Source organism: Janthinobacterium sp. GW821-FHT03A03 (genome assembly GCF_059421435.1).
Genome location: NZ_JBWKUZ010000001.1, coordinates 510,284 through 625,626 on the forward strand (window position 1 = coordinate 510,284; position 115,343 = coordinate 625,626).

Here is a 115,343-nt window from a genome sequence, read left to right on the forward strand (position 1 = left end):
CCCCGCAATCGCTTGCGGGGTTTTTAGTGTTACAGCGCTACAACATCAGCGCTTGCGCGGCGGCGGCAGGTCCGTGCACACGCCTTCGTACACTTCGGCGCGCTCTTGCCAAGCTGCCGATCGACTCGGCATGGGTCGCATGCGGGCGGCGGCAGAAGCCAATAAAAAACCCCGCAATCGCTTGCGGGGTTTTTAGTGTTACAGCGCTACAACATCAGCGCTTGCGCGGCGGCGGCAGGTCCGTGCATACGCCTTCGTACACTTCGGCGGCCATGCCGATCGACTCGCCCAGGGTCGGGTGCGGATGGATGGTCTTGCCGATGTCGGTGCCGTCGCAGCCCATTTCGATGGCCAAGGCGATTTCGCCGATCATGTCGCCCGCATGCGTGCCGACGATGGTGCCGCCGATGATGCGGTGCGTTTCAGCGTCAAACAGCAGCTTGGTGAAGCCTTCGGCGCGGCCGTTGGCCACGGCGCGGCCCGAGGCGGCCCACGGGAAGTGGCCTTTCTCGACCTTGATGCCCTTGGCTTTCGCTTCGTCTTCCGTGATGCCGGCCCATGCCACTTCCGGGTCCGTGTAGGCGACCGACGGAATCACCTTGACGTCGAAGTGCGACTTCTGGCCGGCAGCCGCTTCGGCGGCCACGTGGGCTTCATGCACGGCCTTGTGCGCCAGCATCGGCTGGCCCACCAGGTCGCCGATGGCGAAGATGTTCGGCACATTGGTGCGCATCTGGCTGTCGACGTTGATGAAACCGCGGTCCGTCACCTGCACGCCGGCCTTGTCGGCAGCGAGCTTCTTGCCGTTCGGGCTGCGGCCCACGGCAACGAGCACCAGGTCATAGACTTGCGGCGCCGGTGCCGTGGCGCCCGCTTCGGCCGCTTCGAACGTGACCTTGATACCTTCCGGCAACGCCTCGACGGCGACCGTCTTGGTCTTGGTCATGATGTTGTCGAAACGCTTCTCGTTGAACTTCTGCCACACCTTGACGGCGTCGCGGTCAGCGCCCTGCATCAGGCCATCCATCATTTCGACCACGTCGATACGCGCGCCGAACGTGGAGTAGACAGTCGCCATTTCCAGGCCGATGATGCCGCCGCCGATGACCAGCATGCGTTTCGGAATCTGGCGCAACTCCAGCGCGCCCGTCGAATCGACGATGCGCGGGTCTTCCGGCACGAAGGGCAGTTTCACCACGGACGAACCGGCAGCGATGATCGCCTGCTTGAACTGCACGACCTTTTTCGAGCCGTCGCCTGCCGTCACTTCGATGTGGTTGGCGGAGAGGAACTGGCCCACGCCGGTGACGACTTGCGTCTTGCGCGCCTTGGCCATGCCGGCCAGGCCGCCCGTCATGTTCGAGATGACGCCTTCCTTGTACTTGCGTACTTGATCGATATCAATGGTCGGTTTGGCAAATGTCACGCCCGTGTTCGACATGTGCGCCGTTTCATCGATGACGGAAGCGACGTGCAGCAGCGCCTTCGACGGGATGCAGCCCACGTTCAGGCACACGCCGCCCAGGGTGGCGTAACGTTCGACGATAACCGTCGACATGCCCAGGTCGGCAGCGCGGAACGCCGCCGAATAGCCGCCAGGACCGCCACCGAGCACCATCATGTCGACGTCGATGTCGACCTGGCCGCTATAATTGCCGGCCGGGATGGCGGCAACGGCCGCAGGTGCTGGCGCTGCCGCAGCTGCCGGAGCGGCTGCAGCAGGTGCAGCAGCAGCCGCGCCATCAGCCGCTTCCACCACCAGCAGCGCACTGCCTTCGGCGATCTTGTCGCCGACCTTGACCTTGACTTCCTTGACGACGCCCGCGTGGGTCGACGGAATCTCCATGCTGGCCTTGTCCGATTCGACCGTGATCAGGGACTGGTCCACCTTGATGGTGTCGCCCACCTTGACCATCAGTTCGATGACTTCGACTTCCTTGAAATCGCCGATATTCGGTACTTTTACCTCTACTGTGCTCATCAATCGCTCCTTACAGCAGAATTTTGCGCATGTCGGCCAGGACTTCGCCGAGGTACACGGAGAATCGCGCGCCCATCGCGCCATCGACCACGCGGTGGTCGTAGGACAGCGAGGTGCCCATCATCAAACGTGGCTGGAAGGCCTTGCCATCCCATACCGGCTTGATCGAGGCTTTCGACAGGCCCAGAATGGCCACTTCCGGCGCATTGACGATAGGCGTGAAGTGCGTGCCGCCGATGCCGCCCAGGGACGAAATCGTGAAGCTGGCGCCCTGCATGTCGGCCGGTTTCAGCTTGCCTTCGCGCGCCTGCAGCGACAGTTCCGTCATTTCGCGGGCGATCTGCGAGACCGACTTCTGGTCCGCGCCCTTGATCACGGGTACTACCAGGCCATTCGGCGTGTCGGCCGCGAAGCCGATGTTGTAGTACTGCTTGAGGATCAGGTTTTCGCCCTTGGCGTCAAGCGAGGCGTTAAACGCGGGGAATTTCTTCAGCGCGGCGACGGAGGCCTTGATGACGAATGCCAGCATGGTCAGCTTGGCCGCATCCTTGTTCTTCGCATTGGCCGCGTTGGTATCGACGCGGAACGCTTCCAGGTCCGTCACGTCCGCTTCGTCGAACTGCGTGACGTGCGGGATCATGACCCAGTTGCGGTGCAAATTCGGACCCGAGATTTTCTTGATGCGCGACAGCGGCAGCAATTCGGTCGTGCCGAACTTGCTGAAGTCCAGCGACGGCCATGGCAGCAAGTCCAGGCCCACGCCGGAACCGGCCTTGGCGACCGGCGCATTTGGCGCGGCGACGGCGCCCGACATCACGCCCTTGACGAAGTTCTGCACGTCTTCCTGGGTGATGCGGCCCTTCGGACCGGAACCGCCGACCAGCGCCAGTTCCACGCCCAGTTCGCGCGCGAACTTGCGGATCGATGGCGATGCATGCGCCAGCTTGCCGTTCGCTGCAGGGGCGGCGGCAGTTGCCGGGGCAGCAGCAGCGACCGGCGCCGAAGCGACGGCGGCGGCTGGCGCGGCGGCAGCTTGCGCGGCCGGTGCAGGCGCGGCGGCGGGGGCAGCGCCACCGGTCGTTTCCACGACCAGTACCAAGCTACCCTTGGCGACCTTGTCGCCGACCTTGACCTTCAATTCTTTCACGACACCGGCGTGGCTCGACGGGATTTCCATGCTGGCCTTGTCCGATTCGACCGTCAGCAGCGACTGGTCGACCTTGATCGTGTCGCCCACCTTGACCATCAGCTCGATGACTTCGACTTCCTTGAAGTCGCCGATATCGGGCACGGTCACGTCGACCAGGGCCGGCGCGCCGGCAGGGGCGGCGGGTGCCGGCGCGGCCGCAGGAGCGGCGGCGGGGGCGGCTTCAGCGGCAGGTGTCGGGGCGGCAGCGGCGGCTGGCGCAGGGGCCGAGGCGTCGTCCGCCACTTCCAGCAGCAGGACCAGCGAGCCTTCGGCGATCTTGTCGCCCACGTTGACTTTCAATTCCTTGACGACACCGGCGTGGCTCGATGGAATTTCCATGCTGGCCTTGTCCGATTCGACCGTGATGAGGGACTGGTCGACCTTGACCGTGTCGCCTGGCTTGACCATCAGTTCAATGATCTCGACTTCCTTGAAATCGCCGATATCCGGGACTTTGACTTCCACAATGCTCATAGCTTGCTCCGTTATTTTATTTGTCAGATGGACCCGCACACACGCCAGGGCGGCACTTTCGCACCGCCCTGGCATCATCGGGTCCGCACAACGATTACTGGGTCACCGGATTCGGTTTGTTCGCGTCGATGCCGTACTTGGCGATCGCCTGCTCCACCACCGACACGTCGATCTTGCCTTCGTCAGCCAGCGATTTGAGCGCGGCCACGGTGACATAATAACGGTTCACTTCGAAGAACTCGCGCAGCTTGGCGCGGCTGTCCGAGCGGCCAAAGCCATCGGTACCGAGCACTTTGTAGGTGCGGCCCTTCGGCATGAAGGCGCGGATCTGTTCTGCAAATGCGCGCATGTAGTCGGTCGTGGCGACGATCGGGCCGTCCGTGTCCTGCATCAGCGACGTCACGTACGGCACGCGCTGCTGTTTCGACGGGTTGACCATGTTCCAGCGTTCCGCGTCCTGGCCATCGCGGGCCACCAGGGTCAGCGACGGTGCCGACCACACGTCCGCGGCCACGCCCCAGTCGTTTTCCAGCAATTCGGCGGCGAAGATCGATTCGCGCAGGATGGTGCCGCAACCGATCAGCTGTACGCGCAGCTTGGCGTCCGCCTTGCCTTCTTGCAACTTATACATGCCTTTCAGGATGCCTTCTTCCTGGCCCGGCTTGATGCCTGGCTGGGCATAGTTTTCGTTCATGATCGTGATGTAGTAGAACACATCTTCCTGGTTGGCGATCATGCGGCGCAGGCCGTCCTGGATGATGACGGCGACTTCATGGCTGAAGGTCGGGTCGTACGGCATGCAGGTCGGGATGGTGGCGGCGAAGATATGGCTGTGGCCATCTTCGTGCTGCAAGCCTTCGCCGTTCAGCGTCGTGCGGCCGGCCGTGCCGCCCATCAGGAAGCCGCGGGCGCGCATGTCGGCCGAAGCCCATACCTGGTCGCCGATGCGCTGGAAGCCGAACATCGAGTAGAAGGTGTAGAACGGGATCATGATGCGGTCGTTGGTCGAGTACGACGTCGCCGCGGCGATCCACGAGCTCATGCCGCCCGCTTCGTTGATGCCTTCCTGCAGGATCTGGCCGGCCTTGTCTTCGCGGTAGTACATCACCTGGTCCTTGTCGACCGGCTCGTACAACTGGCCTTTCGGGTTGTAGATGCCGATCTGGCGGAACAGGCCTTCCATGCCGAAGGTACGCGATTCATCGACCAGGATAGGCACGACGCGCTGGCCCAGGTTCGGGTCTTTCAGCAGGGTCGAAATGACGCGCACGAACGCTTGCGTGGTCGAGATTTCGCGGCCTTCCGGCGTCGCTTCCAGCACGTTCTTGAACGCGTCCAGGCCAGGCACGGGCAGGGTCTCTTCCGACTTCTGGCGGCGCTGCGGCAGGTAGCCACCCAGGGCCTTGCGGCGCTCGTGCAGGTAGAGCATTTCCGGCGCGTCGTCGGCAGGCTTGAAGAACGGGATGTCGGCCAGCTTGTCGTCGGGGATAGGCAGCGAGAAGCGGTCGCGCATTTCGCGGATGGCTTCGTCGTCCAGTTTTTTCGTCTGGTGCGCCGTGTTGCGCGCTTCGCCGGACTTGCCCATGCCGTAGCCCTTGATGGTCTTCACCAGCAGGACGGTAGGCTGGCCCTTGTGTTCCTGGGCGATCTTGAAGGCCGCGTAGATCTTGTGCGGATCGTGGCCGCCGCGGGTCAGGCGCCAGATGTCGTCGTCGCTCATGTTGGCAACCATTTCCAGCAGCTTCGGATGCTTGCCGAAGAAGTGCTTGCGCACGTAGGCGCCATCCTTGGCCTTGTAGTTCTGATATTCGCCGTCGACGGTTTCCATCATCACGCGCTGCAGGATGCCTTCCTTGTCTTGCGCCAGCAGGGCGTCCCAGCCCGGACCCCAGATGACCTTGACGACGTTCCAGCCGGCGCCGCGGAATTCGCCTTCCAGCTCCTGGATGATCTTGGTGTTGCCGCGCACGGGGCCGTCCAGACGCTGCAGGTTGCAGTTGACCACGATGACCAGATTGTCGAGCATGTCGCGCGCGGCCAGGCCGATCGCGCCCAGGGATTCCGGCTCGTCCATCTCGCCATCGCCGCAGAACGCCCAGATCTTGCGGTTGTCGGTCTTGGCGATGCCGCGTGCGTGCAGGTATTTCAGGAAGCGCGCCTGGTAGATCGCCATGTGCGGGCCCAGGCCCATCGACACGGTCGGGAACTGCCAGAAGTCAGGCATCAATTTCGGATGCGGGTAGGAGGACAGGCCCTTGCCGTCAACTTCCTTGCGGAAGTTCAGCATTTGCTCTTCCGTCAAGCGGCCTTCGAGGAAGGCGCGCGCGTAGACGCCGGGCGAGGAGTGGCCCTGGATGTACAGCAGGTCGCCGCCGTGGTCGGCCGTCGGCGCGTGCCAGAAATGGTTGAAGCCGATGCCCAGCATGTTCGCCAGCGAGGCGAACGAGGACAAGTGGCCGCCCAGGTCGCCGTCGGCGCGGTTGGCCTTGACCACCATGGCCATGGCGTTCCAGCGCATCCACGAGCGCAGGCGCTCTTCGTATTCCAGGTTGCCGGGGCAGTGTGCTTCTTGTTTGGTGGGGATGGTATTGACGTAGGCGGTGGTGCTGGAGAACGGGATCTGGGCGCCACGGCGGCGGGCCAGGTCAACCATGCGCTCCATCAGGTAATGCGCGCGTTCCGGACCTTCATTTTCCAGCACGGCTTCGAGCGCGTCCAGCCACTCCTTGGTTTCCTGCATGTCCGGGTCGGTGCCGATCTGTGTCGTTACCTGGTTCAGTTGAGCTGACATCTGTTGAGTCTCCTTTGTGAGCGCCCCACCCCGATTTTCCGGATCGCTGTCGGACGGTATTTCGCTGATTATTTACTATTAAGATGGATTAGTGTGAGGATTCTAACAGCGTATTTAGTATTTTTCAAATTACGATATAGCATTTCATATAGTGAAATTACCCTATGAAATTTATGCTGCACTGCCGCAAATTCTGTGCGGAAATTAGGGTGAGCAGAGTGGCAAAAGGAATCAACACCCCAGTCGCCCGCACAGGCTCCCCGGGCCAAGCGGGCCTGAAAAATGTCGAGGGCCAGGCGCAGCGACGCAGACAGTACGCCAGTACGGCAAGGAGCTGCAACGCCGCCATCGGCATTTTCTCAGGCCCGCGTCTCCGGCCCGCTTTTAGCACATCAACAAACCAAATTAAAACCCCGGTCGCCCGCACAGGCTCCCCGGGCCAAGCGGGCCTGAAAAATGTCGGGGGCAAGGCGCAGCGACGCAGACAGTACGCCAGTACGGCAAGGAGCTGCAACGCCGCCATCGGCATTTTCTCAGGCCCGCGTCTCCGGCCCGCTGTTGTTAAGCCTTGCGCTTATAAATGCATAGCACTGCTTAACTTAGCGGCACTGGCGCCAAAACCGCCCCTTTGCGCCGCCCGGCTTTATAATCTGTCTTTTCCTTCCCACACAGCCTCCCTACCATGCCAGCACAACTGATCGACGGAATCGCCCTCTCCCAAAAACTGCGCAGCGAGATCGCCACGCGCGCCGCCGCCCTCACGGCCAAGGGCACCCAGCCCGGCCTGGCCGTGATCCTCGTCGGCGAAGACCCTGCCAGCCAGGTGTACGTGCGCAACAAGGTCAAGGCGTGCGGCGACGTGGGTTTCCACTCGGTGCTGGAAAAATATGAAGCGGACCTGTCAGAAGCCGACTTGCTGGCGCGCATCGCCAGCCTGAACGCCGATCCCGCCATCCACGGCATCCTCGTGCAGATGCCCTTGCCCAAGCACATCAACCCGCACAAGGTCATCGAAGCGATCGCCACGACGAAAGACGTGGACGGCTATTCGGTCCTGAGCGCCGGCGAACTGATGACGGGCTTGCCCGGCTTCCGCCCTTGCACGCCGTATGGCTGCATGAAACTGATCGAAAGCACGGGCGTCGACCTGCGCGGCAAGCACGCCGTCGTCATCGGCCGCAGCAACACCGTCGGCAAGCCGATGGCCCTGCTGCTCTTGCAAGCGAACGCTACCGTCACCATCTGCCATAGTGCGACGCCGGACCTGGGCCTGTACACGCGCCAGGCGGACGTGGTCGTGGCCGCCGTCGGCCGCCGCAACACCCTGACGGCCGACATGGTCAAACCGGGCGCCATCGTCATCGACGTGGGCATGAACCGCGACGATGAAGGCAAGCTGTGCGGCGACGTGAATTTTGCCGGCGTGAAAGAAATCGCCTCCCACATCACCCCGGTACCGGGTGGCGTGGGTCCGATGACGATCACCATGTTATTGATGAACACAGTAGAGGCTGCCGAGCGCATCTAAAGAATCACCCCGGGGCGGCATTGCCGCCTTATTAATATGGAACCGACGATGAACACCAATCCCCTGCTTGATTTTTCCGGACTGCCACGCTTCGATGCGATCACGCACGAGCATGTCACGCCTGCCATCGACACCCTCTTGGTCCAGGCGCGCGCCACGGTGGCGCGGCTGGAAGCGCCCGTGGAAGAAGTGAGCTGGGACAACTTCGTCGCGCCCCAGGACCAGATCGCCGAAACCCTGGGCCGCGCCTGGAGCATCGTCAACCACCTGAACAGCGTGGTCGACACGCCCGAGCTGCGCGCCGCCTACAATGCCAACCTGCCTAAAGTGACGGAATTCTGGACCGAGCTGGGCCAAAATGAAGTGCTGTTCGGCAAATACAAGCAGCTGCAGGCCAGCGCCGCTTTCGCCAGCCTGTCGCCGGCGCGCCGGCGCATCGTCGACAACGCCGTGCGCGACTTCCGCCTGGGCGGCGCCGAATTGCCCGAGGACAAGAAAGAGCGCTTCGGCGCCATCCAGGAAGAACACGCGGCCGTCGCTACGCGGTTTTCCGAAAACGTGCTCGACGCCACCAATGACTACAAGTTGCTGGTCGACAATGAAGCTGAGCTGGCCGGCCTGCCCGACGACGTGAAGGCCGCCGCGCGCGCCGCCGCCGACAAGGCCGGCAAGCCAGGCTATGAATTCTCGCTGCACTTCCCATCCTATTACCCGATCCTGCAATTTGCCGACAAGCGCGCGCTGCGCGAAACCATCTACCGCGCCAACGCCACCAAGGCGTCGGACCAGGGCGAGGTCTTCAGCAAGAAAGAGGACTGGGACAACACGCAAAACATCGTCACCTTGTTGCGGCTGCGCAACGAAGAGGCACAGCTGCTCGGCTACGCCAATTTCGCCGAAGTGTCGCTCGTCTCCAAGATGGCCACCTCGCCGGCGCAAGTCATCGCCTTCCTGGAAGACCTGGCCAAGCGCGCGCGTCCGTTCGCCGAGAAGGACCTGGCCGAACTGCAACAATTCGCCCGGGAAGAGCTGGGCATCGCCGAGCTGCAGGCGTGGGACGTGCCGTACGCCTCCGAAAAGCTGCAGGAACGCCGCTACGCGTTCTCGGCCCAGGAAGTCAAACAGTATTTCCCTGAACACAAGGTGATCGACGGCCTGTTCCGCCAGATCCAGAACCTGTTCGCGGTCGAGATCAAGCCCGATACGGCGCCCGTCTGGCACCCGGACGTGCGTTTTTACCGCATCGAGCGCGACGGCCAGCTGGTCGGCCAGTTCTACCTGGACCTGTATGCGCGCGCGGGCAAGAGCGACGGTGCCTGGATGGACGACGCGCGCGGCCGCCGCGCCGACGCACAGCACGTGCAAACGCCGATCGCCTACCTGACCTGCAATTTCACGGAACCGGCCGTGGTCGACGGCAAGGCACAGCCTGCCCTGTTCACGCACGATGAAGTCATCACCCTGTTCCACGAGTTCGGCCACGGCCTGCACCATATGCTGACCGTCGTCGACGAGCTGGGCGTGTCGGGCATTGCTGGCGTCGAATGGGATGCCGTGGAACTGCCGTCGCAATTCATGGAGAACTTCTGCTGGGAATGGGAAGTGCTTGAACACATGACAGCGCACGCCGTCACGGGCGAGCCGCTGCCGCGCGCGCTGTACGACAAGATGCTGGCAGCCAAGAATTTCCAGTCCGGCCTGCAAACCCTGCGCCAGGTGGAATTTTCCTTGCTCGACATGCATCTGCACTATGACTACGATGCCGGCACTGGCCAGACTGTGCAGCAGCTGATCGACGGTGTGCGCGCCAAATTCGCGCTGATCATCCCGCCCGCCTTCAACCGCTTCCAGAATTCCTTCGGGCATATCTTCTCCGGCGGCTACGCGGCCGGCTACTACAGCTACAAATGGGCCGAGGTGCTGTCCGCCGACGCCTATGCAGCCTTCGAGGAAGCCCGCGCGCTGGGACCGGCAGCCACCACGGCGGCGGGCAAGCGTTACCTGCAGGAAATCCTGTCCGTCGGCGGCTCGCGCCCCGCGCTGGAATCGTTCACGGCCTTCCGCGGCCGCGAACCGTCGATCGACGCCCTGCTGCGCCACAGCGGCATGGCCGCCTGAGGGACGACATGACGCGCGTCGATTTTCATACGAATGTGCCGGACAAGCTGGCCTACGCCTGCCGCCTGGCGCGCAAGGCCTATATGGCCGGCAACAAGGTCGTCGTGCTGGCGCAAGACGGCGCCCAGCTCGACGCCCTGAACACGGCCATGTGGACTATTTCCGCCACGGATTTCCTGCCCCATGTGCTGGCCGGCGACCCGCTGGCTGCGCAAACGCCCATCATCCTGACCGATGACGCGGCGGCCGGGCTGCCGCACCACGACATCCTCGTCAACCTGTCGCAGTTGCCACCCGCCAATTACGCCGATTTCCAGCGCGTCTTCGAAATCGTTTCCATGGATGAGCACGATGCGCAGGCGGGCCGCCAGCGTTTCATGCACTACCGCCAGCAAGACGTGCAACCGACGCATTTCGTGGCGGCTAAAGCATGAACCAGCCCCCCTTCGACCAGGGCATCCCCGTGCTGACGGAAGTGCTGCTGGGGCCGGATGAGCCGCCGGCGGCGGCCGTCGCCCTGCCAGCGCCTGTTGCCGAGGCAGCGCCGGTCGCGCCGCCCGGCAACGTGCCGCCCGACTGGGACGCCATCGAACAGCGGCTAACGCAGCGCATCCTGCATCAAGTGCAAGGCAAGATCGATCATCTGCTGGAAGAACGCATCGCCCACGTCCTGCAGACGGCCTTGCAGAACGCCCTGATCGGCATGCGCGGCGCCCTGCGCGCAGACTTGCAGCAGTCGCTGGAACAGATCGTGGCCCATGCGGTCAGCCATGAGCTCGGTCACCTGCATCCGCCTGCGCAGTAATCAAGCCACTTCCCCCCCTGACAGCGAATTGCCGGGGTCGGCCCCTGAGGGTCCGTCCCCGGTCCTTGCCGCTGGGTTAATGCCGGCATTCCTACACCCTTCCCCTTCGCAACGCCATTCTTTGGTGCACTCGCGCCCATAAAATCGGTGCATCGCGCCTCACTTTGGTGATTGTTGCGACAAAATGCAAAAAGCCCGAAATGCGGCTTTGCGCCGCCTGTTTTTTGTTGTACCTTTCCTCACACGTACCGCCATTCGAAGCGGTTTCACGAGACGCCGCCGTATCTTTATCCATTGGAGAATGTTTATGCTGCTCAAGACCAAAGTCCTTCCAGTCGCCCTTGCCCTCGCTTTTGCCGGTCACGCGGGCGCGCAGGAAATCATCAAGATAGGCCACGTCGCGCCGGTCTCTGGCGCCAGCTCCCACCTGGGCAAGGATAATGAAAACGCGGCCAAGATGGCCATCGAGGACTTGAACGCCAAAGGCTTCAAGATCGACGGCAAAGTCGTGAAATTCGTGCTGTTGCCCGAAGATGACGCGGCCGATCCGAAACAGGGCACGGCCGTGGCGCAAAAGCTGGTCGACGCCAAGGTCAACGGCGTGGTCGGCCACCTGAATTCGGGCACGACGATACCGGCTTCGCGCATTTACTTCAATGCCGGCATCCCGCAGATTTCGCCGGCCGCCACCAACCCGACCTATACCCAGCAGAAATTCAACACGGCCTTCCGCGTCGTCGCCAATGACAACAAGCTGGGGGGAACTTTGGGCGCGTATGCCGTCGGCAAGCTGCAGGCGAAGAAAATCGCCGTCATCGACGACCGCACGGCTTACGGCCAGGGCGTGGCGGAACAGTTCGTCAAGGGCGCCAAGAAAGCGGCGCCAGGCGTGCAAATTGTCGGCAAGGAATTTACCAATGCCAACGCGACGGACTTCAACGCCATTTTGACCAGCATCAAGTCGAAGAATCCCGACCTGATCTTCTTCGGCGGCATGGATTCCGTGGGCGGCCCCATGCTGCGCCAGATGAAGGCGCTGGGCATCAAGGCCAAGTTCATGGGCGGCGACGGCCTGTGCACGGAACCGCTGGGCAAGCTGGCAGGCGACGCCGTGGGCGAAAACATGGTCACCTGCGCGGAAGCGGGCGGCGTCACGGGCGCGCAGCAAAAAGGCATGGACGATTTCCGCGCCCGCTACAAGCAGAAATACAATATGGACGTGCAACTGTACGCGCCCTATGTGTACGACGCCGTGATGACCATGGCCACCGCCATGGCCGACGCGAAATCGTCGAAACCATCCGTCTACCTGCCCTTCCTGGCCAAGGTGCACTACCAGGGCGTGACGGGGCCGATCTCGTTCGATGCCAACGGCGACATCAAGGATGGCGCGCTGACCCTGTTCACCTACAGGGATGGCAAGAAGACCAAGATGGAAGTGGTCAAGTAAGCGATTGGCTGGCAACGTAATCGCGTAAACCTTCGGCCAGCGCGTCGAAGGTGGCGCGGCAGCGCAGGCTGCCGCGCAAGTCTGCATGCATGGTGACCCAGGTTTCCATGGGCAGCGAAAACGCTTGCGGCAGCACGCGCCGCAGGGCCGGATCGCGCGCCGCCAAGCCCGCCTGGCACACGCCGATGCCCGCGCCCGCGCGTATCAGGGCCAGCTGCGCCAGGTCGCTGTCGCTGCGCCAGGCAAAATGTTCCCGCGTCAATCCCTGGAAGGCCGGTCCCGCGTTGCGCACGAAGGGACTCGCCTCGTCATAGCCGATGATGGCGTGTTGCGCCAGATCAAGCAACTCAGCCGGCGTGCCATGGCGCGCCAGGTAATCCGCATGCGCATGCAGGCCCAGTTCGATATTGCCCACCTTGCGCGCCACCAGCTGTTCCTGGCGGGGACGCAGCATGCGCACGGCGATGTCCGCCTCGCGGCGCAGCAAATCGTGCACCTTGTTGCTCAACACTAATTCAATGGTCAGGCCAGGGTGGCGCTCGCGCAGGCCTGCCAGTATGCCCGGCAATACCTCCACGCCCACCACTTCGCTGGCCGAGATGCGCACGACGCCAGACACGCCCTGCCCCTGGCTGCTGGCCGCCCGCTCCATCAGGGCCGCCGTGTGCGCCATCGCTTCCGCATGGGGCCGCAGCGCCAGGGCCACTTCCGTGGGCAGCAAGCCCAGCTGGGAGCGCGTGAACAGCGTCACGCCCAGCTCCTGTTCCAGGGCGGCGATATGCCGCCCGGCGGTGGGCTGCGTGATGCCCAGCGCGCGGGCGGCGCCGGACAGGGAGCCGTGCCTGAGCACGGCCAGCAGCGAACGGTAATATTCCCAGGCGATTGGAGTAGTCATACATAAATGTATAGCCTCTGCTCGATGTTCGTCAATTCCCAACCAGCCTTGCGGGGCAGATACTGATGCCATCAACCATAGGGAGGCCATGATGGAAAACACGAAAACGGTATTGGTGCTGGGCGCAACAGGCGGCATCGGCGGCGAAATGCTGCGCCAGCTGCTGGCGGCGGGCTGGCGGGTGCGCGCCCTGCAGCGGGGAGAAACACCGTCGCCACGCGGCGACGGCATTGAATGGCTGCGCGGCGACGCGCTGTCGCGCACGGACGTGCTGGCGGCCGCCAGGGGCTGCGCCGTCATCGTGCACGCCGTCAACCCGCCCGGCTACCGCAACTGGGGCCGGCTGGTGCTGCCCATGCTGGACAACACGATCGCCGCGGCGATGGCCGAAGGCGCCACCATCGTGCTGCCCGGCACCGTCTACAACTTCGGCCCCGACGCCTTCCCCGCGCCGCACGATTTGCTGGCGGAAGACGCGCCGCAGCGCCCGCTCACGCGCAAGGGCGCCATCCGCGTGGAAATGGAAGCACGGCTGGAACGGGCCAGCACGCGGGGCGCCAGGGCGCTGATCGTGCGCGCGGGCGACTTTTTCGGCCCCCGCGCCGGCAATAACTGGTTTTCGCAGGGCCTCGTCAAGGCGGGCCGGCCCGTGCGCCGCATCCTGTATCCGGGCGCGCCCGGCGTCGGCCACCAGTGGTCCTACCTGCCGGACGTGGCGCGCACCATGGTGCAGTTGCTGGACGTACGCGGCACGTTGCCGGCATTTGCGCGCTTTCACATGGCCGGCCACTGGGACCACGACGGCCGCCAGATGACCGGCGCGATTGCCCGCGTGACGGAGCTGGCCACGGGCGTGCCGCCCGCTGTCCGGCGCTTCCCGTGGTGGCTGGCGACCCTGGCGTCGCCGTTCGTGGCGACCCTGCGCGAAATGCGCGAGATGCGCTACCTGTGGCGAACGCCCTTGCCCATGGACAATACGCAACTGCTGGCCGTGCTGGGCAGGGAAGCCCATACGCCCCTCGATGAGGCCGTAAAAGCCACCCTGGAAGGGATGGGCAACCTGAACGTGACAGGCAAAAAAAACGCGCCGGGATTGCCGGCGCGCTGATTGCGGTGTTACAGGTGCCGCGGCACAGATTATTTCTGTGCCAGCACCCATTTCACGAGCGTGCGGGCTTCCGCCTCGCTCACTTGCGGGTTCGCTGGCATCGGGATCGCGCCCCAGGTGCCGGAACCGCCCTTCATGACTTTCGCCACGAGCTTGGCTTCCGCGTCTTTTTGACCGGCATACTTGGCCGCCACGTCTTTATACGCAGGACCCACCAGTTTCGTGCTGACCGCGTGGCAAGCCATGCAATTCTTGGCTTTCGCCAAATCAGGATTGGCCAACGCTGCTTGCGATGCCAGAGCCGAAACGGCCAATACACTCACCAACATAAAACGTTTCATTGTCTTTTCTCCAAAGTTACTTCCTGCGGCATTTTACTGTGTTTCCGCAGATGCACCACGAGCCCAGATCAAGCGTTTCAATGTAGTAACGCAATATAGTCAGGAGGCATAGCTATTCTGCCCCATCTGCACGCCCATGACCATGTTGTTTGTAAGGCGATGTAACGACAGCCGGCCCCGCGCAGTGGATCAGGGCCGGCTGTCTTACCTGCGCAACAGATCAGCGCTTCTTCAGCTGCGACAGGTCGCGCACGGCGCCGCGGTCGGCCGACGTCGTCAGCGCCGCATAGGCCTGCAGTGCCTGCGATACGTAACGGTCGCGGTTGACGGGCAGCCAGGCGGCGTCGCCCTTCGCTTCCATGGCGGCGCGGCGCGCGGCCAGGTCAAGGTCCGTCACGCGCAGGTTGATGCGGCGCGCGGGGATGTCGATGTCGATGAAGTCGCCCTCTTCCACCAGGCCGATGGCGCCCCCTTCGGCCGCTTCCGGCGAGGCGTGGCCGATCACCAGGCCCGATGAACCGCCCGAGAAGCGCCCGTCCGTGAACAGCGCGCACGCCTTGCCCAGGCCCTTCGACTTGATGTAGGACGTCGGGTACAGCATTTCCTGCATGCCGGGACCGCCTTTCGGGCCTTCGTAGCGGATGATGACGACGTCGCCCTCGTGCACGGTGTCTTCCAGGATGGCAGCAACGGCCGCATCCTGGCTTTCGAACACGCGCGCCTTGCCCGAGAATGTCAAAATGCTTTCGTCGACGCCCGCCGTCTTGACGATGCAGCCTTTTTCCGCCAGGTTGCCGTACAAGACGGCCAGGCCGCCGTCCTGCGAGTACGCATGGGCCCTGTCGCGGATGCAGCCCGTGCTGCGGTCCTTGTCGACGGCGGCGAAGCGCTCCGACTGCGAAAACGCCGTCTGCGTCGGCACGCCGCCCGGCGCGGCGCGGAACAGTTCATGCACGGCAGGGTTGTCGGTGCACATGATGTCGTTTTGCGCGATGGCGTCGGCCATCGTGGCCGCGTGGATCGTCGGCAGGGTGGTGTCGAGCAGGCCGGCGCGCGCCAGTTCGCCCAGGATGCCCACGATGCCGCCGGCGCGGTGCACGTCCTCGATATGGTATTTGTCCGTCATCGGCGCGACCTTGCACAGGCAGGGCACCTTGCGCGAAATGCGGTCGATGTCGGCCATCGTGAATGCCACTTCCGCCTCGTGCGCGGCGGCAAGCAGGTGCAGCACGGTGTTGGTCGAACCGCCCATGGAGACGTCGAGCGCCATGGCGTTTTCAAACGCCGCCTTGGTGGCGATCGAGCGTGGCAGCACGGTGTAATCGTCCTGCTCGTAGTGGCGCTTGGCCAGTTCCACGATCAGACGGCCCGCGCGCAGGAACAGCTGCTGGCGGTCCGAGTGCGTGGCCAGAATCGTGCCGTTGCCGGGCAGCGCCAGGCCCAGCGCCTCGGTCAGGCAGTTCATCGAGTTGGCCGTAAACATGCCGGAGCAGGAACCGCAGGTGGGGCAGGCCGAGCGCTCGATCTCGGCCACGTCGGCGTCGGACACGCTGCTGTCGCCGGCCTTGATCATGGCGTCGACCAGGTCCAGCTTGATGATCTTTTGCGCGCCGTTGACCACCTTGACGACCTTGCCCGCTTCCATCGGCCCGCCGGAAATAAACACGACGGGGATGTTGATGCGCATGGCGGCCATCAGCATGCCCGGCGTGATCTTGTCGCAGTTCGAGATGCAGACCATGGCGTCGGCGCAGTGGGCGTTGACCATGTATTCGACGGAATCGGCGATCAGGTCGCGCGAGGGCAGCGAATACAGCATGCCGCCGTGGCCCATGGCGATGCCGTCATCGACGGCGATGGTGTTGAATTCCTTGGCCACGCCGCCGGCCGCCTCGATCTCGCGCGCCACCATCTGTCCCAGGTCTTTCAGGTGCACGTGGCCGGGCACGAACTGGGTGAACGAGTTGACGACGGCGATGATCGGCTTGTCGAAGTCGCCGTCCTTCATGCCGGTGGCGCGCCACAGGGCGCGGGCGCCAGCCATGTTGCGGCCGTGGGTGGTGGTGCGGGAGCGGTATTGCGGCATGATGGGGTCCTTCCAACGATGATTGATGCCTGACTGCGCGGATTTTCAACAAAACCCTGCATACAGTGGGGGTACGCCAGATTGCCTTGCGCGCGCGCCACTGTCAAATATATGATGCACGCGTCTGTGAGTCGTTTTGCATATCACAGTATTCAATCTGCATGGAAACGCATATGAACCTTGAACTGCGCCAGCTGCGCTATTTCGTCACCGTCGCCGAGGAATTGCACTTCGGCCGCGCCGCCGCGCGCCTGCACATGACGCAGCCGCCCTTGTCGCAGACCATCATGGCGCTGGAAGAACAGCTGGGCGCGCCCCTGTTCGTGCGCACGCGCCGCGAGGTGCAGCTGACGCCGGCCGGCACGGCCCTGCTGCCCGAGGCGCGCCGGCTGCTGGCGCAGGCGCAGGAGCTGCCCGCGCTGGTGCGGCGCGCCGCGCAGGGCGAAGCGGGACGATTGAGCCTGGCGTTCGTCTCGACGGCCGACTACAGCGTGCTGCCGCCCCTGCTGCGCGCCTACCGCGGCGCCTGCCCGCAGGTGCAGATCCAGTTGCAGGAAGCTACCTCCGATTTACAGCTCGACGAATTGCTGGCCGGGCGCATCGATGCTGGCCTGCTGATCCCGCCCCTGCCCGACAAGGCGAAGGGCGAACTCGACTACCTGCCCGTGCTGGCCGAGCCGCTGGTGCTGGCCGCGCCGTCCGGCCTCGCCATATTGAATGCGCCCGGCCCCGTGCGCCTGCGCGACGTGCCGCCGCTGCCCCTGATCATTTTCCCGCGTGCAATATCCCCCGCCCTGCACGACGCCATCCTCGGCGTGTTCCGCGCGGCCGGCGTGACGCCGCAGATCGGCCAGGAAGCGATCCAGATGCAGACCATCGTCAGCCTCGTCTCGGCTGGCATGGGCATCGCGCTTGTGCCACAATCGGTATCGAATCTGATGCGCCCGGGCGTAGAATACAGGCCGCTGCAGGACGCCACGCCGCTGGTGGAAACGGGCCTGGCCTGGCGCCGCGACAATCCATCCGCCGTGCTGCAGGGTTTTCTGGCCCTGCTGCGCACGCAAATATGCAATACCGGTCAATTATTAAGTGGCCGCTAAGGCAAAAAACTTGCCGCAAGGTCATACTACGCAACCCAAGTTTCAAATAATGAAAGAAAACCGATGCTGATACACCCGATGCCCGACCCGATCGCCATACAAATCGGCCCGCTCGCCGTGCACTGGTACGGCCTGATGTATGTGCTGGCCTTTGCCCTGTTCATTCTCCTGGGCCGCGTGCGCATCAGGCAGCCGCATATCGCCGTGCTGGGCTGGCAGAAGGAAGACCTCGATGACATGCTGTTCTACGGCATGCTGGGCGTGGTGATCGGCGGTCGCCTGGGCGAAGTGCTGTTCTACCGCCCCGAATACTTCCTGCACAATCCGCTGGAGATCTTCATGGTCTGGCATGGCGGCATGTCCTTCCATGGCGGCTTCCTCGGCGTCATCCTGGCCATGTACCTGTGGAGCCGCAAGGCGGGCCGCAACCTGTTCGACGTGCTCGACTTCATCGCCCCGCTGGTGCCGCTCGGCTATGCCGCGGGCCGCCTGGGCAACTTCATCAATGCCGAACTGCCGGGCCGCATCGCGCCGGACACCCTGCCGTGGGCCATGCAATGGCCGGGCATTCCGTATCCCGTGCACCCGTCGCCGATCTACCAGATGCTGGTCGACGGCATTTTGGTCTTCATCATCCTGTGGCTGTTTGCGCGCAAGCAACGTCCGCGCATGGCCGTGGGCGCCATGTTCACCCTGCTGTACGGCTGCGCGCGCTTCTTCACGGAATACTTCCGCACACCGGACTGGGAAGTCGTGTGGCTGGGCGTGCCGATCACGTCGGGCCAGATGCTGTCCCTGCCGATGATCGTCGGCGCCATCGCCCTGCTCGTGTGGGCGTATAAAAGCCAGGTGATGGGCACGCCGCCCACCAAGGCGCGCGCAGCCTGAGCAACAGTTAAGCCTGTAACTTGCTTGTAATCACTTTCCATTGCGCCGGCGTCACGGGCGTGATGGACAGGCGGCTGCCCTTCTTGAGCAGCAGCATGTCTTCCAGCTCCGGCATCTGGCGCATCTCGGACAGGGGCAGCAGCGCCGTCTTCTTCAGGCCGCGCACGTCGACGCTGATCCAGCGCGGCTGTTCAGGCGTGGCTTTTGGGTCGAAATACTTGCCACCCTCTTCAAACTGGCTGTGATCGGGATACGCGCCGCTGGCCACTTCGGCCACGCCCGCCACGCCCGGCTGCGGGCAACTCGAGTGATAGAACAGCACGCCGTCGCCGACCTGCATGCCGTCGCGCATGAAGTTGCGCGCCTGGTAGTTGCGCACGCCGAACCAGGGCATGGTGTGCTGCGGCGCGGCCATCAGGTCATCGATGCTCACTTCGTCGGGTTCGGACTTCATCAGCCAGTATTGTTTCATCTAGACTCCGTATCAAAGCAACAGGCGTAAAAAAACGGTTGCGCATCAATGCTGCAACCGTTTTCAGTTGTACTACAAGCTACTGCAAATTGGGCCCCGCCTGTGCCGCTATGCCGGCATCCCGAACCAAACGGTTCAAGGTGGTCACGTTAGTTCAATTTCGGGTTCGTCGAACGAGCGACGCTCACTCCCATCAAACAAAATTCGCAACCGATGCGCATAAATGGTTCAAGGAATATATGGCAATCGCGAACACCGCAGGGTAGACCCAAGTTTACTCCTTTGAGCGCGCATCGCAAAGACAAATCGTAGCGTGCCCGCTTAAAACCCAATTAATAACACCGAACAAAGCCGTAGCGAGCGGCGATGAATTGTGCCTAAGAAGCGCAGCTGTGCTTGCACGGGGCCGCCGAGGCAGCGAGCATCGCAGGCCGCAAGTCGCGACGCGCAGCAGGTTCGGTTCGGTGTTTAAAACAGGTTTTCCTGGGGCGTCAGTGCGCTGTCCAGAACCGTGTGCATGGCCGAGATTTTCTGCTTCACTTCCAGGATCGTCAGTTCCGACAGCGGACCTTGCGGCGACTTCACGGAGAGGAACTCCGCGGCCACGCCCAGGGCGGCCAGCACGGCGATGCGGTCGTTGCCCTTGACCTTGCCCGCGTCGCGGATGGCCTTCATCTTGCTATCGAGATAAATCGCCGCTTCGCGCAGCGCGCGCTCCTCGCCGTCGCGGCACACCATGCTGTAGGACTGGCCCATGATATTGACATCGACACGCGGCATTACGCTTCCTTCTCGTTCTCGGCAATATAGGCGCCCGCTTCCGAAGCGGCTTGCTCCAGGCCAGCTTGCACCAGTTCGGGAATTTTTTCCAGCAACGCCTCCACCCGCTCCTGCGCCTCGCGCATGCGTTGCACATACAGGGCGTTCTCGGCGGCCAGCGCGGCATTGTCCTTGCGCAATTGCGCGTTTTCACGGCGCAGCGCATGGGTCATTTCGGCCAGCAGGCCTATTTTGTCGGATAATTCATTGAATTCGGAAATCATCCCGCCACTATAGGGCGGACGCTCCATGGGCGTCAATCGAATCACGCCGCTGTCACACATATTTACATCAATGCAGGTCAGTTGCCGTGAAATACACGCTTTTCCCGGCGCTTTTCGCCATCTGCACGCATCCGCCAGCGCCGCGATGGCAGCGTTTTACTCGTCGACGTAATCGGGTTCGATATCGAGTCCGCCATAGCGGTTTTCGCAAGAGCGGCGCGTCAGCGTCTGTTGGCCGCCCTTGCCGTCAAGCACCATCGTCAAGTCGCGGCAAGTACGGTGGTAACTGCCAGGTTTGGCGTCCGTCCGCGAAGGCGTCAGGCGCACTGCCAGCGGCGCCGCATTACCCAAGCCTTTGTTGCTCCACTGGCGCGTCTTGCCATCCTCTTCATCTTTCAAGGTGCGCACGGCGGCCGTCAGCAAGGATTTCTGTTCCTTTGCATTCAGCTTGGCGACCGTCACGTCGGACAGGAAGGGCGGATACACGACGGGCGCCGGGTCCTTGCCCTGCACATCCCAACGGCCGCTGTTCTGCGAACAGGTGCGGCGACTCAGGTCCTGCGACTTGTCGCCCGCCGTGACGACGAATTTCAGGTCGCGGCAGATGTGCGCCTTCAGGCTGTGTTCCGTCATGCCGGAGTTGCTGAAGTTATATGTGACCTTCACCCGCACGCCGCTGTCGCCGCCGTTGTCCCACACGTGCGCTTCCTGGTCGTCGTCATCCTTGTTGAGGTCATTGAACAGCTCATTGAGCAGCATGTCCTTTTCCAGCGGCGTCAGGGTCGCCACGGTGATTTCGTCGAGAATGGTGGGCGTTTGCGCGGCGGCATGGCCCAGGCAGGCGAGGCCGATGGCGGCGGCGCCCAGCAGGCGCAGGGCGGAACGGGAAAGTGTCAATGGCATGGTGTGCTTTCTGGCGCAGATGGCGATATTGATATGCAATTGCAATCATCTTATCAAAGTTCATAGCAAAACCCTGTTTCCTGTGCGTACAGGAACGCCCCTCCCCTGGCGGGCATGCTAGAGTCGCGCCTGTTGCTGACGCCCGGGAAGTTGGCTTGCGCCAGCGCAAACCCTGCGTAAATGCAGGCTGCGCAGAACGTGTATGCATATCTTCCCGGTGAATAAGCCCTTGAATAAGCCCCCTACCGTCCCTATAATTAGCACTCGTTAGTAGAGAGTGCTAACAAACTCTTTCGTAGCAATCCTCAGGACATGATGGTGTATGCCGGGCAACAGCAGGGAACGCTACGCGGCGGGCGACGCCGCGATGCACCACTGCCCAGCGCCGGCATGCACACGATGACATGGGGTTTGCTTGACCGTTGCGGGCTGCTTTCAACGGCGGTCACTGACTGCACGCCTGGCGCTGTGCCAGGCATGTATTCATTTAGCAACACCTATCCATTGAACTTTAAGGAGTTTTGTATGAATCTGCGCCCATTGAACGATCGCGTCATCGTCAAACGCCTCGACCAGGAAACCAAGACTGCGTCCGGCCTCATCATTCCTGATGCAGCTGCTGAAAAACCGGATCAAGGCGAAGTCCTTGCCGTAGGCAATGGCAAGATTCTCGACGACGGCAAAGTCCGTCCTCTGGATGTCAAAGTGGGCGACCGCGTCCTGTTCGGCAAGTACGCCGGCCAAACCGTCAAAGTTGACGGCGATGAGCTGCTGGTCATGCGCGAAGAAGACATCATGGCGATCGTCGTCAAGTAATTGTTTCCACGTTGTAGACAGATACATCCCGAAACTCAGGAGAATTGAACATGGCAGCTAAAGAAGTAGTATTCGGCGACGCAGCGCGCGCCAAGATGGTCGAAGGCGTTAACATCCTCGCCAACGCAGTCAAAGTCACCTTGGGCCCGAAAGGCCGCAACGTCGTGCTGGAGCGCTCGTTCGGCGCCCCTACCGTCACCAAGGATGGTGTGTCGGTAGCGAAAGAAGTTGAACTCAAAGACAAGCTCATGAACATGGGCGCGCAAATGGTCAAGGAAGTTGCTTCCCGCACCAGCGACAACGCCGGCGACGGCACTACCACCGCCACCGTGCTGGCACAAGCCATCGTGCGCGAAGGCATGAAGTTCGTTGCCGCCGGCATGAACCCGATGGACCTGAAGCGCGGTATCGACAAGGCAGTTGCTGCCACCGTCGAAGAACTGGCGAAAATCGCCCGTCCTTGCACCACGACCAAGGAAATCGCCCAGGTTGGCGCGATCTCGGCCAACTCCGACTACTCGATCGGCGAGCGCATCGCTGAAGCGATGGAAAAAGTCGGCAAGGAAGGCGTCATCACCGTCGAAGACGGCAAGTCGCTGAACGACGAGCTGGACATCGTTGAAGGCATGCAGTTCGACCGCGGCTACCTGTCGCCGTACTTCATCAACAACCCAGAGAAACAAGTTGCCGTCCTGGACAGCCCATTCGTCCTGCTGTGCGACAAGAAAATCTCGAACATCCGTGACCTGCTGCCGGTACTGGAACAAGTCGCGAAAGCTGGCCGTCCACTGCTGATCATCGCGGAAGACATCGAAGGCGAAGCGCTGGCGACCCTGGTTGTGAACAACATCCGCGGCATCCTGAAAACCTGCGCAGTGAAAGCACCAGGCTTCGGCGACCGCCGCAAAGCCATGCTGGAAGACATCGCTGTCCTGACCGGCGGCCAGGTGATCGCTGAAGAAGTCGGCCTGACCCTGGAAAAAGTGACCCTGGCCGAACTGGGCCAGGCAAAACGCATCGAAGTGGGCAAGGAAAACACCATCGTCATCGATGGCGCCGGCGAAGCTGCCTCGATCGAAGCGCGCGTGAAACAAGTGCGCGTACAGATCGAAGAAGCGAGCTCGGACTACGACCGTGAAAAACTGCAAGAGCGCGTCGCCAAACTGGCTGGCGGCGTTGCCGTGATCAAGGTTGGCGCAGCCACCGAAGTCGAAATGAAAGAGAAAAAAGCCCGCGTTGAAGATGCACTGCACGCTACCCGCGCTGCCGTGGAAGAAGGCATCGTGCCAGGCGGCGGCGTAGCCCTGCTGCGCGCACGCGCCAACATCACGGTCAAGGGCGACAATGCTGACCAGGACGCCGGTATCAAGATCGTCCTGCGCGCAATGGAAGAGCCGCTGCGCATGATCGTGCAAAACGCTGGCGAAGAAGCTTCGGTCGTCGTGGCAGCCGTCCTGGCTGGCGCGGGCAACTACGGCTACAACGCTGCCAACGGCACGTATGGCGACATGGTGGAAATGGGCGTTCTGGACCCAGCCAAAGTGACCCGTTCGGCGCTGCAAAACGCCGCTTCGATCGCTTCGCTGATGCTGACGACCGACTGCATGGTCTGCGAAATCGCTGACGACAAGGCAGCCGGCGGCATGGGCGGCGGCATGGGTGGTATGGGCGGCATGGGCGGCATGGACGGCATGATGTAATGTCCGCGGCCGCGCGCGCAGGCAACGGCGCGCGCGGCCGCACAGCCGGGACAGGACAGGCAGACCAAAAGCTGCCAGCGCCTGCCCGGCAGCCCCGAGAGCCATCTTCTACGGAAGGTGGCTTTTTTTCGCCTATTGATTTGACAATCCCGCTTGACAACCCCGTTTGCCAAAGCCGTTGGCAAGCCCGGCGATTGCCCGCCCGCGCGTTTTGCTTTAGCATGGCCGCCATCGTCCTTCTTTCTTACGCCACCACCATGCCGCCACGCGCCTCTTCCTCCAAAACCGCCGTCATCGCCGGCACCCTGGCCGGCTTGCTGGCCGCCGCCCTGGCCGCTTTTTACCTGCTGCAGCCGCCCGCACAGCAAGGCAGCAACGCTACGGCCTCGAGCAGCCGGACGGTCGCCGAAGAGCAGAGCGCGCGCGCCGTCGATGCGCTGATGGCATTGCCGGAAATCAAGGCATGGTCGGCGCATATCGAAAAGGCTTCCGGCGGCCGCGCCCACGGCGCCGTGATGGAAACGTCGCCCGATGTGCGTCTCATCGATGGCAAGCCCTACCATGACCTGAGCTTTGTGGAAAACACGCCGGATGCGGCGCACCGCTGGGAGAGTTTCGTCGTATCCCAGGATGGCAAGCGCATCCTCGTCGACGACGTCGTCAGCGGTGAGCTGATCAGCCTGGAACAATGGCGCAAGGACAATGCGCCCATGCAGCGCATCGCCACCCAGTAACTCCCTACGCCGGCGCCCCCTGCGGCGCCGCGCCGCGCACGCGCGCCACCCACCATACCGTCCACAGCGACAAGCCCGCCGCCAGCCAGCCATTGATGCCATAGCCGCTGATGTGGCCGGCCGCGTCCGTCTGCAGGGTCAGGCCGCCCAGCCAGGCGCCCAGGCCGCTGCCCAGGCTTTGCAGGGCCGAATTGGCGCTGAGAAACGCGCCCCGCTTGTGCGGCTCGGGAATGGTCGTCAGCAGCGCCTGCAGTGGCACCATGCGGCCAGAGACGAGGGCCATGAAGAAGGGAAACGCCAGCATCAGCGCCAGCAGCGGCAGCTGGGGCAAGTGCGTCATGAACAGCAGCGGCGCGATCGACAGCAAGGACACGCAGCGGTACACCTGCTGCTTGCCGGCCCGGTCCGCCCAGCGCCCGATCAGGCGCGCCGTGAAGATCGTGGCGCAGCCGCCCGCCAGATAGACCCAGGTGACGTCGGCCGGCGCCAGCCCCATATTGCCCACCAGCACGGGCGAAATGAAGGGAATGACCAGCATGCCCGCCGTCATGTTGACAATGGACAAGGAAAACGCTTGCAGGTGGCGCCGCTCGCGGAACAGCGCCAGCAGGTTCGGCAGCACCTGGCGCAGCGGCGTGGGGGCGGCGCCCATGTGCGCCGTCAGCGACGGCAGCACGCGCGCCGCGCCGAGCCAGACCAGCAGCGACAGCGCGACCAGCAGGAAAAACGGCGAAGCCCAGCCAAAGTGCGCGGCCAGCACCACGCCGATGGGCACGCCGCCCACGGCTGCCATGGCAAACGAGGTCATGACGACGCCCGTGGCCGCGCCGCGCCGCTCGGCGGGAATCACGTCGCCGACGATGGCCATGACGATGGCGCCCAGCACGCCGCCCGTCAGCCCCGCAAACGCGCGCGACCACAGCAGCACCTGGAAGTTCGGCGCCAGCGCGCAAGCGAGGTTCGACACGGTGAACAGGCAAAACATCGTCAACAGCAGCGTCTTGCGGTCGAAGCGGTCGATATACGTGGCCGCCAGCAGGCCGGACAGGCCCGCGCACCAGGCATAGGCCGAGACGGCGCCCGAAACGGCGGCCGGGCCGATATGGAAGGCCTGCATCAGCTGCGGCGCCAGCGGCATCATCACCATGAAATCCATGATGACGGTAAATTGCGTCAACGCAAGCAGCCACAGCATCGCGCGCTCGCGCGCCGGCGTCAGCAGGGGCGCGGGCGCGGCCTTCACGCCAACGCCTCGACAGCGCTGCGGGCCTGGCGCAGGATGGCGCGGATGGCATCGAGGCGGCCAGCGTCCGGCTCGCCCGCGCGTCCGCGCGCCAGCACGGCCGCCTTCAGTTCGTGCATCAGCTGGCGCAAATCGTCTTCCGCGCCGGCCGGGGCGTCGATCCTGGCGGCAACGGCGTCGACATAGGCGCGGTTCGCCGCCAGGAAAGCCTGTCCTTCGGGCGTGATGCTGTGCAGCTTCTTGTTGCCGTCGAGGCAGACGGCCACGTAACCGTGGCCCACGAGGCCGTGCATGAGCGGATAGATGGCGCCGGGGCTGGGCGCATAGGCGCCCCCGGCGCGCCGGGCGATGGCCTTGATGATGTCGTAGCCGTGGCGCGGCTTGTCGGCGATCAATTGCAGCACCAGGTAGCGCAAGGTGCCCGCGTCAAACATTTTCGGCCCGCGCGCGGCGGAAACAGGATGGGCAGCGCCGGCAGCGGCGCCGGGCGCATCGCCATGGCCGCGGATTGCCGCGCGCAGCGGATGCGCGCCGTAAAGAACAAGGGACATGGCACTCCTTAAGATATATCGCAGCGAGATATATCTTATGTTTCACACCGCTGCGGTGCAAGGTTTACTTTCCGGCATCAAAGCCCGATACTCGGCCACATGCCCGCCCCGACCGTCCGCCCGCTCACGCCCGACGACGCGCCCGCCTACCGCGCGCTGCGCCTGGCCGGCATCGCCGAACTGCCGGGCGCCTTCTGCACCACGCAGGCGGCGGAAAGCGCCGTGCCGCTGGCGCAGATGGCCGCGCGCCTGCGCGCCACGCCGTACCAAATAATGTTTGGCACTTTCGAAGATGGACAATTGATCGCCATTGCCGGCCTGCGCCGCGAACCGATTGCCGTCGTGCAGGACAAGGCCAGCCTGTGGGGCGTCTACGTGGCGCCGCCGGCGCGCGGCCGGGGCGTGGCGCGGCAACTCGTGCAAGCGGCCATCGCCCATGCCTGCGGCGTGCCCGAGCTGGCGCGCGTGCGCCTGGCCGTGGCGCTGGACAACCATGCGGCCTTGAGCCTCTACCTGGGCTGCGGTTTTGCCCTGGCCGACGAGACGGCATCGGGCGACATGCTGCAAATGCAATGCATGCTGCCGCGGCCCGCCATCGCAACGACGAAAAATGATGTCTTTATGAAAATCAATACCTTACAAATCCCTGCGAAATAGCGGACAGGCCGTTTTTTCTGTTGCAAGCAAACGCGGCAGGCCTTAGCATCGCGGCTTACAAAAAAAACTTGGGGGAGAGCCAATGTCATCGGCCGAGACACAAACCGCCAACGGCAAAATGCCGCGGCAAATACCGTACATCATTGCCAACGAAGGCTGCGAACGCTTCAGCTTTTATGGCATGCGCAATATCCTGACGCCATTCCTCATCAGCACCCTGCTGCTGATGATCCCGATCGACCAGCGCACGGGCGAAGCCAAGCACGTGTTCCACACCTTCGTCATCGGCGTGTATTTCTTCCCGCTGCTGGGCGGCTGGCTGGCCGACCGCTTCTTCGGCAAGTACAACACCATCTTCTGGCTCAGCCTCGTGTATTGCGCCGGCCATGCCTGCCTGGCCCTGTTTGAAAACAGCGTCAACGGCTTCTATTTCGGCTTGTTCCTGATCGCCTTCGGTTCCGGCGGCATCAAGCCGCTCGTCGCCTCGTTTGTCGGCGACCAGTTCGACCAGACCAACAAGCACAAGGCCAAGCTGGTGTTCGACCTGTTCTACTGGATCATCAACTTCGGCTCCTTCTTCGCTTCGCTGCTGATGCCGATGTTCCTGCGCGACTTCGGTCCGTCGATCGCCTTCGGCATTCCCGGCCTGATGATGCTGGCCGCCACCATCGTCTTCTGGATGGGCGCCAAGAAGTACGTGCACGTGCCGCCGGCGCCGCCGAATCCCGATTCCTTCACCCGCGTCGCCCGCACGGCCCTGCTGGCCCGCGTCGACGGCGGTTCGCGCCCGGGCCTGTACGTGGCCTACGTCGGCGTGATCGGCGCCCTGTATGCGTTCTACAGCATTCCCGAGTGGGGCTTCGTGATTTCCGCGTGTACGGCGCTGGTCCTGCTGCTGGCCTTCGGCAGCATCGGCACGGCCATGCAGCTCGAGCGCGCGCGCGGCATCCACCCGGACGAAGCTGTCGAAGGCGTGCGCGCCGTGCTGCGCATCCTCGTCATCTTCGCCCTCGTCACGCCGTTCTTCTCGCTGTTCGACCAGAAGGCTTCGACGTGGATCGTGCAGGCGAACACCATGGAAAAACCGAGCTGGTTCCTGCCGGCGCAGATGCAGGCGCTGAACCCGATGCTGGTGATGCTCCTGATCCCGTTCAACAACCTGGTGCTGTACCCGATGCTCAACCGCTTCGGCCTGGAAGCGACGGCGCTGCGCCGCATGACGGCCGGCATCGGCTTTTCCTCGCTGGCGTGGATCGTCATCGGCTTGCTGCAGCTGGCCCTCGACAGCGGCAACGCCGTCTCCATCATGTGGCAGATCCTGCCCTACGCCCTGCTGACGTTCGGCGAAGTGCTGGTCTCGGCCACTGGCCTGGAGTTTGCGTACAGCCAGGCGCCCGTGTCGATGAAGGGCGCCATCATGAGCTTCTGGAATCTGTCGACCACGGTGGGCAACCTGTGGGTCCTGATCGTCAACCGCAGCGTCATGAACGAAGGCGTAATCGGCAAGATCGCCGAAAGCGGCATCAGCGTGACGGCTTTCCAGATGTTCTTCTTCGCCGCCTTTGCCGCCGTCGCCATGCTGGCCTTCGGCCTGTATGCGAAGCGCTACAAGATGGTCGACAACTACCGCCAGGTGGCCGTCCCGGCAAAAGCATGATGACGGTTTGATGTAACGCAATGCAGAAGGGCGCCCTCGGGCGCCCTTTTTCGTTATGTCGTCACCGTCGGCGCGTCGCGCCCCGTGCGCGCGCGGATCTGCGCCACCTGCTCCGCCACGCCTGTCAATCCCGCCAGCGCTTGCCGGGTCGGGATGGCGTGCTGCGCGGGATCGGCTTCATAGCGCTCCAGGTACAGGCGCAGGGTGGCGCCCTCGGTGCCCGTGCCCGACAGGCGCAGCACGATGCGCGCGCCGTCCGTCATGATGATGCGGATGCCCTGCTGCGTCGCCACCGAGCCGTCAACGGGGTCCGTGTAGCTGAAATCGTCGGCCAGCGCCACCGTGTAGCCATCGAATACCTGGCCAGGCAGGGTGGCCAGCCGGCCGCGCACGGCGTCCATCAGCTGCGCCGCGCAAGCGCTGTCGATGTCTTCGTAATCGTGGCGCGAGTAGTAGTTGCGGCCATGGGCGGCCCAGTGCGCGCGCACGATGGCTTCCACCGATTGCTTTTTTTCCGCCAGCAGGTTGAGCCAGAACAAGACGGCCCACACGCCATCCTTTTCGCGCACATGGTTCGAGCCCGTGCCGTAGCTCTCTTCGCCGCACAGGGTGGCCAGGCCGGCGTCGAGCAGGGTGCCGAAGAACTTCCAGCCCGTCGGCGCCTCGTAGCACGGGATGCCCAGCGCGCTGGCGACCCGGTCGGCCGCCCCGGACGTCGGCATCGAGCGGGCGATGCCGGCCAGGCCGGCGCGGTAGCCGGGCGCCACGGCGGCGTTGGCGGCCAGGATGGCCAGGCTGTCCGAGGGCGTGACGTCGAAGCGCCGGCCGACGATCATGTTGCGGTCGCCGTCGCCGTCCGAGGCGGCGCCAAAATCGGGGGCATCATCAGCCGCCATGATGGCGATCAGTTCCCGCGCGTTGACGGGATTCGGGTCCGGGTGGCCGCCGCCGAAGTCTTCCAGGGGCACGCCGTTGATCACGCTGCCCTTGGTCGCGCCCAGCATGCCTTCCAGGATGGCCGCCGCATACGGGCCGGAGACGGCGTGCATGCCGTCAAAGCAGATGCGCAGGCCGCCCGCGAGCAGGGCGCGGATGGCGTCGAAGTCGAACAGCTGCTGCATCAGTTCAGCGTAGTCAAGAACCGGGTCGATCACTTCGACCGTCATCTGCTCGATGCGTACCGCGCCCAAGGTATCGAGGTCGATGTCGGCAGCGTCGCTGATGCGGTATTCGCGGATGGCTTGCGTACGGGCGTAGATGGCCTCGGTGACCTTTTCGGGCGCCGGGCCGCCATTGGCGATGTTGTACTTGATGCCGAAATCGCCATCGGGCCCGCCGGGATTGTGGCTGGCCGACAGGATGATGCCGCCGCCGGCGCCATGCTTGCGGATCACGCAGCTGACGGCGGGCGTCGACAGGATGCCGCCCTGTCCCAGCAGCACGCGCGCGTAGCCGTGCGCGGCCGCCATGCGCAGCACCGTCTGGATCGCCGCGCGGTTGTAGTAACGCCCGTCGCCGCCCAGCACCAGGGTCTGGCCGCGGCAGTCGCCCACGCTATCGAACACGCTCTGCACGAAGTTTTCCAGGTATTGCGGGGCGCTGAAGACCGCCACCTTCTTGCGCAGGCCCGAGGTGCCGGGCCGCTGGCCGGCAATCGGCGCCGTGTTGATGATTTGAATAGACATGTTGCCTCCCTGTTAACTTCCCATGTTAATGCATGCGGGCCGCCAGGCAAAGCGTTGTACGCCTGCCACGGTGCGGCAAGCCGCTTAGCGCAGCATCCCGGCATTCTGTATAATGAGAATCATTCTCATATGCGGCATTCCTGGCTGCGGACTCAGACATCGGACGCCGTGGTTGCACGCTATTACCAAGAACTGTTGAACTTTTGCTGGCGCAGCTTGCGCAACCGCGAGGCTGCCTTTGATCTGGTGCAGGAAAGCTATGTGCGCGTGCTGGGCGCGCAGGACGGTGCGCGTGAACCGGCCGTGCGCGAACCGCGCGCGCTGCTGTACCGCACGGCGCGCAATCTGCTGATCGACCAGCACCGCCGCGCCGCCCTGCGCCGGCACGACGCGCTCGACGTCCTGCCGGAAGCGGCGCATCCGGCCGCGCCCCTGCATTTGCAGCCGGAACAGGCGCTGGAAGGCAGCCAGGACTGGCAAGCGTGCGTGGCCGCCATCGACGCCCTGCCGCCCCGCTGCCGCGACGCCTTCGTGCTGCACGTGTTCGAGGAATTGCCGCACGCGCAGATCGCCGCGCGCATGGGCATATCCGTGAGCATGGTGGAAAAACACATCGCGCGGGGCATGCTCAGTTGCCAGGCGCAGTTGCATTCTTTGCGCAAAGCCACATAATGGCGCCCATGACCGCCCTCCCGCCCCGCCATGATTTCGGCCCCTCCGCCCAGGACGAGGCGGACTTGCGCGGGCATGCCGCTTTTGCCGCCACACAAGACCCGCTGGCGCTGGCGGCGGCCACCTGGTTCAGCCGGCGCAATGACCTCGATGCGCAAGGCCAGGCCGGGTTTGCCGCCTGGCTGGCCGCCGACCCGCTGCACGCGCAAGCGTATGCGCAGTTGCAGGGCACCCACCGCGCAGTACGCCGGATTCCCGCGCATGTCGCCGCGCGCTGGACGGTGCCAACGGCCGCCCCTGCGCCAGTGTCCGCTCCCCGCCGGCACTGGCTGCGCGCGCTGCCGTATGCGGCCGCCGCCATGCTGCTGCTCGGCGTGGGCGCGGGCGGCTACCGGTGGTGGCAGCAGCAAGCCGTGTTCAGCCAGTCGTACGCCACGGCGCGCGGCCAGCGCCTGGCCGTCGCCCTGCCCGACGGCAGCAAGCTGCAGCTGGACACGGCCACGCAGCTGCACGTGACCCTGTACCGCCAGCGCCGCGAAGTGCGCCTGGCGCATGGCGAAGCGCTGTTCCTGGTGCAAGCAAAGCAAGGGCAGCCGTTCAACGTGTTCAGCGGCCCTGTGACGGTGACGGTGGTGGGCACGCAGTTTTCCGTGCGCAACACCCTTGCCCAGGACGGCCAGTTGCGCGTGGCCGTGCAGCATGGCCACGTGCGCGTGGCGGGGGCGCGGCAAGAGCAGGCCGAGCTGACGGCCGGCCAGGGCGTGACGGCCGATGCCGCCGGGAATTTGTCGGCCGTCGCCAGCCTGGCCCCCGGCAGCGTGGCGCCGTGGCGCGACGGCAGGATCACTTTCGACAACGTGCCGCTGGGCGCGGCGCTGGCCGAATTCGAGCGCTATGGCGACACGGGCCTGCTCGTGCGCGATCCCGCCGTGGCGCGGCTGCGCATCGGCGGCAGCTTCAGCCTGACCCAGCTCGACCGCTTCGCCGCCGCCCTGCCCCAGCTGCTGCCCGTGCAAATCGTCCGCGACGGCGCCGCCAGCGAGATCCGCATGGCGCCGAAATTGCAGCAGCAGGCGCCGTCAATACAACTGCCCAAAAAAATAAATACAAATAATTCTTATTCGCAGGTGAGGATTTAGACCGCTGCCGCGTCTACCAGGTGAACCGACAACAAATTAACCTGGAGAAATGCAACATGTGGTCCCCCCGCCTCAATCTGACACCCGCCCCCCTCGCCCTGGCCGCCATGCTGGCCCTGGGCAGCATCCCCCTGGCGCAGGCGCAAACGGCGCCCACCGTCAAACTGGCCATCGCCGCCCAGCCGCTGGGGCAAGCCCTGAATGAGCTGGCGCGGCAAGCCAATCTGCAACTGCTGTTTGCACCGGACCTCGTGGCCGGCAAGACGGCGCCCGCCGTCAGCGCCACCCTCAGCGTGCGCGACGGCCTGGAGCGCCTGCTGGCCGGCAGCGGGCTGCAAGCATCGATGGACGGCAATGCCGTCATCATCAAGGCCGCGCCCAAGGCCACGGGCGAAGCGGCGACCCTGTCGGAAATCACGGTGACGGCCAATGGCGAGCGCACGGCCGCCAGCGAAGGCACGGGCGCCTACACGACGCGCGCCGTGACCCTGGCGGGCGCGGAGCGCTCGCTGCGCGACACGCCGCAATCGGTGTCCGTGGTCACGCGCCAGCAGATGGACGACAAGAACCTGTTCACCTTGGACCAGGTGCTGGAACAAAGCACGGGCCTGACGCGCATGAACCGCAGCTTCGGCTCGCATGAATTCCTGTCGCGCGGCAATGCCTTGTCTTACCTGATCGACGGCATGCCCGGCATTTCCGACAATGCCACGGGCTGGCTGATCCCCGACATGGCCGTGTATGACCGCGTGGAAATCCTGCGCGGTTCGGCCGGCCTGATCGTCGGCGCCGGCACGCCGGGCGGTGTGGCCAACCTGGTGCGCAAGCGGCCCCGCGCCGAAGCGCATGCGGACGCGACGGCCACCGTGGGCAGCTGGCAGCAGCGCCGCGTGGAACTCGACGCGGGCGCGCCGCTGAACGGGGCCGGCACGGTGCGCGGGCGCGCGCTGGTCGCCTATGAAGACCGCGATTACTTTTATGATGCGGCGCACAGCCGCATGCCATTGTTCTACGGCATCGTCGAGGCGGACCTCGACGCCGCCACCACCGTGCGCGCCGGCGCGCGCCGCCAGCACACGGTGACGCACGGCTACTGGCTGTTCGGCCTGCCCCGCTACAGCGACGGCGCCACCTTGCCGGTACGCCGCTCGACGTCGCTGGCGCAGGACTGGAACCGCCACGACGCCACCATCGGCGAACTGTTCGCCGACCTCGAACACCGTTTTGGCGGCGACTGGAAGGCCAAGCTTGCCATCAACCGCACGTATGGGGCCTTCGACCAGCAGGCGGCCATCGTGCGCGGCAGCATCAATCCCGCCACGCAACAGGGAGCGCGCCTGTACACGGTCAATTACCGCAAGCAGGATATCGTCACCACGGGCCTGGACGCCAACGCGGCCGGCAGCTTCCAGGCCTGGGGCGGCAGGCATGAGGTGTTGCTGGGCATGAATGCCTCGCGCGCCCTCACCGACGATCACGCGGCCTCGACCTCGCCGGGCCTGCCCTTCGACGTCTTCCACCCGAACAATACGCTGCTCGCGCAGCCCGCGCATCCGGCCTGGGACTCGCTGCCGCACCTGAACGAGCAGCATTACGGCGCCTACGCCAGCACGCGCTGGGAACTGCGCCCGGACCTGCATCTGCTGCTGGGCGGGCGCCTGAGCTGGTTCGACAAGCAAACCACGGGCAAGCTGGCCACCGATCCCGTCAGCCGCTACAAGGAAAGCCGCGAATTCACGCCGTACGCGGGCCTGGTGCACGACCTGGGCAAGCAATGGTCCGTGTACGGCAGCTACGCCAGCATCTTCCAGCCGCAGAGCCTGTACTACACGCTGGGCGGACAACCGTTGAAACCCGTCGTGGGCGACACCTATGAAGCGGGCGTGAAGGGCGAGCTGTACGACGGCCGCCTGAACGTGGCGCTGGCCGCCTTTCGCATCAACAAGCGCGACACGGCCGTGTACGACGAGGCCAGCAATGACGATTGCCTGAAGTGGGACGTGACGGGCAGCTGCTACCGCAATGGCCGCCCCATCCGCAGCACGGGCATCGACGCGGACGCCAGCGGCGAAGTGCTGCCGGGCTGGCAGTTATCGTCCGGCTACACCTACAACATCGCGCGCGGCGAAGGCGACGAAACGCCGCCCACCGTCACGCCCAAGCACATGCTGCGCCTGTCGACCAGCTACCGCCTGCCCGGCGCGTGGAACCACTGGACGGTGGGCGGCGGCATCTCGGCGCAAAGCGGCTATGTCTATCGGGCCGATGACAACCCCGACGTGCGTTTCCGCAACGGCGGACGCACGGTGTGGGATGCGCGCGCTTCGTACGTGTTCAACCGCAACTGGAGCGCCAATCTCAGCATCGCCAATGTGACGGACAAGGCCTATTGGGCCGCCACGGGCGAATTGCGTCGCGGCAATTACTTCGGCGAACCGCGCAACCTCATCCTGACCGTGCGCTATATGCCGACTTTGTAATCCAGGCAGGTTTCCGGCGCTACACTTTTCCACTCTCGATAAAGATATCCGATGCAACATTTCCGTTTTCAAGTTACCCCCCTCGCCCTGGCCGCCATGCTGGCCCTGGGCAACATCCCCCTGGCACAGGCGCAAACGGCGCCCACCGTCAAACTGGCCATCGCCGCCCAGCCGCTGGGGCAAGCCCTGAATGAACTGGCGCGGCAAGCCAATCTGCAATTGCTGTTTTCACCCGACCTCGTGGCCGGCAAGGCGGCGCCCGCCGTCAGCGGCACCCTCAGCGTGGCCGACAGCCTCGAGCGCCTGCTGGCCGGCAGCGGCCTGGCCGCCAGCATCGACGGCAACAGCGTCATCATCCGTCCGGCGCCCGCCGCCACGGGCAAGGTGGCGACCCTGGCGGAAATCACCGTCAGCGCGCGCCAGGAGGCCACGCCAGACAGCGAGCTGACGAAGTCGTATGCGGCGCAGGCGGTGAGCATCGGCAAGGGCCGGCAAAGCCTGCGCGAGATTCCCCAGTCCGTCTCCGTGCTGACGCGCCAGCAACTGAACGATCAGAATTTGCTGAGCCTGGAAGACGCCATGCGCGGGGTGACGGGCATCACCGTCGAAGCGAGCAGCACGGGCGGCAACCACGGCAACTTTTACTCGCGCGGCTATGCGCTCGATGCGGTGCAGGTCGATGGCGTGATGACGCCCGCCAGCACGGGCAACGACCTGTCGGCCGGCTTCGGCCTGGCCATCTATGACCGCGTGGAAGTGCTGCGCGGCCCGGCCGGCCTGTTCCAGGGCGCGGGAGATCCGGGCGGCACCATCAACCTGGTGCGCAAGCGGGCGCGCGACACCTTCGCCGCCAGCGGCGTGCTCAGCGCAGGTTCCTGGGACCGCTACTATGCGGAAGCGGACGTGACCGGCCCCCTGAGCGCGGACGGCAAGGTGCGCGGCCGCCTGGTGGCGGCCTACGAACACCGGCGCTCCTTCGTCGACCATGTGTATGCGGAAAAACCGCTGCTGTATGGCACCGTTGCCGTCGACGTGGCGCCGGGCACCGTGCTGACGGGTGGCGTCACCTGGCAGGAATACAAGGGCCGTCCCGCCTTTGGCCTGCCCGCCTATGAAGACGGGCGCCTGCTCGATGTGCCCCGCTCGACCTACCTCGACCCCGCCTGGAACCACATCACGGAAAAGGTCACGGAATACTTTGCCGAACTCGAGCATAAGCTGGACAACGGCGGCCAGGTCAAGGTGACGGCCCTGTACCGCGAGCAGGACGAGCCATCGCGCAACTTCGGCTGGTCCGACTGCTCGGCCGATCCCGTCACGGGCGACAGCTGCCTGATCAGCTGGAACTACCGCAGCCACTGGAAGACGCAGGGACTCGACGCCTGGCTGGCCACGCCGTTCCAGGCGTTTGGCCGCAGCCACGACCTGATCGTGGGCGCCGACTACCGCCAGGTACACAAGAATTTCCAGTATGGCGGCGGCAACAATGCGCCGATCAACATCTTCCATCCAGATAACAATATCGCCCAGCCCAGCTACACCTTTTCCAACGGCAACGATAACCGCACCAAACAGTTCGGCCTGTACGCGCGCACCCGCCTGCAAGCGACGGACCGGCTGGCCATCAACCTGGGCGGGCGCCTGACGCACTGGAACAACCACACCGTCAACCGCAACGCCTATTTCAACCAGTTCACCGATGTCAGCAACACCATCAAGGCGAAATTCACGCCGTATGCGGGCCTGGTCTACGAACTCGACAAGCAGGTGTCGGCCTACGGCAGCTACACGCGCATCTTCTCGCCCCAGAGCACCACGGACTCTGCCGGCCAGACCCTGAAACCGCGCACGGGCCAGCAATTCGAGCTGGGCCTGAAGGCGGAGCTGTTCGACAAGAATGTCAACGCGCATGCGGCCCTGTTCCGCATGGAAGACGAGCACCGCGTCATGCCCGATCCAGCCAACCCGCTGTTTTCCATCGGCGCGGGCAAGATGCGCAGCCAGGGCGTAGAAACTGAACTGAGCGGCAGCCCCCTGCCGGGCTGGAACATCACGAGCGGCTATTCCTACACCAGCACGCGCACCCTCGAAGGCAGCGATGACCAGAAGGCGCAACTGTATTCCTTCATCGCGCCACGCCACAACTTCAATCTGTGGACCAATTACCGGCTGGCCGGCGCGCTCGACAAGATCAGCGTGGGCGGCGGCTTGCGCAGCGTCAGCAGCATGTACCGCCTGAACGGCCCCGTGAAATTCGGGCAGGGGCCCGTCACCACGGTGGGCTTGCAGGCGGGCTACCGCCTCAGTCCCAAGCTGGAGCTGTCGCTGACGGTGAACAACCTGTTCGACAAGAAGTACTACACGCGCGTGTGGGCCGCCTATGGTTCCAACTTCTACGGCGAACCACGCAACGCCATGCTGACCCTGCGCGGCCAGCTGTAACGCTTGCACAACAGGACGGCCGCCGCCAGCAATGGGGCGGCCGTCCCCGTTTACAACATCGCACTCTTGCATGTCTCGCAACTCCGCACTATAATAAGAATAGTTCTCATTCACATTTGGATTCCATTCGGAGTCCGCATCCCGCATGTCCCGCCTGCCATCGACCGGCCAGGACGGCATGGCTGATGCGCAGCTGGATGACACGCTGCGCCAGCCAGGCATCCCCGCCAAGCAAGCCTCCCCCTATCAATAACGAAAAAAGGTCGTTTCATGGCGCGAGCACGTTCGCTGGCCGGCGCTGCCGCCGCCACTTTCCAGTACTTTGCAACGCTGCGACAACCACGGTTCTCACCACAAACTAAGGCATACACCATGCACATCACTTCCATCGCGCGCCCCGGCGCCCTCGCCACCGCCCTGCTGGGCGCAGCCCTCGCTTCTGGCTCGGCCAGCGCGCACCAGATCTGGCTGCAGCAGGACGGCAACGCGGCCAGCGTGTACTTCGGCGAGTTCGGCGACAACCTGCGCGAAGCGTCGCCCGGCCTGCTGGACAAGTTCAGCATCACGAACGTGACGTGGGTGTCGGCCAAGGGCGCGCAGCCGCTGCAGGCAAGCAAGACGGCCGGCGCCTTCATCCTGAACGGCAAGGTGGGCGCCGGCGAAAGCATCATCGTCGAGGAAGACAACTACCCGTCGTGGGAAGAGAAAAAGGATGGCAAGAGCACGCGCACCGTGTGGATTCCCGCCGCGCGCCTGGTCGCCGACGGCAAGGCGCAAGCGCCCGTGCTGACCCTGGACCTGGTGCCGACCGGCAAACCCGGCCAGTTCCAGGTCAGCTACCAGGGCAAGCCGCTGGCGCAAGCGAAGGTCAATGCCGTGGTGCAATCGGGCTGGGGCAAGGAAGCGTGGAGCGATGCGCAAGGCCTGGTCAGCTTCGCGCTGCCGTGGAAAGGCACCTATGTGCTGGAAGTGCAGCATACGGACAGGACGGCCGGCCAGCGCGGCACGCAAGCCTATGACAAGGCCATGTTCGTGACCACCCTGAGCCTGCTGCAGCCGCAAGGCGTGACGCCGCTGCCGGCCGGCCCGGTCCTGCCACCGAGCAAGGATCACGACTGACCATGCAAGCGCCTGCCCTACCTGAAAAAATCGCGCGCCTGCGACTCTCCGCCGGGGCCGTGTACCGCCTCGGCGTGGCGTCGCGCAGCGTCGCGGCCATCGCTGGCGGCTACGTGCTGGCAGCGATGGTCACCATGCTGCTGTCGGTGAGCCTGCCCATGGCCCGTTCCGAAGCCGTCATGACGGCCACCCTGCTGTCGTTTGCCATCTACACCTGCGCCGTGATGTGGGTCTTCGCCACGCGCAGCGCCCTGCGCGCCTGGCTGGGCCTGTTGATTCCCGCCGCCGTCATCGCCGCCATCCTGCAATTGATGGACGCACTATCCTGGAGTCTCGCATGAAAGAAGGTTTCCGCCAGTCGATGGCATGGCTGCACACCTGGTCCGGCCTGCTCGTCTGCTGGATCCTGCTGCTGGTGTTTTGCGCCGGCACGGCCAGCTACTACCGCAATGAAATCACGCTATGGATGCAGCCCGAACTGCACGGCGCCGCCGCCAGCCAGGTGAGCACCGAGGAAGCGGCCAGGGTCGCGCAACACGCGATGCAAGAGCGCGCCACGGGCGCCACGCGCTGGTTCATCAGCCTGCCCGGCGAGCGCAATCCCGCCACCCAGCTGGGCTGGAGCAAGCCGTCGCAACCGGGCGAAAAGAAGCGCGGACGGCGCGGCAATTTTCATAGCGAAAAAGCCGACCCGGCCACGGGCGAAGTGCTGTCCAAGCCGCGCGAGACGCGCGGCGGCGAATTCCTCTACCGCCTGCATTTCGACCTGCACTACATGTCGGCCATCTGGGGCCGCTGGATCGTGGGTTTCTGCGCCATGTTCATGTTCGTCTCCATCATCAGCGGCATCGTCACGCACAAGCGCATCTTCAAGGACCTGTTTACCTTCCGTCCGAAAAAGGGCCAGCGCTCGTGGCTCGACGCGCACAACGTGACGGCCGTGCTGGCCCTGCCCTACCACATCATGATTACCTACACGGGCCTGGTCACATTGATGTTCCTGTACATGCCGTCCGGCGTCACGGCCGCCTACAAGGGCGACCAGGATGCCTTCTTTGCCGAAGCGTTTCCCGGCCGCTCGGGCGACAGCAAGCCGGCCGGCGTGGCCGCGCCGCTGACGCCGATCGCGCCCCTGGTGCGCCAGGCGGAGCAGCAATGGGGCGGCAAGGTCGAACGCATCTCCGTGAATCACCCGGGCGACGCCAACGCCACCATCACGCTGACGCGCGCCGGCGGACGCGACATGTCGTCGAAGCAGCCATCGATGGAGTTCGATGGCGTGTCCGGCAAGCTGCTGGCTACCGACGGCGACGCGCTGCCCGGCGCCGCCGCCACGCAGGGCGTGATGGTCGGACTGCACGTCGCGCATTTCGGCGGACCGCTGCTGCGCGCCCTGTTCTTCCTGTCCGGCCTGGCCGGCTGCGCCATGGTCGCCACGGGCGCCCTGCTGTGGGCCGTCAAGACGCGCCAGAAGCAGGCCAAGGCGCTGGCCGCCGGCAAGCGCGCCAGCTTCGGCCTGCGCCTGGTCGAAGCGCTCAACATCGGCGCCATCGCCGGCATCCCGATCGCCTTCGGCGCCTACTTCTGGGCCAACCGCCTGCTGCCGGTGGCGATGGAGGAACGCCCGAAAGAGGAAATCGCCTGCTTCTTCGGCGCCTGGGCCCTGGCCGCCATCATCGCCCAGCTGCGCCCCTCGCGCGCCATGTGGCGCATGCAGCTGGCCGCCGGCGCCTTCCTGCTGTGCGCCCTGCCCGTGCTGAACGTCTTGACCGGCGGTGCCCACCTGGGCGCGATCCTGTTCCTGGGCCGCGGCCCCGTGGCGGTGGCCGCCTTCGACCTGGTGGTGCTGGTGCTGGGCCTGGGCCTCGCGTATGCGGCGTTCAAGCTCAAGTCCCTGCCCGTAAAAGCGGCCAAGGCTGCCCCCGTCAAGCCGGCAACAACCATGGAGGCCGCGTGATGGAGCAGCTGTCGACCTTCCTCGCGAATTTTCTGGTCTTCGCCCTGTGCTATGCGGGCCTGTCCTCGCTGTGCCTGGCCATGGACCGGCACTACGCCGACCTGCACGGCCGCGGCGCCGAGCCGCCCGCGCCGCTGCGCCGCCGCCTGCGCTGGACGGGCTGGCTGGCGCTGGCCCTGGGCCTGGCCTGGGCCATGCACAGCGCCGGCTATGGCTACGGCCTGGTGGCGTGGGTCGGCAGCCTGACGGGCTGCGGCCTGCTGCTCATCTGGCTGCTGCCATATATGCCCCGCCAGGCCATGCGCCTGGCGCGCGGCGCCGGCGGGGCGGCCGTGCTGGCGGCCGTGGCCCTCGCCGTCCTGTGAACTAGGCCGGGGCGCCGCACCTGAGCAGCGCTTCGATGCCTTCCGGTCCCATGGCGCGGCCAAGAAAGTAGCCGAACGCCTCGTCGCAGCCCATCTCGGCCAGCAGTTCCAGCTGCTCGCCGTTTTCCACGCCGCCGGCGATGGTGCGCAGCCCCAGCGTGTGCGCCATGGCCACGATGGCGCGCACCATGGCGCTGTCGCCGCCCGGCTTGCCCAGGTCGTCGATAAAGCATTTTTCGATCTTCACGGCGTCGGCGGGAAAGCGCTTCAGGTAATTGAGCGACGCGTCGCCCGTGCCGAAATCGCTGATGGCAATCGCCATGCCCAGCTGGCGGAACTGGCGCAGTATCAGCTCGCAATTCTGGTTGCGGTCGATCAGGATGGCCGCCGCGATTTCCAGTTCGATGCAGTGCCCCGGCACCCCGGCCGCCTCCAGCGCGGCGGCAAAATTGTGCGCGATGTCGCGCTGGTAGAACTGGCGCGCCGACAGGCTGACGGACACCGTCAGCGGCTGGCCCTGCGCAATCCAGCTGCGCGCCTGCTCGACGGCCGTGGCCAGCACCCACGCCCCCACCGGCAGGATCAGGGCGCTCTCCTCCAGCACGTGCAGGAAGTCGAGCGGCATCATCAGGCCCAGTTCCGGATGCTTCCAGCGCAGCAGCGCCTTCACGCCCGTGATGCTGCGCGTCTTCAGGTCCATCCTGGGCTGGTAATACAGCACGAACTCGTTGCGTTCGAGCGCATGCCGCAGGGCCGTCTCGAGGATGGTGCGCGAATACGACTGCGCCTGCATGCGCGAGGCATAGCGCAAGCAGGTGCCGGGCGCGTGGCGCTTGGCCGCATACATGGCCAGGTCGGCCTTCTCGATCAGCGCATTGACGTCGTCGTCGTCATCGGGGTACAGGGCCACGCCCACGCTGGCCGCCACCGCCAGGCTGTACTCGCCGATGACGAAGGGCGCGGCGATGGCGCAGACGATTTTCTCGGCCACCCGCTCGGCATCCTGCGCCACGCGCAGCTCCGTCAGCAGGATGATGAATTCATCGCCGCCCTGGCGCGCCACCGTATCGACCTTGCGCACGCATTGCTGCACGCGGCGCGCGAATTCCGTCAGCACCTGGTCGCCCACGTCGTGTCCCAGGCTGTCGTTGATGGACTTGAAGCGGTCGATGTCGACGAACAGCACGGCCAGCAAGCCCTGGTGGCGGCGCGCATACGCGATGCCATGCTCGAAGCGGATCTGAAAATGCAGGCGGTTCGGCAGCCCCGTCAGGCCGTCGTGGTGGGCGATGAATTCCAGCTGCTGCTCCGCGCGCCGGCGCGCCGACACATCATGCAGCAGCAAGACGGCGCCGCCCTGCGCCAGCGGCGCGCAGCTGTACTGCACGTCGATGCGCTTGCCGTCGAGAGGGCGCAGCAGCACGGCGCCGCGCGCCACTTCCAGCACTTCCTGGCGCGCCACGCAGTCGCGCACCTGGCGCGCCGCGTCGACGGGCGCGCCGTCGTGGAACAGGGGCAGCAGCCCGGTCACGGGCTGGCCCGGCCCGTCGCCCGGCAGCAGCCCTCCCAGCACGCCGGCGCGCGGATTCAGATACCGCACCACGCCATCCTGGTCGGTGCCGATGACGGCGGCCGGCAGCGCGTGCAGCAGCGCCAGCGCATCGGCCATGCGCTGCGCCTGCGCCGCCTGCAGCACCGCGCCGGCCGCATGGCGCATGCGCCATGCACGGGCCGTCTGCCACTGGCAAGCCAGCAGCACGCTCAGCATCACGGCCAGGGTCAGGCACAGCGCCAGCAGCAGCGCCGTCATACGTCACCCGGCAGGCAGGAGATGGAAGACATGCTTTTCCTTTGCAACGCGCGCCATGCGGCCGGGCGCAGATCCATGCGGAAAGGAAATAGTATAAGAATTTCGGCAAGAATTTTGCCTGATGAAGCGCCGCTTGACTGGCATCAAGCGGCGCTGGGCACGCCCGCCTCAGGCCAGCGACAGCCTGCGGGCCTGCGCGGCGCCAGCCGGCGCGGCCACGCCGGGCGTCCCGTGCAGCTGGAAGATGCTGACGGCGTCGGCCAGGCTGGCCGCCTGCTGCTGCAGCGCATCCGCGGCGGCGGCGGCCTGCTCCACCAGCGCCGCGTTCTGCTGCGTCACGCCATCCATCTGGCTGATGGCGATGCTGATCTGCTCGATGCCGTCGCGCTGCTCCACGCTGGCCACGGCGATCTCGCCGATGATGGCGTTCACGCGCTGCACGCTGCCCACCACCTCATCCATCGTGCGCCCCGCCTGGCCGGCCAGCACGCTGCCCTCTTCCACCGTGCGCACGGATTCGCCGATCAGCTGCTTGATTTCCATGGCCGCCGCTGCCGAGCGGTGCGCGAGGCTGCGCACTTCGGTGGCGACGACGGCGAAACCGCGCCCCTGCTCGCCGGCGCGCGCCGCTTCCACGGCCGCATTCAGGGCCAGGATATTCGTCTGGAAGGCGATGCCGTCGATGACGGCGATGATGTCGACGATGCGCCTGGACGAAGCGTTGATATGGCTCATGGTCTGCACTACCTGCGCCACGGCCTCGCCGCCGCGCTGCGCCACGTCGGAAGCGCCGCCGGCCAGCTGGCGCGCCTGGTCGGCGTTGTCGTTGTTCTGCCGCACGGTGGACGTCAGCTCGATCATCGAGGCGGCCGTCTGTTCCAGCGAACTGGCCTGCTCCTCCGTGCGCGAAGACAGGTCCATATTGCCGCTGGCGATCTCTCCCGACGCCGTGGCGATGGCGTCCGTGCCGGCGCGCACCCGGCCCACGATGGCCGCCAGGTTGCCGCTCATCGCTTTCAGGGCCCGCAGCAGGTCGCCGATTTCATCGCGGCTGCCGTCGGCCACCACGGCGCGCAGGTCGCCGGCCGCCACCTGCTGGGCGATGCCGACGGCCGCGCCCAGCGGCACGGTGATGCTGCGGATCAGCCACCAGACCGTGACGCTGCCGACGACGAGCGTCACCAGCACAGTGGCCAGCATGACGATGCTGGCGCTGCGGTGCGCGGCGTCATCCTGCTCCTTCATCTGCGCCATCAGGCTGTGCGACTGCTTGCCGATGGCAGCGACGATGGCGTCGATCTGGCGCGTCGGTTCGCGGTCCATGCCCTTGACCAGCGCGTCGACCGTGTGGGCGCTGTCGGCGCGCGCGCCGTCATACTGTTGCAGCGCCGCCAGGTAGCTCACGCCCAGCGCATCGTGCGCCTGCAACGCACGCTCGACGGGCGCCGTGTCGAGTTTCAAGGCTTCCATCATGGCCTGCAAGCCTTTCAATTCCTTGCGCGTCTGCGCGCCGCTGGCGACAAACGCTTCGCGGTAGCGCTGGAAGGCGGCCGCGTCGCCGCCGCGCAGCAGGATGTTTTTCCATTCCTGCACCTGGATCTTGAATTCCACCTGCGCGCTGCGCGCCGCATCGACGGCTTCCGTCAAGGCCACGGCGCGCTGCATGGCGTCGGCGCTGCGCGCGCTGGCCGCGTCGAGCGCGCTCCAGCCGCGCGCGCCGACGAACACCAGCGCAAGAAAGAAGAAGGCGCCCAACAGACCCAGGCGGACGGAGATTTTCAGATTCGCGAGTTGCATGTGTTTCTCCCGGCGGCAAGAACAGGATGGCAACAAAGGCGCCGCCGAATCTATCCAATTCTCACCAAATGAAGAAATCATGCAGCGCGCCCCATGAAAAACCAAGCGGCGCTTTCGTTAGAGAAACACTTTCAGCATAGAAACAACAAATTACACGGGAAGGTTGACTGTCTGGCCATATTGGCGCCCTCGCAGCATGGTCGGGCCGGCAATCTTGCCGTCAGCGCGCCGTCGCGGCCGCTCCCGCGAATTCCTCGCGCAGCAGCGGGTATAAACGCCGGTAGCGGGCCAGGCGCTCGTCCAGTGCGCCGGACGGCTGCGGCGCGACCGTTGCCTGCACGGGCGGGCGCGCGCACACCTGGGCGGGCGACAAGCCCGTCACCGCCATCTGCGCCAGGCGCGCCGCGCCCAGGGTGCCGCCGGCCACGCCGTGGTCGTGGCGCAGCACGTGCAAGCCCGAGGCGTTCGCGCACAGCTGCGCCCAGAAGCGGCTGCGCGAGCCGCCGCCCACGAACGAGGCCTCCGTCAACCGCGTGCCGGCGCTGCGCAGGGCCGCATTGCCGTCGGCCATGGCAAAGGCCACGCCTTCCATCACGCTGTAGGCCAGCTCCGCGCGCCCGTGTTCCGTCGACAGGCCGAAAAACACGCCGCGCGCTGCCGCATCGTTGTGCGGCGTGCGCTCGCCGCTCAAATACGGCAGGAAGATGGGCGCCTTGCGCGCCTCGACGCTTTCCGCCAGTGTCACCAATTCTCCGATGTCGTTCGACTGCGTCAGCCGCGCCACCCAGGCGAGGCTGGACGCGGCGCTGAGGATCACGCTCATCTGGTGCCAGCGTCCGGGAAGGCAATGGCAGAACGCGTGCACGCCCTGGCCCGGATTCGGCGCGAAGCCGTCGCTGCCGGCAAACAGCACGCCGGACGTCCCCAGTGACAGCAGGCCCGCGCCCGCTTCGACCACGCCCAGGCCCACGGCGGCGGCCGCGTTGTCGCCCGCGCCGCCGGCCAGCAGCACCGCATGCGCGATGCCCCACTCCCGGCACAGGGCCGGGCGCACCTGCGCGGCGACGGCGCTGCCCTCGACCAGGCGCGGCATGTGCTCGCGCGACAAACCGGTCGCGGCCAGCATGCGCTCGGACCAGTCGCGCCTGGCCACGTCCAGCCACAGGGTGCCGGAAGCGTCGGACATGTCGGAGACATCTTCCCCCGACAGGCGCAGGGCCACGTAATCCTTGGGCAGCAGGACTTTACTGATGGCGCGGAACAGCGCCGGTTCGTGCTTTTGCAGCCACAGCAGCTTGGGCGCCGTGAAGCCCGGCATGGCCTGGTTGCCCGTGATGGCGCGCGACTCGGGCACCAGTGCCTCGAGTTCCGCGCATTCGGCAAAGGCGCGCGTGTCGTTCCACAGCATCGCCGGGCGCAGCACGCGCTGCCGCTCGTCGAGCAGGGTGGCGCCATGCATCTGCCCCGACAGGGCGATGCCGCGCAAGCCGGAAAACGCCAGCGGCTGGGCGCTGCGGATGGCGGCGATCACGTCCAGCGTGGCCTGCCACCACTGCTCGGGATGCTGTTCCGACCAGCCGGGATGGGGAGTCGATACGGGCAGGGCCACGCCGCTGCTGGCGAGGATGGTTTGCGCGTCATCGGTAAGGATGGCCTTGACTTCGGAAGTGCCGATATCGATGCCGAGATAGCTCACGATGGTTCCATGAAAAGTGTATGGGCCGCCGCGTGCGGCGGCGATGTCACGCTATGGTAATGGCCCGGCGCCGCCGGCAGCGGGCTTTTCCGCATACTTTTCCCCGCTTTGCCGGTACGCGCCGGCCAAGCTAGCCATGCTGGCGGAAGTCGCGGCGGTAGACATTCGTGTCCTTGCCATCCGGCGGCAGCCGCGCAAAACGCTCGAAGCGCAAGCCCAGCTTGTTGAGCAGATTGATCGACGCCTGGTTCTGCTGCGAAGTGATGCCGTACACGGTGGGCAGGCGCAACACGTGCTGCGCATGGCGCATGACGGCAGCGGCCGCCTCCCAGGCATAGCCCTGGCCCCAATACGCGGGCAGCAACGCGTAGCCGATGTCGGGACCGGGCAGGCTGGCGCGCAGTATCAGGCCGCAGATGCCCATGGCGACGCCGTCGCTGCGCCGTTCGACGATGCAGAAGGCATAGCCATGCTGGCGAAACTGCGCCATCGCTCCCGACTCCAGCGCCGCGCGGGCCGCCTCCACAGTGTGCAGGTTGCGCTGGCCGATATGCGCGATCCATGACGGTTCGTTGACCAGCGCCAGATAGAACGCCGCATCGTCGGGCGTGACGGTGCGCAGGCGCAGGCGCGGCGTATCGATGACGGTGATCGGCTCGATTGTCAGTCCGGTCATGGCGCCGCTCATGCCGGCCACTGCATCGGATCGGTGAGCAGCTGGTACATCACGTAGGCGTCGACATAGCCCAGCTGCGCGTGGCGGTAGGCCAGCGGCAGGGTAGCGACCACAGTGAAGCCCAGCTTTTTCCACAGGGTGACGGCGGCCAGGTTGGTGCTGACGACGAAGTTGAACTGCATCGCCAGATAGCCCGCGCGGCGCGCCTCTTCCATGCAGTGCACGCCCATCAGGCGGCCCACGCCCACGCCCTGCGCGGCCGGATCGACCATGAACGAGGCATTGGCCACATGCGATCCATGGCCAGGCTGGTTCGCCACCAGCTTGTACATGCCCAGCAGGCGCTCGCTGCCCATCACGGCGACAAAGCTTTGCACGCCGGGGCCGAACCAGTAGGCGTGGCACGCTTCGCGCGTGGTATCGGCGGGGAAGGTGTAGGTGTCGCCGCCGGCCACCAGGGTCTGGAAAATCGGCCACATAGCGTCAAAATCGGCTTCGTTGGCCGGGCGGATATCAATTTCTTTCAAGGCGGTGCTCCCGATAACAAGTGATGGCCAATTGTATCAGCGCCCCAGGCGGAAGTTCACACTCCCGGGCCGCCCCGGCAGGTGCAGGCGCGATTGCGCGCGCGGCGCCTCGCTGACGACTTTCCCGCGCCGCAGCACCAGGCGCCGCGCCGCGCGCAGGCGCAGCGCTTCCACGGTACTGCCGCAATCGAGAATCAGCAAGTCGGCGTGGCAGCCGGGCGCGATGCCGTAGCCGTCCAGTCCCAGGATGGTCGCCGGCGTCTCTGTCACCGCCAGGAAGCAGTCGTGCATGGCCTGCTGGCCCGTCATCTGCGCCACGTGCAGTCCCATGTGCGCCACTTCCAGCATGTCGCCCGACCCCAGGCTGTACCACGGGTCCATCACGCAGTCGTGGCCGAAGGCGACGGGAATGCCGGCGGCCAGCATTTCGGGCACGCGCGTCATGCCGCGGCGCTTCGGATACGTGTCGTGGCGCGCCTGCAGGGTGATGTTGATGAGGGGGTTGGCGATGGCCGCCACGCCTGCCTCGCGGATCAGGGGCAGCAGTTTGCTCACATAATAATTGTCCATCGAGTGCATGGAGGTCAGGTGCGAGCCCGTCACCCTGCCCTGCATGCCAAGACGCTGGCTATGGAAGGCCAGGGTTTCGATATGGCGCGACAGCGGGTCGTCCGACTCGTCGCAATGCATGTCGACCATCAGGCCACGCTCGCAGGCAAATTCGCACAGCAGGCGCACGGATTCGGCGCCGTCGGCCATCGTGCGCTCGAAATGGGGAATGCCGCCTACCACGTCGACGCCCATGGCGATCGCCCGCTTTAAATTATCAAAGGCGCCGGGACTGCGCAGGATGCCGTCCTGCGGAAAGGCCACCAGCTGCAAATCGAGATACGGCGCCACCTGGCGTTTCACGTCGAGCAGCGCTTCGACGGCCAGCAGGCGCGGATCGCAGATATCCACGTGCGAGCGGATGGCCAGCAAGCCGCGCGCCACGGCCCAGTCGCAATATTGCAGGGCGCGTTCCACCAGCGCGTCCTGCGTCAGCTGCGGCTTCAGCTCGCCCCACAGGGCGATACCTTCGAGCAAGGTGCCGGAAGCGTTGACGCGCGGCAAGCCGTAACTGAGCGTGGCGTCCATGTGGAAGTGGGCGTCGACGAAGGGCGGCGTGACCAGGTCGCCCTGCGCGTCGATCTCCTGCGCGCCCTGTACCGGCAGGGCGGGGCCGACGGCGGCGATGCGGCCATCCTCGATGGCGATATCGGTGGCGCGGCGCCCGTCGGGCAGGCTGGCGTTGCGGATGACAAGGTCCATGCGGACACTCCTTCAGTTGACTACGGTGCCTGGCGCTTCAAGTTGATTGCCATTTTATACATTTTTTCGGGGATGCTGCAGTGCACGAACTCAGCCACTCGCAAAAGCATAGCCATAGATTCCTTGGCAACGCTTTGCGCGCGCGCAAACTTCCCGCAAATGCTGCCAGGCGCATGAATAGCGCAAGCACATGCCACGCGAGCAGAATAAAATAACTTTCAACCAACTCGAATCACCGCTAGAATATTCATATTGCGTTGCATCATAAAAAGTCTATGATCAGCTGTTCAGCACGCTACCCACTTTACAAAACGCGGCCAACTCTGGTTTTCGGGATTTTGCAGAGCGTTTTGCCAGCATTTTAATCCGTACAAAGGAGTAAATATGTTTCCGCTTCCAGAACACATTTCCAGCGCCGCCAAGTCGCAACTGGAAAACCAGCTGCAAATCTTCAGCAATCTCACCAGCAAAGTCTTTGAAAGCGCCGAGAAAATCATCGCGCTGAACCTGAACGCCGGCAAGGCCGCCATCTCGCAGACAGCCGAGACGGCCCAGCATCTGCTGGAAACGCAGGACCCGCGCGACTTCTTCAGCTACAGCACCAGCCAGGCGCAGCCGAATATCGAAAGCGTGCTGGCCTACAGCCGCCAGCTGTTCGGCATCGCCTCGAGCACCCAGGCCGAATTGCTGGCCTCGGCCAAGGCCCGCCTCGATGAGGCCGCCCCTGCCGTCGCAACGGCTCCGGCTCCTGCCGCAGCCAAGCCCGCGCCGGCCGTCGTCGCGCCCGCCGCCGCACCTGCCCCTGCAGCAGCGCCTGCGCCCGTTGCCGCCAAGCCGGCCGAAGTGACCAGGCCCGCTGAAGTAGCCAAGGCCGCGCCCGCCGCTGTTGCCGCGCCGGCCGCCAAGCCAGCGGCAGCGCCGGCCAAGGTTGCCGAGAAGGCCGCCGACAAGCCCGCCGTGAAGGCGGCGGAAGTCAAGCCAGCGGCCAAGCCAGCAGCGGCACCCGCCGCCGCGCCAGCACCGGCCAAGCCGGCCGCGAAAGTACTTCCTTCGAGCAAACCGGCCGCCAAGCCGGCCAGCGCCGCCGGCAATACCGTAGCCAGGGCCGCCGTGAAGCACGCCGCTGCGCCAGCCGCCAAGCCGGCAGCCAAGACAGCGCCCAAGGGTGCGCCGTCGAAACAGCTCGACATGCTGGGCGGCGGCAAAGGCAGCAGCCGCAAGTAAGCCGCGCAAAGCACTGGCGCAGCAAAACAACGGGCTACGGCCCGTTTTTTGCGTGCCCATGCACAGCGCGCTTTTCCGCCTTGTTGTATCCTACGCGTACTTTCCGTCCGCGTGCCCGCCCTTCCGCCCCGCGACACCCCATTACTGCAAAACAAAAGGTAACCATGAGTTTATCGAGGCTCATCGCCGGCTTCGTGCGTCAGCATTGGCCGGCGTATGCCGCCGCCGCCGTCATGCTGACAGGCGTGGCAACACTGACCGTCTGGATACCGCGCCGCGTGGGCGCCATCATCGACGCGCTGGCCGCGCACCGCATGACGGCCGCCGAACTGTGGCTGGAGCTGCTGACCCTGCTCGCCGTCGGCGTCGTCATCTATTTCCTGCGCGTGGGCTGGCGCATCACCCTGTTCAAGGCCGCCTACCAGCTGGGCGTGATGCTGCGCACGCGCTTCTACACGCGCATGTCGCAGCAGGGCGCGTCGTTTTACCAGAACCAGCGCACGGGCGACCTGATGGCGCTGGCGACGAACGACATCGACGCCATCGAAATGGCCGCCGGCGAAGCCATGCTGGCCGGTTTCGACGGCACATTGACCCTGCTGATGGTGCTCGGCATCATGCTGCTGGGCGTGGACTGGCGCCTGGCCTGCATCTCCCTCCTGCCCTTCCCGCTGATGGGACTGGCCTTCTGGCGCATCTCCAGCCATATCCACACGGCGTCGACGGATTCGCTGAAACGCTTTTCCGCGCTGAACGACCACGTGCAAGAGTCCTTGTCGGGCGTGCGCACCCTGCGCGCGCTGGGCCTGGAAGAGCGCAGCAGCAAGCAGTTCTCCATCCTGGCCGGCCACGCGGCCAACGCCAGCCTGACGGCGCAGCGCTGGGAGGCGGCGTACGAGCCGGCCGTCGGCCTGACCCTGACGGCGGCCACGGCGCTGACCCTGGGCCTGGGCGGCTACCTCGTGTGGCAAGACCAGCTGACCATCGGCGCGCTGACGAGCTTTTCCATGTACCTGGGCCAGCTGATCTGGCCCATGTTCGCCGCCGGCTGGGTGTTGTCCCTGATCGAACGGGGCCGCGCCGCCTGGCAGCGGCTGCAACCCATGTTAGATGCGCCGCTGGCCATCGACGACCATGGCAGCATCGCCACGCTGACGCCCGGCCCCCTGCACTTGCAGGACATCGGCTACGCCTATGCGGGCCAGACGGCGCCGGCGCTGTCCGGCATTTCGCTGCGCTTGCTGCCTGGCCAGACCCTCGGTTTGGTGGGGCCCACGGGCAGCGGCAAATCGACCCTGCTGCGCGTGCTGCTGCGCCAGGTCACGCCGCAATCGGGCGCGGCCACCTGGAGCGGCCAGCCGCTGGACGCCTACACCCTGCATGCGCTGCGCGCGGCCATCAGCTGGGTGCCGCAGGAGTCCTTTTTATTCTCCGCCACCATCGCCGACAATATCGCTCTGGCCCGCCCCGGCGCCACGCGCGGGGAGGTGGAGCGGGCGGCGCAGCTGGCCGACATCCATGCCGACATCCTGCAGTTCCCGGACGGTTATCAGACGCATGTGGGCGAAAAAGGCATCACCCTGTCCGGCGGCCAGCGCCAGCGCGTGGCGATTGCCCGGGCCCTGCTGGCCGACAACGGCCTGCTGCTCTTGGATGATGCGCTGTCGGCCGTCGATACGGGCACGGAAACGCGCATCCTGCAGCACCTGGAAGCATTGCGCCGCAAGCGCCCCGAGCGCAGCGCCATCATCGCCAGCCACCGCCTGAGCGCCGTCGTCAACGCGGACCTGATCCTGGTGCTGCGCGACGGCCTCGTCACGGAAACGGGCAACCACGACGCGCTGATGCAGCGCGACGGCTGGTACGCCAGCCAGTGGCGCTATCAACAACTGGAGGCCAGCCTCGATGCCATCTAATAAGACCGACCAAGCCGCCAGCGCCACGCCATCCGTGCGCCGCCAGGCCGCGCAAGCCGTCGGCCTGCTGCGCCACGCCGCCGCGCCCGACCTGCGCCATTTATATTGGGCCACGTTCTGGCTGATCCTCGCCGCCGCCCTCGAAGTGACGGGGCCGATCCTGGGCAAGGCCCTGATCGACCAGCACCTGCTGCCGCGCCACCTGGACTGGACGCGCATGTCCCTGCTGCTGGGCGGCTGCCTGCTGACGGGCTGGGTCGCTTCCGGCCTGCGCTATTTGCAGCTGGTGCGCCTGTCCGGCCTGGCCATGCGCTCGGTGCAGCGCCTGCGCGAAACCGTGTATCAGCACGTGCTGCGCCTGCCGATGGCGTTTTTTGACCGCGCCATCACGGGGCAGCTGGTCAGCCGCGTCACCAACGACACGGAAGCCGTGAAGTCGCTATACGTGCAGGTGCTGTTCGTCATCCTCGACAGCTCCATCGTCCTCGTCGGCACCATGGCCGCCATGGCCTTCCTCGACTGGCGATTGATGCTCATCGTGCTGGCCCTGCTGCCGGCCGTGCTGGCCATCGTCTTTTTGTACCAGCGCTGGAGCGCGCCGGCCGTCACGCGCGCGCGCGCCCTGCGCAGCGAGATCAATGGCCAGATCGCCGAATCGATAGGCGGCATGAGCGTGCTGCAGGCGAATAACGCGGAAAAGCGCTTCGGCGCGCGCTTCACGGGCATCAACCAGGACCACTACACGGCGCGCATGCAGGAATTGCGCGCCAACGCCTGGCTGCTGCGCCCCGCGCTCGACATGCTCAACATCGTGCTGCTGGCCGTCGTTATCTTCAGCTTCGGCCGGCGCGAGATGGGCGCCGTGGAAGTGGGCGTGCTGTATGCGTTCATCAGCTACATCGCGCGCGTGATCGAACCCTTGATCCAGATCACCATGCAGTTCAGCCAATTGCAGCAATCGGTGGTGGCGACGGCGCGCGTCTCGGCCCTGCTGGACGAAGCGCAGGCGCTGGAACACGCGCAGGGACGGGAAACACCGGCCCTGCGGCAGGCAAAAACGGGCAGCGACGCGCCCGCCGTCGACATCGCCCGCCTGACCTTCGCCTACGTGGAAAACCAGCCCGTGCTGCACGAGCTGTCGCTGACGATTCCCCAGGGCGCGTTTTTCGGCATCGTCGGCCACACGGGCAGCGGCAAGTCGACCCTGCTGTCCCTGCTGCTGCGCTTCTACCCCGTCACGCAGGGCAGCATCGCCATCAACGGCGTGCCCCTCGACAGCATCGACAACGAGCACTTCCGCGCCGACGTGGGCCTGGTGCCGCAAGACCCCTTCCTGCTGGCCGCCTCGGCGCGCGAAAACATCGACATGGGCCGCGGCTACACGCAGCAGCAGATCGAAACGGCCGCGCGCGCCGCGCATGCGCACGACTTCATCGCCGCGCTGGAACACGGCTACGACACGCCGCTGGGCGAAGGCGGCTCGCGCCTGTCGTCGGGGCAGAAGCAGCTGATCGCCATTGCCCGCGCGCTGGCCGGCCAGCCGCGCATCCTGCTGCTCGACGAAGCGACGTCGCGCATCGATAGCCAGACGGAGCAGATCGTGCAGACGGCCCTCAACGAATTGCGCGGCAAGGTGACGGTCATCGCCATCGCCCACCGCCTGTCGACCATCCGCGACGCGGACCGGATCATCGTGCTCAACCATGGCCGCATCACGGAGGCGGGCCCGCACGACGCCCTGATGCAGATAGAAGGCGGCCTGTACCAGCGCCTGTATCTGCTGCAGCAACTGGCAGTTTGATAGGCACGGGGCGCCGTTGCATCGCGCCACTTTTTTTCTGTGCGGCATTAAAAATGCCGTACAGACGGGAGTATATTCATCTGGCGGGCAGCGCCGACGGCCCCAACTACACTTGCGGGGGACGCCATGCGCAGCAAACTGTCGATCAGGAATATCTTCACCGCCATTTTTCTGCTCAGCCTGGCGCTCTCCGTCATCAGCCTGTGGGCGCTGTTCCGCGTGGCGGGCAAGCAGGCCGAGGCGAACCGCGTCACTGAAACGCGCTACCAGTCCTACCTGCTGGCCGACGAACTGCGGCAAAGCTCGGACGACCTGACCCGGCTGGCCCGCACCTACGTCGTCACCGGCGACGCCAGGTACGAGCAGCAATACCTGGACATCCTCGACATCCGCAACGGCAAGAAGCCGCGCCCCGCCCACTACGAGCGCATCTACTGGGACTTCGTGGCGGCAGGCGTGCCCGTGCCGGCGTCGACGGGACCCGCCGTGCCCCTGGCCGAACTGATGCGCAAGGCCGGCTTCAGCGAGCAGGAATTCGCCAAGCTGCGCGAAGCGCAAGCCAATTCGGACGGCCTGGTCAAGACCGAGGTGATCGCCATGAACGCCGTCAAGGGCCGCTTCGACGACGGCAGCGGCAACTTCACCAGGACCGGCCCGCCGGACCTGGAAATGGCGCGCGCCATCATGCACGACGCCGCCTACCACAGCAACAAGGCCAGGATCATGCAGCCGGTAAATGAATTCCTCACGCTGCTGGACCAGCGCACGAGCGCGGCCGTGCAGACGGCGATGAGCGGCACCATGGCCGCCTATTCCGTCACGGTCGGCGTGCTGCTGGTGTCGGTCATGGTCTCGCTGCTGTGCCTGTTCCTCGTGTACCGCCACATCAAGCGCAGCCTGGACCAGGCGATCGCCACGGCGCAGCTGATCGCCGGCGGCGACCTGAGCATTGACGCCGTCATCGAAAGGGCCGACGAAATCGGCGTGCTGCTGCACGCGATGAACACCATTAACGCCAACCTGACGGGGCTCATAGGCGACATCCGCAGCAGCACCGGCGAAATGTCGGTGGCCACGCACGAAATTGCGCTGGGCAATGCCGACCTGTCGGCGCGTACTGAAGCGCAAGCCAGTTCCCTCGAAGAGACGGCCAGTTCGATGGAAACGCTGACGGCCACCGTGCGGCAAAACGCCAGCAACGCCGGCGAGGCGAACCAGCTGGCCGTCACCGCCTCGGCCGTCGCCGTGCAGGGCGGCGCCGTCGTCGCCCAGGTGGTCAGCACGATGGGCGCCATCAAGGAAAGCTCCAGCCAGATCGCCGACATCATCGGCGTCATCGACGGCATCGCCTTCCAGACCAACATCCTGGCCCTGAACGCGGCCGTCGAGGCGGCGCGGGCGGGAGAACAGGGGCGCGGCTTCGCCGTCGTCGCCGGCGAGGTGCGCAGCCTGGCCCACCGCAGCGCTGCGGCCGCCCAGGAAATCAAGACCCTGATCGGCGCCTCCGTGGAACGGGTCGACGCCGGCAGCAAGCTCGTCGACGAGGCGGGACGCACCATGGCGCTGGTGGTGGGATCGATCCAGAAGGTGGCGGCCATCATGAGCGAGATCACCAGCGCCAGCCATGAGCAGAGCGCCGGGATCAGCGAGGTCAACCAGGCGGTCACGCAGATGGACAACATCACGCAACAGAACGCCGCCCTCGTCGAGCAGGCGGCCGCCGCCGCCGAGAGCCTGCAGGAACAGGCGCAAGCCCTGATCGGGGCGGTCGCCATCTTCCGCCTGAAAGGCAGCGCGCCAGCACCGGCGGCCCTGACCCGGCGCTGATCCGCAGCCAAAGTGTGCACTTTCGCAAATTTCTGTGTGTGCCATGATATTTCTTGATTGCAACATCATATAATCGCTGCAGACAAGCGTGGTCATTGCGGGGGCGGGACGTTGGCAGGCAGACAGAAACGGGCATCATGGCGAAGGGCGCAGTGGCTGCTGGTATTGGCCTGCCTGCTGGCGCCTGGCGCGCGCGCCCAGGAAGACAATCTGGAACAGCGCATCGCCGCCGTGCGCGAAGATGGCCGCTTCGTGCCGGAACGCGCCCTGCTGCGCCTGCAGGAGGTGGAAACGCAGGCGCGCGGCGCGTCCCTGCTGGTACGCGCGGAATTCCTCACCCAGCTGAGCAACGCCCGCATGCGCCTGGGGCAGAACGACATCGCCATGCAGCTGGCCGAGGAGCTGATCGCCTACGCGCGCCAGCAGAACAGCGACGTGGCGCTGGCAAAGGGCATGCTCAACAAGGCCTACATCACGTTCGCCATGAACGAGCGCCGCGCCTCGCACCTGCTGGCCTTTGAAGCGGAACGCATCGCCAACCGCACGGAGGACCTGCCCGTGCGCGTGCAGGCCACCATCAGCGCGGGGCAATCCTGGGCCGAGGAAGGCAATTTCCCGTTTGCGTTGTCCAAGCTGCAGGCGGCCGTCGACCTGGCGCGCCAGAGCAATTCCCCCTCCAGCCTGGCCGCCGCCCTGAATGCCCTTACCCAGCTGTACACGCAGATGCGCGAATACGACAAGGGCTTCGAGGTGCTCGACGAGTTGCTGGCCGTCTCCGCGACGCTGGAGTCGCCGGGCCGCATGGCGCAGGCCAAGAATACGGAATACGGCCTGGCGCTCGACGCGCAGCAGCCGCAGCGGGGCCAGCGCGCCCTGCTGGCGGCGCTGGCGCTGGAGCGCCAGCTGGGCGCGCGCGGCATGGTGGCCACCACCCTGGTCAACCTGTCGGACAGCTATCTGAAACAGGGCGACTATGCGCGCACCCTGCGCTACGCGAATGAAGCCATCACGGCGGCGCGCCTGGTCAACAACGCGCAGGTGGAGGCGACGGCGCGCCTGAACATCGGCCAGGCGCTGATCGGCCAGGGACGGCTGCAGGAAGGCAAGCAAAGCGTGGCCACGGGTCTCGATTACTACGAGCGCACGGCCAACCAGCCGGATATGCAGGCCGTGCTGCTGGAATACGGCCTGGCGCTGGAAAAGGCGGGCGACCTGCGCGGCGCCGTGACGGCCTACCACCGCGAACGGGGCATTTCCAACCAGCTGTTCGAGAAGCAGCGGCAAAAGGCCGTGTATGAATTGCAGGAAAAGTATGAGGCGGAAAAGAAACAGCGGCAGATCGAGCTGCTGAGCCGCGAGAATCAGCTCAAGAGCACGGAGATCGACAACCGCCGCCTGCAGCAGCGCGTGTGGTGGCTGCTGGCGCTGGTGCTGGCCATGGGCTCGGCCATCGTCGGCTTGCTGTATCGCAAAGTGCGCCATGCCAACGTGCAACTGAAGGTGAAGAACCAGGAACTCAAGCGCCAGAGTTCGCGCGACCCCCTGACGGCCCTGTACAACCGCCGGCATTTCCAGGAATTCATGCGCAGCCATGCGGGCAAGCCCGTGCATCCCCCGGCCGGGAGCGAGGTGGTGGGCGCCCTGTTCCTGCTCGACGTCGACCATTTCAAGCATATCAATGACCGTTACGGCCATGCGGCGGGCGACCTGGTACTGACGACGATCGCCGAAACCTTGCACGACGTGTTGCGCGAAACAGACATGATCGTGCGCTGGGGCGGCGAGGAATTCCTCGCCTTCCTGCCAGCCGTCGCGCGCGACGGGCTCGACGACATCGCCTTGCGCATCCTCAATGGCGTGGCCGCGCAAAGCATTGCCTACCAGGGACAAGCCATCGGCGTGCACGTCTCCGTCGGCTTCGCGCCGTATCCGCTGGCGCCGCTGGGCCTGCCTCTGACGTGGGAGCGCAGCGTCAACCTGATCGACATGGCGCTGTACCTGGCCAAGGCGCACGGACGCAACCGGGCCTATGGCTTGCGCGGCTTCCGGCATGTGGAACGCACGACCCTCGAAGCGGTGGAGCAGGACCTGGAGCGGGCGTGGCGCGACGGCTATGTCGACTTGAGCGTGGTACTGGGTGCGGCCGATGGGAAGGGCCATGCGGGGAGCGCGCCGGCAGCGGCGGCAGATGGCGCCAAGGGCGCCTGCGGTACGGCCACCGCCAGCTGACAGAGCGCGCATGTCGCCGGCGGCAGCGGGCCGGGCCGGCGAAACCGGCCCGTGCCTGTATCGCGGTGATTACTTGTGCGCGGCGTCCTGCATCTTTTCGCCCGCTTTTTCCACTTTTTTACCGACCGCATCGGCCGCTTCGCTCATTTTCTTGTCGGCGTCAGCGGCAACCTGGTCCATCTTGGCACCCGTGTCGGCAGCAGCCTTGCTCATGGCATCGTCGGCCTTGGTCGCGGCGGCCTTGATGTCGGCTTCAGCCTTGGCGGCAGCCGCATCGATCTTCTGGCCCGCCTGTTCCGCAGGACCGGCGGCGACATCGCTCTTCTTCTGGCAGGCAGCCAGTGCCACGACCATCATCCCGGCGGCGCACACAGTCATCCAATTTTTGCTTACTTTCATGATATTCCCTTTCATTGTTATCAAAAGACACAGATCAGTTCGCAATATACACCTGCCTAAAATTTTCCAGCGTGCGCTAACGCACATAAAAACAGGCTTTTGTGGCGTAGTTGTAAGCAATAGTATCTTGACATCGTCATGGCGCCTTTCACGGTGGCCTATGTTGCTGTGCGCTACTGGCCCGGCGCGGCGTCGAGCAGCGAACGTTCGAGCAATTGCGACAACGCCGCGCGCAGCGCCTGCGTGCGCGCCGCCAGTTCCGGCCGCTTGTAGCGCTCGGCGGCGATCAGGTTGCTTTCCAGGCAGATACGCTCCCCCTTGGCCAGGCAAGCGTCGGCAGCGTCGAGCCGGGCGCCCGCTTGCGCCACTTTCACCCTGGCATCGAGTTCCAGGCTGTCCGCGTCGTCGCCCCAGCGCTTGACGTGCGCGGCCAGGCGCGTGGCGGCCAGGTCAGGCTCACCCGCGTCGAGCGCCTGGTTGACGCTGCCTTGCAGCGCCAGCCAGGCCTGCGCCCGCTGCTGTTGCCGCTCGCACGCGGCGGCGGATTTGGTAATGTTCGCCTGCAAGCGTTTGATCTGCGCGCCGGGCGCCCTGGCGCTTTTCAGCACGGCCAGCGCGCTGCGCGCCCCGTCCAGGTCGCATTGCGCCGCCAGCGCAGTGGCGGCCTCGACCTGTTCCGCCACGCTGGCCGGCTTATCGGCCGGCTTGTTATAAAACCAGATGCCGGTCAGCACCACGGCCGCGGCGATCCACGTGCGCAAGCGCACGGGCGGACGCGGCGGCGGCACCGAGCCCCTGACGGCCGGCTTCGCGGGCGGCGCCTTGGCTGGCGCTGGCGGCGGTGCGGGTGCGGGTGCGGGTGCGGGCCTGGGCGCCTGGGCAGGCTGCGGCGCGGGAATGGCGGAAGATGCGGGCAGCGGCGGCGGCATGGGCGGCAGCGGTGGCGGCGCCAAGGGGAGCGGCGGCGTGACTACCTTCTGCACAACAGTCGATGCGACAGCCTGGCGCGCGCCGCAAAACGGACAATGCGCCACGCACAGCGGCAAAGTCCGGCCGCAGGCGGCATTGACGCAAACTTCATTCACTTTTTCAGACACGTTCCAACCTTTTCCTGGATTTACTCAGCTGCATTCTGCCGCAATATTACCCCACGCAGGCAGCGCCACGGCGCGCCTGCGCAGTCATCCATAGACTTGATGCCGATCAAGAGGCCAGCGCCGCCACGGCCTAAGCTACAAGCACCGGCCACGCACAAGGAGATTGCCATGCCAGCCCATCTGATCATCGAAGACGGCCAGCCATGGTGGTGGGACAGCGCCGATATCTGGGTCGTGCCGGGCAATGATCCGAATGGCGCGCCCGGCGCGCCCATTGCCGGCACCAGCAATTATTTGTGGGGCCGCGTGCACAATACGGGCAATAGCGCCTCGAACGGCGTGCGCGTGGACTTTTACTGGGCAGACCCTTCCGGCCAGATCGCCGTCGGCGCCGCCACGCTGATCGGCTCCGCGTTTGCCGACTTGCCGCCGGGCGCCACGCAGGAAGTGCTGTGCCTGGTGCCATGGGTCCCCGTCATCGTCAATGGCGGCCACGAATGCCTGCTGGCCGTGGCCCACGGGCCTGGCGACGTCAACCCGCTGCCCGACCCGTTGCCCAGCGGCTTTCCCTTCCAGCCCAAGCAGCACGAGCAGATCGCCCAGCGCAATGTCACCGTGGTGCTGGCGGCCCGGCGCGCACAATTGCTGACCATCGCGGTGGCCGCCCTGCCGCGCGAAACGAAACAAGTGGAACTGCAGATCGAGTATGGCGGCGCGCTGCCGGAGCGCCTGCTGGCCACGCTCGGGCTTGAGCGATGGCAGCCGGCCAGGGATGCACGCCTGGTGGCGGGCCTGGCGCGCACGCCCCACTGCAATGGCGACGTGCCCGGCGAGCAAAAACTGGCGCTGGAAGTGCCGCGCGGCCAGGCGCAGGCCGTGTACCTGAGCGTGCGCGCCGAAGCCTTGCCGCCACGCCAATATGCGCTGCTGCGCGTGCTGGAAACGCAGGAAGGCAAGGTCATGGGCGGCATCACGTATGTCGTCACCGATCTGGAAAAAGAACAAGCTCAAGAGCAGCAAAGCCCCGAGGAGCAGGCATCATGAGCGACACCCCCATGCAGGTGCTGACGCGGCCGTTCGCGATCGAGCCCGCCACCAATATCATGTTGCCGGACGGCATCTTCGACAATGCCATCTATGGCTTGCGCGTCGCTGCCCACGTCACGAACACATCCGGCAACCCGCTGACGAACGTCACGGTGTACCTGGAAAGCGTTGGCGCCCCCGGCATCGCGCCCGTGGCGCGCACCTTCTTCTTTGCCAGCGTGCCCGCCGGCGCGGCCATGCTGGTGATGTGGGATGCCGACTTCCAGCACGCCACACCCGGCAAGCGCCTGGTCAGCTTTGTCGCCAAGGCCGACGGCTACACGCCGCGCCGCTCGATCCAGCAGATCTTCGTCTCGCAGACGCGCTTTGACAGCAGCACCAATACCTATACCTGCACGGTCGAGGAAGGCACGCTGGAACTGTCCAAGCCGCAGGGTCACGTGCCGGGCAAGCGCTGGGGCAGCACGGGCACGGATGGCAAGGAGTGCCGCTGCCCGCCCGGCCTGGGGCCCATCGTGCCGACCGGCATGACGCTCGTCTGGACGCCGAACCCCGCCTACGCGGGCACGCACGGGGATTTGCCGTTTGCCGACCCGTGGTGGAAAATCCTCGCCATCATCATCGCCATCATCGCCGCGCTGGTGGCCATCATTGCCGCCGCGCTCGGCTCCGGCAAGGCCAGCTTCAGCGTGGGCGGCACCTTCGATGAAACGCAGCCCGACGTGCACTGCTGTTCGCTGGAAGGAGCAGGCTCGGGCCAGCCCGAGTTCACGGTGGCGGGCGTGGCCTCGGCCATCGCCTCGGGCGCCATCGCCGTCGCCTGCTCCGATGTCGCTGACCCGTTCTGGCGTGGCCAGGAAGCAACACCGCCAGCCGCCGGCGAACTGACCCTGGCCGAACGAGTGGTGGCGAAATGGGTGCTGCCGGAAGCGCCGAACGCGGGCCTACCCTACACGGCCGACATCAGCTGGGAGTATGAGCGTTTCACCACGGGCGCCACCTACCAGCATGCCGTGAGCGAAACGCAAGTCAACATCCACGTGGCGGGGCCCGTGGAAACGGATACGCCCGCCGTCGTGCAAGCCTACGAACCGTTGTGGCTGCGCGCCAGCTTCAGGCGCGACAATGGCAATGTGTTCCGCGGCACGGAACTGTATGCCTTCGTGCTGTTCCAGGCGCCGCAGGGCCTGTATTTCGTGGAATCATTGACGGACGACGGCCTGGGCTTCGATCCCGGCGCCAACGACGGCGTGTACGCGGCCAGCCTGGACTTGAAGCGGGCTTACCGGACCCTGCTGCAATATGGACAAAAAGTCTACGGCACCTGGCGCATATTTGTCTTTGCGCAAGACGTCAACCTGACCAAGCCGGGCACGCCGCCGGAAATCGCCGCCCAGCACATCGGCGGCATGTTCGTCGCCAGCGCCATCGAAATCACCTTCGACGACACCCTGCCCTGCCCGCTCAAGGCGCAGGCGAATATCGTCGTGGTGTAATGTATGGGATCAGCCCCGCCGGGTCTGATCCCAGGTGCAGGCGTGGGTCGGACAGGCGCCAGCAGCATTATTGGATGCCCATGCAGGCACACCAGGAGCGGCGGGAAACATGTTCAGGGCCAGGCGCCGCACCGAAGGCAGTACTTCAGTACAGTAAGGTAAAAACGGGGCAGGCAACAACGCCATGGGCGTTTTATCAACCGCTCCTACACCTTGACGCTTTCAGGCTTGGCGATCACCGTGCGCGGAATAATATCCGTTGCCGGGCAAGAATCCATCGCATCCGAATACGCGAGCCAGCGCTGCAGGCTTTCCATGCGGCGGATGGTGATGCCCTTGCCATTGATGTAGCCGATCTGCTCGAAATTGGCGGGGCTGGTGGTCAGCTTCGACACGGTGGGCGCATTGTCGATCAGGCGGTCATACGCCTTGCGCGCCTTGTGCTCCCACTTGGCCAGCACGGGGTCATCGAATCGGTTGCTTTCAAAATACACGGTAATGGTGCGGTCGTGGTTGGCAAAGCCGACAATGGCCGCACCTTTGCGTATGGTCAACAGGACATCTTCCTTGACGCCCGTGACGGGAACAAACACGGCAGCACGGCCGTCCGTGTCGGGCCGCTCCATGGGAATATCTTGTCCGATTATGCTCATCGCATCACACTCTTAGTCATCGCCTGTTGGCTTGTTGTATTTCCATCTATCACCGAAAACGTGCCATGCGCAGGCGGACCGGGCCGCTGCGCCTGACCGCTCCCAGCCTCGCTGCCATGCTATGTATCAAATAATACATTGCCATAGGGCACTACACAAGAAAATCAGGGGACTGGCGCCATGGCGTCCTCCGCCGGATGGGGAATGGCGAGGCGCGCGGCAATCGCCTTATAATGCCCCGCTTATCTACTCAATCCGCATGACGACCTCGCCACCATGACGCTTCCCGAAAATGACACCAGCCGGCTCGACGCCATCAGCGCCGCCGCCACCGAAGTGGCCGCGCAAAACGTGGCCGACCTGCTGGCCATGGCCATCTGCCACCGCGCCGACGAACCGGCGCTGGTCGTCTGCGACAAGCGCAGCTGGCTCAACGTGGTGCTGACGGAAGCGTATCGCCAGGCCTTGCCGGACGCCGCCTTCATCGATTTCGACGACGTCACGCCGGACGCCGTGCTGGCCGCGTTTGCCGACCTGCCGGCAGGCAGCCTCGTCGTGCTGATCCAGTCGACCAGCTTCCGCCTGGAAGCGTTCCGCATCCGCATCGAACTGTTCAAGCGGGGCCTGAAGGTGATCGAACACGTGCATCTGTCGCGCATGCCCGGCGTGCAGGGGCTGCACTACATCGCTTCGCTGGCCTATGACCCCGCCTACTACCGCGGCGTCGGCCACGCGCTCAAGGCTCGCATCGACCGCGCCCGCCACGGCATGGTGGAAAGCGGCGGCGAGCAGCTGGTCTTCGCTTCCCCGTTCGAATCGGCCAAGCTCAATATCGGCGACTACAGCGGCATGAACAATATCGGCGGCCAGTTCCCCCTGGGCGAAGTATTTACGGAAGCGCAGGACCTGGAAGCGGTGAACGGGCGCGTGCGCATCTTCGTCTTTGGCGACACGCAGTTCATGGTCAACCGCCCCGACACGCCGATCACCCTGATCATCGACAAGGGCCGCGTGACGGGCACGGAGCACGCCACGCCGGAATTTCTGGCCATGCTGGAGATCATCCGCGCGCACGAAGGCGAAGTGTGGGTGCGCGAACTGGGCTTCGGCATGAACCGCGCCTTTTCGCGCGAACAGCTGGTCAACGACATCGGCACCTATGAACGCATGTGCGGCATCCACCTGTCGCTGGGCGCCAAGCATGGCGTCTACACCAAGCCGCAATTCAAGCGCAAGGATGCACGCTATCACGTTGATATCTTCGCCGTCACCGAGGCCGTCTACCTCGACGACGAGCGCGTGTACGCCGATGGCGCGTGGACGGTGGAAGCCGTCGCCTTCAGCTGATCGTCAATTAAGAAAACCGGCGGCGTCCAGCTCGCGGTCCCACGGCGGCACGGGCTGGTATTCAGCCACCAGGAAATCGATCAGCGCGCGCACCTTGGGCGACATCTGGCGGCTGGCCGGATACAGGGCGCTCAAGTGATTCAGGGGCAGCTCCCAGCCGGACAGCACGGGCAGCAGGCTGCCATCGAGCAGATTGCGCCAGGCGAGAAAGGTGGTGCTGTAGACGATGCCCAGCCCCCGCTGCGCCGCCTGCTGCAGCACCAGGCCATTATTGGCCGTGAAACCCGCCTGCACCCGCACGCTCACTTCTTCGCGCTGTTCCCCTTGTCCTCGCTGGAAATGCCAGTTCGTGCCATCGGTCAGGTGGCTGAAATGCAGGCACTGATGCTGCAACAGGTCTTGCGGCGTCTGCGGCACGCCCCATTGCGCCAGATAGGCGGGGCTGGCGCACAGCACGGCGCGGCACGGCGCCAGCGGACGCATGGCCAGCGCGCTGCTGTCCGGGATGCCGCCCACGCGGATGGTCAAGTCGAAGCCGTGGCGTATCGGGTCGAGCAGCGCATCGTCGACAAACAGCTCGGCCTGCACCTGCGGGTGCAGCAGGCTGAAACGGGCGACGGCATCGGCCAGCCAGGCGCTGCCGAAGCTCGACGGCGCCTGGATGCGCAGCGGCCCTGCCAGCGCGGCGCCCGCCTGCGCCACGTGCGCCACCATGCGCGCCGCTTCCTGCGCCTGGCTGACGGTGGCCATGCACGGCGCCAGGTAGGCGCGGCCGGCGTCCGTCAGGCTCACTTCGCGCGTGGAGCGGTGCAGCAGACGCGCATGCAGACGCTCCTCCAGCTGCATGATGGTCTTGCTGACCATGGCGCGCGTCAGGCCCAGGCGCTGCCCGGCCACCGTAAAGCTGCGCTGGCGCGCCACTTCGACAAAGATTTCCATCGCTTTTAGTTGATCCATATCAAAGATTGTCTTCGTTTTGACGACAATCTGTCAACCGCCGGGCGATTGTTTGCACACTGTCCCCATCCTACAATGGCGCCTTCTACCAATCTCCGGAGCCGCCGCCATGCTGACGATCGAACAACAAGAACAATACCAACGCGATGGCTACATCATCCTGCCCGATTTCAAGGGTGCGGACGAAATCGCCGCCCTGCGCGCGCGCGCCGAGCAGATTGTCAACGAATTCGATCCCAGCGTCAGCCAGTCCATCTTCACCACGCGCGACCAGGCAAAAAACACCAACGATTATTTCCTCGCCTCCGACAACACCATCCGCTGCTTCTTCGAGGAAGAGGCCTTCGGCGCGGACGGCCAGTTAAAGCAGGCGAAGTCGCTGTCGATCAACAAGATCGGCCACGCCATGCATGACCTGGACCCCGTCTTCCGCGCCTTTTCGGCCGACCCGAAGCTGGCCGAAGTGGCGCGCGACCTGGGCCTGGCGGACGCGCAAGTGTGGCAATCGATGTACATATTTAAACAGCCCGGCATCGGCGGCGAAGTGCGCTGGCACCAGGACGCCACATATTTTGAGACCACGCCGATCAGCGTGACCACGTTCTGGTTCGCGCTGGAAGACGCGACCCTGGACAACGGCTGCCTGTGGGCGGAACCGGGCGGCCACCGCGGCCCCCTGCGCGAACGCTTCATCCGCAACGGCGACCAGGTACGCGTGGAAAAGCTTGACGCCATGCCCTGGCCCGACGACAGCACGGCCGTGCCGCTCGAAGTCAAGGCCGGCGCCCTCGTCTGCTTCCACGGCTTGCTGCCCCATTACAGCGCGCCGAACCGCTCGCCCGTCTCGCGCCACGCCTATACCTTGCATGCCACGGACGGCCAGACCGAATACGCGGCGCACAACTGGATACAGCGCGACGCGGCGTTCCCCGTGCGGGGCTTCGTCTGATGCGCATCGACGTCTTCGCCGCCCACTGGGGCAATAACGAGCTGCCGCCCGAAGTCTTCATCGACAGGGTAGCGGCGGCCGGCTTCGACGGCATCGAAATGTCGCTGCCGCTGGACGCCGCCCTGCGCGAGGAATGGACGGGGCGCATCGCCGATGCTGGCCTGGACCTGATCGCCGCACAGTGGGAAACCGTCTTCCACGCTGACTTCGAGCTGCACCGCGCGGCCCTGGCGGAACTGCTGGAAAACGCCTGCCTGGCCCGCCCCGTGCTGGTCAACACGCACACGGGCAAGGATTTTTATACGCCGGCGCAGAACGGGCAACTGATCGACCTGGCCGCCGCCATCTCGGCAAAGCACGGCGTACCCATCGTGCATGAAATCCACCGCAGCCGCTTTTCCGGCCATCCGATGCTGCTGCTGCCGTATCTGCAGCAGTATCCGCAGCTGCCCTTGACGGCCGACCTGTCGCACTGGTGCTGCGCCTGCGAATCGCTGCTGGAAGACCAGCCGCAGACCCTGGCGCAAGTACTGCCGCAGGTGCGCCACGTGCATGCGCGCGTGGGCCATGCGCAGGGGCCGCAGGTGGCCGACTTCCGCGCGCCGGAAGCCAAGCCGGCGCTCGACGCCCACCTGGCGTGGTGGGACGCCATCGTCGCCCTGCGTCGCGCCGCCGGCGCCGAGCGCCTGACGTTCACGCCGGAATTCGGCCCCGCGCCGTACACGCAAACTCTGCCCTGGACGCAGCAGCCGGTGACGGATGCGTGGGAACAGAACGTCGCCATGCTTGCCCTGCTGCGCGCGCGCTACGCCGCTTAGGCGCCTGCGCCCCGTGCCGGATCGCCAGGTCCGGCGCCGCGCATTGCAATTAGGTAGTGCGCTATATATACTGTGCCCATGGATACCACCACCGCTCCCAATCCCCTGCACCAGGTGCCGCGCCTGGACAGCCAGCTGTGCTTTGCGCTGTACTCGACCTCGCTCGCCATGAACAAGCTGTACCGCAAGCTGCTGCGCAAGCTCGGTCTCACCTATTCGCAATACCTGGTGATGATGGTGCTGTGGGAACGCGACGGCTTGACGGTGTCGGAAGTGGGCGAGCGCCTGTTTCTCGATTCTGCCACGCTGACGCCCTTGCTCAAGCGCATGGAACAATCAGGCCTGTTGACGCGCGCGCGCGCCGCCAGCGACGAGCGCCAGGTCATCATTTCCCTCACGCAGCAGGGCGACCAGCTGCGCCATGCAGCGGCCCTGCTGCCCGAAGCCATCCTGACGGCCAGCCACTGCAGCGTGGAGCAGGTTGTGGACATGAAACAACAACTGAACCAGTTGCGCGACAGCCTGATGAAAAGTGAGTAAAAGCGCCGCATTCCCGAGCAAAATCAGGTAAAGCATCGCCCTGACAGCGCCAGGCATAAGCTGGCGCGAAATCCGCCTTTCTTTATTACAAATCGATACAAGGAGGGCCTCACCCTGCGTATAGAATAGTTGCCACTATTTCCTTACAACAACATCAGGGTGACCATGCGCATACCTTTCGGCTCCGTAGCCTCGTTGGCTCTGTGCTTTACCGTGTCGGCCTTCGCCGCCGAACCGTTCGACGACAAGTTCCGCCAGCTCGAAGAATTGCTGCCCACCCCGAACACCTACCGCACCGCCTCGGGGGCGCCTGGCCACGCCTACTGGCAGCAGCGCGCCGACTACACGATACGCGCCACCCTGGATGAAGCCAGGCGCGAAATCGCCGGCAGCGGCACCATCACCTACCATAACCGGTCGCCCGATACCCTCGGCTACCTGTGGCTGCAGCTGGACCAGAATATCTACCGGCCCGATTCCGATGCGCGCCGCATGACCACGGCGCCCTCGCGCCAGGCGTGGGCCAAGACGGCGGGCGAAGACACGATGAAGTTCGAAGGCTTGCGCGGCATGCTGGCGCGCGGCGACTTCCAGGGCGGCTTCAATATCCGCGCCTTGAAAGGCGCGGACGGCCTGCCCCTGAAGCACGTGATCAACCGCAGCATGATGCGCATCGACCTGCCGCAGCCCCTGAAGCCGGGCCAGGATTTCGTCTTCCAGATCGACTGGGATTACCGCATCAACGAACAGAAGGTGCTGGGCGGGCGCGCCGGCTATGAAGTCTTCGACGACAAGAACGCGCTGTTTGAGGTAGCGCAATGGTTCCCCCGCATGGCCGCCTACTACGACGCGGCCGGCTGGCAGCACAAGCAGTTCCTCGGCTCGGGCGAATTCACGCTGGAATTCGGCGACTACGACGTGCAGCTGACGGTTCCTGCCGACCATATCGTCGCCGCCACGGGCGAGCTGCAGAATCCACAGGACGTGCTGTCCGCCGCGCAGCGCGAGCGCCTGGAAAAGGCCCGCGGCAGCGACAAGCCCGTCATCATCGTCACGCAGAAGGAAGCGGAAGCGGCCGAAAAATCCGTCAGCCGCGCGCAAAAGACGTGGCACTTCAAGGCGGCCAACGTGCGCGACTTCGCCTGGGCTTCGAGCCGCAAGTTCATCTGGGATGCGCAGGGCTACAACAAGGGCGGCAGCAAGCTGATGGCCATGTCCTACTATCCGAAAGAGGGCAATCCGCTGTGGGAAAAGTACAGCACGCAAGCCATCGTGCACACGATAGAACAGTACAACAAGTACAGCATAGCCTACCCGTATCCGACGGCCATCTCCGTCAACGGCCCCGTGGGCGGCATGGAGTATCCGATGATCTCCTTCAACGGCCCGCGTCCGGTGAAAGACAAGAAAACGGGCGCGCTGACGTATTCCAAGCGCACCAAGTATGGGCTGATCGGCGTCATCATCCATGAAGTGGGCCACAACTACTACCCGATGATCATCAACTCGGACGAGCGCCAGTGGACATGGATGGACGAAGGCCTCAACACCTTCGTGCAATACCTGGCGCAGCAGGCGTGGGAAGAAAACTACCCGGCCTCGCGCGGCGAACCGCGCGAGATCGTCGACTACATGCGTAGCCGCGACCAGGTGCCTATCATGACCAATTCCGAATCGCTCTTGCAGTTCGGCAACAACGCCTACGCCAAGCCGGCAGCGGGCCTGAACATCCTGCGCGAGACCATCCTCGGGCGCGAGCTGTTCGACTATGCCTTCAAGGAATATGCGCAGCGCTGGAAATTCAAGCGCCCCACCCCCGCCGACTTCTTCCGCACCATGGAAGACGCTTCCGGCACGGACCTCGACTGGTTCTGGCGCGGCTGGTTTTATACGACCGACCCGGTCGACATCAGCATCGACGGCATCACGGAGTACGGCGTGAGCTCAAAGAATCCGGAAACGGAAAAGGCCTGGAAAAAAGCGCAAAAGGACGCCCAGCCGGAGTCCGTCACAAACCGCGCCAACAAGGGCATGCCACGCCGCGTCGATGCGCATCCGGAACTGAAGGATTTCTACAATCAGCACGACGATTTCACGGTGACCAACAAGGACCGCAACGCCTACGCCGAAGCGCTGGCCGCGCTGGAACCGTGGGAAAAAGACCTGCTCAAGCAGGGCAAGCACCTGTACCTGGTCGACCTGTCGAACGTGGGAGGCATGGTCATGCCCCTGATCCTCGAGATCGAACTGAAAAGCGGCAAAAAATACGTCGAGCGCGTGCCGGCCGAGGTATGGCGCTACTCGCCGAAGAAAATCACCAAGGTCGTCATCACGGACGAGCCGATGGTGGGCCTGGTACAGGACCCGTACTGGGAAACGGCCGACATCGACACGAGCAACAATAGCTGGCCAAGAAAAATCGCGCCTTCACGCCTGGAACTGTTCAAGAGCGAAAAATCGCCCAAGGATAACCTGATGCGCGATTTTCATACGCCCCTGAAAAGCAGGAACGGCGGCGCGGCCGGGGATGACGAGGCGTGAAGCGCTGGCGCCTTCTCGCGGCAAGCCTGCTGGCCTGCGCCAGCATGGCGGCCGGCGCCCATAACTTCCACATGGGCATCGCCGACATCAGTTATAACGCTGCCAGCGGCAGCACGGAAGTGGTGCACACCTACACGGGCCACGACGTGCAGGCGCTGCTGACGAATCTGTACCAGCGCCAGTTCGACCTGGGCCAGGAAGACAGCGAAGCGGCCCTGCGCCGCTATGTCGAAAAGCAGTTTTACCTGGTGGGGCCGGACGGCAAGCGATTACGCCTGAACTGGGTCGGCATGAAGGTCAACGCCGACAACGTGGTGATCTTCCAGGAAATCGAGCACACGCGCCTGGCGCCGGCCACGCGCATCCATAACCAGCTGCTGACCGACTTCCTGCCCAGCCAGCGCAATACCCTCAACGTGCAGGATAGCGGCAGCATCCAGACGCTGATCTTCGACCGCCAGAACACGGAATTGCCGATCCGCTAAGCCCGGGCACACCTATCCCCCATGACGCCACGCTCTCTTCCCCTCTTCCTCGCCGCGCTGTTTTCAGCAAGCGCTGCCCACGCCGACGACATCTTCCAGCGCGTGCTGGTCGACGGCTCGCGCCTGAACCAGCTGGGCGTGGCCGATTCGGCCAACGCAGGCAGCGTCACGCAACAGCAGCTCGACGCGCGCACCAGCTACCGGCCCGGCGAATTGCTTGAAGCCGTGCCGGGACTGATCGCCAGCCAGCATAGCGGCGAGGGCAAGGCCAACCAGTTCTACCTGCGCGGCTTCAACCTCGATCACGGCACGGACTTGCGCACCACCGTCGACGAGATGCCCGTCAACCAGCGCAGCCATGGCCACGGCCAGGGCTGGACGGACCTGAACTTTTTGATCCCCGAACTGGCCATGCGCCTCGATTACAAAAAGGGGCCGTATTCGGCGGCGCAAGGCGATTTTTCCTCGGCGGGCGCGGCGTCCATCGTCTATGCGAACCGCCTGACGCAGGGCATCGCCAGCGCGGGCATCGGGCAAAACGGCTTTCGCCGCGCCCTGCTGGCCGATACGCTCGATGCGGGCGACGGCAGCCTGCTGTACGCGCTCGAAACGCAGCACAACGATGGTCCGTTCACGCAGCCGGACCGCTACCGCAAGCGCAATGGCGTGCTGCGCTACAGCGAAGGCTATGCCAACAACGGTTTCAACGTCACGGCCATGGCGTATGACGCCAGCTGGTACGCCACCGACCAGATTCCGCTGCGCGCCGTGCAGGATGGTGCGCTGGGCCGCTTCGACGCCATCGATGCCAGCGACGGCGGCAAGGCGCAGCGCTACAGCCTGTCTGGCGCCTGGCGCCAGACGACGGACGACGCGTCGTCCAGGGTCAGCGCGTACATGATCGCCAACCGCCTGGCCCTGTTCTCGAATTTTACGTATGCGATGGACGACCCGGTCAACGGCGACCAGTTCGCCCAGCCCGACCGGCGCGTGACGGCCGGCCTCGATGCCAGCCATACCTGGCACCGCCACACGGACAGGGGCAGCAGCGACACCACCATCGGCGTGCAGCTGCAGAACGACAATATCCATAATGGCCTGTACCACACGCGCCGGCGCCAGGTCCTGTCGACCACGCGGCAAGACCATATCGTCGAAACGAGCCTCGGCGTGTATGGCGAAAACAGCACGCGCTGGTCGCGATCGCTGCGCACCGTGGCCGGCCTGCGCGCGGACGCCTACCGCTTCGACGTGCGCAGCGACCGCGCCGCCAATTCGGGCCAGGCCAGCGACCATTTGTTCAGCCCCAGCCTGAGCGTGATCGCGGGGCCGTGGCGCGACACGGAAGCGTATTTCAATATTGGCAATGGTTTTCACAGCAACGACGCGCGCGGCACGACGATCAACATTGATCCGAAGACGGGCGAGGCGGCAGACAAGGTCACGCCCCTGGTGCGCTCGCGCGCCCTGGAACTGGGCTTGCGCAGCGCCGCCATCGCCGGCCTGCAAGCCTCGCTGTCGCTGTACCGCCTGGACTTCGATTCCGAACTGCTGTTCATCGGCGACGCCGGCGCCACCGAGGCGGGCCGTCCCAGCCGCCGCTACGGCATCGAGTTTTCCAGCTACTACAAGGCGGCCAGCTGGCTGTCGCTGGACCTGGACCTGGCGTATGCGCGCGCACGCTCGCGCGGCGGCGACCCGGCAGGCGGCTTCATCCCCGGCGCCATCGAAGGGGTGGCCCAGCTGGCCATGACGCTGACGCCGCAGGGGCCATGGTCAGGCTCTTTGCGTCTGCGCTACTTCGGCCCGCGCCCGCTGATCGAGGATAACAGCGTGCGCTCCGCCGCCAGCGTGGGCCTGAACGGGCGCATCGCCTACCGGATCGACAAGACCTTGCGCATGGAACTGGAGGGCTACAACCTGGCCAACCGGCGCGACTCGGCCATCGATTACTACTATGCCTCGCGCCTGCCCGGCGAGGCGCAGCCAGTCGACGATATCCACTTCCATCCGGTGGAATCGCGCTCGCTGCGTCTGACCCTGGTAAAGAATTTTTAACTCAACAAGAATAATTCGTATCGCACACTGCACAGGAAACGCCGCGAAGTCGTAGAATGCCAGGCTGGACAAACTGATACAGGCCGCGTTCCGGCCGGCACCGCCATGAGCACTTCCGCACCGATCTTTACCGCCCCGTCCCGCCTCAAGGACGCCTTGCGCGACGACGGCTATGCCGTCCTGCGCCCGCAGGACGTGGCCGCGCTGGCCGGCTGCCCGCTCGACGCGCTGCGCGCGCTCGAACCAAGCTGGAATGCGCTGGCGCTGGACAATTACCTGAAGGATGGCGGCCGCTATCGTCGGCGGCGCCACTCGTGCTTCGTGCAGGATGGCGCGCGCCTGACGCAGACGGCGCACCGCCCGCACTGGCAACCGGTGGAATACAACGCCCTGCACGGCGGCATGCACCGCCTGTTCGAACCGGTCGAACCGGCCATCGTGGCGCAGCCGGCCTGGCAGCAGCTGATCCGCGCGCTGGGCGACGCCTGCTCCCAGGTCAAGGGCAGCCAGCCGTGGTTCATCGAGGCGCACCAGTTCCGCATCGACACCACCGACGGCATCGGCCGCCCCACGCCGGAAGGCGCGCACCGCGACGGGGTCGACTTCGTCGCCGTGCTGCTGATCGGGCGCGAGCAGGTCAAGGGCGGCGAGACGCGAATTTTCGAAGCAGATGGCCCCAACGGCAAGCGCTTTACCCTCACCGAGCCGTGGTCGCTGCTGCTGCTCGACGATGCCGCCGTGATCCATGAATCGACGCCGATCCAGCCCGTCGGCGACCATGGTCACCGCGACACGCTCGTGCTGACCTATCGCGCCGGCCAGTTCCAGGGCGAAAACTGACAGGCGGCCACAGCATTCCCAGTGGCCAAAATAGTTACTTGGAAGTTACTTTTACAGACCTAAATCCGATATAGTCATACGATGTCGATATTGTGCGCTCGCCGCGCCCAGCATCACCACACTGAAATTCTAGGAGAGGTCTGTGGACTCCAACAACCAAATCAAGCCTGATGAAATCGAGATCCTGATCGTCGAGGATAGTCCGACCCAGGCCGAGCGCTTGCGGCGCCTGATCCAGTCCCTGCATTACAATGCGCGCGTGGCGGCCAACGGCCAGCTGGCCCTGGCCGCCATCCGCGAGCGCAAGCCGCATTTGGTATTGTCCGATATCGTCATGCCGGAAATGAACGGCTACGACCTGTGCCGCGCCATCAAGTCCGATCCTACCCTGCGCGACATTCCCGTCATCCTCGTCACCTCGCTCAACGACCCGAAGGACATCATCCGCGGCATCGAATGCGGCGCAGACAATTTCATCCGCAAGCCATACGCGGAAGACTACCTGCTCAACCGCATCAGCCACATGCTGATGAACCAGAAGCTGCGCAAGAACCAGAATGTCGAAATCGGCATCGCGCTGTACCTGGGCGACCAGAAGCACTTCATCAATGCGGAACGCCAGCAAATCCTCGATTTGCTGATCTCCACCTATGAGCAGGCCGTGCAGGTGAACGGCGAACTGCAGGCGCGCGAACGCCAGGTAATCGAGCTGAACATGCGGCTGGCGCACCATGCGGCCGAGCTGGAAACCATCAACCGCGAAATCGCGCTGAAAAACCTGGAACTGGCCGAAGCGAGCCGCATGAAGTCCGCCTTCATCGCCAACATGTCGCATGAACTGCGCACGCCGCTCAACGCCATCATCGGATTCACGGGCGCGCTGCTGATGAAACTGCCCGGCCCCCTGACATCGGACCAGGACAAGCAACTCAATACCATCCGCGCCAGCGCGCGCCATCTGCTCTCGCTGATCAACGATATCCTCGACGTGGCCAAGATCGAGGCGGGCAAGCTGACCCTGTCGATCGAACCCGTGCACTGCCAGGAACTGATGGCCGAAGTGGCCGACACCCTGCGCCCCCTGGCCCAGCAAAAAGGCCTGGCGCTGGAAATGGAGCTGGGCACGGAAAACCAGGCGCCCGCCATCATCGACACGGACCGCCGCGCGCTGACGCAAATCCTCATTAACCTGCTCAACAACGCCATCAAGTTCACGGAACAGGGCACGGTGCGCATCAGCCTGTCCCAACGCGAGGAAGACGGCGTGCGGGTGACGGAAATGAGCATTGCCGACAGCGGCGCCGGCATCAAGGAAGAGGACCAGGCCAAGCTGTTCCAGGCCTTCTCGCAACTCGATTCCACCTCCACGCGCCACGTGGAAGGCGCAGGACTGGGTTTGTACTTGTGCCAGAACCTGGCCAACGCCATCGGCGGCGCCCTGTTCTTCAACAGCGACTACGGCTCCGGCAGCACCTTCACGCTGGCGCTGCGCAGCAAGGCCTGAGCTTCTGTGCGCTGCAGCATGGAATGCTGTTTTTTTGCCATCAACAAGAGTTGAATACAGTAGTTCTACGGTATTGCACTGCACCATTTTCAGCGCTATAGTAGCACTGTCTCCTCCAATTCGTTCTCCGAACATTGGATTCGGCCCGCGCCAGTTCGCGGGCTTTTTTTTGCCTGCGTTTTCCACGCATCTTCATGCTTTCTTAATTAAATCAATCGATTTAGTTATATCAAACGCTTGAGATATGTGCTTAAATCTCCGGCATGATTGAAAAAAACATTTCCTCCACGTCACCCGTCGATGACGGGCGCAAGCCCCGTTCCGATGGCGAGCAGTCGCGCGAGCGCTTGCTGCATAGCGCCATCCGCCTGTTTGCCGGGCAGGGCTACGCCAAGACCTCCACGCGCGAATTGGCGCAGGCGGCCGGCACGAATGCGGCTGCCATCCGCTACTATTTTGGCGACAAGGCGGGGCTGTACCGCGCCGCCTTCTCCCAGCAGTCGTCGAATCCGCAAGACAATATCGTCCAGTACGACCAGCCCCACTTCACCTTGCGGCAAAGCCTGGAAGGCTTTTATGCACAATTGCTCGCCCCCATGCAGCAGGGCGAGATTGCGCGCGACTGCATGCGCCTGTGGTGCCGCGAGATGCTCGAACCGACGGGACTGTGGGCGCACGAGATCGACCAGAACATCCGCCCCGAGCACGAGGCGCTCACGCGCGTGCTGGCACGCCACCTGGGCGCGCCCGACAACAGCGACGACATGCACCGGCTGGCGTTCTCCATCGCCTCGCTGGCCCTGCAGCACATGGTGGGCGCCGACGTGCTGCAAACCCTGCGCCCGCAGTTGCTGGACACGCCATGCGCCCTCGACACCTGGCTGGCGCGCATGACCGACTACGCGCTGGCCATGGCCGACGTGGAGCGCCAGCGCCTCGCCAAAGCAGCATCCACCGCTACCGCTCAACGACAAGCACAAGGACCAGCATGACAACTATTCGATGCGCCGTTCGACGTACCCTGGCCGCCGGCATCGTGCTGGCGCTGGGCGGCTGCGCCCTGCAGGGACCACCCGCCACCGTGGCCGCCAAGGATCCCGCGCAGTGGCAGGCGCCGCTGCCGCATAATGGCAATCTGCCCGAGCTGGCCGGCTGGTGGCAGCGCCAGGGTGACGCCCTGCTGGTGGAGCTGATCACCGACGCCCAGCAGGCAAGTCCCACCGTCGCCGCCGCCCGCACGCGCATCGTGCAGGCGCGCGCGGATCGCGTGGCTAGCGGCGCGACGCTGGCGCCCAAGCTCGACGCGACAGGCAGCGTGGTGCGCACCAGCCAGCAGTCGCTGCAACCGGGCGGCACCACCTCGCAGGCGGCCCTGCAGGCGTCCTGGGAAATCGACGTCTTCGGCGCCAACGGCGCCACGCGCGATGCGGCGCAGGAGCGCTACGACAGCGCCCGCGCGCTCTGGCACGAAGCCCGCGTCTCGGTGGCAGCCGAAGTGGCGAACCAGTACTACCTGCTGCGCGCCTGCCGGCAATTGCAGGCCGTGGCCGAACAGGATACCGTCTCGCGCCGCGACTCGGCGCGCCTGACGGCGCTCAGCGCCGGCGCCGGCTTCCAGCCGCCCGCCAACGCGGCATTGGCCCGCGCCAGCGCCGCCGAAGGCGCCAGCCGCGCGATCGAACAACGCGCCTCCTGCGACGTGGAGGTGAAAGCGCTGGTGGCCCTGTCAGCCATGCCGGAAGACGCCCTGCGCCGCAAACTCGACGCCAATCCCGCCGTCCTGCCGTCCCCCGTAGCCATCGCGGCGTTGCCGGCGCAGACCCTCGCCCAGCGTCCCGACGTGTACAGCGCCGAGCGCGAAGTGGCGGCCGCCAGCTTCGAAGTGCGCGGCGCGCAGGCGCAGCGCTACCCGCGTCTGAGCCTGACTGGCTCCATTGGCAAGGGCAATATCCGCTCCGGCGGCAGCAGCATCACGGCCAGCACCTGGAGCATCGGCCCGCTGGCCGTCAGCCTGCCCATCTTCGATGGCGGCACCCGCCGCGCCCAGGTAGACGCGGCCACGGCGCGCTACGACGAGGCAGTGGTGAAATACCGCGCCGGCGTGCGCCAGGCGGTGCGCGAAGTGGAGGAAGCACTGGTCAACCTGGGCAGCACGGAAGCGCGCAGCGAACACGCCATGACGGCATTGGAAGGCTACCGCGTGTCGTTTGTCGCCACGGAAGAGCGCTACAAGAATGGCCTGGCCAGCCTGATCGAACTGGAAGACGCACGCCGCACGCGCCTGGCCGCCGAAAACACGGTGGTCAACCTCGAGCGCGAACGCAGCGCCGCCTGGGTGGCGCTGTACCGCGCCGCCGGCGGCGGCTGGGACAACACTGCCGCCATCGCCAACAACGCCCCCTGACGGATACGACAACATGAAAAAACTGACCTTGAAACCCCTCGGCATCGCCCTCGCCGCCCTCGTTGTTGCCACCGGTGCCGGCTTTGCCCTGTATGCGCCCGCCTCCACGGCGGCCGACGAGGCGAAGGACAAGAACGCGACGCAAAAGCCCGCGCTCACCGTCACCACGGCCAAGCCGCAGACGGCCAGCCTGCCCATCAAGCTGAGCGCCAACGGCAACGTGGCAGCGTGGCAGGAAGCCGTCATCGGCAGCGAGTCGAACGGTTTGCGCCTCACTGACGTGCGCGTGAATGTCGGCGACGTCGTGCGCGCCGGCCAGGTGCTGGCCGTGTTCTCGAACGACACGGTCAACGCCGACGTGGCGCAGGCCAGGGCCGCCGTATTGGAAGCGGAAGCGAATGCGGCCGAGGCGGCGGCCAATGCGCAGCGCGCCCGCTCGCTGCAAAGCACGGGCGCCATCAGCGCGCAGCAAATCAGCCAGTACCTGACGGCGGAACAGACTGCCAATGCGCGCATTGCATCGGCCAAGGCGCAACTGGCGTCGCAGCAGCTGCGCCTGAAATACACGCAGGTGGTGGCTCCCGACAGCGGCATCATCTCCTCGCGCTCGGCCACCGTGGGGTCGGTGGTGGGCGCCGGTACGGAACTGTTCCGCATGATCCGCCAGGGCCGCCTCGAATGGCGCGCCGAAGTGACGGCCACCGAGCTGCTGAACCTGAAGCCGGGTACCCTGGCGCAGGTGAAGGCGGCCAATGGCAGCGTGTTGACGGGCAAGGTGCGCATGATCGCCCCCACGGTCGACCCGCAGACGCGCTCGGCCCTCGTGTACGTGGATCTGCCGGCAAGTACCGGCACAAACGCGCCGTTCAAGGCAGGCATGTACGCCAGCGGCGAATTTGAACTGGGCACGTCGGGCGCGCTGACCGTGCCCCAGCAGGCCATCGCCGTGCGCGACGGCTTCAGCTATGTCTTCCGCCTCAATCCCGACCAGCGGGTCAGCCAGATCAAGGTGCAGGCCGGGCGGCGCCTGACGGACCGCATCGAGATCATCAAAGGCATCACGGCCGACACGACGATTGTCGTCAGCGGCGCCGGCTTCCTCAATGACGGCGACCTGGTACGCAATGTGCAAAACCCGGTGGCATCCCCGGTGGCAGCAGCAGCCAAGCCGGCCGCAGCGAAAAAGTAAGGAGAGGCCATGAATTTTTCCTCCCTCTCGATCAAGAATCCGATCCCGGCCATCATGCTGTTCGCGCTGCTGACCCTGGCCGGTCTGCTGGCCTACAAGGCCAATCCGGTGCAGGATTTCCCCGATATCGAACTGCCCATCGTCACCGTCAGCGCGGTGCTGCCCGGCGCCGCGCCGGCCCAGCTGGAAACGGAAGTGGCGCGCAAGATCGAAGACTCCGTCGCCACCCTGCAAGGCGTGAAAAACATCTACACCAAGGTGCTCGATGGCGTCGTCACGGTGACCGTCGAATTCATCCTGGAAAAGCAGATCGCCGAAGCCGTCAACGACGTACGCGACGCCGTCGCGCGGGTCAAGGCGGACATGCCGGCCGAACTGCGCGACCCCACCGTCACCAAGGCATCCACGGCCGGGCGCGTGGTGCTGACCTTTATCGCCACGGCGAAAGGGGGCGTGGACAACCCGCTCGACGCGCCCGACCTGTCCTGGGTCGTCGACAATACGGTGGCCAAGCGCCTCCTGACCGTGCCCGGCGTGGGCGCCGTCACCCGCGTGGGCGGCGTCTACCGCGAGATCCAGGTGGAACTCGACGAAGCGCGCATGGCCGCATTGAAGGTCTCGGCCCTCGACGTCTCGCGCCAGCTGCGCCTGGTGCAGCGCGAAGCGCCGGGCGGCCGGGGCGACGTCAGCGGTGCCGAACAATCGGTGCGCACCATCGCCACCGTCAAGACGGCCGATGAATTGTCGCGCGTGGAAGTGCCGCTGCCGGACGGCCGCCATGTGCGCCTGGACCAGGTGGCCACCGTGCGCGACACCATTGCCGAACCGCGCGCGCTGGCCGAGCAGGATGGCAAGACCGTCGTCGCCTTCGAGGTGTTCCGCACCAAGGGCGCCAGCGAGGTGGCCGTCGCCAATGGTGCGCGCGCCGCCATCGCCGACCTGCAGAAGGAAAACCCGAATGTGGTGCTGCAGCAGTCGATCGACAACGCCTTCCCCGTCGAGGAAAACTTCGAAGGCTCCATGGAGCTGCTGTACGAGGGCGCTCTGCTGGCCGTGCTGGTGGTGTGGTGGTTCCTGCGCGACTGGCGCGCCACCCTGGTGGCCGCGGCCGCCCTGCCCCTGTCCGTGATGCCGGCCTTCCTCGGCATCTACTGGTTCGGCTACACGCTCAATACCGTCACCCTGCTGTCGCTGGCGCTGGTCGTCGGCGTGCTGGTCGACGACGCCATCGTGGAAATCGAAAACATCGAGCGCCATCTGCGCATGGGCAAGTCACCGATGGAAGCGGCCATGGAAGCGGCAGATGAAATTGGCATGGCGGTGATCGCCACCACCTTCGCGCTGGTGGCCGTGTTCCTGCCGACGGCCTTCATGAGCGGCATTCCCGGCCTGTTCTTCAAGCAGTTCGGCTGGACCGCCGTGCTGGCCGTGCTGGCCTCGCTGGTGGTGGCGCGCCTGCTTACCCCCATGATGGCGGCCTATATACTGAAACCGCTGCCCCACAAGGAAGAGCAGGATGGCTGGCTGATGACGCGCTACCTGCGCGTGATGCGCTGGTGCCTCAAGCACCGTGGCATCACGGCCATCGCCTCGGGCCTGTTTTTTGTCGGTTCCATCATGCTCGTGCCATTGCTGCCGACGGGCTTCGTGCCTGCCGCCGACCGCGCACAGACGCAGATCAACCTGGAACTGCCGCCCGGCTCCACCCTGGGTGAAACGCAAGCCGTCGCGGCCATGGCGCGCGACGCGGCCATGCGGACACCCGGCATCAAGGGCGTCTTCAGCTCGATCGGCGGCGGCTCCAGCGGCGACGCCTTCGCCCCCGGCGCGGCGGCCGAAGCGCGCCGCGCCGTACTGACCCTGACCACCGTACACCGTACCGAGCGCAAGGAATCAATGGCAGGCCTGGAAACGCAGTTGCGCCACAAGCTCGATGCGATTCCCGGCGCCCGCTTCACGGTTGGTCCGCCCGATACGGGCGTCAAGATGCAGCTGGTGCTGCGCTCGGAAGACCCGGTGGCGCTGATGGAGGCAGCACAAAAGGTCGAACGCGAATTGCGCGGCCTGAAAGGCATCGGCAACGTCAATTCCAGCGCTTCGCTGGTGCGCCCGGAAATCATCGTGCGTCCCGATTTTGCCAAGGCGGCAGACCTGGGCGTGACGGCGGCGGCCATCGGCGAGACCGTACGCGTGGCCACGGCCGGCGACTACGACACGGACCTGACGAAAATGAACCTGCCCGAGCGGCAAGTGCCGATCCGCGTCAAGCTGCCCAATAACGTACGCGCCGACCTGGCCGCCATCGAACGCCTTACCGTGCCCGGCAAGAATGGTCCCGTGCGCCTGGCGAACGTTGCCACGGTGACCATGGAAAGCGGCCCGGCGCAGATCGACCGGCTGAACCGCAGCCGCAACGTCACACTGGACGTTGAACTCGGTTCCCGCACGCTTGGCGAACTGAACGAAGAAGCGCGCGCCCTGCCGTCGATGAAGAATTTGCCGCCGTCCGTGAAGATCGCCGAGCTGGGCGACGCACAGGAGATGGCGTCGCTGTTCGCCAGCTTCGGCCTGGCCATGCTGATCGGCGTGCTGTGCATCTACTGCGTGCTGGTGCTGCTGTTCAAGGACTTCATGCAGCCGGTGACCATCCTGGCGGCGCTGCCGCTGTCCATCGGCGGCGCCTTTGTGGCCTTGCTGGTCACGGGCAGCGCCCTGTCGATGCCGTCGATGATCGGCCTGATCATGCTGATGGGGATCGTCACCAAGAACTCCATCCTGCTGGTCGACTATGCGATCCTGGCGCGCCAGGCGGGCATGAACCGTTTCGATGCGCTGGTCGACGCCTGCCACAAGCGCAGCCGCCCCATTCTGATGACGACGATTGCCATGGGCGCCGGCATGATGCCTCTGGCGCTAGGCTGGGGCGCCGACCCCAGCTTCCGTTCGCCGATGGCCATCACCGTCATCGGGGGCCTGATCACGTCGACCTTATTGAGCCTGCTGGTGGTGCCGGCCGTGTTCACCTACATCGACGACCTGGAGCACCTGCTCAAGCGCGGCATGGCAAAACTGCGCCGCCAGAAGGCGCCCGCGCGGCGCGATGACAGGGTGGTGCTGGAAAAATAGGCGCCAGGCTGATTGAAAAATCGCCCCCTGCGGGCAAGGAAGCGAGGAACCGGCCGTCAGGCCGCGCTCCCTCGCTTTCATCTATCTGGCATACTGCGCCCATTCTCCATGAACGCAATCTGCCCTGCCTATGAATTACCGCACCCCGCTCGTCCTGCTACTGGCCTCTGCGCTGCTCGGCGCCTGCTCGGACAAGACAGCCCCCGCCAGCGCCGAGCTGGCAGCCGACGTGGCAGCCGCTGCCCCCGCCGCTGCCGACGCAACGGCATCGGCCGAACACGTGCCATCGCCGTCCGCCACCGCGCCCAGGACGGAAGCGATGAACACGCCGCAGGCGCGCGAGCGTGAAGCAGGCATGATGCGCGCCGTCTTCGGCAAGGACTACCGCAGCGACAGCGACGATGCGCTGGCCGACCTGTCCGATCCGGACAACCACGTCGACAAGCTCAGTTACGTCGTCAGCGCCGTCAGCCACAAGCTGCTGCCCGATGGCAGCGCCATTCTGGTGGCGAATGCGGAAACGGCCAACACGGAAGGCACGGCCGAATCGGCGCATGCCTCGCCGGGGCTGCTGAATGTCTTTTTCCTGGCGCCCAAGGGCACGCCGGAAAACGGCCAGTGGCAAGTCGTGAAACGCCTGGAAAACATCGCCGCACTGGGCTCTTCGGGGCAGCTCGGCGAAGTCCACTGGATCATGCTGGGCGCGAACAAGCCGGGACTGGCGATCCGCCACGGCTATACGGGCCAGGGCTACACCATCACGCAACTGGCCCTGTTTGAAATCGGCGACGGCAAGGTCACCTCACTCGATGGCGCCATCGACCTGTACTCGGACAATATGGGCGCCTGCGGCCCTGAAACGGACGAGTGCTGGATGGTCAAGGGAAACTGGCGCTTCGCGCCAGCACGCAATGGCGGCGCGTATGATGACTTGCTGATCGATTTCAAGGGCGCCACCGAAAAGATCAAGCCGGGCGTCACGGTCAAACCGGACCAAGACCCGCCGCGCATCGCCACGCCCCTGAACGGCCACGCGCGCTATGGCTTCGATGGCAAGGGCTATCAATTAGTTGAGGGGAAGAATCCAGTACCTGGCGTTTGATGAGGTCAGACCCGCCGGGTCTGCCCCCCACGCAAGCGAGCTACCTGCGCGCCGCCTCCAGGCGCGCCAGCAGCGGCGCATACATAGCCCGCGTATGGCTGCTCCAGCGGGCCATGGCGCTGTCGATATCGAGCAGCAGGCGTTCCGACAGCACCTTGTCGCCCTGTTGCAGCGCCCAGATCGCGCACTCGGCACGGCAATCGAAGCTGTTGTAGCGCGTCAGCGCATCGTCGAATTCCGCTTTCGCTTCCACCTGGCGACCGCTTTGCGCCAGGGCGCGCGCCGTCAGCAGGGACACCATCTCGGGACGGAAATGGATATCCGTGCGGCGGATGAATTCCAGGTGCGTCAGCGCTTCGGCGCCGCGCGCGCATTCCAGATAGGCGCGCGCCGCGCCCAGCCGAATTTCCAGGTCCGATGAAAACGCTCCCCGCAGGCAGGCTTCGTACGTCGATGCGGCTTCCTGCGCATCACCCGCCTCCAGCTGCGCGCTGGCCAGGCGCATCTGGTTTTGCGCCGTCGGCGTGTACTCGAAGGCGGCCTTCGCCTCGCGCAGCTCGCGGTTCGGATCAAGTACCTGCACGGCCACCGATGCGACCTTGCGCGCGCCTTGCTGCAGGCGCGAATTGGGCAGGTAGATGGCGAAGAAATACACCACGCTGCCCAGCAGCGGAAACATGAATAAAATGAGCAGCCAGTACAGCTGCTGCCCGTTGCGCACCACGTGAATCGCAAAAAATACCGCGATCAGGATGTGGATGCCTATGCCAAAAATCGTCATGCCGCGACCTCGTTCGTAATGGGAGCAGCTGGCACCATGCCGCCGCTTTCCCCAGCGAGATATTACACCGGCCGCGGCAAACCGCCGCGTCGGGCATGCCGGCGTTACTGGCCCCTGGCCGACCAGCCGCCGCCCATGGCGCGGTACAGGTCGACGGAGGAAACGAGGATGCGGGTTTTCAGCTGCAGCAAGCCCACGTCGGCGCTGTACAGGGTGCGCTGGGCATCGAGTTCTTCCAGGTAAGAGGCGTAGCCATTGCGGTAGCGGTTGTGCGCAATGCGCAGGGTGTCCGCCGCCGCGGCGCGGCGCGCGTCGTTTTCCACGGCTTGCTGCTGCAGCCGGTAGATGGCCGCAAGGCTGTTCTCCGTTTCGGCGAACGCGTTGCGCACCACGTTTTCATACGCGTACACGAGCTGGTCGCGCTGCGCGCCGGCGGCCTCCGTCTGCGCCTGCACCCGCCCGCCGTCGAACAGGGGGCCGGCCGCCAGCGCCGTCAGGCGCCACAGGGCCGTGGGCGCATGCAGGAAGTCGGTCAAGGTGGTGGCTTGTCCGCCACCGACGGCCGTCAGCTTGAACGAGGGCAGCAGCTGATCGCGCGTGGCGGCCAGGCTGGCATTGGCGGCCGCCAGATTGTGTTCCGCGCGCGCGATGTCGGGCCGGCGGCGCAGCAGTTCGGATGGCAGCCCAGCCGGCACGGAGGGCGCATTCAGTTGCGCCAGCGGCAAGCCGCGCGCGATGCGGCCGGGATTGCCGCCGACGAGGACTGCCAGCGCATTTTCCTGCTCGAATATCTGCCGCTGCAGCTGCGGTACCTGTTCGGCCGCCGCATGGTATTCCGATTGTGCCTGCAGCCATTCCAGGCGCGAGCTGTAGCCCACCTCGAACTGCTTGCGCGCCAGCTCGCGCGACTGTTCGCGCAGCTGCAGGGTCGACTGGATCAGCTCCAGCTGGGCATCGAGGCCGCGCAGGTTCAGGTAGCTCGTCGCCACGCTGGCGGCAAGCGACAGGGCCGCCGCATCGAGGCTGGCCTGCTCGGCGCGGTAGCTCTCGCCGGCTGCATCGCTCAGACTGGCCAGCCGGCCCCACACGTCGATTTCATAGCTGGCCTGCAGTTCGGCCTGGAAGACGTTCGTCACATACGGCTTGCCGCTCGACGCCAGGGTGCGCGTGCGCGTGGGCGAACCGTCGAAGGCCAGGTTGGGCGCGCGGTTGGCGTCGGCCTGCGCCAGGCGCGCGCGGTATTCCTGCACGCGGGCGCGCGCCACGCGCAAGTCGCCATTGCGCGCCAGCGCCTCGCCCACCAGATTGCTTAAAACAGGGTCGCCGAAGGCCTGCCACCACAGCAGCTCCACATGGGCGCCGTTCGCCGGCGACGTCGCGGCATCGGCCGGCGCGCGCCAGCCGGACGGCAGCTGCAAGGTCGATGCGGGCTGTGGCGGCGCCTTGGCGGCGCAGCCGGCCAGCGCCAGCGCAGCGGCCATCAGTAATCGGCGGCGTGTCATGGCTTGGCCTTCGCGGGCGCCTTCTTCGACGGCGGCGGCGGCGCGGGATTCTCCGCCGAGTCATTCAGCACGGCGGAGGTATCGACACTGACCACCACCGACATGCCCGGCACGAGGCGGCGCGCATTCCCCTGCCCCGGATCGATGCGGATGCGCACGGGAATGCGCTGGGCGATTTTCAGGTAATTGCCCGTCGCGTTATCGGCCGGCAGCACGGAAAACTCGGAACCCGTGGCCGGCGAGATGCGCTCGACCTGCCCCGTCAGCACGGCGCCATCGAGCGCGTCGACGTGGAAGGTGGCGCTCTGCCCTTCCTGCACGCCGTTCATCTGGGTTTCCTTGAAATTGGCGATCACCCACATCTGGCGCGGCACCAGCGCCATCAGCTGCGCGCCCGAATTCACGTACGCGCCCTGGCGCACCGTCACCTGTCCCAGCTGGCCATCGGACGGCGCCACGATGCGCGTGTTATCGAGGTCGATCCTGGCCGCCTTGACGGCCGCCTGCGCGTTCGCCACGGCCGCTTCCAGCGCCTGTCTGTTGACCACCACGGAATGCACGCTTTGCTGGGCGATGTCGAGGTTGGCGCGGGCTTGCGCCAGCGCGGCCGCCATCTGCGCCTGCGTGGCGCGCGACTGGTCGTGTTCGCGCTGCGACAACGAACCGTCGGCCACCAGCTGCTCCACCCGGTTCAAGTCGGCGCTGGCCTTGCGCGCCTGCGCTTCCGCATTGGCCAGCGCCGCCTCGCTGACGGAAATGCCCGCTTGCGCGCTGGCCTTCTGCTGCGCCCAGTTCGACAGCGCCGCCTGTTGCGCCGCCAGTTGCGCTTGCGCCTGCTCGTAGCGCTGCTGGTAGATGCGGTCGTCGATGCGCACCAGCAACTGCCCTTCCTTGACGTCCATGAAATCCTGCACCGTCACTTCCACCACATAGCCCGATAGCTGCGTGCCGATGATGGTCACCTGGCCCCGCACGGTGGCGTTTTCCGTCGTCACGATGGGACTGGTGAACGGCGGCAAACGCCACGCATACAGCACGATCAGCACGCCCACCAGGGCCACGGCGGCAAAGGCCAGCGCGGACAGCCACTGGTGGCGCCGGTCCGGCTGCGCCGAGGCTGAAGTAGTGGCGGGCGCCGGCGCGGATGCGGCTGGAGGCGTTGCCGGTGCTGGCGGTGGATTCCTATTTTCTGTCATTGCTCGGTTCCGAATTGGTAATGGGGACGATGGCCATGGCCGTTTGCGCGTCGCGCACGGGGCCGACCAGGCGCCGCGCGCCCATGGTGATGCGGGTCCAGGACTGGCTGACCAGCATCCACAGCAAGGTGGCAAGGGCGACGCCGGCGATCATCAGAAAAACGTCGTTATAAGCGAGTACATTGGCTTCGCGCGTGGCGATGGCGCCCAGCCGCGCCACGCCCTGGGCGCTGCGCAGCGCGGGGTCGCCCAGCACGCCGCCATAGGCCGCTGCACCCGACTGCAGGCGGGCAGCCACCTGCGGGTCGAGCATGGTCAGGTGTTCGACCAGATAGCTGGAATGGTATTTTTCGCGCGCCGTCTGGATGGTGCCGACGATGGCCGAACCGAGCAAGCCGCCCAGGTTCTGCGTCATGGTAAACATCACGGAAAAGCTGACCAGGTTGCGCGGTTCGGCGATCACGGCGCCCATGCCGGACACCATGGTGGGGCCGAGAAAATACGTGCCGCCGAAGGCCAGCAGGAACTGGCTCACGTACATGTTGACGGGGCGCGTCTGGCTGGTGGCGTGCGCGTCGATCAACGCGCCGGCAGCGATCAGCAGCAGCGCGAACATCAGCGAGCGGTGGGTGGTGGCCGGGTTGATCGTCAGGGCGCTGACCACCAAACCTGCCACGCTGCCCAGCAGCACGACGACGAACAGGTTCTGCATCTGGTCCGTGTTCAGGCCCAGCGCCTGCAGGAAGCCGACGGCGCCCGTCGATTCGGACAGCACGATGCGAAACAGCAGCACCGATAAAAACAGCTTGGCGATCTTGCCCGTGGTGAGCCAGCGCGTGTTGAGCAGCGGGCGCGCGCGGTTATGCTCGATGGCCAGCGCGGCGGCGATGAGCACGATGGAGCCCGCCAGGCACACGCCTACCCACTCGGCCTCCATCCACCACGCCGTGCGTCCCTGCGCCAGCACGGCGCACAACAGGGCCACGCCGGGCGCGAACAGGATGAAGGTGAGGAAGTCGAGCGGCTCGAAGGTCTGCACGCGGTCGCCCGGCGGCAGTTTCAGGGCCAGCACGCAGCCCAGCGCCAGCAGGGCCAGGCCCAGCTCGAACAGGTACAGGCCGTGCCATTCGCCGATCTGCAGCAGTTCGGAGGTGAAGATGCGCGCCAGCGGCAGCGCCAGTTGCGCAAAGCCCAGGCCCAGCACCACACCCTTCAGGCGGTGCTTGGCGGGAAACGCCTGCAAGGTGTAGTACAGCCCCAGCACGCCCAGCGCGCCGCCCACCATGCCGTGTGCAGCGCGCACGGCGATCGCCGACGGCAAGGTGTTCGCATACAGGTGGGCGAAGGTGACGAGCGCATACAGCACGAGGAAGAATTCGGTGAACAGGCGCAGGCCGAACTGCTGGCGGAATTTCACCAGCAGCAGATTCATGGACACGATGGTCATCACATAGGCGGCCGGCAGCCACTGCATCTGGTAGGCATAGGCGGCCAGCGAACCTTGCAGATTCAGCAGGTTGGCTGTCACCAGGCCGTTGCCGAGCCCCCCCGTCAGCGCGACGATCAGGCCGACGATGAAATACGCGACGCGCCTGGGCGTCGAATGTTCGGGCGTCGATGGCGACCCGGGCAGGTTCGGGCGTTCGCCCGGCCCCCAGGTCCGTGGTGTGTACTTGTCCATGCGGCAATCACGATCTGGTTTGCTGAAGCCGTTCTTTGCTGCTTTGCTGTTGTTAAGCAAACAGTTGCATATGAACAGTTCTCATGCGCAGCATATCACCGCAGCAGGTTTTGATTGGTTAAATTGATCGATGGTGTTGCCAAGGAGAAAAACAAGGCTGCGCTGAAGGCGATGGGCAAGCAGACCATGCAGATCCAGGGCCAGGCCCGGCAGGCCTGGCCCACTTCACGTCATCACACGCGCGGCGGGTCCGTCTCGCGCGCGAACGAACGGTGGGCGGCCAGCAGCTTCTTGAAGGCCGCCACGGCTTTCACGACATCGGCGGACGGCGCCACGATGACGGCGGGATCGGGCTTGCCGTCGGGCAGGGTCGTCGGCACGCCGGCCTGGTCCAGCAAGCCCTTGCCCGCGCCGACGGCCAGTATCGGCTTGCAGTGGCGGTACTGCAGGCGCAGGAAGTCGAGCGCATTGGCGTCGCTGCCCAGCTGCTGCACGGCACCTTCGCCGTCCGGCACCACGACGGCGTCGAACAGGACGGACGGCCCCGTTTCCAGAGAGATTTCCACGGCCAGCGGCGCGCCGCCGCTCGTGTCGACCTTGCCCAGGTGGCTGCCCACCAGGCGCGGCACGGCGCCGTCGGCCAGCAGGGACGCATAGATATTGCGCGCCTGCGCGCCATCGCTGCCCGGCCCCACGAGGATGGCCACGCGCAGGGTGTGGATGCCCGTCTTGCCGGGTCGGAAAAACAGCGACAGTTCCGGCGACGGCGGATAGCTAGGGATCGGCAGCATGGCGACGGGCGGCATGACGGGCGGCAGCGCCAGGCCCAGCGCATCGGCCAGGCGCTGCGCCAGCGTTTCGTCGACATTGCGCAACATGGCGACGACGCGCTTGCGGATGGCCACCGTCTGCACCTTGCTCAGTTCAAAGCGGAACGCATGCACGATATGGTCTTGTTCGACCGGCGTCTGGCTGATCCAGAACAACCGCGCCTGGCCATAGTGCTCGGCGAATTTCTCGGGCTTGCCGCGCACCTTGTCGCCATCGACGGGGGCGGGAAAACTGTTGAACCCCTTCGCGCCCGCCTGGAACGGACAGCCGCCCGCCAGCGAATTGGGTTCGTAGGCGACCCGGCCCCGGTTGATGGCCTGGCGGTGGATGCCGTCGCGCTGGTTGTTGTGCAGCGGTGCCAGCGGCGAATTGATGGGGATTTCATGGAAGTTGGCGCCGCCCAGGCGCGTGATCTGCGTGTCCACGTACGAGTGAATGCGGCCCTGCAGCAGCGGATCGTTGCTGAAATCGATGCCGGGCACGATGTGCGCCGTGCAAAAGGCCACCTGCTCCGTCTCGGCAAAGAAGTTATCGGGATTGCGGTTCAAGACCATTTTCCCGACAGGGATCAGGGGCACCAGTTCTTCGGGAATCAGCTTGGTGGGGTCGAGCACGTCGAAGGGGAACGCTTCGGCCTGTTCTTCCGTGAAGACCTGGAAGGACAATTCATATTCGGGATACTCGCCGCACTCGATGGCTTCCCACAGGTCGCGCCGGTGGAAGTCGGAATCGGCGCCGCTGATCTTCACGGCTTCGTCCCAGACGAGCGAATGCGTGCCGGCCAAGGGCGACCAGTGGAACTTGCAGAAGACGGACTGCCCCTTGGCGTTCACGAGGCGGAAGGTGTGCACGCCGAAGCCCTGCATCATGCGGAAACTGCGCGGGATGGCGCGGTCGGACATGACCCACATCAGCATGTGCGTGATTTCCGGCGACAGCGAGGCGAAGTCCCAGAAGGTGTCATGCGCGCTGGCGGCCTGCGGGATGCCGTTGTTCGGCTCGGGCTTGACGGAGTGGATCAGGTCGGGGAACTTCATCGCATCCTGGATGAAAAAGACGGGAATGTTATTGCCGACCAGGTCCCAGTTGCCTTCGTCCGTATAAAACTTCACGGCAAAGCCGCGCACGTCGCGCGCCGTGTCGGTCGAGCCGCGCTCGCCGGCCACGGTGGAAAAGCGCACGAAGACGGGCGTGCGCTTGCCCGCCTTGGCGAACGGCGCGGCGCGCGTCAGCTTGCTTTGCTCCTTGTAGCATTCGAAATAGCCGTGGGCGGCGGAGCCGCGCGCATGCACGACGCGCTCGGGGATACGCTCATGGTCGAAATGCGTGAGCTTTTCACGCAAAATAAAATCTTCCATCAGGGTGGGGCCGCGCAAGCCCGCCTTCAGCGAGTTCTGGTTGTCGCCCACGGGCACGCCCTGGTTGGTCGTCAGCACGCAGCCGCTGTCATCGCTACGGGCGCCGTCGAGCGAGGCATTGCGCGCATTCTCGCCCAAGGCCGGCTGCCCGTCGCCCACCTTCGGCGAGGGCGTCGTTTCGCCCGTCGTGCTGGCCGAGGCCAGCGCTTCGCCCGACGTCACGTGCACGCCTTCGGCCGGCGCGCGCGCCGCCTCGCCATACTGGCCAGCGACATTCGGATTGTCGGGCATGGCGGCCGACAGCGCCTGTCCGGCGGCGGCTTTCTTCAGCAGCGCCTGGGCCGCGGCGTGGTCGCTGCCCAGGCTCTGCGGCGGATCGGCCTCGGATGGGCCGGACATGCTGCTCAATACGGAACCCGCACCGTCCGTGGACGGCGTTTTCTTGTTGGTAGCCATTACATCTCCTGTGAGTAGTCTGCCCCGGGAAGTAACGCTACAACTCCCTCATTCAGCGCACGAACAGGGCAATCAAAATAATGATGGGAATAGGTACACCAATCAACCACAACAAAATGGAGCGCATGTTCCACCCTCCTTACTGCCTGCTACCACTACCTCGTGCGCGTGGGCGCCGGCTCAGTTCGCCATGATGGCGAAGCGGGCAGGCGCCCACGAGAACTACTCGGCAGGAATGCGTAAACCGACGGCTACTTACTATTTACGCGAACCCAGCAGTTTCGACAGGCCATAACCGGCCGCCACGGCCACCAGCAGCGACACGGCCGGACGCTCGCGTACATAATCACGGCCCGTTTCGCCGGCGCGCTGGCAGGCGGCGCCCAATTGCTTGCCGCGCGCCATCAGGCGTTCGGACGCTTTCGACATGCTGTCGCTGACCTTCTCGATGCGCTCGCCCACCTGGTCCACGCCCTCGTGGGCACGCGTGGCGACCTTGTCGATCAGAGGCTGGGCCTGGTCTGCCACCTTATCGATGGTGCGGTGCAAGTCCTGGCGGGTCTCCTGAGTGTTACCGTTCAAATCGGAGCTGGCTTTTTCAATCGCGTTCATGATGGTTTCCTTCAAAGGTGAATAAATCAACCATGCTCGATGCCGTGACCGAATCATGATTCTCCTCGCTTCCGGGAAAAAAGAAGCGGCTAAACGCTGCCGGGCTGAGCCATATCAAACTCTGGATCAGCAGCAAGCTGTTGACACCACCTTAACCGCGCCCGCCGCGCGCCACCGTGCGCTGCCACACCTTGAAGCGCAGACTTAAATTCCTATTGGAAATGACAAAATAACAAACGCCGCCGGCCTGGTGGAACGGACAGGGATTGCGGAGCTATCGCAAGTGCGCTGCGGCACAGAAAACGCCCTGCAGCGACCAGGCATCGTGGCGCTAACAACGATGGGCTATGCATCGTCTTTTGCTTGAGATACAGGGGTTGCACACACAAATGTATGGATTTTTATGGGGAATTTTCCCATAATAACGGGAAGCAATACCCATACATGAAGGCAAAATGTCCAAATCAAAATCCATACAAGAAGAAAGCCAGGCCAGCGCATGGGTCACGCCGTTCGTGCAACATGGCGGCCCGCGCTACCTGCAGATCGCCGACATGCTCGAGCGCGCGCTGTCGGACGGCAGTCTGCGTCCCGGCGACCGCCTGCTGCCGCAGCGCCGCCTGGCCGAGCTGCTCCGGGTCGACCTGACGACGGTAACCCGCGCATACGACGAGGCCAAGCGCCGCAACCTGCTGGAGGGACAGGGCGCGCGCGGCACCTACGTGGCCGCGCCGAAGGTGGAATTGACGCAGTTGCTGGATCTGAGCATGAATATCCCGCCGCCGCCCGTGGGCGTCGATTTCAATGACCTGCTGAAACAGGGCGTGGCGCAGGTGCTGATGCGCACGGACAGCGACTTGTTGATGAGCTATCATCTGGGCGGCGGTGGCAGAGCCGACCGCGCGGCGGGCGCCGTCTGGCTGGCGCCCATGTTTGGCGACGTCGATGCGCAGCACGTGGTGGCCTGTCCTGGCGCGCAGGCGGCGCTGGCGGCGCTGATATTGACCTTGAGCCGGCCCGGCGACACCATCTTGACGGAGGCGGCCGTGTATCCGGGCCTGCGCTCGGCGGCGGGGCAGCTGAACCGCAAGCTCATCGTCGTGGAAACGGATGCGGACGGCATGCTGCCCGAAGCGCTGGAAAAAGCCTGGCGCAAGCACCATGCACGCCTGATCTACCTGAATCCGACCCTGCAAAACCCCACGGCGCACACCATGCCGGACGCGCGGCGCCTGGCCATCACGGAAGTGGCGGCCCGCTGCGGCATGCACATCATCGAGGACGACCCGTACTGGCTGCTGGCCAGCGACGCGCCGCCGCCGCTGGCCCATTACGCGCCAGGCCACGTGTCCCACATCGCCACCCTGTCGAAATGCCTGGCGCCCGGCCTGCGCATGGCCTATGCGCTGGTGCCCGACGTGCAACGGCGCGAACGCTTCGTGCAGGCCCTGCGTTCCTTCAGCCTGATGGCCACGCCCCTGACGACGGCGCTGGCGACGCAATGGATACACGACGGCTCGGCGCACGAGCTGCTGGCCGGCGTACGCAGCGAAGCAGCCGCGCGCCAGGACGTCATCCGCACCATCCTCACCGGCACGAGCCACCCGCGCAGCGACGGCATCCACGTATGGTTCTCGCTGCCCAGCTACTGGACCTCGCGCGAACTGGCCGCCACTGCCCGCACGCAAGGCGTGGCCGTGACGGCTTCCGACGCCTTCTACGACAACCGCCCGCCGAACGCCATCCGCATCTCGCTGGGCAGCATCCGCGACCGCGCGCGCCTGGCCAACGCATTAAAAAAATTATCACTGCTGCTGGCGCACAAGCCGGCCGTGAGCCGGGAATTTGTCATTTAGACGGATGCGCCACTCGCCGGCGCAGGCTGGCGGGCGAGAATGCTGCAGGCGAAAAAAAAACCCACCGTTTGAGCGGTGGGTTTTTTTCTACAACGAATACTTGGTGCCGTTGGCCGGAATCGAACTGGCGACCTTCACATTACGAATGTGCTGCTCTACCAACTGAGCTACAACGGCGAAGACCCACATTCTACAAACAATGCACAAAATTTGCTAGTGTCAACGCGAACTTTTTTCATTTTTTTTAGCGGCCCGGCTGCGGGCCGCTGAAAATCGTGGAAAAGTGCGAGGTTTACTCCGCGTGGTAGGCCGTCACGCGGGCCACTTCGTCCTTCGAGCCGAGGAAGACGGGCACGCGCTGGTGCAGCTTGTGCGGGGCGATGTCCATGATGCGCTGCTGGCCGTCGGTGGCGGCGCCGCCGGCTTGCTCGACGATGAAGGCCATCGGGTTCGCTTCGTACATCAGGCGCAGCTTGCCCGGCATCGAGGTGTCGCGCAGGTCTGCCGGGTACATGAAGATGCCGCCGCGGTTCAGGATGCGGTGCACGTCGGCCACCATCGAGGCGATCCAGCGCATGTTGAAGTTGGTGCCGCGCGGGCCCGTGTCGCCGGCCAGCAGTTCGTCGACATAGCGCTTCACGGGCGGATGCCAGTGGCGCGCGTTCGACATATTGATGGCAAATTCCTTCGTCGTCGGCGGAATCTGCATATTGCTTTGCGTGAGCACCCACGAACCCATTTCGCGGTCCAGGGTAAAGCAGTTCACGCCATTGCCGAAGGTCAGCACCAGCATGGTTTGCGGGCCGTACACGGCATAGCCGGCCGCCACTTGCTTGCTGCCCGCCTGCATGAAGTCCTGCTCCGTCGGCTGTCCCATGCCGTCCGGCGCCTTCAGCACGGAGAAAATGGTGCCGATCGAGACGTTGACGTCGATGTTCGACGAGCCATCGAGTGGGTCGAACAGCAGCATGTATTCGCCCTTCGGATAGCGGTTCGGAATCGGATGGATCGATTCCATCTCTTCCGACGCCATGGCCGCCAGGTGGCCGCCCCATTCATTCGCTTCCAGCAAAATCTCGTTGGAGATGATGTCGAGTTTTTTCTGTACCTCGCCCTGCACGTTTTCCGTGTCGGCCGTGCCCAGCACTTCACCGAGGGCGCCCTTGCCGACGGCGTGGCTGATGGTCTTACAAGCGCGCGCGACGACTTCGATCAGCAGGCGCAGTTCGGCCGGAATGCTGTTGTTCGAGCGCTGCTCTTCAACCAGGTATTGCGTAAGACTGATGCGTTTCATGAAACCCCTTTTTTTAATGGTATTTCTTTGCTTAACCCAAGGTAATAGCTGGGGTCAGCTGGGGTCAGACCCGGCGGGTCTGACCCCAAAATTAGTTGGCCAATGCCTTGGAAACCACTTCCATCACGTCGTTCGACAGGCTGGCCTGGCCGGCGACTTGCTCCAGCGCGTCGCGCATATGGTTTTGCAGCGCCGGCACGTAACGGCGCCAGCGGTCCATGGAGCGCGCCAGACGCGCGGCCACTTGCGGGTTCAGGGCGTCGAGCGCGATGACTTGCTCGGCCCAGAAGGCGTAGCCGCTGCCGTCAGCAGCATGGAACTGGGACGGATTGCCGTTGGTGAAATTGAAAATCAGGCTGCGCGCGCGGTTCGGATTTTTCAAGGTAAAAGCCGGATGCGTCATCAACTGGCGCACGGCCTGCACATCGGTCGTCGGCGCGGATGCTTGCATGGCGAACCATTTGTCGACCACCAGCGCCTCGTTCTCGAAGTCGGCATAGAAACTGCTCAAGGCCGCCTGCGCATGCGGCTGCGAGCCGGAATGAATCAGGGCCGCCAGCGCTGCGGCGCGGTCCGTCATGTTGCCGGCATTGTCGAACTGCAGCCGCGCCAGGTCCAGCTCCGCCGCTTCGGGCGCGATCAGCAGATACGACAGGGCCAGGTTTTTCAAGGCCCGCTTGCCGGCCGACAGGGCGTCGGGGCTGTAGTCGCCCGGCGTCTGGTTGGCATGGTATTGCGCCAGCAGTTCAGGTTTCAGCGCCGCGGCGATGGTGCGGCGCATGAACTGGCGCGCCGCATGGATCGCCTGCGGGTCGACTTGCGCCATGCGCTCGGCGATGATGGTTTCCGACGGCAGGATCAGGGCCAGCTCGCGGAAGGCGGGATCGAGCGTGTCATCGGCCAGCAGGGCGCGCTGCGCGGCGATGAAGGTGTCGTCCAGCGCCAGGGTCTCGCCGGCGGCGACGGCGCCGGTCAGTTTCAGCAGGCGCTCCATGGCCAGGCGCTGGCCCGCTTCCCAGCGGTTGACCGGATCGCTGTCGTGACGGAACAGGTGCAGCAGCTCGGCGTCGGTATAGTCGTATTCGAGCACCACAGGCGCGGAAAAGTCGCGCAGCAGCGATGGCACGGCTTCTTCCGTCACATTCGTGAAGCGGAACGTCTGCGTCGCCTCGGTCAGCTCCAGCACGACGCTGGTGGCGCCTTTGGTCGCCAGGCCATCGACGTGCAGCGGCAGGTCGCGGCCATCGGCAGCCAGCAAGCCGACGGTGACGGGGATGTGGAAGGGCAGCTTTTCCGGCTGGCCCGGCGTGGCGGGGCAGCTTTGCGTCAGGGTCAGCTCGAACGTCCGGCTGGCGGCGTCGTAGCGCGTGGCAGCGGTGACGATGGGCGTGCCGGCCTGGCTGTACCAGCGCTCGAACTGGGTAAAGTCGCGGCCATTCGCGTCCGCCATGGCGGCGCGGAAGTCGTCGCACTGCACGGCCTGGCCATCGTGGCGTTCGAAATACAGGTCCATGCCCTTGCGGAAACCGTCGCGGCCCACCAGGGTCTGGTACATGCGCACCACTTCGGCGCCCTTCTCGTAGATCGTGACCGTATAGAAGTTATTGATTTCCACAAAAGAATCGGGACGCACGGGATGGGCCATCGGGCCCGCGTCTTCCGGGAACTGCGCCTGGCGCAAGGTGCGCACCTGGTCGATGCGCGTGACGGCGCGGCCCGTGTCCGTGCCGATCATGTCGGCCGAGAATTCCTGGTCGCGGAACACGGTCAAGCCTTCCTTCAGCGACAGCTGGAACCAGTCACGGCACGTTACGCGGTTGCCCGTCCAGTTATGGAAGTATTCGTGGCCCACCACCGCTTCGATACCCGCGTAGTCAACGTCGGTGGCCACGCGCGAATTGGCCAGCACGTACTTGGTGTTGAAAATGTTCAGGCCCTTGTTTTCCATGGCGCCCATGTTGAAATCGCCCACGGCGACGATCATGAAGCGGTCCAGGTCCAGTTCCAGGCCAAAGCGTTCCTCGTCCCAGCGGATGGAATTCTTCAGCGACTGCATGGCGTAGTCGGTTTTATCGAGGTTGCCGTCCTCCACCCACACTTGCAGCAGCGCTTCGCGGCCGGACTTGAGCGTGTAGCGCTCTTCCTGGCACACCAGGCGCGCCGCCACCAGGGCAAACAGGTAGGATGGCTTCTTGAACGGGTCTTCCCACTTGGCGTAATGGCGTCCGTCGCCCAGGTCGCCCTCTTCGATCAGGTTGCCGTTCGATAGCAGCACCGGATACCGTTCCTTGTCGGCGCGCAACATGACCGTATATTTGGCCATCACGTCCGGGCGGTCCGGGAAGAAGGTGATGCGGCGGAAGCCCTCCGCTTCGCATTGCGTAAAGAAATTATGGTTCGACACGTACAGGCCGGACAGCGAGGTATTGTCCTGCGGCGCCAGCACGGTCTCGATATCGAGCAACACCTCGTCGGGCGCCTTCGGAATAGTCAGCATGCCGGCCGTCAGCTTGTACTGCGACGGCTTCAATACCTTGCCGTTCAGGCGCACCATCACCAGTTCGATGTGTTCGCCGTGCAATTCGATGCTGCGGCTGGTGCTGGCCGGGTTGTGACGCATGCGGATCCGGCTCGCCACCACTGTGCGGGCGGGATCGAGATCGAAACCAAGTTCGACGCTGTCAACCAGGAAACTGGGCGGCGTGTAATCTTTGCGGTAAATCGTCTGAGGGCTGTCTGTGCGCATAGGGATTTGGGTGGGAGCGGAGGCAAAAGCCTATTTTACCAACACCCGACCCCGATAGTCGCGATTCGGCTCAGGAATGTTGGATTCCCTTACACGCCGACATACCAGGTAACATTCTGTAATAATGAATGGAAACAAATAGAACTATTCTTATAATACTAGGCGATGAATTGCGTCTACCAACAATGAATTGCAGCTTATCTAAGGAGATCATGCAATGAAACGATATCTCACCATTATGATGGCCGCATTGACCGTGTTGCTGACCGGCTGCGCCACCACCATACGCAGCGACGTGACGGCCTTCCACGAATGGCCCGCACAGTTGCAGGACAAATCATATGTATTCGAGGCGCCAGTGGCGGAAGACGACACCCTGGAGTATCGCAGCTACCAGAACCTGGTGCGCGCGGAACTGGCCAAACACGGCTTCGGCGAAGCTTCGGGCCCTGCGGCGGCCAATTTGCGCGTGGCCATGAATTTTTCCACCGTCGACTATCCTGAGCGCGTACTGCAAGCTTCGGACCCATTCTGGTATGGCCCCGGCTACTGGCCAGGCCGCTACGGATATCGCTATGGCGCCTGGCCAGGCTATGGCCGCTTTGGCTATAACCCCTACTGGTATGGCCCGCTGGAAATGGAAGAGAGCGTACGCCATAAGTACGAACGCGAATTGCGCGTGACGATCAATGACCGCAGCGGCAAGAAACTGTACGACGTGACCGTGCAATCGACAAGCAACAAGCGCGCCACGTCGCAAGTGATGCCGGCCATGGTGGCCAGCGCCTTTGCCGATTTCCCCGGTCAGAGCGGCGTGCCGCGCAAGGTCGAAGTCAAGATAGACTGAAAGCGCCAGCCAAAACCTACTGCGCGTCGCGATCTACGGCCTGCGATGCTCACTGTACCTTCGTACAGTTGCGCTTCTCGACCGCAGCTCCCTTCCGCTCGCTACGGTTTTATCAGGCGCGAGAAGTCTGGAGTAATTTAAAAAAAACCGGCTGGTGCAGCAATGTGCCAGCCGGTTTTTTCATGTCTGTTTTATGCCTATGAATAATACGCCTCGGCGGCAAAGGTCAGCGCGCCGATCAGGGCCACGGCCAATAACAGCACGATCAGCAGGCGGCCGAACTTCGGCGTGCCGTCTCTTTCGCTGCCGCCGCTCATGGCACGATGATGGTCGAGCCGGTCGTCTTGCGCCCTTCCAGGTCCGCGTGGGCCTGGGCGATATTGGCCAGGCTGTAGCGCTGATTGATCTCGATCTGCACTTCGCCGCTGCTGACGACGCCGAATAGCGAGGCCGCCATCTCTTCCAGGTTCGCGCGGTTCGAGGCATAGCTGAACAGGGCCGGTCGCGTGATGAAGAGTGAACCGCGCGACGCCAGCTCACTGAGGGTGAAGGCCGGCACGGGACCGGACGCATTGCCGAAGCTGACCATCATGCCCAGCGGCGCCAGGCAGTCGAGCGAACCCGTAAACGTATCCTTGCCGATGGAGTCGTAGACCACGGAAACGCCCTTGCCGCCCGTGATCTCGCGCACGCGCTCGACGAAGTTTTCCGTGTTGTAGTTGATGACGTGGGCCGCGCCATGCGCCTTGGCCAGGGCGGCCTTTTCATCGGAACCGGCCGTGCCGATCAGGTTCACGCCCAGCACTTTCGCCCACTGGCAGGCGATCAGGCCCACGCCGCCCGCGGCCGCGTGGAACAGCACCGTGTCGCCCGCCTTCAGGGCCACCGTGCGGTGGAACAGGTATTGCACCGTCAAGCCTTGCAGCATCATGGCGGCGGCCGTATCGAAAGCGATACGCTCGGGCAGCACCAGCAGCAGGGCCGCAGGCAGATTGCGCTGCTGCGCATACGCGCCATTGATGCGCGCCGCATACGCCACCCTGTCGCCAACTTTCACTTCGGTAACGCCCTCGCCCACCGCCTCGACGATGCCCGCGCCTTCCACGCCCAAGCCATTGGGCAGCGGCTGCGGGTACAGGCCCGTGCGGAAATACACGTCGATGAAGTTCAGGCCGATGGCCTCGTGCTTGACGCGCGCCTCGCCGGGACCGGGCGGCGGCAGTTCCACATCCACGTATTCCATCACTTCCGGGCCGCCCACGCGCTGTACGCGGATGGCTTTGGTGGTAATCGTTGCGCTCACAATATGCTCCTTGAAGAAGAATCGGGAAAAACGTCAGACTGCCGCGACGGCCCGCGCCTGCAGTTGCGACAGCACCAGGTGCGCCGACGACAGATTCGTTGCGCACGCCACGTTGTGCACGTCGCAGGCGCGCACCAGGGCGTTGATGTCCGGCTCGTGCGGCTGCGGCGTCATCGGGTCGCGCAGGAAAATCACGCAATCGATCAAGCCTTCCACCAGCAGCGAGCCGATCTGCAAGTCGCCGCCGAACGGGCCGGAATGCTTGCGCTCGACCTGCAAGCCCAGCTCGTTGATCAGGCGGCCGCCCGTGGTGCCCGTGGCCGACAGTTCGCAACCCTTGAGGAAATCCAGGTATTCGCCCGCCAGGGTAATCATGTCATCTTTTTTCTTGTCGTGGGCAATCAGGGCGATGCGTGTTTTCATGGTGCGGGCCATTTCAGTGAGTGAAGGAATTATTTCTTTTTCGACAGCAAGTAAATACCGGCCAATACCAGGCTGGTGCCAGCCAGCTGCCAGTTGGTAATCGGCTCATCGAGAATCATGGCACCGAGGAACAGCGTCGACACGGGGCCGATCATGCCTGCCTGCGAGGCGACGGGCGCGCCGATGCGCTCGACGGCGATCATCGTCATGAAGACGGGCATCACCGTGCAAAAGATGCCATTGAGCAAGGACAAGCCATACACGGGCATGGGCTGGATCAGCAGCTCGACAGGGCGCAAAATGAAAAATTGCAAGATGCAGGCAAAGCTGGCCACGCACATCGCGTAGCTGACCAGGCGCATCGAGCCGATGCGTTTCACCAGTTCGCCTGAACCCAGCAGGTACACGGCATACGAGCAGGCCGAGCCCAGCACGAGGGTCGAACCGAGGGCCACATTGCTGGCGCCGCCCTGCAAGTCATGCACGAACACCAGCACGATGCCGCAATATGAGGTGAGCAAGGCCAGCCACTGCAGGCGGCTGATGGTCTGCTTGAAGTACACGGTGGTTATCAGGAGCACGAAAGTGGGCGTAAGGAACAGAATCAGCCGCTCCAGGCCCACGGAAATGTATTGCAACCCAAGAAAATCCAGATAGCTGGACAGGTAATAGCCGACGAGTCCCAGCCCGACCAGGCGCCAGCGGTCGCTGTTTGACAGGGGCGGCTCCGTGCGCATTTTCCAGCATGCAATGACGGCGAACACGGGCAGCGAAAAAATCATCCTGAAGGCGATCAGGGTGACGGCGTCGATCTGGTAGCGGTACAGCAGCTTGGCGACGATGGCCTTGGTGGAAAACAACACCGCCCCGCCCACGGCGATGGCCAGGCCACCGAGGTAGACGGAACGGGGAATCGGTGCGGGGGATGCTTGCGGGGAACTGGAGCTCATGCCCAGATTGTAATGGATAAGCACAAGTTTGCCGGGCCGGCCATTCCAGGCCGGCCGCCAGCCCCGACTCCAGCGACAGGTCAGGAAATATTCACTCCCACCGTACCGGCCGCCACAGTGGCCGTCGTCACGCGCGCAATCACGTTCGAAGGCGCCGCCGTGCCGATCAGTTTATTCACCTGTTTGAACTGCGCCACCAGCTTGCCCGGCGTCAAGGTGACCACCGTGTAGCCCTGCGCATCCGTGTTCAGATGCTTGATCCATGGGTTGTTGCCCAGGCCGGACAATTGCTGCGCCAGGCCCAGCAGAGTCGCACTGAAGTCAGTGCTTGCTTTCAAGCCAGCCTGCACGGCCGCCACCGTCGCGTCGAGTTGCGCTTCCGGCACGCCCTTGGCGGCCAGGGCGCCGCGCAGTTGCACGCGCAATTGCTCCAGCAGGCTGTCGACGGTGGGCACAGCCTTGCCCATGGTGTAGTCGAGCAGGTTGACGTCGAGATTGACCGTGCCCAGACCAGTGACGGGAATGGCCAGCGGGTAGCTGACGAGGGTGCCGATGTCACCCATGCTGCCGGCAGCCGACTTCAGGTAGCTGAAGAAGGAATCCGAGCTGACGCCGGCCGAGACGAGGTCCACCATGACGGGCGTGCCGCCACCGGCCGCGTCGAAGTCGTCGCTGACCGTGCCGGCGAAGAACGAGTGGATATCCCCCGTGATGGCCACCACGTTGCCGATGGCATTTGTTTTCAGGTGCGCCATCAGATTCTTGCGCTCGCTGTTGTAGCCGTCCCACTGGTCGCAATTGAGCAGGAAGCGCGTGAAGAACGGCGCCAGCGCCGCTTGCTGGCCCGAAGCGGCGACAAAGCTGGACGCCGCGCCCTTGGCCTGCACGTCTGGCTTGATCCAGCCAAAGGCGATCACTTGCGCGGCGGCCGCAGGCGTGGCGCTGTTGTAGGCAGCCACCGCGATGCCGGCCTGGGCCGCGCTCAAGCCCGCGCCCACGGCCGCTGCGCCCTGCGCGCTGGCGTTGGCTGCCGCGCCGGCGATCGCCATGGCCGCCGCCTGCGCCACGGACTGCGATGCGCCGGCCGTCGAGGCGGCCACGATGGCGCACGCCAGCGGCACGCTGCCGCCCACCAGCGGCAAGGTCGTGGCGATGGATTGGCCTACTGTCGACATGGCGCTCAATGCCAGCAAGGTGGCGATCGCATCCGTGCCGTTCAAGCCCATGCGCAACAATGACACCTCATTGCCCCACAGCTTCCAGGTCGAGGTCGCCGCCTTCATCTTGCCCTTCCACCAGTCGCGCTGCGTGCTGCCCAGCATGCCGACAGCGGCCAGCGGGTCAGTGCCGGCTTTCGTGGCGGCAGCCATTTTCTGCCCCTCCACGCTGTCGAACAGGCTTTGCGGCACCAGGTAGCGGCTGCCGATGCTGCCCAGCGGCTTGCCCGTGGCCGGGTTGATGGTCGACTCGGCGATCGCATGGTCGGCGCGGTACAGGCGCTCGTCCGTCATCACCAGCTGCATCAGTTTGCCGAACTGGAAATCGCGGTAGATCTGGATGTTCTGGAACGTTGTCACGGCGCTATCGAACGTGACGTCGGCCGGCATGTATTCGAACCACGCCTGGTTGGCGCTGCGGCGGCGGGCCGGCTGGTGCAGGTCGCTGCCATCCGTTGCCGCGATGCCTTCATAGGTGGAGGCATCCTGCCAGGCGTCGTCCGTGAATTCATGGTCATCCCAGATGGCGATGAAGGCAAAGCGTTCGTGCACGGCTTGCAGGCGCGTATCGGTGCGGTATTTCTTGTACAGGTAGCGGTAATCGGCCACTGTGGTGGCATATTTTGCGCCGGCGTTGCCGCTTTTGTACGTGCCGTCAGGCAATTTCAGCTGGTCGTGGCGGCTTTCCACGGCACCGCTCTGGAAGGCTTCGCCCACCGTTTCATAGATGTAGTCGCCCAGGTGGACGATGAAATCGAGCGATTCATTGGCGGCGATGTGCGACAGCGCGCCCCAGTGGTTGATGCTCCAGTCCTGGCACGTCAGATAGGCGAACTGCAGCTGCGGCACGTCGCTGGTCGCGGCAGGCGCCGTCTTGAAGCGGCCCACGTTCGAGCGCACGTCGCCGGCGATGAACTGGTAAAAATACACCTGGCCCGGCTGCAGGCCCGTCACCTTGTGGCGCAGCGTGTTGTCAAAGTCGGCTTTCAGAGGCAATTTCGCATCGACGATGGGCGTGCCGGCCAGGGCCGCGTTGCCGCCCAGGCCGGCCGTATTGTCGGCCGAACTGACGATCAGGCGCACGGCGACGTCCGACTTGCCTGCCACGGCAGGCGCGACGGCATCGAAACTGGCTGGCACGACGCGCGTCCACAGCATGGCGCTATCCGGACGCGGGTCGCCCGAGGCTACGCTTTGCGGGAATTTCCAGTCGCTGCCCGACGCCAGCGGCACGCCAGGATCGCTGTAATCGGTGCTGCCGCAGGCGGCAAGGCCGACGGTGGCCACGGAAACCGTAATAAAGCCGCCCAATTTCAGAAATTGCCGCCTGTCCATTTGACTTGCCATGATGTCGCGCCCTCAATATGGTGAAAGCGCGTCACTTTAGCAACAGATTGTGTCCGCTTGATGACGGGAGCATGCCGCTTGGCAGGGGGCCGATATGCTAAAATGTCGGCCACAATTGAACACCCGTCTAAGGAAGATTCGACATGGCAGGACATAGCAAATGGGCCAACATCAAGCATAAAAAGGCTGCCACCGATGCCAAGCGCGGCAAAATCTGGACGCGCCTGATCAAGGAAATCACGGTGGCGGCCCGCATGGGCGGCGCCGATATCGCGGCCAATCCGCGTCTGCGTCTGGCGGTCGACAAGGCGGCTGACGCGAACATGCCAAAAGACAACGTCCAGCGCGCGATCAACCGCGGCAGCGGCGGCGTTGATGGCGCCAACTACGAAGAAGTGCGCTACGAAGGCTACGGCGTGGGCGGCGCGGCCGTCATCGTCGAATGCATGACCGACAACCGCGTACGCACGGTGGCCGAAGTGCGCAACGCCTTCAACAAGAATGGCGGCAACATGGGCAACGAGGGCTCGGTGGCCTTCATGTTCCAGCACTGCGGCCAGCTGCTGTTCGCGCCGGGCACCGACGAAGACAAGCTGATGGAAGCGGCCCTGGAAGCGGGCGCCGAAGACGTCATCGCCGACGAGGAAGGCGGCTTCGAAGTGCTGACCCCCGTGCACGATTTCGCCACCGTCAAGGAAGCGCTGGAAGCGGCCGGCTTCAAGGCCGAAGTGGCCGAAGTCATCATGAAGCCGGCGACGGAAACCGTGTATGCGGGCGAAGACGCCATCAAGATGCAAAAGCTGATCGATGCGCTGGAATTGCTCGACGATGTCCAGGAAGTGTTCACCAACGCCCTCATTGAGAATTAATCACTCTGCACACAAGGGCGGCAGCGCCGCCCTGCAACCCACACTGAACGAACGGTCCCTATGAAAATTCTGGTAGTCGGCTCTGGCGGCCGCGAACACGCCCTGGCCTGGAAACTGGCCCAGTCCGAACGCATACAGATGGTGTATGTCGCGCCGGGCAACGGCGGCACCGCGCGCGATGCGCGCCTGGTCAATTTCGACATCAGCGACCCGCAATTGCTGGCCGATTTCGTTCAGCAGGAACACATCGGCCTGACCGTCGTCGGCCCGGAAGTGCCACTGGCAGCCGGCATCGTCAACCTGTTCCGCTCGCGCGGCCTGAAAATCTTCGGCCCGACCAAAGAAGCGGCGCAGCTGGAATCGTCGAAGGACTTCGCCAAGGCCTTCATGCAGCGCCACGGCATCCCGACGGCGGCCTACCAGACGTTTTCAGACGTCGCTCCCGCGCATGCCTACGTCGACGCCATGGGCGCGCCTATCGTCATCAAGGCCGACGGCCTGGCCGCCGGCAAGGGCGTGGTCGTTGCCATGACCCTGGAAGAAGCGCACCAGGCGGTCGACATGATGCTGTCCGATAACCAGTTCGGCGACGCCGGCGCGCGCATCGTCATCGAGGAATTCCTCGCCGGCGAAGAAGCGAGCTTCATCGTCATGTGCGACGGCAAGAACATCCTGCCGCTGGCCACCAGCCAGGACCATAAACGCCTGAAGGACCATGACCAGGGTCCGAACACGGGCGGCATGGGCGCGTATTCGCCGGCGCCGATCGTCACGCCGGCCATGCATGCGCGCGTCATGCGCGAGATCATCGTGCCGACCATCCAGGGCATGGCCAAGGACGGCATCACGTTCACGGGCTTCCTGTACGCCGGCCTGATGATCGACGACAAGGGCACGCCAAAGACGCTGGAATTCAACTGCCGCATGGGCGACCCGGAAACGCAGCCCATCATGGCGCGCCTGAAGACCGACCTGGTCACCGTCATGGAGCACGCCGTCAACGGCACCCTGGACGCCGTGGAACTGGAATGGGACCGCCGCACGGCCGTTGGCGTCGTCATGGCCGCCGCCGGCTACCCGGACGATCCCGTCAAGGGCACGCCCATCGGCGACATCCCGGCCGAAACCGCCGACTCCGTCACCTTCCATGCGGGCACCCGCATCGAGGGCGAGCGCCTGGTCACCAACGGCGGGCGCGTGCTGTGCGTGGTCGGCCTGGGCGACAGCATCAAGATGGCGCAGAAGCAGGCGTATGAAACCGTGGAAAAAATCCATTTCGATGGCGCACAATACCGCCGCGACATCGGCTGGCGCGGCTTGAAGCACTAGTCGGCCACTCTGTGGCGCACGGCAGGGCCGGCGCGGAGCTTCTCCGCCCCGGCCCTGTTGTCATTCGCGTGCCAGGAAATCGGACTTTGCGCTAAGATTCTGCCTTCCTGACAAAATGAGAGTCCATGACCAGCCACTCCCATCCCGCCCTCGCCCAGGTACGCCAGCTCGGCCTGATCACGGACAATGAACTCGACGACGCCATCGCCGAACTGGACATCGTCGCTTTCGAACGCGCACATCCCTCGGATGACGACGTCGCGGCGCCGGAACTGGCGGCCGGCGCGAGTGCCGCCGATGCGCTGGCATGGCTGCTGCTCACGGACCTGCTGCCGCAGGAGGATTTCCTGCGGCGCGTGCACGACCTGCCGCGCCGGCATGGCGGCGCGGCCCTGCTCGAACGCCAGCAGCTGACCGCCGAGGCGCTGCGGCACGTCAACCGCCTGGCCATCGACACCCTGTACGACGAAGACCTGATCAACCAGTGGCAGCGCGACGCCGCGCACGCCAGCTTGCCCGAGGACCGCCTGCTCGCTTCGCCCATCGCCGCTCTGCGCGACATGCTCAGGCAGGGCACCTTGTCCGGGCAGCAATTCGAGGCCATGCGCCAGCGCCAGCACGGCTCGGAGCTGGCGCGCATCATCGTCGACGGCGCCGCGCGCCAGGCTCGGCGGGAGCGCCCTTTCCATGCTCGCCAGGGAACCTGGGTGATGGCCGCGCTGCTACTGGTCGTACTGGCCTTTGCCGGCCGCGCCATCGTTTCCAGGCAGGCGTCCGCTCCCGCCGCAGCCCCGGTCGCCGCCATCACTGAGCCGGGCGTCGAGCGGCACGACCTGCGGCAGCGCGCCGCACAGGCCGTGGAGAGTGCGCGCGCACCCGGCGCCGGGCCGGACCTGTCCATCACCGTCGTGCAGGAAGGCGCCGCGCCGCCGGCACCCTGAGCCGTAACGCAAGGCCCGCCCTCACAGAAACGCGTCGCCGGGTACATTCTGTCCTTGCTTTTTTCCGGCCACGTCGGCCCGCGCGATGGCAGCAATACCCGCCCCTCATGCCGTCAAATCCGGCGAAGAAAGCCGCTGCGCCGGTGCGCAGTACCGCGATGACATCGGCGGGCGCGACCTGAAGCACGGATTCATCGTTTTTGACACGCCCGACATCCCCGCGCCGCTGGCACTGATGGCATACTGCCGTTTTGCCACCACTGCGGGGAAACCATGGCCTGGAACGAAGGATACGTGTCGGATATCGAGTACACCAACGGCTTTTACAGCGACCTCAGTCCGCATCACCTCAATTTCAGCTGCATCCTCAACGGTATCGAACCGGTGCCCCTGGATCAGCCCTACACCTACTTTGAACTGGGCTTCGGCCGCGGCCAGACGCTCAACATACTGGCGGCGGCCAATGCCAACGGCCAGTTCTACGGCAACGATTTCAATCCGGCGCATGTCGCAGGCGCACGCGCCCTGGCGGCATCGGCACAGTTGAACAATCTGACCCTGCTGGAATACAGCTTTGAAGAATTGGCCCAGGGCCGCGTATCGGGCCTGCCGCAGTTCGACTTCATTGCCCTGCACGGCATCTATACCTGGGTCAGCCGGGAGAACCGCCAGCATATCGTTGACTTCATCGCCCGCTATCTGAAACCGGGCGGCATCGTTTCGCTCAGCTATAACGCCATGCCCGGATGGAGCTGCGCCCTGCCCCTGCAACGCCTGCTGCTCGAGTTTGCCGCCAGCTTCCCCGGCCGCAGCGACTTGCAGATGCAAGCCGGCATCGCCTATGTGCAGCAGTTGCAGAGCCTGCAGGCCGGCTATATCGCGGACAATCCCGCACTCGCGCCGCGCCTCAACGCACTCGTGAACAGCGATCCTCATTACAGCGTGCATGAATACCTGAATCAGGACTGGGAGCCGCTGTACCACACCGACGTGATGCGCGACGTGGCGGGCGCCAAGCTCGATTTTGCCGGCTCTTCCGACCTGCCCTTTGCCTTTCCCGAGCTGTATCTGAACGCCGACCAGCAAGCCACCATCGACTTGCTGCCTGACGCGGCCATGCGCGAAATGATGAAGGATTATTTTCTCAATACCAGCTTCCGCAAGGATGTGCTGGTACGTGGCGCGCGCCGCATGGGGACGGTGCGTCAGGCCGAGTGCCTGGCCGACGTGCATCTGGCCATGCTGGTACCGCGCGCAAAAATGGCCTTTACCTTCCAGACCAAGGCTGGCGTGGTGACAGGCAACGAGCAAGTCTACGGCGCCGTCTGCGACGCGCTGGCCATACGCCCGCACAGCCTGGTCGAACTGGCCGCACTGCCCGCCTTGCCCGGACAGAGCGTGCAAAGCCTGGCAGAGGTGGCGGCCATGCTGGTCACCGGCAGCCAGGTCGTGATGTATTTTCCGGATGCGGCGCAGTGCGAGAGCGACGGCGCTGCCGCGCATCGCCTGAACCAGTCCATCGTCGCGCAGCTGCGCTATGGCGACGACTACCGCGTCCTGTGCTCGCCCTTGACGGGCAGCGGTATCGACACGGAATTCATCGACCGGCTGCTGTTTTCGCTGCTGATCCCCGAGCGGGAGCAGCCGGACCTGGCCACCCTGCGGGCGCAGGCGGCCAGCGGCATGGCGCAGTACGGGCGCCGCCTGCTCAAGGAAGGTGCCGCATGCGCCGACGAGGCGGCGCACCGGCAGCTGCTCAACGCCGCCATCGATGAGTTCATGCGGGACAAACTCCCCGTACTGCAGCAATTGCGCATGCTGTAGAGGATGCCGGCAGGGTGCTGGCCACGGACAGTGCCCGCCGCCGGCCGCAAAACCACAGCGCCAGCGCCGCCCTATCACAAAAACGCGTAACAGGGTACAATCCGTCCTTACTTTTTTATTTCGGCCTCGTCGGCCCACGCGATGTCGTCAACTCCCTCTCCTTCGGCCGTCAAAGCCTATCTGCTTGATTTGCAAAGCCGTATCGTGCAGGCGCTCGAAGCGCAGGACGGCAAGCCCTTCCTGACCGATACCTGGCAGCGCCCCGAGGGCGGCGGCGGCATTTCGCGGCTGATCGAAGAAGGCAATGTGTTCGAACGGGGCGGCGTGAATTTTTCGCACGTCACCGGCGCGGCATTGCCGCCATCGGCCGCAGCCGCGCGCCCTGAACTCGGCGGCAAGGCGTGGGAAGCGATGGGCGTGTCGCTGGTGCTGCATCCGCGTAACCCGTATGCGCCCACGGTGCACATGAATGTGCGCTTTTTCAGCACTGTGAATGCGAACGGCGAACCCGTATGGTGGTTCGGCGGCGGCATGGACCTGACGCCGTATTATGGCGATGCGGGCGATGTGAAGCACTTCCACCAGGTGTGCCATGATGCGCTGGCGCCGTTTGGCGCACAGCTGCATCCGAAGTTCAAACAGTGGTGCGACGATTATTTCTACCTGAAGCACCGGCGCGAAGCGCGCGGCGCCGGCGGCATCTTCTTCGATGACTTCAATGCCCTGGGCTTTGACGACAGTTTCGCCATGCTGCGCAGCGTGGGCGACGCATTCATCGATGCGTATGTGCCGGTGCTGGCGCGGCGCAAGGACACGCCCTACGGCGAACGCGAACGCGATTTCCAGTGCTACCGGCGCGGGCGCTATGTCGAGTTCAACCTGGTGTTCGACCGCGGCACCCTGTTCGGGCTGCAGTCAGGCGGCCGCACCGAGGCGATCCTGATGTCGATGCCGCCCGTGGTCAAGTGGCGCTACGACTGGCACCCGGAGGCGGGCAGTCCCGAAGCGGCGCTGTATACTGACTTCCTAGTGCATCGCGACTGGCTGCAGGCGTGACAATAGGTCGTACGGCGGGTAGCACGGCATGCGTGACGCTGCTGGGCGGCAGCTACGATCCGGTCCATTGTGGCCACGTCGCGCTGGGCACGCATTTTTCCAGTTTGCTGCACGCCGATGAACTGCGCGTCATTCCGGCCGGCGCGCCCTGGCAAAAGGGCAAGCTGGGCGCCACCGGCCAGCAGCGCGCCGAGATGGCCGGCCTGGCCTTCGCCGGCCTGCCCCTGCCCGTGGTGATCGACCGCCAGGAGATCGAGCGCAGCGAGCATGGCCAGGCCAGCTACACCATCGATACCTTGCGCAAGGTACGCGCCGAACTGGGACCGCGCGCTTCCATCGTTTTCCTGATGGGCGCGGACCAGCTGCAGCGGCTTGCGACATGGCGAGAATGGCAGCAATTATTTGAATACGCGCATATCTGCGTCGCGGCCCGCCCCGGCTTCGCGCTGAATGACACAGCAGTACCGCAAGTGGTCGCCGACGAATTTTCGCGCCGCCTGGGGTCTCTGGACAGCATCCGCAACACGCCGCACGGTCTGACTTATCTGGCACAGGACTTCGCGGTGGATATCTCCGCCACCGAAATACGTGCGGCATTACAACGGGGGAATCGGGCAAACTCGCTTGTTTCCCCGCTAGTGCTAGACTATATTGAACAACATAATTTATACAAAAGCTAAATGGACATCAAAAAACTGCAAACCCTCGTCGTTGACGCCCTTGAAGACGTCAAAGGTCAAGACATCGCCGTCTTCGAAACGAGTCACCTGACCAGCCTGTTCGACCGCATCGCGATCGTCTCCGGTACCTCGAACCGCCAAACCAAGGCGCTGGCCGCCTCGGTGCGCGACAAGGTCAAGGATGCCGGCGGCCAGATCATCGGCATGGAAGGCGAGGACACCGGTGAATGGGTGCTGGTCGATCTGGGCGACATGATCGTCCACATCATGCAAGCGCCTATCCGCGCCTACTACCGCCTGGAAGAAATCTGGGGCGACACCCCCGTCAAGCTGGGTGCCGCCAAGCGCGCGCCGAAAAAAGCGGCCGGCGACGAGCCGAAAAAGGTCAGCGGCCATCTGGCGGCAAGCAAGGCCAATGTGGAAGCTTCGCCCGTGATCGAAAAGAAAACGCCAGCGAAGAAGGCCACGGCTGCCACCGCCGCCAAGAAAGCTCCGGCGAAAAAAGCCGCCGCGCCCAAAGCTGTCGGCAAGACCGTGAAAGTCGCGCCGACCAAGACCGAAGCGGCCGCAGTGAAAGCACTGAAAGCGCTGCCGGAGAAAAAAGTACGCGCCCCACGCGCGGCCAAGCCGGCAGCCGATGCTGCACCGGCAAAAACCGTGATCAAGCGTATCAAAAAAGTCGAAGCGTAAGCATCGATGCAGCTCATCATCGCTGCAGTCGGCCATAAAATGCCGGCGTGGATAGAGACGGGCTTCGCGGAATACGCGAAGCGCATGCCGCCGGAATTGCGCATCGTGCTGAAGGAAATCAAGCCGGTGGAGCGTTCCGGCAGCAAGACCGCCGCCACGGCGATGGCGCTGGAACGTGAACGCATCGAAGCCGTCTTGCCCAAGGGCGTGCGCATCATCGCCCTCGACGAACGCGGCAAGGACCTGACCAGCGTCGGCCTGTCGCAGCAATTGATGGCGTGGCAGCAGGATGGCCGCGATACGGCTTTCCTGATCGGCGGCGCCGACGGCCTCGATCCGCAACTCAAGGCACGTGCCGAAGGCATGCTGCGCATTTCCAGCATGACCCTGCCGCACGGCGTGGTGCGTGTGATCCTTGCCGAGCAGTTGTACCGCGCCTGGTCGATCACGCAAAACCATCCCTATCACCGCGTCTGAACTTCCCCATGAAACCGGCTGATAACAAGATCTATCTCGCTTCCAAAAGCCCGCGCCGGCGCGAACTGCTGCGCCAGATCGGCATCGATTTCGAATTGCTGCTGCTGCGCAGCGACGGCCCGCGCGGCGCCGACGTCACCGAGGAAGTCCTCGATGGCGAGTCTGCGCTCGACTATGTGGCCCGCGTGGCGAATGAAAAAGCCGCCTTTGCCTGGGACCTCGTGCGCCGCCGCCACCTGACGCCGCGCCCCGTGCTGGCGGCCGACACCACCGTCACCATCGACGGCGTCATCCTCGGCAAGCCGGCGGGCCGGGAGGAAGCCGTGGCCATGCTGCAGCAGCTGTCGGGACGCACGCACGAAGTACTCACCTCGATCGCCGTACACTACAAGGATTTCGCCGAGCAGCGCACGCAGGTGTCGCAAGTGCGCTTCGGCGTACTCTCGCCCGCCTCCATCGCTGCGTATTGCGCCACGCCGGAACCCTACGACAAGGCCGGCGGCTACGGCATCCAGGGCAGCGCCGCGCTGTTCGTCGAGCACATCGAAGGCAGCCATTCCGGCATCATGGGCCTGCCCCTGTACGAAACTGCACAGTTGCTACGGCTGGCAGGTTTGCCCTTGCCCTGAACACGGGTATGATGTCATTCGTTGCCTCCACTCCCGCGCCTCCATGAACGAAGACATCCTGATCAATATCACGCCGCAAGAAACCCGCGTCGCCCTCATCCTGCAGGGCGCCGTGCAGGAACTGCACATCGAGCGCACGCTCACGCGCGGCCTGGCCGGCAATGTGTATTCCGGCAAAGTGGTGCGGGTATTGCCGGGCATGCAGTCGGCCTTCATCGACATTGGCCTGGAACGCGCGGCCTTTTTGCACGTGGCCGACATCTGGGAAGCGCGCGGCCACGACGGCCAGAACGCCACGCCGGCGCCGATCGAAAAAATCCTGTTTGACGGCCAGGTGCTGACGGTGCAGGTGATCAAGGACCCGATCGGCACCAAGGGCGCGCGCCTGTCGACGCAGATTTCCATCGCCGGACGCATGCTGGTCTACCTGCCGCAAGACAAACACATCGGCATCTCGCAGAAAATCGAGAAGGAAGCGGAACGCGAGCAGTTGCGCGTGCGCCTGCAAAGCCTGCTGCCGCCCGACGAAAAGGGCGGCTATATCGTGCGTACCATGGCCGAGGACGCGTCCGACGCGGACCTGAAGGCGGACGTCGACTACCTGAGAAAAACCTGGAGCACGATCACGCACGGCGCGCGCACGCGTCCCGCCACCAGCCTGCTGCACCAGGACTTGAACCTGGCGCAGCGCGTGCTGCGCGACTTCGTCGGCGATGAAACGGCCACCATCCAGGTCGATTCGCGCGAAAACTACGTGAAATTGCGCGAGTTCGCGGAAATCTACACGCCCAGCGAATTGACGCGCCTGCAGCACTACACGGGCGAGCGCCCGCTGTTCGATTTATATGGCGTGGAAGAGGAAATTTTGCGCGCGCTGGGGCGCCGGGTCGACCTGAAATCGGGCGGCTACCTGATCGTCGACCAGACGGAAGCGATGACCACCATCGACGTCAACACGGGCGGCTTTGTCGGCGGGCGCAATTTCGCCGACACGATTTTCAAGACCAACCTGGAAGCGGCGCACGCCATCGCGCGCCAGCTGCGCCTGCGCAACCTGGGCGGCATCATCATCCTCGACTTCATCGACATGGACAATGCCGAGCACCGCAACGCCGTGCTGGCCGAACTGAAACGCACCTTGTCGCGCGACCGCACCAAGGTCTCGGTGAGCAATTTCTCCCCGCTGGGCCTGGTGGAAATGACGCGCAAGCGCACGCGCGAGTCGCTCGCCCACATCCTGTGCGAACCGTGCCCCGCCTGCGCCGGCAAGGGTCAGGTCAAGACCTCGCGCACGATCTGCTATGAAATCCTGCGCGAACTGCTGCGCGAAGCGAAGCAGTTCAACCCGCGCGAATTCCGCATCCTCGCCTCGCAGGAAGTCGTCGATTTGTTTTTAGAGGAAGAATCGCAGCACCTGGCCATGCTCGGTGATTTCATCGGCAAGAAAATTTCGCTGCAGGTAGAAAATGCCTACCACCAGGAGCAGTACGACGTGATTTTGATGTAGTCATGCCCGGCAGCACGACCTTCTGGCGCGATCCGCTTCTACCCCACGTGGAAAGCCGGCGCGCGTGCCACAGCCGGGCGTGCTACAAGCCGCACAGCCATCCCACGTTTTCCATCGGCGCCGTCGATTCGGGCGGCAGCATCTTTACGGGCAGCAATGAGGGCAAGGTGGCTCTTGGCAATGGCAGCCTGGTGCTGGTGCCGGCCGGCTGCGTGCACGCCTGCAATCCCCTGCCTGACGCCGTCTGGAGCTACCAGATGCTGCATCTCGATGCGCAGTGGCTGCATAGCCACGTGCCGCGGCTGGATGCAAGCAGCGCCAGCGTACTGCACGAACCTGTCCTGTATGCGCAGTTCTGTGCCATGAATGCGCTACTGTTCTCGCCCGCAGCCGCGGCCGCCAAGCAAGAGGCCCTGCTGGCCTTGCTACACGCCTGTGCCGATGCCTGCGGGGCAATCCCCCTCCCCTCGCACGCTGCCCGCATCCCGATGCAACTACGCCCGGTAGTGCAGCAGCTGCAGTCTCAACCGCTGGCCAGCCTGGCGCAACTGGCCGAACTGGCCGGCATGAGCCGCTACCAGCTGATCCGCGCCTTCCGCGCCGCCACCGGCATGACGCCGCATGCCTACCAGCTGAATCTGGGCGTCAACCGCGCGCGCAGCGGCTTGCAGGCGGGCAACGCCCTGGCCGACATCGCCTGTGAGCTGGGGTTTGCCGACCAGAGCCACCTGCAGCGCGTCTTCAAGGCGCATGCCGGCATCACGCCGGGACGCTATCGCGGCTGAAGCGCCTGCAATTTTCTTCAATACAGACCGGAGCGTCCCCCCGCATACTCGCGCATCGCCATTGCCGGAGTCGCGTTTCATGCAGGATTTTCTCCTTATCGCCGCCGCCCACTTCCTCGCGCTGCTGTCGCCGGGGCCCGATTTTTTCCTCGTCGCCCGCAGCGCGCTGGCGCACGGCTGGCGCGGCGCCATGCCAGCGTGCATCGGCATCGCACTGGCCAATGGCGTGTTCATCGTGGCGGCGTTTGGCGGCGTCGCCGTGCTGCATCCGGGCAGTCCCCTGTTTATCGCCGTGCAATTGGCGGGCTGCGCTTATCTGCTGTACCTCGGCGGGCTATTCCTGCGCCATGCGGGCACCACGACGCTGACGGCAGCGCCGGCCGCCACGCCCGGCAAGGCGCACTGGCGCAACGGCCTGGGCATGGGTTTCCTGTCTGCCATCCTGAATCCGAAGAATGCGCTGTTCTACGTGAGTCTGGCGTCCGTCGTCGCCAGCCGGCAAACGGACAGCGGCTCGGTCGTGCTGTATGGCGTGTGGATGGTGTGTGCCGTGCTGGCGTGGGACATGGCGGTGGCGCTGGCCATCGGCAATGGCACGCTGCGGCAGCGCTTCGCGCGCGCGCTGCCGAGCCTGGAGCGGCTATCGGGCGTGATGCTGATCGTGCTGGCGGTGCTGCTGCTGGTAAATGTCGCCAGCAGCAGTGTCTGACGGATCAGGCGGGCAGCGGGTCCAGGTAAAACACGGCATACACTTTCAACGGTGTGGTCTCCGTGGCCTTTTCCGAACGCACGACGGAGCAGTCGTCGGCGGCGAGGCTGCGCCAGTTCTGGATGCCCGCCTTGGCGAACATCGCGTGTGCAGGGGCGTTGGCCGCCAGGTCCAGCACCAGGCAGGCGTTGCGCGGACCGGCGCCGTAGTTGACGGCGCGGATCTCGATGCCGAAGGTCGTCATCCACGGTTCCCACAGGCCTTTTTCCTTGCCGGCGGCCATGCGGTCGAGCATCTCGCCGAAAGTCAGGCCCTTTTTGACGGTGCTGCGCAGGGCGGTCAGCGACGGCGCCAGACGCGGATCGGGCTGCTTGTTGCCAGCGCGAATCTCGGCGATCGCTTTCAGTTCCTTGATGATGGCCGCATCGCGTTCCGTGTAATCGCGCATGCGCGCATAAAACTCGGCGTCCAGGAAGGGATTGACGGTCAGCTTGGCGACGCCCTCTTCGCGGCGTTTGGGGGATGGCGTATTGGTTTTGGTCATGGCGATAGAGGGCAAGAGAAACGATGAGGGGCGCCAGTTTAACACCTTGCGACAGCGCCGGCATGCCTTGCCGGCGCTTTCCTGCTACGTCGGGTGGGAACGCGATGGTGCAAGGGCCGCGGCGCGCGCGGCGGGCGGCATGAAAGCGCGCCGCGGCCCGAAGAGGAAAACAGCGCCCGCATACAGTCCCGCCAGGGGAAAACGTACTTCCTTGAGCAATTGATGGAAAATGGCGATCGACTGCGCGCGGGTCACGGGAATATCGGCGCGCCACTGGCACAGCACGTCATGCACGAGGCTGGCATGATAGGTCGCCGGCAGGCCCAGGTGCTGCGCGCCATCGGGCGTGCCCACGTAAAACAGGCCGAGCACGCTGATGCAGGGCGAACAGCCATCCCAGGCATAGCCGGCGCGGATGCGGATCGCCGATTCGCGTATCGTCACCCACTCGTTTTCAAACTCTATGCCTTCGAGCAAGGGAGAGCAATAGCCATAGTCGCTGCCCAGCGCATAGCGCCAGGCATTGCCGGGCATGCCGAAATTCTTCGGCATCAGCTGCCCCGCCGAGGCGAGCGCCGCTGTTGTTGCTTGCCTGTCATCTGCATGGTTTTGTCTTGATCATTATCAATATCAAGATTTAAACATACTCAAGCAAAACAAGCGCAATCAGCGGCAAGCGCGCGGCGGCGCCGTCGACTCGCGCACCACGAGTTCCGGCTTCAGGCGCACGTCCAGCACGGCGGCATCGGGTGTATCGATGGTTTGCAGGATCAGGCGCGCCGCTTCCGTGCCGATGCCATGATGGCGGATGCGGATGGTGCTCAACGGCGGACGGATCATGTCCATATAGGGCATATCGTTGTGGCCCACCACGGAAATATCTTCGGGGCAACTCAAGCCCAGCTCGCGGATGGCGTCATAGCAGCCGATGGCCACCAGGTCGCTGCCGGCCACCACGGCCGTCGTCTGCGGCGACTGGCGCAGCAGTTCCAGCAGGGCCGCCTTGCCGCATTCGCGCGAGTAACCGCTGCTCTCGAAGACGAACGCCTGCGACGGATCGAGTTCGCTGGCCTGGATGGCGGCCAGGAAGCCCAGGCGGCGCACGTGGCCCGTGGACAGGTTTTCCGGTCCCGCAATGTGCGCGATAT

At 64.8% G+C, this 115,343-nt stretch carries 94 protein-coding genes, 1 tRNA gene and 1 other RNA gene (1 of these 96 cut by a window edge); 56 read left to right on the top strand and 40 right to left on the bottom strand.

Translation table 11 applies throughout. The features are described 5' to 3' along the window. Positions 1-214: 214 nt before the first annotated feature. From lpdA to aceE, 3 genes are all read right to left on the bottom strand, one after another. Positions 215-1,981 (bottom strand): dihydrolipoyl dehydrogenase, encoded by a 1,767-nt coding sequence (gene lpdA / locus AC07VI_RS02345; protein ID WP_099374268.1) that lies wholly within the window; start codon positions 1,979-1,981, stop codon positions 215-217. A 10-nt stretch (positions 1,982-1,991) separates the two neighbouring features. Further along, on the bottom strand, positions 1,992-3,644 hold the full coding sequence (gene aceF, locus AC07VI_RS02350) for a dihydrolipoyllysine-residue acetyltransferase (protein ID WP_492995567.1): 1,653 nt from the start codon (positions 3,642-3,644) through the stop codon (positions 1,992-1,994). Between the two features lie 94 nt (positions 3,645-3,738). Next, positions 3,739-6,435, bottom strand: coding sequence for a pyruvate dehydrogenase (acetyl-transferring), homodimeric type (gene aceE / locus AC07VI_RS02355; protein WP_086146902.1), 2,697 nt, complete (start codon positions 6,433-6,435; stop codon positions 3,739-3,741). A gap of 682 nt (positions 6,436-7,117) precedes the next feature. Here aceE and folD point away from each other — a divergent pair. The 5 genes from folD (at position 7,118) to AC07VI_RS02380 (ending at position 12,336) form a co-directional block, all read left to right on the top strand. Then, entirely contained in the window at positions 7,118-7,963 is an 846-nt protein-coding gene (folD, locus tag AC07VI_RS02360) for a bifunctional methylenetetrahydrofolate dehydrogenase/methenyltetrahydrofolate cyclohydrolase FolD (RefSeq protein WP_492995569.1), read from the top strand. A 48-nt stretch (positions 7,964-8,011) separates the two neighbouring features. Beyond that, positions 8,012-10,081 carry a M3 family metallopeptidase gene (locus AC07VI_RS02365; protein ID WP_086146904.1) on the top strand — a complete coding sequence of 690 codons (2,070 nt, stop codon included), beginning with the start codon at positions 8,012-8,014 and terminating at the stop codon, positions 10,079-10,081. Between the two features lie 8 nt (positions 10,082-10,089). Then, entirely contained in the window at positions 10,090-10,515 is a 426-nt protein-coding gene (locus tag AC07VI_RS02370) for a DNA polymerase III subunit chi (RefSeq protein ID WP_086146905.1), read from the top strand. Next, a complete protein-coding gene (locus AC07VI_RS02375) occupies positions 10,512-10,886 on the top strand; it encodes a DUF2486 family protein (protein WP_086146906.1) in 375 nt (124 codons plus the stop codon). The genes AC07VI_RS02370 and AC07VI_RS02375 overlap by 4 nt, the downstream gene beginning before the upstream one ends. 307 nt (positions 10,887-11,193) lie before the next feature. Continuing rightward, a complete protein-coding gene (locus AC07VI_RS02380) occupies positions 11,194-12,336 on the top strand; it encodes a branched-chain amino acid ABC transporter substrate-binding protein (protein WP_086146907.1) in 1,143 nt (380 codons plus the stop codon). Here AC07VI_RS02380 and AC07VI_RS02385 read toward each other — a convergent pair. After that, the gene (locus AC07VI_RS02385; RefSeq protein WP_492995573.1) at positions 12,329-13,231 is read right to left on the bottom strand and encodes a LysR family transcriptional regulator; all 903 of its coding nucleotides are present in this window, start codon (positions 13,229-13,231) and stop codon (positions 12,329-12,331) included. The genes AC07VI_RS02380 and AC07VI_RS02385 overlap by 8 nt on opposite strands. 91 nt (positions 13,232-13,322) lie before the next feature. Here AC07VI_RS02385 and AC07VI_RS02390 point away from each other — a divergent pair, with 91 nt between their 5' ends. Next, a complete protein-coding gene (locus AC07VI_RS02390; protein WP_492995575.1) occupies positions 13,323-14,339 on the top strand; it encodes an NAD-dependent epimerase/dehydratase family protein in 1,017 nt (338 codons plus the stop codon). Between the two features lie 29 nt (positions 14,340-14,368). On the opposite strand, the gene AC07VI_RS02395 is transcribed toward AC07VI_RS02390, so the two are convergent. Continuing rightward, on the bottom strand, positions 14,369-14,680 hold the full coding sequence (locus tag AC07VI_RS02395; protein WP_076567973.1) for a c-type cytochrome: 312 nt from the start codon (positions 14,678-14,680) through the stop codon (positions 14,369-14,371). Positions 14,681-14,900: 220 nt separating this feature from the next. Further along, entirely contained in the window at positions 14,901-16,766 is a 1,866-nt protein-coding gene (gene ilvD, locus AC07VI_RS02400; protein WP_086146909.1) for a dihydroxy-acid dehydratase, read from the bottom strand. A 173-nt stretch (positions 16,767-16,939) separates the two neighbouring features. On the opposite strand from ilvD, the gene AC07VI_RS02405 reads away from it, so the two are divergent. Further along, positions 16,940-17,866 (top strand): LysR substrate-binding domain-containing protein, encoded by a 927-nt coding sequence (locus tag AC07VI_RS02405; protein ID WP_492995578.1) that lies wholly within the window; start codon positions 16,940-16,942, stop codon positions 17,864-17,866. A gap of 63 nt (positions 17,867-17,929) precedes the next feature. Further along, complete coding sequence (gene lgt / locus AC07VI_RS02410; protein ID WP_086146910.1) at positions 17,930-18,754, top strand: prolipoprotein diacylglyceryl transferase; 825 nt, start codon at positions 17,930-17,932, stop codon at positions 18,752-18,754. Positions 18,755-18,761: 7 nt separating this feature from the next. Here the strand turns inward: lgt and AC07VI_RS02415 are convergent, their stop codons facing one another. From AC07VI_RS02415 to AC07VI_RS02435, 5 genes are all read right to left on the bottom strand, one after another. Continuing rightward, positions 18,762-19,226 (bottom strand): EVE domain-containing protein, encoded by a 465-nt coding sequence (locus AC07VI_RS02415; protein ID WP_086146911.1) that lies wholly within the window; start codon positions 19,224-19,226, stop codon positions 18,762-18,764. Between the two features lie 89 nt (positions 19,227-19,315). Then, positions 19,316-19,493, bottom strand: a non-coding RNA gene (gene ssrS, locus AC07VI_RS02420) — 6S RNA. A 201-nt stretch (positions 19,494-19,694) separates the two neighbouring features. Then, positions 19,695-20,006 (bottom strand): cell division protein ZapA, encoded by a 312-nt coding sequence (locus AC07VI_RS02425; protein WP_034747344.1) that lies wholly within the window; start codon positions 20,004-20,006, stop codon positions 19,695-19,697. Then, entirely contained in the window at positions 20,006-20,269 is a 264-nt protein-coding gene (locus tag AC07VI_RS02430; RefSeq protein WP_034747342.1) for a hypothetical protein, read from the bottom strand. The genes AC07VI_RS02425 and AC07VI_RS02430 overlap by 1 nt, the downstream gene beginning before the upstream one ends. Positions 20,270-20,425: 156 nt before the next feature. Further along, entirely contained in the window at positions 20,426-21,172 is a 747-nt protein-coding gene (locus AC07VI_RS02435) for a hypothetical protein (protein ID WP_139842562.1), read from the bottom strand. A gap of 525 nt (positions 21,173-21,697) precedes the next feature. Here AC07VI_RS02435 and groES point away from each other — a divergent pair. The 3 genes from groES to AC07VI_RS02450 all read left to right on the top strand — a co-directional run bounded on the left by groES (position 21,698) and on the right by AC07VI_RS02450 (position 24,422). Continuing rightward, complete coding sequence (groES, locus tag AC07VI_RS02440) at positions 21,698-21,988, top strand: co-chaperone GroES (protein ID WP_010400979.1); 291 nt, start codon at positions 21,698-21,700, stop codon at positions 21,986-21,988. A gap of 50 nt (positions 21,989-22,038) precedes the next feature. Continuing rightward, positions 22,039-23,688 (top strand): chaperonin GroEL, encoded by a 1,650-nt coding sequence (groL, locus tag AC07VI_RS02445; protein ID WP_086146914.1) that lies wholly within the window; start codon positions 22,039-22,041, stop codon positions 23,686-23,688. Positions 23,689-23,909: 221 nt separating this feature from the next. Beyond that, positions 23,910-24,422, top strand: coding sequence for a hypothetical protein (locus tag AC07VI_RS02450; RefSeq protein ID WP_226935388.1), 513 nt, complete (start codon positions 23,910-23,912; stop codon positions 24,420-24,422). 4 nt (positions 24,423-24,426) lie between these two features. Here the strand turns inward: AC07VI_RS02450 and AC07VI_RS02455 are convergent, their stop codons facing one another. Together AC07VI_RS02455 and AC07VI_RS02460 are read right to left on the bottom strand one after the other, a co-directional pair. Further along, positions 24,427-25,617, bottom strand: a complete 1,191-nt coding sequence (locus AC07VI_RS02455; RefSeq protein ID WP_492996368.1) for an MFS transporter — start codon at positions 25,615-25,617, stop codon at positions 24,427-24,429. A 44-nt stretch (positions 25,618-25,661) separates the two neighbouring features. After that, a complete protein-coding gene (locus AC07VI_RS02460) occupies positions 25,662-26,216 on the bottom strand; it encodes a PadR family transcriptional regulator (protein ID WP_492995582.1) in 555 nt (184 codons plus the stop codon). A gap of 99 nt (positions 26,217-26,315) precedes the next feature. Between AC07VI_RS02460 and AC07VI_RS02465 the strand changes: the two genes are divergently transcribed. After that, positions 26,316-26,873 (top strand): GNAT family N-acetyltransferase, encoded by a 558-nt coding sequence (locus AC07VI_RS02465; RefSeq protein ID WP_492995584.1) that lies wholly within the window; start codon positions 26,316-26,318, stop codon positions 26,871-26,873. A gap of 118 nt (positions 26,874-26,991) precedes the next feature. Next, on the top strand, positions 26,992-28,530 hold the full coding sequence (locus AC07VI_RS02470) for a POT-type proton-dependent oligopeptide transporter (protein WP_172404807.1): 1,539 nt from the start codon (positions 26,992-26,994) through the stop codon (positions 28,528-28,530). Between the two features lie 53 nt (positions 28,531-28,583). Here the strand turns inward: AC07VI_RS02470 and AC07VI_RS02475 are convergent, their stop codons facing one another. Then, positions 28,584-30,215: an alpha-D-glucose phosphate-specific phosphoglucomutase gene (locus tag AC07VI_RS02475; RefSeq protein ID WP_099374263.1), complete on the bottom strand. Its 1,632-nt coding sequence runs from the start codon at positions 30,213-30,215 to the stop codon at positions 28,584-28,586. Between the two features lie 129 nt (positions 30,216-30,344). Between AC07VI_RS02475 and AC07VI_RS02480 the strand changes: the two genes are divergently transcribed. The 8 genes from AC07VI_RS02480 (at position 30,345) to AC07VI_RS02515 (ending at position 40,389) form a co-directional block, all read left to right on the top strand. Beyond that, positions 30,345-30,887 carry an RNA polymerase sigma factor gene (locus tag AC07VI_RS02480; RefSeq protein WP_086146919.1) on the top strand — a complete coding sequence of 181 codons (543 nt, stop codon included), beginning with the start codon at positions 30,345-30,347 and terminating at the stop codon, positions 30,885-30,887. Between the two features lie 8 nt (positions 30,888-30,895). Continuing rightward, a complete protein-coding gene (locus AC07VI_RS02485) occupies positions 30,896-32,026 on the top strand; it encodes a FecR family protein (RefSeq protein WP_216356373.1) in 1,131 nt (376 codons plus the stop codon). A gap of 56 nt (positions 32,027-32,082) precedes the next feature. Next, positions 32,083-34,506, top strand: a complete 2,424-nt coding sequence (locus tag AC07VI_RS02490; protein WP_492995588.1) for a TonB-dependent siderophore receptor — start codon at positions 32,083-32,085, stop codon at positions 34,504-34,506. A 51-nt stretch (positions 34,507-34,557) separates the two neighbouring features. Next, complete coding sequence (locus AC07VI_RS02495; RefSeq protein WP_086146922.1) at positions 34,558-36,948, top strand: TonB-dependent siderophore receptor; 2,391 nt, start codon at positions 34,558-34,560, stop codon at positions 36,946-36,948. Positions 36,949-37,320: 372 nt separating this feature from the next. Beyond that, the gene (locus tag AC07VI_RS02500) at positions 37,321-38,067 is read left to right on the top strand and encodes a DUF4198 domain-containing protein (protein WP_086146923.1); all 747 of its coding nucleotides are present in this window, start codon (positions 37,321-37,323) and stop codon (positions 38,065-38,067) included. Positions 38,068-38,069: 2 nt separating this feature from the next. After that, complete coding sequence (locus AC07VI_RS02505) at positions 38,070-38,408, top strand: DUF3649 domain-containing protein (protein WP_086146924.1); 339 nt, start codon at positions 38,070-38,072, stop codon at positions 38,406-38,408. Further along, a complete protein-coding gene (locus AC07VI_RS02510) occupies positions 38,405-40,024 on the top strand; it encodes a PepSY-associated TM helix domain-containing protein (protein WP_492995591.1) in 1,620 nt (539 codons plus the stop codon). Before AC07VI_RS02505 ends, AC07VI_RS02510 begins: the two co-directional genes overlap by 4 nt. After that, positions 40,024-40,389, top strand: a complete 366-nt coding sequence (locus AC07VI_RS02515) for a DUF3325 domain-containing protein (protein ID WP_086146926.1) — start codon at positions 40,024-40,026, stop codon at positions 40,387-40,389. Before AC07VI_RS02510 ends, AC07VI_RS02515 begins: the two co-directional genes overlap by 1 nt. 1 nt (position 40,390) lies before the next feature. On the opposite strand, the gene AC07VI_RS02520 is transcribed toward AC07VI_RS02515, so the two are convergent. From AC07VI_RS02520 to AC07VI_RS02545, 6 genes are all read right to left on the bottom strand, one after another. Further along, a complete protein-coding gene (locus AC07VI_RS02520) occupies positions 40,391-42,199 on the bottom strand; it encodes a putative bifunctional diguanylate cyclase/phosphodiesterase (protein WP_086146927.1) in 1,809 nt (602 codons plus the stop codon). Positions 42,200-42,367: 168 nt separating this feature from the next. Further along, positions 42,368-43,996, bottom strand: a complete 1,629-nt coding sequence (locus AC07VI_RS02525) for a methyl-accepting chemotaxis protein (protein WP_086146928.1) — start codon at positions 43,994-43,996, stop codon at positions 42,368-42,370. 220 nt (positions 43,997-44,216) lie between these two features. Continuing rightward, positions 44,217-45,692, bottom strand: coding sequence for a xylulokinase (xylB, locus tag AC07VI_RS02530; RefSeq protein WP_492995594.1), 1,476 nt, complete (start codon positions 45,690-45,692; stop codon positions 44,217-44,219). A 130-nt stretch (positions 45,693-45,822) separates the two neighbouring features. Continuing rightward, positions 45,823-46,368, bottom strand: coding sequence for a GNAT family N-acetyltransferase (locus AC07VI_RS02535; RefSeq protein ID WP_226935392.1), 546 nt, complete (start codon positions 46,366-46,368; stop codon positions 45,823-45,825). An 8-nt stretch (positions 46,369-46,376) separates the two neighbouring features. Next, on the bottom strand, positions 46,377-46,895 hold the full coding sequence (locus tag AC07VI_RS02540; protein WP_086146931.1) for a GNAT family N-acetyltransferase: 519 nt from the start codon (positions 46,893-46,895) through the stop codon (positions 46,377-46,379). A gap of 36 nt (positions 46,896-46,931) precedes the next feature. Beyond that, the gene (locus AC07VI_RS02545; protein ID WP_086146932.1) at positions 46,932-48,206 is read right to left on the bottom strand and encodes an amidohydrolase family protein; all 1,275 of its coding nucleotides are present in this window, start codon (positions 48,204-48,206) and stop codon (positions 46,932-46,934) included. Between the two features lie 384 nt (positions 48,207-48,590). Between AC07VI_RS02545 and AC07VI_RS02550 the strand changes: the two genes are divergently transcribed. From AC07VI_RS02550 to AC07VI_RS02570, 5 genes are all read left to right on the top strand, one after another. Further along, positions 48,591-49,430 carry a phasin family protein gene (locus tag AC07VI_RS02550; RefSeq protein WP_086146933.1) on the top strand — a complete coding sequence of 280 codons (840 nt, stop codon included), beginning with the start codon at positions 48,591-48,593 and terminating at the stop codon, positions 49,428-49,430. Between the two features lie 164 nt (positions 49,431-49,594). Continuing rightward, positions 49,595-51,346 (top strand): ABC transporter ATP-binding protein, encoded by a 1,752-nt coding sequence (locus AC07VI_RS02555; protein ID WP_492995597.1) that lies wholly within the window; start codon positions 49,595-49,597, stop codon positions 51,344-51,346. Then, positions 51,336-53,147, top strand: a complete 1,812-nt coding sequence (locus AC07VI_RS02560) for an ABC transporter ATP-binding protein (RefSeq protein WP_086146935.1) — start codon at positions 51,336-51,338, stop codon at positions 53,145-53,147. The genes AC07VI_RS02555 and AC07VI_RS02560 overlap by 11 nt, the downstream gene beginning before the upstream one ends. 126 nt (positions 53,148-53,273) lie before the next feature. Beyond that, positions 53,274-54,974 (top strand): methyl-accepting chemotaxis protein, encoded by a 1,701-nt coding sequence (locus tag AC07VI_RS02565; protein ID WP_492995599.1) that lies wholly within the window; start codon positions 53,274-53,276, stop codon positions 54,972-54,974. A 165-nt stretch (positions 54,975-55,139) separates the two neighbouring features. Beyond that, entirely contained in the window at positions 55,140-57,203 is a 2,064-nt protein-coding gene (locus AC07VI_RS02570) for a sensor domain-containing diguanylate cyclase (protein ID WP_367301829.1), read from the top strand. Positions 57,204-57,272: 69 nt separating this feature from the next. Here the strand turns inward: AC07VI_RS02570 and AC07VI_RS02575 are convergent, their stop codons facing one another. Next, positions 57,273-57,581, bottom strand: coding sequence for a hypothetical protein (locus AC07VI_RS02575; protein ID WP_492995601.1), 309 nt, complete (start codon positions 57,579-57,581; stop codon positions 57,273-57,275). A 194-nt stretch (positions 57,582-57,775) separates the two neighbouring features. Next, a complete protein-coding gene (locus AC07VI_RS02580) occupies positions 57,776-58,699 on the bottom strand; it encodes a hypothetical protein (protein ID WP_494808770.1) in 924 nt (307 codons plus the stop codon). A 168-nt stretch (positions 58,700-58,867) separates the two neighbouring features. Here AC07VI_RS02580 and AC07VI_RS02585 point away from each other — a divergent pair, with 168 nt between their 5' ends. Together AC07VI_RS02585 and AC07VI_RS02590 are read left to right on the top strand one after the other, a co-directional pair. Continuing rightward, positions 58,868-59,743, top strand: coding sequence for a hypothetical protein (locus AC07VI_RS02585; RefSeq protein WP_492995605.1), 876 nt, complete (start codon positions 58,868-58,870; stop codon positions 59,741-59,743). After that, positions 59,740-61,242 (top strand): choice-of-anchor X domain-containing protein, encoded by a 1,503-nt coding sequence (locus AC07VI_RS02590; RefSeq protein WP_492995607.1) that lies wholly within the window; start codon positions 59,740-59,742, stop codon positions 61,240-61,242. The genes AC07VI_RS02585 and AC07VI_RS02590 overlap by 4 nt, the downstream gene beginning before the upstream one ends. 206 nt (positions 61,243-61,448) lie before the next feature. On the opposite strand, the gene AC07VI_RS02595 is transcribed toward AC07VI_RS02590, so the two are convergent. Further along, the gene (locus AC07VI_RS02595; protein WP_086143959.1) at positions 61,449-61,868 is read right to left on the bottom strand and encodes a hypothetical protein; all 420 of its coding nucleotides are present in this window, start codon (positions 61,866-61,868) and stop codon (positions 61,449-61,451) included. A 303-nt stretch (positions 61,869-62,171) separates the two neighbouring features. Between AC07VI_RS02595 and AC07VI_RS02600 the strand changes: the two genes are divergently transcribed. Then, complete coding sequence (locus tag AC07VI_RS02600) at positions 62,172-63,242, top strand: M29 family metallopeptidase (protein WP_099374250.1); 1,071 nt, start codon at positions 62,172-62,174, stop codon at positions 63,240-63,242. Positions 63,243-63,245: 3 nt separating this feature from the next. Here AC07VI_RS02600 and AC07VI_RS02605 read toward each other — a convergent pair whose 3' ends face one another. Then, entirely contained in the window at positions 63,246-64,199 is a 954-nt protein-coding gene (locus tag AC07VI_RS02605; protein ID WP_226935396.1) for a LysR family transcriptional regulator, read from the bottom strand. 109 nt (positions 64,200-64,308) lie between these two features. On the opposite strand from AC07VI_RS02605, the gene AC07VI_RS02610 reads away from it, so the two are divergent. From AC07VI_RS02610 to AC07VI_RS02670, 13 genes are all read left to right on the top strand, one after another. Further along, positions 64,309-65,148 (top strand): phytanoyl-CoA dioxygenase family protein, encoded by an 840-nt coding sequence (locus tag AC07VI_RS02610; protein ID WP_086143956.1) that lies wholly within the window; start codon positions 64,309-64,311, stop codon positions 65,146-65,148. Further along, the gene (locus AC07VI_RS02615) at positions 65,148-65,966 is read left to right on the top strand and encodes a sugar phosphate isomerase/epimerase family protein (protein ID WP_086143955.1); all 819 of its coding nucleotides are present in this window, start codon (positions 65,148-65,150) and stop codon (positions 65,964-65,966) included. Before AC07VI_RS02610 ends, AC07VI_RS02615 begins: the two co-directional genes overlap by 1 nt. A gap of 78 nt (positions 65,967-66,044) precedes the next feature. After that, entirely contained in the window at positions 66,045-66,506 is a 462-nt protein-coding gene (locus AC07VI_RS02620) for a MarR family winged helix-turn-helix transcriptional regulator (RefSeq protein ID WP_086143954.1), read from the top strand. 165 nt (positions 66,507-66,671) lie between these two features. Next, positions 66,672-69,047 carry a M1 family metallopeptidase gene (locus AC07VI_RS02625; protein ID WP_492995611.1) on the top strand — a complete coding sequence of 792 codons (2,376 nt, stop codon included), beginning with the start codon at positions 66,672-66,674 and terminating at the stop codon, positions 69,045-69,047. Next, positions 69,044-69,532: a DUF6702 family protein gene (locus AC07VI_RS02630; RefSeq protein WP_099374247.1), complete on the top strand. Its 489-nt coding sequence runs from the start codon at positions 69,044-69,046 to the stop codon at positions 69,530-69,532. Before AC07VI_RS02625 ends, AC07VI_RS02630 begins: the two co-directional genes overlap by 4 nt. 21 nt (positions 69,533-69,553) lie before the next feature. Further along, positions 69,554-71,590, top strand: a complete 2,037-nt coding sequence (locus AC07VI_RS02635) for a TonB-dependent receptor (protein WP_086143951.1) — start codon at positions 69,554-69,556, stop codon at positions 71,588-71,590. Between the two features lie 105 nt (positions 71,591-71,695). Beyond that, the gene (locus AC07VI_RS02640) at positions 71,696-72,430 is read left to right on the top strand and encodes a 2OG-Fe dioxygenase family protein (RefSeq protein WP_086143950.1); all 735 of its coding nucleotides are present in this window, start codon (positions 71,696-71,698) and stop codon (positions 72,428-72,430) included. 142 nt (positions 72,431-72,572) lie between these two features. After that, positions 72,573-73,934: a hybrid sensor histidine kinase/response regulator gene (locus AC07VI_RS02645; RefSeq protein ID WP_086143949.1), complete on the top strand. Its 1,362-nt coding sequence runs from the start codon at positions 72,573-72,575 to the stop codon at positions 73,932-73,934. Positions 73,935-74,197: 263 nt separating this feature from the next. Further along, positions 74,198-74,926: a CerR family C-terminal domain-containing protein gene (locus tag AC07VI_RS02650; RefSeq protein ID WP_086143948.1), complete on the top strand. Its 729-nt coding sequence runs from the start codon at positions 74,198-74,200 to the stop codon at positions 74,924-74,926. Continuing rightward, on the top strand, positions 74,923-76,338 hold the full coding sequence (locus AC07VI_RS02655; protein WP_492995615.1) for an efflux transporter outer membrane subunit: 1,416 nt from the start codon (positions 74,923-74,925) through the stop codon (positions 76,336-76,338). The genes AC07VI_RS02650 and AC07VI_RS02655 overlap by 4 nt, the downstream gene beginning before the upstream one ends. Positions 76,339-76,351: 13 nt before the next feature. After that, the gene (locus AC07VI_RS02660) at positions 76,352-77,527 is read left to right on the top strand and encodes an efflux RND transporter periplasmic adaptor subunit (RefSeq protein ID WP_086143946.1); all 1,176 of its coding nucleotides are present in this window, start codon (positions 76,352-76,354) and stop codon (positions 77,525-77,527) included. A 9-nt stretch (positions 77,528-77,536) separates the two neighbouring features. Continuing rightward, positions 77,537-80,653 (top strand): efflux RND transporter permease subunit, encoded by a 3,117-nt coding sequence (locus AC07VI_RS02665; RefSeq protein WP_492995617.1) that lies wholly within the window; start codon positions 77,537-77,539, stop codon positions 80,651-80,653. Between the two features lie 130 nt (positions 80,654-80,783). After that, the gene (locus tag AC07VI_RS02670) at positions 80,784-81,755 is read left to right on the top strand and encodes a hypothetical protein (RefSeq protein ID WP_086143944.1); all 972 of its coding nucleotides are present in this window, start codon (positions 80,784-80,786) and stop codon (positions 81,753-81,755) included. Positions 81,756-81,795: 40 nt separating this feature from the next. On the opposite strand, the gene AC07VI_RS02675 is transcribed toward AC07VI_RS02670, so the two are convergent. The 6 genes from AC07VI_RS02675 to AC07VI_RS02700 all read right to left on the bottom strand — a co-directional run bounded on the left by AC07VI_RS02675 (position 81,796) and on the right by AC07VI_RS02700 (position 90,172). Next, a complete protein-coding gene (locus tag AC07VI_RS02675; RefSeq protein WP_086143943.1) occupies positions 81,796-82,536 on the bottom strand; it encodes a hypothetical protein in 741 nt (246 codons plus the stop codon). A 104-nt stretch (positions 82,537-82,640) separates the two neighbouring features. Further along, on the bottom strand, positions 82,641-84,038 hold the full coding sequence (locus AC07VI_RS02680; RefSeq protein ID WP_099374245.1) for an efflux transporter outer membrane subunit: 1,398 nt from the start codon (positions 84,036-84,038) through the stop codon (positions 82,641-82,643). After that, the gene (locus AC07VI_RS02685; RefSeq protein ID WP_492995620.1) at positions 84,035-85,234 is read right to left on the bottom strand and encodes an HlyD family secretion protein; all 1,200 of its coding nucleotides are present in this window, start codon (positions 85,232-85,234) and stop codon (positions 84,035-84,037) included. Before AC07VI_RS02685 ends, AC07VI_RS02680 begins: the two co-directional genes overlap by 4 nt. Continuing rightward, entirely contained in the window at positions 85,221-86,915 is a 1,695-nt protein-coding gene (locus tag AC07VI_RS02690; protein ID WP_492995622.1) for an MFS transporter, read from the bottom strand. Before AC07VI_RS02690 ends, AC07VI_RS02685 begins: the two co-directional genes overlap by 14 nt. 233 nt (positions 86,916-87,148) lie before the next feature. After that, positions 87,149-89,560, bottom strand: coding sequence for a catalase (locus AC07VI_RS02695; RefSeq protein WP_492995624.1), 2,412 nt, complete (start codon positions 89,558-89,560; stop codon positions 87,149-87,151). 258 nt (positions 89,561-89,818) lie between these two features. Beyond that, complete coding sequence (locus AC07VI_RS02700; protein WP_086143940.1) at positions 89,819-90,172, bottom strand: ElaB/YgaM/YqjD family protein; 354 nt, start codon at positions 90,170-90,172, stop codon at positions 89,819-89,821. Between the two features lie 455 nt (positions 90,173-90,627). Between AC07VI_RS02700 and AC07VI_RS02705 the strand changes: the two genes are divergently transcribed. Further along, positions 90,628-92,028, top strand: coding sequence for an aminotransferase-like domain-containing protein (locus tag AC07VI_RS02705; protein ID WP_086143939.1), 1,401 nt, complete (start codon positions 90,628-90,630; stop codon positions 92,026-92,028). 101 nt (positions 92,029-92,129) lie between these two features. On the opposite strand, the gene AC07VI_RS02710 is transcribed toward AC07VI_RS02705, so the two are convergent. The 3 genes from AC07VI_RS02710 to pepN all read right to left on the bottom strand — a co-directional run bounded on the left by AC07VI_RS02710 (position 92,130) and on the right by pepN (position 96,068). Continuing rightward, positions 92,130-92,205 (bottom strand) — tRNA-Thr (locus AC07VI_RS02710). Between the two features lie 115 nt (positions 92,206-92,320). Beyond that, the gene (locus AC07VI_RS02715; RefSeq protein WP_034747152.1) at positions 92,321-93,322 is read right to left on the bottom strand and encodes a class 1 fructose-bisphosphatase; all 1,002 of its coding nucleotides are present in this window, start codon (positions 93,320-93,322) and stop codon (positions 92,321-92,323) included. Between the two features lie 91 nt (positions 93,323-93,413). Then, positions 93,414-96,068 (bottom strand): aminopeptidase N, encoded by a 2,655-nt coding sequence (gene pepN / locus AC07VI_RS02720; RefSeq protein WP_086143938.1) that lies wholly within the window; start codon positions 96,066-96,068, stop codon positions 93,414-93,416. Positions 96,069-96,285: 217 nt separating this feature from the next. Between pepN and AC07VI_RS02725 the strand changes: the two genes are divergently transcribed. Continuing rightward, positions 96,286-96,915 carry a DUF4136 domain-containing protein gene (locus AC07VI_RS02725; protein WP_086143937.1) on the top strand — a complete coding sequence of 210 codons (630 nt, stop codon included), beginning with the start codon at positions 96,286-96,288 and terminating at the stop codon, positions 96,913-96,915. 313 nt (positions 96,916-97,228) lie between these two features. Here the strand turns inward: AC07VI_RS02725 and AC07VI_RS02730 are convergent, their stop codons facing one another. The 4 genes from AC07VI_RS02730 to AC07VI_RS02745 all read right to left on the bottom strand — a co-directional run bounded on the left by AC07VI_RS02730 (position 97,229) and on the right by AC07VI_RS02745 (position 102,143). Then, positions 97,229-98,158: a quinone oxidoreductase family protein gene (locus AC07VI_RS02730; protein ID WP_226935496.1), complete on the bottom strand. Its 930-nt coding sequence runs from the start codon at positions 98,156-98,158 to the stop codon at positions 97,229-97,231. A gap of 93 nt (positions 98,159-98,251) precedes the next feature. Next, complete coding sequence (locus AC07VI_RS02735) at positions 98,252-98,641, bottom strand: methylglyoxal synthase (RefSeq protein ID WP_086144003.1); 390 nt, start codon at positions 98,639-98,641, stop codon at positions 98,252-98,254. A gap of 29 nt (positions 98,642-98,670) precedes the next feature. Continuing rightward, positions 98,671-99,591, bottom strand: a complete 921-nt coding sequence (locus AC07VI_RS02740; RefSeq protein WP_086144002.1) for a DMT family transporter — start codon at positions 99,589-99,591, stop codon at positions 98,671-98,673. Between the two features lie 80 nt (positions 99,592-99,671). Next, a complete protein-coding gene (locus AC07VI_RS02745; RefSeq protein ID WP_494808771.1) occupies positions 99,672-102,143 on the bottom strand; it encodes an alkaline phosphatase D family protein in 2,472 nt (823 codons plus the stop codon). Positions 102,144-102,298: 155 nt separating this feature from the next. On the opposite strand from AC07VI_RS02745, the gene AC07VI_RS02750 reads away from it, so the two are divergent. From AC07VI_RS02750 to AC07VI_RS02805, 12 genes are all read left to right on the top strand, one after another. Further along, the gene (locus tag AC07VI_RS02750; protein ID WP_086143934.1) at positions 102,299-103,024 is read left to right on the top strand and encodes a YebC/PmpR family DNA-binding transcriptional regulator; all 726 of its coding nucleotides are present in this window, start codon (positions 102,299-102,301) and stop codon (positions 103,022-103,024) included. 60 nt (positions 103,025-103,084) lie between these two features. Then, complete coding sequence (gene purD / locus AC07VI_RS02755; protein WP_492995631.1) at positions 103,085-104,353, top strand: phosphoribosylamine--glycine ligase; 1,269 nt, start codon at positions 103,085-103,087, stop codon at positions 104,351-104,353. 125 nt (positions 104,354-104,478) lie between these two features. Continuing rightward, complete coding sequence (locus AC07VI_RS02760; RefSeq protein WP_086143932.1) at positions 104,479-105,294, top strand: hypothetical protein; 816 nt, start codon at positions 104,479-104,481, stop codon at positions 105,292-105,294. 273 nt (positions 105,295-105,567) lie between these two features. Beyond that, complete coding sequence (locus tag AC07VI_RS02765) at positions 105,568-107,118, top strand: class I SAM-dependent methyltransferase (RefSeq protein ID WP_086143931.1); 1,551 nt, start codon at positions 105,568-105,570, stop codon at positions 107,116-107,118. 141 nt (positions 107,119-107,259) lie between these two features. Further along, a complete protein-coding gene (gene hemF, locus AC07VI_RS02770; protein ID WP_086143930.1) occupies positions 107,260-108,174 on the top strand; it encodes an oxygen-dependent coproporphyrinogen oxidase in 915 nt (304 codons plus the stop codon). A gap of 32 nt (positions 108,175-108,206) precedes the next feature. Then, positions 108,207-108,854 carry a nicotinate (nicotinamide) nucleotide adenylyltransferase gene (nadD, locus tag AC07VI_RS02775; protein WP_253251894.1) on the top strand — a complete coding sequence of 216 codons (648 nt, stop codon included), beginning with the start codon at positions 108,207-108,209 and terminating at the stop codon, positions 108,852-108,854. After that, positions 108,855-109,544, top strand: a complete 690-nt coding sequence (gene rsfS, locus AC07VI_RS02780; protein WP_086143929.1) for a ribosome silencing factor — start codon at positions 108,855-108,857, stop codon at positions 109,542-109,544. Positions 109,545-109,550: 6 nt separating this feature from the next. Next, positions 109,551-110,021, top strand: coding sequence for a 23S rRNA (pseudouridine(1915)-N(3))-methyltransferase RlmH (gene rlmH, locus AC07VI_RS02785; RefSeq protein ID WP_034747108.1), 471 nt, complete (start codon positions 109,551-109,553; stop codon positions 110,019-110,021). A gap of 8 nt (positions 110,022-110,029) precedes the next feature. After that, positions 110,030-110,650, top strand: a complete 621-nt coding sequence (locus AC07VI_RS02790; RefSeq protein ID WP_086143928.1) for a Maf family protein — start codon at positions 110,030-110,032, stop codon at positions 110,648-110,650. A 43-nt stretch (positions 110,651-110,693) separates the two neighbouring features. After that, a complete protein-coding gene (gene rng, locus AC07VI_RS02795; RefSeq protein WP_086143927.1) occupies positions 110,694-112,157 on the top strand; it encodes a ribonuclease G in 1,464 nt (487 codons plus the stop codon). Between the two features lie 2 nt (positions 112,158-112,159). Beyond that, positions 112,160-112,942, top strand: coding sequence for an AraC family transcriptional regulator (locus AC07VI_RS02800; protein ID WP_492995636.1), 783 nt, complete (start codon positions 112,160-112,162; stop codon positions 112,940-112,942). Between the two features lie 79 nt (positions 112,943-113,021). Beyond that, on the top strand, positions 113,022-113,651 hold the full coding sequence (locus AC07VI_RS02805; RefSeq protein ID WP_086144000.1) for a LysE family translocator: 630 nt from the start codon (positions 113,022-113,024) through the stop codon (positions 113,649-113,651). 4 nt (positions 113,652-113,655) lie between these two features. Here the strand turns inward: AC07VI_RS02805 and AC07VI_RS02810 are convergent, their stop codons facing one another. The 3 genes from AC07VI_RS02810 to AC07VI_RS02820 form a co-directional block, all read right to left on the bottom strand. Beyond that, positions 113,656-114,195 (bottom strand): hypothetical protein, encoded by a 540-nt coding sequence (locus tag AC07VI_RS02810; protein WP_226935403.1) that lies wholly within the window; start codon positions 114,193-114,195, stop codon positions 113,656-113,658. A gap of 84 nt (positions 114,196-114,279) precedes the next feature. Further along, positions 114,280-114,747, bottom strand: coding sequence for a hypothetical protein (locus tag AC07VI_RS02815; RefSeq protein WP_193068826.1), 468 nt, complete (start codon positions 114,745-114,747; stop codon positions 114,280-114,282). A 114-nt stretch (positions 114,748-114,861) separates the two neighbouring features. Beyond that, a protein-coding gene (locus AC07VI_RS02820; protein ID WP_086143924.1) for a LacI family DNA-binding transcriptional regulator crosses the window boundary here: on the bottom strand, positions 114,862-115,343 show its 3' end. 550 nt of this gene lie beyond the right edge of the window; the window shows 482 of its 1,032 coding nt (coding positions 551-1,032); its start codon lies off the right edge, out of view; the stop codon is at positions 114,862-114,864.

Coding starts and splice junctions, on each gene's coding strand:
- lpdA (WP_099374268.1), bottom strand. CDS start 1,981: ATGAGCACAGTAGAGGTAAAAGTACCGAATATCGGCGATTTCAAGGAA.
- aceF (WP_492995567.1), bottom strand. CDS start 3,644: ATGAGCATTGTGGAAGTCAAAGTCCCGGATATCGGCGATTTCAAGGAA.
- aceE (WP_086146902.1), bottom strand. CDS start 6,435: ATGTCAGCTCAACTGAACCAGGTAACGACACAGATCGGCACCGACCCG.
- folD (WP_492995569.1), top strand. CDS start 7,118: ATGCCAGCACAACTGATCGACGGAATCGCCCTCTCCCAAAAACTGCGC.
- AC07VI_RS02365 (WP_086146904.1), top strand. CDS start 8,012: ATGAACACCAATCCCCTGCTTGATTTTTCCGGACTGCCACGCTTCGAT.
- AC07VI_RS02370 (WP_086146905.1), top strand. CDS start 10,090: ATGACGCGCGTCGATTTTCATACGAATGTGCCGGACAAGCTGGCCTAC.
- AC07VI_RS02375 (WP_086146906.1), top strand. CDS start 10,512: ATGAACCAGCCCCCCTTCGACCAGGGCATCCCCGTGCTGACGGAAGTG.
- AC07VI_RS02380 (WP_086146907.1), top strand. CDS start 11,194: ATGCTGCTCAAGACCAAAGTCCTTCCAGTCGCCCTTGCCCTCGCTTTT.
- AC07VI_RS02385 (WP_492995573.1), bottom strand. CDS start 13,231: ATGACTACTCCAATCGCCTGGGAATATTACCGTTCGCTGCTGGCCGTG.
- AC07VI_RS02390 (WP_492995575.1), top strand. CDS start 13,323: ATGGAAAACACGAAAACGGTATTGGTGCTGGGCGCAACAGGCGGCATC.
- AC07VI_RS02395 (WP_076567973.1), bottom strand. CDS start 14,680: ATGAAACGTTTTATGTTGGTGAGTGTATTGGCCGTTTCGGCTCTGGCA.
- ilvD (WP_086146909.1), bottom strand. CDS start 16,766: ATGCCGCAATACCGCTCCCGCACCACCACCCACGGCCGCAACATGGCT.
- AC07VI_RS02405 (WP_492995578.1), top strand. CDS start 16,940: ATGAACCTTGAACTGCGCCAGCTGCGCTATTTCGTCACCGTCGCCGAG.
- lgt (WP_086146910.1), top strand. CDS start 17,930: ATGCTGATACACCCGATGCCCGACCCGATCGCCATACAAATCGGCCCG.
- AC07VI_RS02415 (WP_086146911.1), bottom strand. CDS start 19,226: ATGAAACAATACTGGCTGATGAAGTCCGAACCCGACGAAGTGAGCATC.
- AC07VI_RS02425 (WP_034747344.1), bottom strand. CDS start 20,006: ATGCCGCGTGTCGATGTCAATATCATGGGCCAGTCCTACAGCATGGTG.
- AC07VI_RS02430 (WP_034747342.1), bottom strand. CDS start 20,269: ATGATTTCCGAATTCAATGAATTATCCGACAAAATAGGCCTGCTGGCC.
- AC07VI_RS02435 (WP_139842562.1), bottom strand. CDS start 21,172: ATGCCATTGACACTTTCCCGTTCCGCCCTGCGCCTGCTGGGCGCCGCC.
- groES (WP_010400979.1), top strand. CDS start 21,698: ATGAATCTGCGCCCATTGAACGATCGCGTCATCGTCAAACGCCTCGAC.
- groL (WP_086146914.1), top strand. CDS start 22,039: ATGGCAGCTAAAGAAGTAGTATTCGGCGACGCAGCGCGCGCCAAGATG.
- AC07VI_RS02450 (WP_226935388.1), top strand. CDS start 23,910: ATGGCCGCCATCGTCCTTCTTTCTTACGCCACCACCATGCCGCCACGC.
- AC07VI_RS02455 (WP_492996368.1), bottom strand. CDS start 25,617: ATGCTGTGGCTGCTTGCGTTGACGCAATTTACCGTCATCATGGATTTC.
- AC07VI_RS02460 (WP_492995582.1), bottom strand. CDS start 26,216: ATGTCCCTTGTTCTTTACGGCGCGCATCCGCTGCGCGCGGCAATCCGC.
- AC07VI_RS02465 (WP_492995584.1), top strand. CDS start 26,316: ATGCCCGCCCCGACCGTCCGCCCGCTCACGCCCGACGACGCGCCCGCC.
- AC07VI_RS02470 (WP_172404807.1), top strand. CDS start 26,992: ATGCCGCGGCAAATACCGTACATCATTGCCAACGAAGGCTGCGAACGC.
- AC07VI_RS02475 (WP_099374263.1), bottom strand. CDS start 30,215: ATGTCTATTCAAATCATCAACACGGCGCCGATTGCCGGCCAGCGGCCC.
- AC07VI_RS02480 (WP_086146919.1), top strand. CDS start 30,345: ATGCGGCATTCCTGGCTGCGGACTCAGACATCGGACGCCGTGGTTGCA.
- AC07VI_RS02485 (WP_216356373.1), top strand. CDS start 30,896: ATGACCGCCCTCCCGCCCCGCCATGATTTCGGCCCCTCCGCCCAGGAC.
- AC07VI_RS02490 (WP_492995588.1), top strand. CDS start 32,083: ATGTGGTCCCCCCGCCTCAATCTGACACCCGCCCCCCTCGCCCTGGCC.
- AC07VI_RS02495 (WP_086146922.1), top strand. CDS start 34,558: ATGCAACATTTCCGTTTTCAAGTTACCCCCCTCGCCCTGGCCGCCATG.
- AC07VI_RS02500 (WP_086146923.1), top strand. CDS start 37,321: ATGCACATCACTTCCATCGCGCGCCCCGGCGCCCTCGCCACCGCCCTG.
- AC07VI_RS02505 (WP_086146924.1), top strand. CDS start 38,070: ATGCAAGCGCCTGCCCTACCTGAAAAAATCGCGCGCCTGCGACTCTCC.
- AC07VI_RS02510 (WP_492995591.1), top strand. CDS start 38,405: ATGAAAGAAGGTTTCCGCCAGTCGATGGCATGGCTGCACACCTGGTCC.
- AC07VI_RS02515 (WP_086146926.1), top strand. CDS start 40,024: ATGGAGCAGCTGTCGACCTTCCTCGCGAATTTTCTGGTCTTCGCCCTG.
- AC07VI_RS02520 (WP_086146927.1), bottom strand. CDS start 42,199: ATGACGGCGCTGCTGCTGGCGCTGTGCCTGACCCTGGCCGTGATGCTG.
- AC07VI_RS02525 (WP_086146928.1), bottom strand. CDS start 43,996: ATGCAACTCGCGAATCTGAAAATCTCCGTCCGCCTGGGTCTGTTGGGC.
- AC07VI_RS02535 (WP_226935392.1), bottom strand. CDS start 46,368: ATGACCGGACTGACAATCGAGCCGATCACCGTCATCGATACGCCGCGC.
- AC07VI_RS02545 (WP_086146932.1), bottom strand. CDS start 48,206: ATGGACCTTGTCATCCGCAACGCCAGCCTGCCCGACGGGCGCCGCGCC.
- AC07VI_RS02550 (WP_086146933.1), top strand. CDS start 48,591: ATGTTTCCGCTTCCAGAACACATTTCCAGCGCCGCCAAGTCGCAACTG.
- AC07VI_RS02555 (WP_492995597.1), top strand. CDS start 49,595: ATGAGTTTATCGAGGCTCATCGCCGGCTTCGTGCGTCAGCATTGGCCG.
- AC07VI_RS02560 (WP_086146935.1), top strand. CDS start 51,336: ATGCCATCTAATAAGACCGACCAAGCCGCCAGCGCCACGCCATCCGTG.
- AC07VI_RS02565 (WP_492995599.1), top strand. CDS start 53,274: ATGCGCAGCAAACTGTCGATCAGGAATATCTTCACCGCCATTTTTCTG.
- AC07VI_RS02575 (WP_492995601.1), bottom strand. CDS start 57,581: ATGACTGTGTGCGCCGCCGGGATGATGGTCGTGGCACTGGCTGCCTGC.
- AC07VI_RS02585 (WP_492995605.1), top strand. CDS start 58,868: ATGCCAGCCCATCTGATCATCGAAGACGGCCAGCCATGGTGGTGGGAC.
- AC07VI_RS02590 (WP_492995607.1), top strand. CDS start 59,740: ATGAGCGACACCCCCATGCAGGTGCTGACGCGGCCGTTCGCGATCGAG.
- AC07VI_RS02595 (WP_086143959.1), bottom strand. CDS start 61,868: ATGGAGCGGCCCGACACGGACGGCCGTGCTGCCGTGTTTGTTCCCGTC.
- AC07VI_RS02600 (WP_099374250.1), top strand. CDS start 62,172: ATGACGCTTCCCGAAAATGACACCAGCCGGCTCGACGCCATCAGCGCC.
- AC07VI_RS02605 (WP_226935396.1), bottom strand. CDS start 64,199: ATGGATCAACTAAAAGCGATGGAAATCTTTGTCGAAGTGGCGCGCCAG.
- AC07VI_RS02610 (WP_086143956.1), top strand. CDS start 64,309: ATGCTGACGATCGAACAACAAGAACAATACCAACGCGATGGCTACATC.
- AC07VI_RS02615 (WP_086143955.1), top strand. CDS start 65,148: ATGCGCATCGACGTCTTCGCCGCCCACTGGGGCAATAACGAGCTGCCG.
- AC07VI_RS02620 (WP_086143954.1), top strand. CDS start 66,045: ATGGATACCACCACCGCTCCCAATCCCCTGCACCAGGTGCCGCGCCTG.
- AC07VI_RS02625 (WP_492995611.1), top strand. CDS start 66,672: ATGCGCATACCTTTCGGCTCCGTAGCCTCGTTGGCTCTGTGCTTTACC.
- AC07VI_RS02635 (WP_086143951.1), top strand. CDS start 69,554: ATGACGCCACGCTCTCTTCCCCTCTTCCTCGCCGCGCTGTTTTCAGCA.
- AC07VI_RS02640 (WP_086143950.1), top strand. CDS start 71,696: ATGAGCACTTCCGCACCGATCTTTACCGCCCCGTCCCGCCTCAAGGAC.
- AC07VI_RS02650 (WP_086143948.1), top strand. CDS start 74,198: ATGATTGAAAAAAACATTTCCTCCACGTCACCCGTCGATGACGGGCGC.
- AC07VI_RS02655 (WP_492995615.1), top strand. CDS start 74,923: ATGACAACTATTCGATGCGCCGTTCGACGTACCCTGGCCGCCGGCATC.
- AC07VI_RS02660 (WP_086143946.1), top strand. CDS start 76,352: ATGAAAAAACTGACCTTGAAACCCCTCGGCATCGCCCTCGCCGCCCTC.
- AC07VI_RS02665 (WP_492995617.1), top strand. CDS start 77,537: ATGAATTTTTCCTCCCTCTCGATCAAGAATCCGATCCCGGCCATCATG.
- AC07VI_RS02670 (WP_086143944.1), top strand. CDS start 80,784: ATGAATTACCGCACCCCGCTCGTCCTGCTACTGGCCTCTGCGCTGCTC.
- AC07VI_RS02675 (WP_086143943.1), bottom strand. CDS start 82,536: ATGACGATTTTTGGCATAGGCATCCACATCCTGATCGCGGTATTTTTT.
- AC07VI_RS02680 (WP_099374245.1), bottom strand. CDS start 84,038: ATGACACGCCGCCGATTACTGATGGCCGCTGCGCTGGCGCTGGCCGGC.
- AC07VI_RS02685 (WP_492995620.1), bottom strand. CDS start 85,234: ATGACAGAAAATAGGAATCCACCGCCAGCACCGGCAACGCCTCCAGCC.
- AC07VI_RS02690 (WP_492995622.1), bottom strand. CDS start 86,915: ATGGACAAGTACACACCACGGACCTGGGGGCCGGGCGAACGCCCGAAC.
- AC07VI_RS02695 (WP_492995624.1), bottom strand. CDS start 89,560: ATGGCTACCAACAAGAAAACGCCGTCCACGGACGGTGCGGGTTCCGTA.
- AC07VI_RS02700 (WP_086143940.1), bottom strand. CDS start 90,172: ATGAACGCGATTGAAAAAGCCAGCTCCGATTTGAACGGTAACACTCAG.
- AC07VI_RS02705 (WP_086143939.1), top strand. CDS start 90,628: ATGTCCAAATCAAAATCCATACAAGAAGAAAGCCAGGCCAGCGCATGG.
- AC07VI_RS02715 (WP_034747152.1), bottom strand. CDS start 93,322: ATGAAACGCATCAGTCTTACGCAATACCTGGTTGAAGAGCAGCGCTCG.
- pepN (WP_086143938.1), bottom strand. CDS start 96,068: ATGCGCACAGACAGCCCTCAGACGATTTACCGCAAAGATTACACGCCG.
- AC07VI_RS02725 (WP_086143937.1), top strand. CDS start 96,286: ATGAAACGATATCTCACCATTATGATGGCCGCATTGACCGTGTTGCTG.
- AC07VI_RS02730 (WP_226935496.1), bottom strand. CDS start 98,158: ATGGAATACGTGGATGTGGAACTGCCGCCGCCCGGTCCCGGCGAGGCG.
- AC07VI_RS02735 (WP_086144003.1), bottom strand. CDS start 98,641: ATGAAAACACGCATCGCCCTGATTGCCCACGACAAGAAAAAAGATGAC.
- AC07VI_RS02740 (WP_086144002.1), bottom strand. CDS start 99,591: ATGAGCTCCAGTTCCCCGCAAGCATCCCCCGCACCGATTCCCCGTTCC.
- AC07VI_RS02745 (WP_494808771.1), bottom strand. CDS start 102,143: ATGGACAGGCGGCAATTTCTGAAATTGGGCGGCTTTATTACGGTTTCC.
- AC07VI_RS02750 (WP_086143934.1), top strand. CDS start 102,299: ATGGCAGGACATAGCAAATGGGCCAACATCAAGCATAAAAAGGCTGCC.
- purD (WP_492995631.1), top strand. CDS start 103,085: ATGAAAATTCTGGTAGTCGGCTCTGGCGGCCGCGAACACGCCCTGGCC.
- AC07VI_RS02760 (WP_086143932.1), top strand. CDS start 104,479: ATGACCAGCCACTCCCATCCCGCCCTCGCCCAGGTACGCCAGCTCGGC.
- AC07VI_RS02765 (WP_086143931.1), top strand. CDS start 105,568: ATGGCCTGGAACGAAGGATACGTGTCGGATATCGAGTACACCAACGGC.
- hemF (WP_086143930.1), top strand. CDS start 107,260: ATGTCGTCAACTCCCTCTCCTTCGGCCGTCAAAGCCTATCTGCTTGAT.
- rsfS (WP_086143929.1), top strand. CDS start 108,855: ATGGACATCAAAAAACTGCAAACCCTCGTCGTTGACGCCCTTGAAGAC.
- rlmH (WP_034747108.1), top strand. CDS start 109,551: ATGCAGCTCATCATCGCTGCAGTCGGCCATAAAATGCCGGCGTGGATA.
- AC07VI_RS02790 (WP_086143928.1), top strand. CDS start 110,030: ATGAAACCGGCTGATAACAAGATCTATCTCGCTTCCAAAAGCCCGCGC.
- rng (WP_086143927.1), top strand. CDS start 110,694: ATGAACGAAGACATCCTGATCAATATCACGCCGCAAGAAACCCGCGTC.
- AC07VI_RS02800 (WP_492995636.1), top strand. CDS start 112,160: ATGCCCGGCAGCACGACCTTCTGGCGCGATCCGCTTCTACCCCACGTG.
- AC07VI_RS02805 (WP_086144000.1), top strand. CDS start 113,022: ATGCAGGATTTTCTCCTTATCGCCGCCGCCCACTTCCTCGCGCTGCTG.
- AC07VI_RS02810 (WP_226935403.1), bottom strand. CDS start 114,195: ATGACCAAAACCAATACGCCATCCCCCAAACGCCGCGAAGAGGGCGTC.
- AC07VI_RS02815 (WP_193068826.1), bottom strand. CDS start 114,747: ATGCCGAAGAATTTCGGCATGCCCGGCAATGCCTGGCGCTATGCGCTG.